Annotated in this window: 104 protein-coding genes and 4 pseudogenes (2 of these 108 cut by a window edge); 41 read left to right on the top strand and 67 right to left on the bottom strand. The window is 68.6% G+C overall.

The genetic code is table 11. The annotated features are described in order from the left end of the window. From pstA to pstS, 3 genes are all read right to left on the bottom strand, one after another. A protein-coding gene (pstA, locus tag ABH915_RS02170; RefSeq protein ID WP_018774899.1) for a phosphate ABC transporter permease PstA crosses the window boundary here: on the bottom strand, window positions 1–589 show its 5' portion. It extends 521 nt beyond the left edge of the window; the window shows 589 of its 1,110 coding nt (coding positions 1–589); it begins with the start codon at window positions 587–589; its stop codon lies beyond the left edge, outside the window. Then, window positions 590–1,522 (bottom strand): phosphate ABC transporter permease subunit PstC, encoded by a 933-nt coding sequence (pstC, locus tag ABH915_RS02165; protein ID WP_370117287.1) that lies wholly within the window; start codon window positions 1,520–1,522, stop codon window positions 590–592. 209 nt (window positions 1,523–1,731) lie between these two features. Next, complete coding sequence (gene pstS, locus ABH915_RS02160) at window positions 1,732–2,853, bottom strand: phosphate ABC transporter substrate-binding protein PstS (RefSeq protein ID WP_026539481.1); 1,122 nt, start codon at window positions 2,851–2,853, stop codon at window positions 1,732–1,734. A gap of 260 nt (window positions 2,854–3,113) precedes the next feature. On the opposite strand from pstS, the gene ABH915_RS02155 reads away from it, so the two are divergent. The 4 genes from ABH915_RS02155 (at window position 3,114) to ABH915_RS02140 (ending at window position 8,638) form a co-directional block, all read left to right on the top strand. Continuing rightward, window positions 3,114–4,241 carry an aromatic acid exporter family protein gene (locus ABH915_RS02155; protein WP_026539482.1) on the top strand — a complete coding sequence of 376 codons (1,128 nt, stop codon included), beginning with the start codon at window positions 3,114–3,116 and terminating at the stop codon, window positions 4,239–4,241. A gap of 67 nt (window positions 4,242–4,308) precedes the next feature. Next, window positions 4,309–5,682, top strand: coding sequence for a DNA repair protein RadA (gene radA / locus ABH915_RS02150; RefSeq protein WP_026266683.1), 1,374 nt, complete (start codon window positions 4,309–4,311; stop codon window positions 5,680–5,682). Window positions 5,683–5,829: 147 nt separating this feature from the next. Continuing rightward, window positions 5,830–7,986, top strand: coding sequence for a copper-translocating P-type ATPase (locus ABH915_RS02145; protein WP_370117283.1), 2,157 nt, complete (start codon window positions 5,830–5,832; stop codon window positions 7,984–7,986). 16 nt (window positions 7,987–8,002) lie between these two features. Next, entirely contained in the window at window positions 8,003–8,638 is a 636-nt protein-coding gene (locus ABH915_RS02140; RefSeq protein ID WP_370117280.1) for a class I SAM-dependent methyltransferase, read from the top strand. Window positions 8,639–8,727: 89 nt separating this feature from the next. On the opposite strand, the gene ABH915_RS02135 is transcribed toward ABH915_RS02140, so the two are convergent. Continuing rightward, complete coding sequence (locus tag ABH915_RS02135) at window positions 8,728–9,930, bottom strand: fatty acid desaturase (RefSeq protein WP_370117277.1); 1,203 nt, start codon at window positions 9,928–9,930, stop codon at window positions 8,728–8,730. Between the two features lie 13 nt (window positions 9,931–9,943). After that, window positions 9,944–11,023: a ferredoxin reductase gene (locus ABH915_RS02130; RefSeq protein WP_370117274.1), complete on the bottom strand. Its 1,080-nt coding sequence runs from the start codon at window positions 11,021–11,023 to the stop codon at window positions 9,944–9,946. A 97-nt stretch (window positions 11,024–11,120) separates the two neighbouring features. On the opposite strand from ABH915_RS02130, the gene ABH915_RS02125 reads away from it, so the two are divergent. Continuing rightward, window positions 11,121–12,329, top strand: a complete 1,209-nt coding sequence (locus ABH915_RS02125; protein WP_026539488.1) for a CdaR family transcriptional regulator — start codon at window positions 11,121–11,123, stop codon at window positions 12,327–12,329. 25 nt (window positions 12,330–12,354) lie between these two features. Here ABH915_RS02125 and ABH915_RS02120 read toward each other — a convergent pair whose 3' ends face one another. Continuing rightward, on the bottom strand, window positions 12,355–13,713 hold the full coding sequence (locus ABH915_RS02120; protein WP_370117271.1) for a protein kinase: 1,359 nt from the start codon (window positions 13,711–13,713) through the stop codon (window positions 12,355–12,357). Between the two features lie 174 nt (window positions 13,714–13,887). Next, a complete protein-coding gene (locus tag ABH915_RS02115) occupies window positions 13,888–15,501 on the bottom strand; it encodes a peptide chain release factor 3 (protein ID WP_370117268.1) in 1,614 nt (537 codons plus the stop codon). Between the two features lie 376 nt (window positions 15,502–15,877). Here ABH915_RS02115 and disA point away from each other — a divergent pair, with 376 nt between their 5' ends. Then, window positions 15,878–16,954: a DNA integrity scanning diadenylate cyclase DisA gene (gene disA / locus ABH915_RS02110; protein ID WP_370117266.1), complete on the top strand. Its 1,077-nt coding sequence runs from the start codon at window positions 15,878–15,880 to the stop codon at window positions 16,952–16,954. 84 nt (window positions 16,955–17,038) lie between these two features. Here disA and ABH915_RS02105 read toward each other — a convergent pair whose 3' ends face one another. After that, a complete protein-coding gene (locus ABH915_RS02105; RefSeq protein ID WP_370117264.1) occupies window positions 17,039–17,626 on the bottom strand; it encodes a hypothetical protein in 588 nt (195 codons plus the stop codon). Between the two features lie 404 nt (window positions 17,627–18,030). Between ABH915_RS02105 and ABH915_RS02100 the strand changes: the two genes are divergently transcribed. Further along, window positions 18,031–18,867: an A/G-specific adenine glycosylase gene (locus ABH915_RS02100; RefSeq protein ID WP_370117261.1), complete on the top strand. Its 837-nt coding sequence runs from the start codon at window positions 18,031–18,033 to the stop codon at window positions 18,865–18,867. A 16-nt stretch (window positions 18,868–18,883) separates the two neighbouring features. Further along, window positions 18,884–19,381 (top strand): hypothetical protein, encoded by a 498-nt coding sequence (locus tag ABH915_RS02095; RefSeq protein ID WP_370117259.1) that lies wholly within the window; start codon window positions 18,884–18,886, stop codon window positions 19,379–19,381. Between the two features lie 3 nt (window positions 19,382–19,384). On the opposite strand, the gene dhaM is transcribed toward ABH915_RS02095, so the two are convergent. From dhaM to lysS, 10 genes and pseudogenes are all read right to left on the bottom strand, one after another. After that, complete coding sequence (gene dhaM, locus ABH915_RS02090; protein WP_370117257.1) at window positions 19,385–20,056, bottom strand: dihydroxyacetone kinase phosphoryl donor subunit DhaM; 672 nt, start codon at window positions 20,054–20,056, stop codon at window positions 19,385–19,387. Beyond that, window positions 20,053–20,685, bottom strand: coding sequence for a dihydroxyacetone kinase subunit DhaL (dhaL, locus tag ABH915_RS02085; RefSeq protein ID WP_026266688.1), 633 nt, complete (start codon window positions 20,683–20,685; stop codon window positions 20,053–20,055). Before dhaL ends, dhaM begins: the two co-directional genes overlap by 4 nt. Before the next feature lie 2 nt (window positions 20,686–20,687). Further along, window positions 20,688–21,689, bottom strand: coding sequence for a dihydroxyacetone kinase subunit DhaK (gene dhaK / locus ABH915_RS02080; protein ID WP_018774917.1), 1,002 nt, complete (start codon window positions 21,687–21,689; stop codon window positions 20,688–20,690). 154 nt (window positions 21,690–21,843) lie between these two features. After that, window positions 21,844–22,125 (bottom strand): hypothetical protein, encoded by a 282-nt coding sequence (locus tag ABH915_RS02075; RefSeq protein ID WP_155855834.1) that lies wholly within the window; start codon window positions 22,123–22,125, stop codon window positions 21,844–21,846. Between the two features lie 176 nt (window positions 22,126–22,301). Next, window positions 22,302–22,835, bottom strand: coding sequence for an amino-acid N-acetyltransferase (locus ABH915_RS02070; protein WP_197026193.1), 534 nt, complete (start codon window positions 22,833–22,835; stop codon window positions 22,302–22,304). A gap of 61 nt (window positions 22,836–22,896) precedes the next feature. After that, a complete protein-coding gene (locus tag ABH915_RS02065; RefSeq protein ID WP_370117252.1) occupies window positions 22,897–25,020 on the bottom strand; it encodes a prolyl oligopeptidase family serine peptidase in 2,124 nt (707 codons plus the stop codon). Between the two features lie 244 nt (window positions 25,021–25,264). Next, window positions 25,265–27,758 (bottom strand): annotated as a pseudogene (locus ABH915_RS02060) (ATP-dependent Clp protease ATP-binding subunit). A gap of 790 nt (window positions 27,759–28,548) precedes the next feature. Then, window positions 28,549–28,875, bottom strand: a complete 327-nt coding sequence (locus ABH915_RS02055) for an Lsr2 family protein (protein WP_370117249.1) — start codon at window positions 28,873–28,875, stop codon at window positions 28,549–28,551. Between the two features lie 154 nt (window positions 28,876–29,029). After that, window positions 29,030–29,200 carry a hypothetical protein gene (locus tag ABH915_RS02050; RefSeq protein WP_018774923.1) on the bottom strand — a complete coding sequence of 57 codons (171 nt, stop codon included), beginning with the start codon at window positions 29,198–29,200 and terminating at the stop codon, window positions 29,030–29,032. A 2-nt stretch (window positions 29,201–29,202) separates the two neighbouring features. After that, on the bottom strand, window positions 29,203–30,735 hold the full coding sequence (gene lysS / locus ABH915_RS02045) for a lysine--tRNA ligase (protein WP_018774924.1): 1,533 nt from the start codon (window positions 30,733–30,735) through the stop codon (window positions 29,203–29,205). Between the two features lie 100 nt (window positions 30,736–30,835). Here lysS and ABH915_RS02040 point away from each other — a divergent pair, with 100 nt between their 5' ends. The 3 genes from ABH915_RS02040 (at window position 30,836) to ABH915_RS02030 (ending at window position 33,463) form a co-directional block, all read left to right on the top strand. Then, the gene (locus tag ABH915_RS02040; protein WP_081801771.1) at window positions 30,836–31,813 is read left to right on the top strand and encodes an alpha/beta fold hydrolase; all 978 of its coding nucleotides are present in this window, start codon (window positions 30,836–30,838) and stop codon (window positions 31,811–31,813) included. A gap of 56 nt (window positions 31,814–31,869) precedes the next feature. Continuing rightward, complete coding sequence (locus ABH915_RS02035; protein ID WP_018774926.1) at window positions 31,870–32,496, top strand: thymidine kinase; 627 nt, start codon at window positions 31,870–31,872, stop codon at window positions 32,494–32,496. 133 nt (window positions 32,497–32,629) lie between these two features. Next, entirely contained in the window at window positions 32,630–33,463 is an 834-nt protein-coding gene (locus ABH915_RS02030) for an alpha/beta fold hydrolase (protein ID WP_370117245.1), read from the top strand. A 93-nt stretch (window positions 33,464–33,556) separates the two neighbouring features. Here the strand turns inward: ABH915_RS02030 and ABH915_RS02025 are convergent, their stop codons facing one another. The 15 genes from ABH915_RS02025 to dacB all read right to left on the bottom strand — a co-directional run bounded on the left by ABH915_RS02025 (window position 33,557) and on the right by dacB (window position 49,014). Further along, window positions 33,557–35,056 carry an MDR family MFS transporter gene (locus ABH915_RS02025; protein WP_370117242.1) on the bottom strand — a complete coding sequence of 500 codons (1,500 nt, stop codon included), beginning with the start codon at window positions 35,054–35,056 and terminating at the stop codon, window positions 33,557–33,559. 180 nt (window positions 35,057–35,236) lie between these two features. Further along, entirely contained in the window at window positions 35,237–36,139 is a 903-nt protein-coding gene (panC, locus tag ABH915_RS02020) for a pantoate--beta-alanine ligase (RefSeq protein WP_370117239.1), read from the bottom strand. A gap of 1 nt (window position 36,140) precedes the next feature. After that, the gene (locus tag ABH915_RS02015; RefSeq protein WP_370117236.1) at window positions 36,141–37,061 is read right to left on the bottom strand and encodes a Rossmann-like and DUF2520 domain-containing protein; all 921 of its coding nucleotides are present in this window, start codon (window positions 37,059–37,061) and stop codon (window positions 36,141–36,143) included. After that, window positions 37,054–38,667 (bottom strand): PH domain-containing protein, encoded by a 1,614-nt coding sequence (locus tag ABH915_RS02010; RefSeq protein ID WP_370117233.1) that lies wholly within the window; start codon window positions 38,665–38,667, stop codon window positions 37,054–37,056. Before ABH915_RS02010 ends, ABH915_RS02015 begins: the two co-directional genes overlap by 8 nt. A gap of 18 nt (window positions 38,668–38,685) precedes the next feature. Then, complete coding sequence (locus ABH915_RS02005) at window positions 38,686–39,198, bottom strand: PH domain-containing protein (protein WP_370117231.1); 513 nt, start codon at window positions 39,196–39,198, stop codon at window positions 38,686–38,688. Next, the gene (locus ABH915_RS02000) at window positions 39,179–39,706 is read right to left on the bottom strand and encodes a DUF3180 domain-containing protein (protein ID WP_018774933.1); all 528 of its coding nucleotides are present in this window, start codon (window positions 39,704–39,706) and stop codon (window positions 39,179–39,181) included. The genes ABH915_RS02005 and ABH915_RS02000 overlap by 20 nt, the downstream gene beginning before the upstream one ends. After that, complete coding sequence (gene folK, locus ABH915_RS01995) at window positions 39,703–40,272, bottom strand: 2-amino-4-hydroxy-6-hydroxymethyldihydropteridine diphosphokinase (RefSeq protein ID WP_370117228.1); 570 nt, start codon at window positions 40,270–40,272, stop codon at window positions 39,703–39,705. Before folK ends, ABH915_RS02000 begins: the two co-directional genes overlap by 4 nt. Continuing rightward, window positions 40,269–40,628 carry a dihydroneopterin aldolase gene (gene folB / locus ABH915_RS01990; protein ID WP_370117226.1) on the bottom strand — a complete coding sequence of 120 codons (360 nt, stop codon included), beginning with the start codon at window positions 40,626–40,628 and terminating at the stop codon, window positions 40,269–40,271. Before folB ends, folK begins: the two co-directional genes overlap by 4 nt. 13 nt (window positions 40,629–40,641) lie before the next feature. Then, window positions 40,642–41,592 carry a dihydropteroate synthase gene (gene folP / locus ABH915_RS01985; RefSeq protein WP_370117223.1) on the bottom strand — a complete coding sequence of 317 codons (951 nt, stop codon included), beginning with the start codon at window positions 41,590–41,592 and terminating at the stop codon, window positions 40,642–40,644. Between the two features lie 11 nt (window positions 41,593–41,603). Beyond that, window positions 41,604–42,248 carry a GTP cyclohydrolase I FolE gene (gene folE / locus ABH915_RS01980; RefSeq protein ID WP_026266692.1) on the bottom strand — a complete coding sequence of 215 codons (645 nt, stop codon included), beginning with the start codon at window positions 42,246–42,248 and terminating at the stop codon, window positions 41,604–41,606. Window positions 42,249–42,257: 9 nt separating this feature from the next. After that, window positions 42,258–44,324, bottom strand: coding sequence for an ATP-dependent zinc metalloprotease FtsH (gene ftsH / locus ABH915_RS01975; protein ID WP_370117219.1), 2,067 nt, complete (start codon window positions 44,322–44,324; stop codon window positions 42,258–42,260). A gap of 196 nt (window positions 44,325–44,520) precedes the next feature. Beyond that, window positions 44,521–45,072 (bottom strand): hypoxanthine phosphoribosyltransferase, encoded by a 552-nt coding sequence (gene hpt, locus ABH915_RS01970; RefSeq protein WP_018774939.1) that lies wholly within the window; start codon window positions 45,070–45,072, stop codon window positions 44,521–44,523. A gap of 30 nt (window positions 45,073–45,102) precedes the next feature. Further along, the gene (gene tilS, locus ABH915_RS01965; RefSeq protein WP_370124915.1) at window positions 45,103–46,137 is read right to left on the bottom strand and encodes a tRNA lysidine(34) synthetase TilS; all 1,035 of its coding nucleotides are present in this window, start codon (window positions 46,135–46,137) and stop codon (window positions 45,103–45,105) included. 98 nt (window positions 46,138–46,235) lie between these two features. Beyond that, complete coding sequence (locus tag ABH915_RS01960; protein ID WP_370117215.1) at window positions 46,236–47,387, bottom strand: zinc-dependent metalloprotease; 1,152 nt, start codon at window positions 47,385–47,387, stop codon at window positions 46,236–46,238. A gap of 133 nt (window positions 47,388–47,520) precedes the next feature. Next, window positions 47,521–49,014, bottom strand: a complete 1,494-nt coding sequence (gene dacB / locus ABH915_RS01955; protein ID WP_370117212.1) for a D-alanyl-D-alanine carboxypeptidase/D-alanyl-D-alanine-endopeptidase — start codon at window positions 49,012–49,014, stop codon at window positions 47,521–47,523. A 142-nt stretch (window positions 49,015–49,156) separates the two neighbouring features. Between dacB and ABH915_RS01950 the strand changes: the two genes are divergently transcribed. Further along, window positions 49,157–49,648 (top strand): inorganic diphosphatase, encoded by a 492-nt coding sequence (locus ABH915_RS01950; protein WP_018774943.1) that lies wholly within the window; start codon window positions 49,157–49,159, stop codon window positions 49,646–49,648. Between the two features lie 115 nt (window positions 49,649–49,763). Then, window positions 49,764–50,516 (top strand): DUF429 domain-containing protein, encoded by a 753-nt coding sequence (locus ABH915_RS01945; protein ID WP_370124914.1) that lies wholly within the window; start codon window positions 49,764–49,766, stop codon window positions 50,514–50,516. Window positions 50,517–50,532: 16 nt separating this feature from the next. On the opposite strand, the gene ABH915_RS01940 is transcribed toward ABH915_RS01945, so the two are convergent. Then, entirely contained in the window at window positions 50,533–52,941 is a 2,409-nt protein-coding gene (locus tag ABH915_RS01940; RefSeq protein ID WP_370124913.1) for a phosphoketolase, read from the bottom strand. A 190-nt stretch (window positions 52,942–53,131) separates the two neighbouring features. On the opposite strand from ABH915_RS01940, the gene ABH915_RS01935 reads away from it, so the two are divergent. Continuing rightward, a complete protein-coding gene (locus ABH915_RS01935; protein WP_018774945.1) occupies window positions 53,132–53,731 on the top strand; it encodes a MarR family transcriptional regulator in 600 nt (199 codons plus the stop codon). A gap of 50 nt (window positions 53,732–53,781) precedes the next feature. On the opposite strand, the gene ABH915_RS01930 is transcribed toward ABH915_RS01935, so the two are convergent. Together ABH915_RS01930 and serS are read right to left on the bottom strand one after the other, a co-directional pair. After that, window positions 53,782–54,702, bottom strand: a complete 921-nt coding sequence (locus ABH915_RS01930) for an HAD family hydrolase (protein WP_370117207.1) — start codon at window positions 54,700–54,702, stop codon at window positions 53,782–53,784. A 146-nt stretch (window positions 54,703–54,848) separates the two neighbouring features. Continuing rightward, window positions 54,849–56,129 (bottom strand): serine--tRNA ligase, encoded by a 1,281-nt coding sequence (gene serS / locus ABH915_RS01925; protein WP_370117204.1) that lies wholly within the window; start codon window positions 56,127–56,129, stop codon window positions 54,849–54,851. 78 nt (window positions 56,130–56,207) lie between these two features. Here serS and ABH915_RS01920 point away from each other — a divergent pair, with 78 nt between their 5' ends. Next, on the top strand, window positions 56,208–57,272 hold the full coding sequence (locus tag ABH915_RS01920; RefSeq protein WP_370117202.1) for a diacylglycerol kinase family protein: 1,065 nt from the start codon (window positions 56,208–56,210) through the stop codon (window positions 57,270–57,272). A 39-nt stretch (window positions 57,273–57,311) separates the two neighbouring features. Here ABH915_RS01920 and ABH915_RS01915 read toward each other — a convergent pair whose 3' ends face one another. From ABH915_RS01915 to ABH915_RS01905, 3 genes are all read right to left on the bottom strand, one after another. After that, a complete protein-coding gene (locus ABH915_RS01915) occupies window positions 57,312–57,533 on the bottom strand; it encodes a hypothetical protein (protein WP_018774949.1) in 222 nt (73 codons plus the stop codon). 93 nt (window positions 57,534–57,626) lie between these two features. After that, window positions 57,627–58,610, bottom strand: a complete 984-nt coding sequence (pheA, locus tag ABH915_RS01910) for a prephenate dehydratase (RefSeq protein WP_370117200.1) — start codon at window positions 58,608–58,610, stop codon at window positions 57,627–57,629. A gap of 44 nt (window positions 58,611–58,654) precedes the next feature. Further along, a complete protein-coding gene (locus ABH915_RS01905) occupies window positions 58,655–58,981 on the bottom strand; it encodes a rhodanese-like domain-containing protein (protein ID WP_370117197.1) in 327 nt (108 codons plus the stop codon). A gap of 287 nt (window positions 58,982–59,268) precedes the next feature. Between ABH915_RS01905 and ABH915_RS01900 the strand changes: the two genes are divergently transcribed. Next, a complete protein-coding gene (locus tag ABH915_RS01900) occupies window positions 59,269–60,747 on the top strand; it encodes an amidase (protein ID WP_370117194.1) in 1,479 nt (492 codons plus the stop codon). A 392-nt stretch (window positions 60,748–61,139) separates the two neighbouring features. On the opposite strand, the gene ABH915_RS01895 is transcribed toward ABH915_RS01900, so the two are convergent. Then, window positions 61,140–61,667, bottom strand: a complete 528-nt coding sequence (locus tag ABH915_RS01895) for a hypothetical protein (protein WP_370125057.1) — start codon at window positions 61,665–61,667, stop codon at window positions 61,140–61,142. Window positions 61,668–61,828: 161 nt separating this feature from the next. Between ABH915_RS01895 and ABH915_RS01890 the strand changes: the two genes are divergently transcribed. Both ABH915_RS01890 and ABH915_RS01885 read left to right on the top strand, forming a co-directional pair. Further along, window positions 61,829–62,017, top strand: a complete 189-nt coding sequence (locus ABH915_RS01890; RefSeq protein ID WP_370125056.1) for a hypothetical protein — start codon at window positions 61,829–61,831, stop codon at window positions 62,015–62,017. A 48-nt stretch (window positions 62,018–62,065) separates the two neighbouring features. Then, a complete protein-coding gene (locus ABH915_RS01885) occupies window positions 62,066–62,443 on the top strand; it encodes a hypothetical protein (RefSeq protein ID WP_370125055.1) in 378 nt (125 codons plus the stop codon). On the opposite strand, the pseudogene ABH915_RS01880 reads toward ABH915_RS01885, so the two are convergent. Then, window positions 62,380–63,000 (bottom strand): annotated as a pseudogene (locus tag ABH915_RS01880) (sialate O-acetylesterase); the annotation flags it as partial. The gene ABH915_RS01885 and the pseudogene ABH915_RS01880 overlap by 64 nt on opposite strands. 470 nt (window positions 63,001–63,470) lie before the next feature. Between ABH915_RS01880 and ABH915_RS01875 the strand changes: the two are divergent. The 3 genes from ABH915_RS01875 to ABH915_RS01865 all read left to right on the top strand — a co-directional run bounded on the left by ABH915_RS01875 (window position 63,471) and on the right by ABH915_RS01865 (window position 67,143). Further along, window positions 63,471–64,640: an alcohol dehydrogenase catalytic domain-containing protein gene (locus tag ABH915_RS01875; RefSeq protein WP_370117191.1), complete on the top strand. Its 1,170-nt coding sequence runs from the start codon at window positions 63,471–63,473 to the stop codon at window positions 64,638–64,640. 174 nt (window positions 64,641–64,814) lie between these two features. Next, window positions 64,815–66,284, top strand: a complete 1,470-nt coding sequence (locus ABH915_RS01870; RefSeq protein WP_370117188.1) for a peptide MFS transporter — start codon at window positions 64,815–64,817, stop codon at window positions 66,282–66,284. Window positions 66,285–66,288: 4 nt separating this feature from the next. Beyond that, window positions 66,289–67,143, top strand: a complete 855-nt coding sequence (locus tag ABH915_RS01865; RefSeq protein WP_370117185.1) for a phosphotransferase — start codon at window positions 66,289–66,291, stop codon at window positions 67,141–67,143. 30 nt (window positions 67,144–67,173) lie between these two features. Here the strand turns inward: ABH915_RS01865 and ABH915_RS01860 are convergent, their stop codons facing one another. After that, window positions 67,174–67,881 carry a DUF4190 domain-containing protein gene (locus ABH915_RS01860; RefSeq protein WP_370117182.1) on the bottom strand — a complete coding sequence of 236 codons (708 nt, stop codon included), beginning with the start codon at window positions 67,879–67,881 and terminating at the stop codon, window positions 67,174–67,176. 148 nt (window positions 67,882–68,029) lie between these two features. Between ABH915_RS01860 and pgm the strand changes: the two genes are divergently transcribed. Next, a complete protein-coding gene (pgm, locus tag ABH915_RS01855) occupies window positions 68,030–69,703 on the top strand; it encodes a phosphoglucomutase (alpha-D-glucose-1,6-bisphosphate-dependent) (protein ID WP_370117179.1) in 1,674 nt (557 codons plus the stop codon). 1 nt (window position 69,704) lies between these two features. Here pgm and ABH915_RS01850 read toward each other — a convergent pair whose 3' ends face one another. From ABH915_RS01850 to ABH915_RS01840, 3 genes are all read right to left on the bottom strand, one after another. Further along, entirely contained in the window at window positions 69,705–70,853 is a 1,149-nt protein-coding gene (locus tag ABH915_RS01850; RefSeq protein WP_370117176.1) for a GGDEF domain-containing protein, read from the bottom strand. 178 nt (window positions 70,854–71,031) lie between these two features. Further along, on the bottom strand, window positions 71,032–71,619 hold the full coding sequence (locus tag ABH915_RS01845) for a 2'-5' RNA ligase family protein (RefSeq protein WP_370117173.1): 588 nt from the start codon (window positions 71,617–71,619) through the stop codon (window positions 71,032–71,034). A 216-nt stretch (window positions 71,620–71,835) separates the two neighbouring features. Then, window positions 71,836–72,441, bottom strand: coding sequence for a malonic semialdehyde reductase (locus tag ABH915_RS01840; protein WP_018774961.1), 606 nt, complete (start codon window positions 72,439–72,441; stop codon window positions 71,836–71,838). Window positions 72,442–72,747: 306 nt separating this feature from the next. On the opposite strand from ABH915_RS01840, the gene ABH915_RS01835 reads away from it, so the two are divergent. Continuing rightward, window positions 72,748–74,103 (top strand): uracil-xanthine permease family protein, encoded by a 1,356-nt coding sequence (locus ABH915_RS01835; RefSeq protein WP_370117170.1) that lies wholly within the window; start codon window positions 72,748–72,750, stop codon window positions 74,101–74,103. A 151-nt stretch (window positions 74,104–74,254) separates the two neighbouring features. Here the strand turns inward: ABH915_RS01835 and ABH915_RS01830 are convergent, their stop codons facing one another. Together ABH915_RS01830 and ABH915_RS01825 are read right to left on the bottom strand one after the other, a co-directional pair. Next, entirely contained in the window at window positions 74,255–74,776 is a 522-nt protein-coding gene (locus ABH915_RS01830) for a hypothetical protein (protein WP_370117167.1), read from the bottom strand. 59 nt (window positions 74,777–74,835) lie between these two features. Further along, window positions 74,836–75,753, bottom strand: coding sequence for an SDR family oxidoreductase (locus ABH915_RS01825; protein WP_370117164.1), 918 nt, complete (start codon window positions 75,751–75,753; stop codon window positions 74,836–74,838). A gap of 222 nt (window positions 75,754–75,975) precedes the next feature. On the opposite strand from ABH915_RS01825, the pseudogene ABH915_RS01820 reads away from it, so the two are divergent. Beyond that, a pseudogene (locus tag ABH915_RS01820) lies at window positions 75,976–76,477 on the top strand (DUF6328 family protein). Further along, entirely contained in the window at window positions 76,474–77,181 is a 708-nt protein-coding gene (locus ABH915_RS01815; RefSeq protein WP_370117161.1) for a DUF6766 family protein, read from the top strand. Before ABH915_RS01820 ends, ABH915_RS01815 begins: the two are co-directional and overlap by 4 nt. A 39-nt stretch (window positions 77,182–77,220) precedes the next feature. On the opposite strand, the gene ABH915_RS01810 is transcribed toward ABH915_RS01815, so the two are convergent. Continuing rightward, on the bottom strand, window positions 77,221–78,345 hold the full coding sequence (locus ABH915_RS01810) for a glycerate kinase (RefSeq protein ID WP_370117158.1): 1,125 nt from the start codon (window positions 78,343–78,345) through the stop codon (window positions 77,221–77,223). Between the two features lie 158 nt (window positions 78,346–78,503). On the opposite strand from ABH915_RS01810, the gene ABH915_RS01805 reads away from it, so the two are divergent. Together ABH915_RS01805 and ABH915_RS01800 are read left to right on the top strand one after the other, a co-directional pair. Beyond that, the gene (locus ABH915_RS01805; protein ID WP_370117155.1) at window positions 78,504–79,265 is read left to right on the top strand and encodes a histidine phosphatase family protein; all 762 of its coding nucleotides are present in this window, start codon (window positions 78,504–78,506) and stop codon (window positions 79,263–79,265) included. Next, window positions 79,249–80,175, top strand: coding sequence for an NAD(P)H-hydrate dehydratase (locus ABH915_RS01800; RefSeq protein WP_370117152.1), 927 nt, complete (start codon window positions 79,249–79,251; stop codon window positions 80,173–80,175). Before ABH915_RS01805 ends, ABH915_RS01800 begins: the two co-directional genes overlap by 17 nt. A 13-nt stretch (window positions 80,176–80,188) precedes the next feature. Here the strand turns inward: ABH915_RS01800 and ABH915_RS01795 are convergent, their stop codons facing one another. From ABH915_RS01795 to ABH915_RS01755, 9 genes are all read right to left on the bottom strand, one after another. After that, entirely contained in the window at window positions 80,189–81,031 is an 843-nt protein-coding gene (locus tag ABH915_RS01795) for a glycerophosphodiester phosphodiesterase (RefSeq protein WP_370117149.1), read from the bottom strand. Between the two features lie 87 nt (window positions 81,032–81,118). After that, on the bottom strand, window positions 81,119–81,382 hold the full coding sequence (locus tag ABH915_RS01790; protein ID WP_018774969.1) for a hypothetical protein: 264 nt from the start codon (window positions 81,380–81,382) through the stop codon (window positions 81,119–81,121). Between the two features lie 162 nt (window positions 81,383–81,544). After that, window positions 81,545–82,363, bottom strand: coding sequence for a Cof-type HAD-IIB family hydrolase (locus ABH915_RS01785; RefSeq protein ID WP_026539538.1), 819 nt, complete (start codon window positions 82,361–82,363; stop codon window positions 81,545–81,547). A 175-nt stretch (window positions 82,364–82,538) separates the two neighbouring features. Then, window positions 82,539–83,051, bottom strand: a complete 513-nt coding sequence (locus ABH915_RS01780; protein ID WP_370117144.1) for a YbhB/YbcL family Raf kinase inhibitor-like protein — start codon at window positions 83,049–83,051, stop codon at window positions 82,539–82,541. A gap of 13 nt (window positions 83,052–83,064) precedes the next feature. Further along, window positions 83,065–84,018, bottom strand: a complete 954-nt coding sequence (locus ABH915_RS01775) for a carbohydrate kinase (RefSeq protein ID WP_370117141.1) — start codon at window positions 84,016–84,018, stop codon at window positions 83,065–83,067. Window positions 84,019–84,120: 102 nt separating this feature from the next. Next, complete coding sequence (locus ABH915_RS01770) at window positions 84,121–85,482, bottom strand: rhodanese-like domain-containing protein (RefSeq protein ID WP_370117138.1); 1,362 nt, start codon at window positions 85,480–85,482, stop codon at window positions 84,121–84,123. Window positions 85,483–85,512: 30 nt separating this feature from the next. Beyond that, entirely contained in the window at window positions 85,513–85,815 is a 303-nt protein-coding gene (locus ABH915_RS01765; protein ID WP_018774974.1) for a rhodanese-like domain-containing protein, read from the bottom strand. A 139-nt stretch (window positions 85,816–85,954) separates the two neighbouring features. After that, window positions 85,955–87,328 carry a Na+/H+ antiporter NhaA gene (gene nhaA, locus ABH915_RS01760; RefSeq protein ID WP_370117135.1) on the bottom strand — a complete coding sequence of 458 codons (1,374 nt, stop codon included), beginning with the start codon at window positions 87,326–87,328 and terminating at the stop codon, window positions 85,955–85,957. Between the two features lie 161 nt (window positions 87,329–87,489). Next, entirely contained in the window at window positions 87,490–88,287 is a 798-nt protein-coding gene (locus ABH915_RS01755; protein WP_370117132.1) for an alpha/beta hydrolase, read from the bottom strand. A 306-nt stretch (window positions 88,288–88,593) separates the two neighbouring features. On the opposite strand from ABH915_RS01755, the gene ABH915_RS01750 reads away from it, so the two are divergent. Beyond that, the gene (locus ABH915_RS01750; protein WP_370117129.1) at window positions 88,594–89,700 is read left to right on the top strand and encodes a GTP pyrophosphokinase family protein; all 1,107 of its coding nucleotides are present in this window, start codon (window positions 88,594–88,596) and stop codon (window positions 89,698–89,700) included. A 176-nt stretch (window positions 89,701–89,876) separates the two neighbouring features. Here the strand turns inward: ABH915_RS01750 and ABH915_RS01745 are convergent, their stop codons facing one another. Together ABH915_RS01745 and ABH915_RS01740 are read right to left on the bottom strand one after the other, a co-directional pair. Further along, window positions 89,877–90,161, bottom strand: a complete 285-nt coding sequence (locus tag ABH915_RS01745) for a DUF1540 domain-containing protein (RefSeq protein ID WP_018774978.1) — start codon at window positions 90,159–90,161, stop codon at window positions 89,877–89,879. Window positions 90,162–90,305: 144 nt separating this feature from the next. Further along, entirely contained in the window at window positions 90,306–91,826 is a 1,521-nt protein-coding gene (locus tag ABH915_RS01740; RefSeq protein ID WP_370117125.1) for a SulP family inorganic anion transporter, read from the bottom strand. Between the two features lie 237 nt (window positions 91,827–92,063). On the opposite strand from ABH915_RS01740, the pseudogene ABH915_RS01735 reads away from it, so the two are divergent. Next, window positions 92,064–93,129 (top strand): annotated as a pseudogene (locus ABH915_RS01735) (bile acid:sodium symporter family protein). Window positions 93,130–93,135: 6 nt separating this feature from the next. Here ABH915_RS01735 and ABH915_RS01730 read toward each other — a convergent pair. The 3 genes from ABH915_RS01730 to ABH915_RS01720 form a co-directional block, all read right to left on the bottom strand. Continuing rightward, a complete protein-coding gene (locus ABH915_RS01730; protein WP_370117122.1) occupies window positions 93,136–93,711 on the bottom strand; it encodes a LacI family DNA-binding transcriptional regulator in 576 nt (191 codons plus the stop codon). A 148-nt stretch (window positions 93,712–93,859) separates the two neighbouring features. Further along, the gene (locus ABH915_RS01725) at window positions 93,860–94,450 is read right to left on the bottom strand and encodes a GNAT family N-acetyltransferase (RefSeq protein WP_370117119.1); all 591 of its coding nucleotides are present in this window, start codon (window positions 94,448–94,450) and stop codon (window positions 93,860–93,862) included. Beyond that, window positions 94,447–96,486, bottom strand: coding sequence for an FAD/NAD(P)-binding protein (locus ABH915_RS01720; protein WP_370117117.1), 2,040 nt, complete (start codon window positions 96,484–96,486; stop codon window positions 94,447–94,449). The genes ABH915_RS01725 and ABH915_RS01720 overlap by 4 nt, the downstream gene beginning before the upstream one ends. 240 nt (window positions 96,487–96,726) lie before the next feature. Here ABH915_RS01720 and ABH915_RS01715 point away from each other — a divergent pair, with 240 nt between their 5' ends. Genes ABH915_RS01715 through ABH915_RS01685 form a run of 7 tightly spaced genes read left to right on the top strand, consistent with a single transcriptional unit; the run spans window position 96,727 to window position 104,427 of the window. Further along, window positions 96,727–97,818 (top strand): amino acid ABC transporter permease, encoded by a 1,092-nt coding sequence (locus tag ABH915_RS01715; RefSeq protein ID WP_370117114.1) that lies wholly within the window; start codon window positions 96,727–96,729, stop codon window positions 97,816–97,818. Continuing rightward, window positions 97,815–98,675 (top strand): amino acid ABC transporter ATP-binding protein, encoded by an 861-nt coding sequence (locus tag ABH915_RS01710; protein WP_370117111.1) that lies wholly within the window; start codon window positions 97,815–97,817, stop codon window positions 98,673–98,675. The genes ABH915_RS01715 and ABH915_RS01710 overlap by 4 nt, the downstream gene beginning before the upstream one ends. A 10-nt stretch (window positions 98,676–98,685) precedes the next feature. Further along, window positions 98,686–99,738: an ABC transporter substrate-binding protein gene (locus ABH915_RS01705; RefSeq protein WP_370117109.1), complete on the top strand. Its 1,053-nt coding sequence runs from the start codon at window positions 98,686–98,688 to the stop codon at window positions 99,736–99,738. Then, window positions 99,735–100,895 (top strand): LLM class flavin-dependent oxidoreductase, encoded by a 1,161-nt coding sequence (locus ABH915_RS01700; RefSeq protein WP_370117106.1) that lies wholly within the window; start codon window positions 99,735–99,737, stop codon window positions 100,893–100,895. The genes ABH915_RS01705 and ABH915_RS01700 overlap by 4 nt, the downstream gene beginning before the upstream one ends. Further along, window positions 100,879–101,799: a DUF1684 domain-containing protein gene (locus ABH915_RS01695; protein WP_370117103.1), complete on the top strand. Its 921-nt coding sequence runs from the start codon at window positions 100,879–100,881 to the stop codon at window positions 101,797–101,799. Before ABH915_RS01700 ends, ABH915_RS01695 begins: the two co-directional genes overlap by 17 nt. Then, entirely contained in the window at window positions 101,796–102,956 is a 1,161-nt protein-coding gene (locus ABH915_RS01690; RefSeq protein ID WP_370117100.1) for an LLM class flavin-dependent oxidoreductase, read from the top strand. Before ABH915_RS01695 ends, ABH915_RS01690 begins: the two co-directional genes overlap by 4 nt. 10 nt (window positions 102,957–102,966) lie before the next feature. Continuing rightward, window positions 102,967–104,427, top strand: coding sequence for an NtaA/DmoA family FMN-dependent monooxygenase (locus ABH915_RS01685; protein ID WP_370117097.1), 1,461 nt, complete (start codon window positions 102,967–102,969; stop codon window positions 104,425–104,427). Window positions 104,428–104,713: 286 nt separating this feature from the next. Here the strand turns inward: ABH915_RS01685 and ABH915_RS01680 are convergent, their stop codons facing one another. Beyond that, window positions 104,714–105,697 (bottom strand): ABC transporter substrate-binding protein, encoded by a 984-nt coding sequence (locus ABH915_RS01680; RefSeq protein WP_370117095.1) that lies wholly within the window; start codon window positions 105,695–105,697, stop codon window positions 104,714–104,716. A 284-nt stretch (window positions 105,698–105,981) separates the two neighbouring features. Here ABH915_RS01680 and ABH915_RS01675 point away from each other — a divergent pair, with 284 nt between their 5' ends. Then, window positions 105,982–106,509: an SRPBCC family protein gene (locus ABH915_RS01675; protein ID WP_370117092.1), complete on the top strand. Its 528-nt coding sequence runs from the start codon at window positions 105,982–105,984 to the stop codon at window positions 106,507–106,509. Next, complete coding sequence (locus tag ABH915_RS01670) at window positions 106,510–107,112, top strand: hypothetical protein (RefSeq protein WP_370117090.1); 603 nt, start codon at window positions 106,510–106,512, stop codon at window positions 107,110–107,112. Between the two features lie 52 nt (window positions 107,113–107,164). On the opposite strand, the gene ABH915_RS01665 is transcribed toward ABH915_RS01670, so the two are convergent. Continuing rightward, window positions 107,165–107,494 (bottom strand): antibiotic biosynthesis monooxygenase family protein, encoded by a 330-nt coding sequence (locus ABH915_RS01665; RefSeq protein WP_018774994.1) that lies wholly within the window; start codon window positions 107,492–107,494, stop codon window positions 107,165–107,167. 226 nt (window positions 107,495–107,720) lie between these two features. Here ABH915_RS01665 and ABH915_RS01660 point away from each other — a divergent pair, with 226 nt between their 5' ends. Then, the gene (locus tag ABH915_RS01660) at window positions 107,721–108,041 is read left to right on the top strand and encodes a GYD domain-containing protein (protein ID WP_018774995.1); all 321 of its coding nucleotides are present in this window, start codon (window positions 107,721–107,723) and stop codon (window positions 108,039–108,041) included. Between the two features lie 243 nt (window positions 108,042–108,284). Then, window positions 108,285–108,737: a hypothetical protein gene (locus ABH915_RS01655; RefSeq protein WP_370117087.1), complete on the top strand. Its 453-nt coding sequence runs from the start codon at window positions 108,285–108,287 to the stop codon at window positions 108,735–108,737. 21 nt (window positions 108,738–108,758) lie between these two features. Here the strand turns inward: ABH915_RS01655 and ABH915_RS01650 are convergent, their stop codons facing one another. Further along, window positions 108,759–109,802, bottom strand: a complete 1,044-nt coding sequence (locus ABH915_RS01650) for an NAD(P)-dependent alcohol dehydrogenase (RefSeq protein WP_370117084.1) — start codon at window positions 109,800–109,802, stop codon at window positions 108,759–108,761. A 144-nt stretch (window positions 109,803–109,946) separates the two neighbouring features. Between ABH915_RS01650 and ABH915_RS01645 the strand changes: the two genes are divergently transcribed. Next, the gene (locus ABH915_RS01645; RefSeq protein WP_370117081.1) at window positions 109,947–110,843 is read left to right on the top strand and encodes a helix-turn-helix transcriptional regulator; all 897 of its coding nucleotides are present in this window, start codon (window positions 109,947–109,949) and stop codon (window positions 110,841–110,843) included. 19 nt (window positions 110,844–110,862) lie between these two features. Here the strand turns inward: ABH915_RS01645 and ABH915_RS01640 are convergent, their stop codons facing one another. After that, window positions 110,863–111,285 carry an STAS/SEC14 domain-containing protein gene (locus ABH915_RS01640; protein ID WP_370117078.1) on the bottom strand — a complete coding sequence of 141 codons (423 nt, stop codon included), beginning with the start codon at window positions 111,283–111,285 and terminating at the stop codon, window positions 110,863–110,865. 271 nt (window positions 111,286–111,556) lie between these two features. Beyond that, window positions 111,557–112,448 carry the 3' portion of an ABC transporter ATP-binding protein gene (locus ABH915_RS01635; RefSeq protein WP_370117075.1) on the bottom strand. Its footprint extends 230 nt past the window's final position, so 892 of the gene's 1,122 nt are visible here — the last part of the coding sequence; its start codon lies off the right edge, out of view; it ends in the stop codon at window positions 111,557–111,559.

Here is a 112,448-nt window from a genome sequence, read left to right as displayed (position 1 = left end):
CAATCGAGGGAATGCCGGTCATGACGTCCACGAAGAACGTGATGGCCCGGGCCAGGGCGCGGTCCTCGCCGTATTCCACCAGGTAAATCGCGGTCAGCAGGCCCACGGGGACCGAGATGAGGGTGGCGAGCACCGTGATGAGCAAGGTCCCCATGAGCGCGTGGTAGATGCCGCCCAGCAGGGGGGCGCCTTCCTCGACCGTCTTGTTGTCGAAGGCGCCGGTGACCCCGTTCATGGACGTGGTGAGGAAACCGGGATCCAGGAGCCCCGGGAGCCCATTGACCAGCACGGTCCAGATCACCGAGAACAGCGGCACCAGGGCAATCAGGAAGGCCCCCACCACCAGGCAGGTGGCCAGCTTGTCCTTGGCCTTGCGGACGCCTTCCACAACCAGGCTCCAGCCCACCAGGCCGGCGGTGAAGAGGATGGCGGAGACGATTCCCCAGCCGAAGGCATTGAAGCCGATCAGCGCGAGGATCGCCGCGCCAAGGATCAAGGCAACGGCCAGGACAATGTACGGCGCGGCCTTGGGCAGTTGGCCCTTGGTCAGCGCCGAGCGCTTGCGTACCGGAGTCAGGGTGGCGGTCATTTAGTTGGCTCCCGAGAATTCTTTGTGCCGGGTGATGATTCCCCGGGCAATCATGTTCACGCCGAGGGTAATGACGAACAGCACCAGGCCCGCGGCGATCAGCGTGTTGACCTTGAGCCCGCTGGCCTCGGGGAAGTTCAGGGCGATTTCGGCGGCGATGGTCTGGTTGCCGGTCTGGATCAGGCTGGCGGTCAGGGCCCCGGAGGACAGCACCAGCGCGACGGCCATGGTTTCGCCGAGGGCCCGGCCCAGTCCCAGCATCACGGCGCTGATGATTCCGGGCCGGCCGAACGGCAGCACGGTCATCCGGATCATCTCCCAGCGGGTGGCCCCGAGCGCCAGCGCGGCCTCTTCGTGCAGCTTGGGGGTCTGCAGGAAGATTTCGCGGGTCAGGGAGGTGATGATCGGCAGGACCATGACAGCAAGCACGATTCCGGCCGTCAGGATGGTCTTGCCGGTAGCGGAGGCGGGACCTTGGAAGATCGGCAGCCAGCCCATATTCCCGGCCAGCCAGTTGTACGACGGCGAGATTTCCTTGGCCAGGAACGCAACGCCCCAGGCGCCGTAGACAACGGACGGGATGGCGGCGAGGAGGTCAATCACGTAGCCCAGGCCGGAGGCGATTTTGCGCGGCGCGAAGTGCGAAATGAACAGCGCGACGCCGATCGCGATCGGCGTCGCGATCACGAGCGCGATCACCGAGGCGATGAGGGTGCCGATGACAAGCGGCCAGATGTAGGTGAAGAATCCTTCGCCGCCCTGGATCTTGTCCCCCGGAGCCACAAGGGCCGGCAGCGCCTGGATCACCAAAAACAGTGCCACGCCGAAGAGCACGACGAGGATCAAACACCCTGCTGCCAAGGTGGCTGCGGAAAAGACTTTGTCACCGGATTGGCCTGCGCCCCGGGACTTGGTCAGGGAGGTGGTGGTCACTTCACGGTCCTTCGGTTTGGATGGGATCCGGGCGGCGGCTGCGGAGGCCTCCGCGGCCGGTGCCCGGCAAATCTTGATCTATGGAACAAACGCGTCAGTTCCCTGCTCCATGGCGGCCGCCGTTGACGGCCGCCATGATGCAGGGAACCTCGATCAGGCTCGTGTTTCCACTATGCCTTTTCCACTTTGCCTCGCGGCGCAGCGTATCCCTAGGCCTTGGCCTTGACGGAGTCGACAGCAGCCATTGCCTTGTCCTGGAGGGTCTTGGACAGCGGCGCCGACTTGGCGGCGTCGGCGGCGGCCTGCTGGCCCGCGTCGGAGGCGGCGTACTTGACGAAGGCCTTGACCAAGTCAGCGGTGGCCTGCGTGTCGTAGGTGGTGCAGACGATGTGGTAGGACACCAGGACGATCGGGTAGGCGCCCGCGACCGTGGTGGTGCGGTCCAGCTTGATGGCGAGGTCGTTGGCATTGCGGCCCTCGACCGGCTTGCCCTGGTCGACTGCCTTGGAAGCTGCCTCGGCGGAGATCTTCGTGAAGGAGTCGCCGACCTTGATCTGCGCGGTGCCGAGCTTGCCGCTGACAGCGGAGTCGTCGGCGTAGGTCACGGCGCCGGGGGTGTCCGTGACAGTCTTGACGACGCCGGAGGTGCCCTTGGCGTTCTCGCCCTTCAGGCTCGCGGGCCAGACGCCGGCTGCCTTGTCGGTCCAAACCTCGGGGGCGACGGCGGACAGGTAGTCGGTGAAGTTGGTGGTGGTGCCGGAGTCGTCAGAGCGGTTCACCGGGGTGACCTTGAGATCCGGAAGCTGGACACCCGGGTTCATGGCCGCGATGGCGGGGTCGTTCCAGTTGGCGACCTCGCCGCGGAAGATCTTCGCAACGGTGGGGGCGTCGAGCTTCAGGTCTGTGATGCCAGGGACGTTGAAGGCCACGGCGATCGGGGAAATGTAGACCGGGATGTCAATGGCTCCGTCGGGACCACACTTTTCCTTGGAGCTGGCGAGCTCTTCATCCTTGAGGTAGGCATCGGAGCCGGCGAACTGGGCCGAGCCATCGATGATCGCCTTGCGACCGGCGCCGGAACCGTCCGGGGAGTACTGCACAGTGGCGCCCTGGTTCGCGGTGGCGAAGTTCGTCTTCCAGACGTCCATGGCTGCGCCCTGGGCGGAAGAACCGATGCCGGTCAGGGTGCCGGTGACCGCAGGGCCAGAGGCAGACGGCGCAGCAGTCTGGGCCGTGTTGGTTGCGTTGTCCGAACCGCAGGCGGTCAGCGCAAGTGCGCCAACGGCGATTACAGCGATAGCCGCGTTGCGGCCGAAGCGGAGAGCCTTCACTGAGTTGTACCCCTTCCAGGGCTGGGAGTGCCGGGCCCGGAGAAGGCCCGCAGGGATGCGTACGGTTTGTACCTCTACCGACCGTAGGTGGCCCAGGTGAAGAGAATTGCGGACCAAAGTGAACGGCCGGTAAACGACGCGGGACTATTGGCTTACATATGCCGGGTAGCCATTGTGTTCTGTGCGTCACAGTCGTATCGGCCGCACAGTGCCCGCGGCCGGTGACGGCCGCCCCCGGGGCAGCAAATAGACTGGAGGGCATGGCCTCCGCGACTGGACTCTCCGCAAGCGCAAGATTCCTGCGCGGCCGGGTCCGCACCGGCTTTGTCCGGAGCCGGAACTCCCTGGTCCCGGCCATCCAGATGACCGCCTGCGCCGTCGGCGCCTACGCGTTCGCAGAATACGTCCTGGGCCATTCCGCGCCGCTGTTTGCCGCCACGTCAGCCCTGATTGCGCTCGGGTTTTCCCGCGACCCCCGGCTGCGCCGCGTCATCGAGGTGGGCATGGGCTGCACGATCGGGATTGTGGTCGGGGATCTGCTGCTGCACTGGCTGGGCTCCGGAATCTGGCAGGCCGCCGTCGTGCTCCTTTTCTCCATCCTGCTGGCCAGGTTCCTGGACAGCGGGACGATCTTCACCACCCAGCTTGGCCTGCAGTCGGTGCTCGTGGTGCTTCTGCCCGCGCCGATCGGGGGCCCGTTCACCCGCAGCATCGACGCCGTGGTGGGCGGGGCGTTCGCGCTCCTGGTGACCATCCTCGTCCCCAAAGATCCCCGGCGTGAACCCCGCAGTGACGTCAAGAAGCTCTTGCACGAGCTCGCCGAGGTGCTGCGGGAATGCGCGTCGGCGCTGAGCTACAGTGACTCCACCCAGGCCTGGCATGCCCTCATCCGGGGCCGGAACTGCCAGCCGCTCGTCGACGCCATGCGCCAGTCGCTGCGCGCCTCCGGCGAAGTGGCAACCCTGGCCCCCGCCTACCGGCGGCACCGGGACGAACTGGACCAGATGGAGCAGTCGCTGGACTACATCGACCTCGCGCTGCGCAACAGCCGGGTCTTTGCGCGCCGCCTGACCAGCGCCATCAACCATGCGGCGCTCTCGGACGAGGCCACCCAGAACATCGCCGAGGTCCTGCAGGAGACGGCCGCCGCCGTCGACGAACTCTCGCTCGGCCTCGCGGAAGTGCACGACGGCGCCCGCCGCGCCCACCTGCGCACGGCCCGGTCCGAGCTGCGGGAGATCGCCGTCCGGCTGCATCCGCGGATGCTGGATGTCCAGCTGCTCGAGGGCGAAACGGTGGTCATGCTGTTCCGCCCGCTCATGGTGGACCTGCTCGAGGCCGCCGGGCTGGATTCCAAGGAAGCCCGGGACATCCTTCCCCCGCTGTAGCTGGTGTAGCTGGCGCGATGGCCCGCCGACGCGGTCCATTGTCGCTGGCCCCCGATAGTGTGGACCAATGGCTACGAAGACTTCCCGGGGGCCGAAGGCGCCCGGCTATAAATGCGCCGAATGCGGCTGGACGACGGCCAAGTGGGTGGGCCGCTGCGGCGAGTGCCAGGCGTGGGGCAGCGTGGAGGAGACCGGCACCGCCGTCGCCCGGACGACGGCGGCCGCCACGGTCCTGGAACCGGCCCGCCGGATCGCCGACGTCGACGCCACTACCGCCGCTTTCCTGCCTACCGGCGTGGATGAACTCGACCGCGTGCTCGGCGGCGGGCTGGTGCCCGGCGCCGTGATCCTTCTGGCGGGCGAGCCCGGGGTGGGCAAGTCCACGCTGCTGCTGGACGTTGCGGCCAAGTTCGCCCGGACGGCCCAGGACGTCCTCTACATCACCGGCGAGGAATCCGCGGCCCAGGTCAAACTCCGCGCAGACCGGATCGACGCCGTGGCCGAATCCCTGTACCTGTCCGCCGAAACGGACCTGGGGCAGGCCCTGGGGCAGGTGGAGAAGCTGGAGCCGCGGCTGCTGGTGGTGGACTCCGTGCAGACCCTTAGCAGCGCCGACGTCGAGGGCAGCGCCGGCGGCGTGTCCCAAGTGCGCGAGGTGGCGGCGTCCCTGATCGCGGCGGCCAAGCGCCGGAACATGACCACACTGCTGGTCGGGCACGTGACCAAGGACGGCTCCATCGCCGGGCCCCGGCTGCTGGAACACCTCGTGGACGTCGTCTGCCAGTTCGAAGGCGAACGGCACTCGCGGCTGCGGCTGCTGCGCGCGGTCAAAAACCGCTACGGGCCCACCGACGACGTCGGCTGCTTCGATCTGAACGAAGACGGAATCGAGGGCCTCGCCGATCCCAGCGGACTGTTCGTCTCCCGGACCAAGGAGCCCGTCTCGGGAACCTGCATCACGGTCACGCTGGAGGGCCGCCGGCCGCTGCTGGCCGAGGTCCAGGCGCTGCTCGCCGAGAGCGCCAGCTCCCAGCCCCGCCGCGCCACCAGCGGACTGGACAGCTCGCGCGTGGCGATGCTCCTGGCCGTCCTGCAGCAGCGCGCCGGCTGCCTGCTGAACAAGGACGACTCCTACGTGGCAACGGTCGGCGGGGTCAAGCTCAGCGAACCCGCCACGGACCTCGCCGTGGCCCTGGCGGTGGCGTCGGCCAAGGCCAGGAAGCCGCTCCCCCAGCGGCTCATCGCCTTCGGCGAGGTGGGCTTGGCGGGCGAAGTCCGCCCGGTGCCCGGCATCAACCAGCGGATCCAGGAGGCGCACCGGCTCGGCTTCACCCATGCCGTGGTGCCGGCCAGCCCCAACGGGCACGGACCGGTTCCGGCGGGCTTCTCCGTCCGCGAGGTTGGCCACCTGGCCGAGGCCCTAGGACTGCTGATCAGCTGAGGTCACAGAGGCCGGGGGACGGCGCCCCGGGATGACGCGAGTTATCGAGGTCCGCCGAATCCTGAAATGGCCCCTTGCCAAGGATACCCCCTGGGGGTATGTTGAGCGTAGCCGCAGATGACTGAGCATCCGTCAGGAGCACGCACCATGGAACACCGGCACAGCAGCCCCGGCGTGGACCGGGGAATCGAGAACCACAGTCCGGGCGGGACGCCGCACGGCAGTCATGCCGTGGGCCCCGCCGCCGACGAGCACACGGTGCACAGCCACGGCCAGCATGCCGGGCACAGCGTCGCAATGTTCAGGAACAGGTTCTGGCTGACACTGGCCCTGGCCGTGCCGGTGGTCTTCTTCAGCCCCATGTTCGCGGAGCTCCTGGGCTACGAGCCTCCCGCCTTTCCCGGCTCAGCGTGGATCCCGCCGGTGTTCGGCACGGCGATCTACCTTTACGGCGGCCGCCCGTTCCTCAAGGGCGGGCTCAATGAGCTGAAAACGCGTACGCCGGGGATGATGCTGCTGATCTCCATGGCCATCAGCGTCGCCTTCATCGCCTCCTGGGCGACCAGCCTCGGCATCGGCGGTGTCGATCTCGACTTCTGGTGGGAGCTGGCGCTGCTGGTCCCCATCATGCTGCTGGGCCACTGGATCGAGATGCGCGCCCTCGGCTCGGCCCAGGGCGCCCTTGATGCCCTGGCGGCGCTGCTGCCCGACGAAGCGGAACGCGTCACGGCCGCCGGCACGGAGACTGTCAGCCTCTCCGAGCTCCGCACCGGGGACACCATCCTGGTCCGCCCCGGCGGCCGGATGCCGGCCGACGGCACCGTCAGCGGCGGCCAGGCCGAATTCGACGAATCCATGATCACGGGCGAATCAAAAACCGTCCTGCGGGCCCCGGGCGATCCCGTGGTGGCCGGCACCATCGCCACGGACAACTCCGTGCGGGTCCGGGTGTCCGCCATCGGCGAGGACACGGCCCTCGCCGGGATCCGGCGCCTCGTGGCCGAGGCGCAGGCGTCCTCCTCCCGGGCCCAGGCCCTGGCCGACCGGGCCGCGGCGTTCCTCTTCTACTTCGCGGCCGGCACCGGCGTCCTGACGTTCATCTTCTGGACCCTGATGGGCAGCGTAAGCGACGCGGTCACGCGCACCGTGACGGTCCTGGTGATCGCCTGCCCCCATGCCCTCGGCCTTGCCATCCCGCTAGTCATCGCCATCTCCACCGAGCGGGCAGCCCGGGCGGGCGTCCTGATCAAGAACCGGATGGCGCTGGAGCGCATGCGGACAGTCGACGTCGTGCTGTTCGACAAGACCGGCACCCTGACCAGGGGCGAGCCGGAGCTCAAGGAGGTCGCTGCCGCCGCGGCCGCCGGCACGGCCGCGGGCACAAACTCTGCCACAGCAACCGGCCAAGCCTCTGCGCAGAATGCGGTGCTGGCACTCGCGGCCGCTGTGGAGGCTGACAGCGAGCATCCCCTGGCCCGCTCAATCGTTGCCGCCGCCCGGGAACGGGGACTGAAGCTTCCGACGGCGGACGGGTTCACGTCCCTGACCGGCCGCGGAGTCCGGGCCACGGTCGATGGCCGCACGGTCCAGGTGGGCGGCCCGGCCCTGCTCCGGGAGCTGGGCTTGCAGGAGCCGCCGGATTTGGCCGCCACCACCGGCGCCTGGCTGGAGCGCGGCGCGGCGGTGCTCCACGTTGTGGACGGCGGCACGGTCCTGGGTGCCGTCAGCCTCGAGGACGCCGTGAGGCCCGAGTCCCACCAGGCCGTCCGGGCCCTGCAGGCACGCGGCATCAAGGTGGCCATGGTCACCGGGGACGCCTGTCAGGTGGCGCACGCCGTCGCCGCCGAACTCGGCATCGACGAAGTGTTCGCCGAGGTCCTCCCCGCCGACAAGGACAAGAAGGTGGCGGAGCTCCAGGGCCGTGGGCCGAAGGTGGCCATGGTGGGCGACGGCGTCAACGACTCCCCCGCGCTGGCACGGGCAGAGGTGGGGATCGCGATTGGCGGCGGCACGGATGTGGCCGTGGAATCCGCCGGCGTGGTCCTGGCCGGCAACGATCCGCGGGCCGTGCTGTCAATGCTCGATCTGTCCAGGGCGAGCTACCGGAAGATGTGGCAAAACCTCGTGTGGGCCACCGGATACAACATCATCTCCGTGCCGCTGGCGGCCGGTGTCCTCGCCTTCGCGGGGATCGTCCTCTCCCCCGCCGCGGGCGCCGTGATGATGTCGGCGTCGACCATTGTGGTTGCCCTGAACGCCCAGCTGCTGCGCAGGCTCAAGCTCAACCCGGCCGCGGTCAGCTGACCTGGTGGAGGCCCCCATGCCGGAAACCACCCGCCGCGAGTCATCCTTCGGGAGATCGTACGCCCGGGTAGGTCCGCGGATGGACGCCCGCGGCGCAGCCGAGCACCGCCGCCGGCTCGTGGCGCCGGCGCACGGCTTCGTCATCGAAATCGGTGCGGGCTACGGGGCCACCTTCCCCTTCTACCCTTCCACGGTGTCCAGCGTGCTGGCCCTCGAACCGGACCCCACGCTCCGTGCGCTGGCCCTCGCCGCCGCCGGCAAGGCGCCGGTGCCCGTCACGGTGAGGGACGGCGTGGCGGAAGCGCTGCCGGCGGCGGATGCCTCGGCCGACGTCGTCGTTTCCAGCTTGGTGCTGTGCAGCGTGGCGGACCCGTCCGTGGCCCTGGCGGAGGTGGTCCGGGTCCTGCGCCCCGGCGGCCTGCTGCTGTTCTACGAACACGTCCGCTCCGCGCACCGCCTGCTCGGGGCAGCCGAAGACCTGCTCACACCGCTGTGGGCCCGGCTGGCAGGCGGATGCCACCCGAACCGTGACACCGCCGCCATGATCGCCGGGGCCGGCCTGAGCGTGCAGGGCATCGAGCGCTTCGGTTTTTCGGTCCTTCCCGGCAACCCGCGGCTGGCCCACGTCCTCGGTGTGGCGGGCAAATCCTGACCCAGCCCCGGCACGACGAAGAGGGACGCCTGCCGCGATGGCAGACGCCCCTCTCATAATTCCGCTCCGGCTGAGCCGGCCTGGGTTGGCTAGGCCTTCTTCGGAGGCAGGGCCAGCTTGAAGATCTTGGCCCACGTGGAGCCGACCTGCTTCAGCAGCGGACCCGTGGTGTACGGCAGTCCGTAGCGCTGGCAGATCTCCTGTACCTTCGGCTGGACCTCCGCGTAGCGGTTTGAGGGCAGGTCCGGGAACAGGTGGTGCTCAATCTGGTGCGAAAGGTTGCCGGTCATGAGGTGCATGAACTTGGAGCCGGAGATGTTGGCCGAGCCAATCATCTGCCGCACGTACCAGTCGCCGCGGGTCTCGCCCTCCACCATTTCCTCGGTGAAGGTGTCTGTGCCTTCGGGGAAGTGGCCGCAGAAGATCACTGCGTGTGCCCACACGTTGCGGACGGCGTTGGCGGTCAGCGTGCCGTAGAGGGCCTGCTTGCCGGAACCGGTCAGCATTGCGACGGCGGGAGTGGCGGCGTAGTCCTTGGTGAACTGCTTCAGGGCCTTGCGGCCGAGGGCTTTCAGGTCCTTGGTCAGGGCTTCCTTGGACTTCCGGCCCTCCTTGTAGTCAACCAGTTCGAGGTCGTAGATCGCGATGCCCCACTCGAAGACGGGTGCCAGCAGCGCGTTGTACAGCGGATTGCCCAGGTTGAACGGCTTCCATTCCTGGTCCGGATCCATCCGCAGCAGGTTGTATCCGATGTCGTTGTCCTTGCCGACCACATTTGTCCAGCGGTGGTGGAGGTCGTTGTGGGTGTGCTGCCAGGAGCGCGCGGGGGTGACGAAGTCCCATTCCCACGTGGTGGAGTGGATGTCCGGGTCCCGCATCCAGTCCCACTGCCCGTGCAGGATGTTGTGCCCGAGTTCCATGTTTTCCAGGATCTTGGCGAAGCTCAGCAGGGCGGTGCCGGCGATCCAGGCCGGTTTCTTCTTGCTGACCAGGAGCAGGGCACGGCCGGAGAGCTCCAAGCCGCGCTGGATCTTGATCATGCGGCGGATGTAGGCGGCGTCGGCGGATCCGCGCTTGGCGAGGATGTCATCCTTGATGGCGTCGAGTTCGCGCCCCAGCTCCGCCACTTGCTCGTCGGAGAGGTGGGCGGCCGCGGGCGGACGCAGCAGCGGGCTGCCGGTCTCGGCGAGGGCGCCGGGCCGCGTCTTCGCGACCGTGACGACCTTTGCTGTGTCGGCTGAACCGCTGGTGTCGGCGTCGGAAAGGTCCGGTTTGTTGGAAACAATCGTCATGCGGTGATACTCCTCAGAGGTCGAGGTTAACGGGGCCGGCGGCTGCCGACACGCACGTCTGGATTAGTTGGCCGGGCTCGCCGTGCACTTCGTTGGTGCGAAGGTCACGGACATGGCCGGCCCGCAGCGGGATGAGGCAGCTGTGGCAGATGCCCATGCGGCAGCCGCTGGGCATCAGGACGCCGGCGTCCTCGCCGACATCGAGCAGCGGGGTGTCGCCGTCGGCCTCGACTTCACGGTCGGAGGCCTCGAACGTGACCAGTCCGCCGTCGTGCCCGGCGCCGCCGGCGAGGCTGGTGCTGAAGCGTTCGATGGTCAGAGTGCCCGAGCTGGCCGCGGCCTGCTGCGCGTCCTCCGCTTCGGCCTCCCACAGTGCCTCGGCGTCGTTGAGGAAGCCTTCCGGGCCGCAGGCGTAGGCGGCGCGCTGGCGCCAGTCCGGGCAGAGCCGGTCCAGGTCGGCGGCTGAGGTGAAGTCCAGCCGTCCGCTCTCCGCGGTGAACCAGTGCGTGACGCGCAGGTTCGGGAACTGGTCGGCGAGCTCGGCGAGTTCTTCACGGAAGATGGTGTCCGCGGCGGTGCGGGCGGTGTGGATCAGGACGACGTCGGAATCCGGGCGGTGCGGAACGAGCGTGCGGATCATCGACATCACCGGGGTGATCCCGCTGCCGGCCGTGAGCATGAGCAGCGGACGCGGATGCTCGGGAAGGACGAAGTCGCCCTGCGGGGGCGCCAGGAACAGGACGTCGCCGGGCTTGGTGCCGCGTACGAGTGCCCCGGAGACGGCGCCCATGTCAGTCACGGTGATTGCCGGGTCCTGTCCGGCGGGGGCGCTCAGAGAATAGGACCGCCAATGGCGGACACCGTCGAGCTCGACGCCAATACGGGCCCACTGGCCGGCAAGGTGTGCTTGCCAGCCGCGGCCGGGACGGAAGAAAATGGTGGCGGAATCGGCCGTTTCTGGAACCACCCTGGTGACCACGCCGCGCAATTGGCGGGCGGAAAACACAGGATTGAACAGCGACAGAATGTCTTCTGGAGCTAGTGGGGTGGTCAGTAGAGATGCGGCGCGCGCCAGCTTACGGAGCCGGATCATTCATCAAGCTTATGTCAGATTGCGCCATACTTCTTCACCCAAGGCATACGATCGACTCAAGAAAACTATCCCGCCGCAACAACTCATCGGACTGTCCATGAACATATCCCCTGCCCGGGAGCCTGCCGGCCCCGCCCCCGCCTATGATCCTCCCTGGCTGGCCCTGCCGCGGGAGGTCAGCGACATGCTGCGTCCGCGGATGCCCGGCATTGTCGAGGCCATCATCGAGGCCGTCCCGCAGCTCGTCCCGGCGTACGCCAGGCCGATTGAGGGGCGCTTCGGCAGGGGGCTGCGCAGGGGTGTGGCCGCGGCGCTGGACCGGTTCCTGCAGCTGCCCGGGACCCGGCTGCCGGCGTTGTCCGAGGAAAGCCGGGAGCTGGTGGCCGGGCTGGGCAGCGGCGAGTTCCGGCAGGGGCGGAGCATGGACGCGCTCCTGAGCGCCTACCGGATGGGCGCCCGCGTGACCTTCCGGGAGATGTCCAAAGTCTCGGTGGAACACCATCTGGGCCAGGGCGTCGTGGTGGATCTGGGCGAATCGATCCTCGCGTACATCGATGAGCTGTCGGCGGTCAGCGCCGAGGCCTACGCCTTTGAACAGTCCGAACGGGCCGGAGCGGTGGACCGGCGGCGCACCGAACTGCTGGACCTGCTCCTGCTCGGCCAGGCCGACGAGGCGGCCCTGCGCCAGACGGCGGCGATGGCGGACTGGTCCCTGCCCCAGCGCATGGCGGTGGTGACGCTGCCGCTGGACCGGGCAGCCGGGCTGCGGCTGCGCCTGGGTCCGGGCACCCTTGTGATTGAGCGCGAGACCGATGTTGTGGCCCTGGTGCCGGCGCGGGTGTCGCGCTCCGCCCGGGACGACCTGGACCGTGCCCTGAAGGGGCGCGGCGCTTCCGTGGGACCGGCCGGGGGCTGGGAGAGGGTTCCGGACTCGCTGCGGCTGGCCGTGCTGGCGGCCGCCGCGCTGCCTCCGCGGGAGGGGCCGGACGATCCCCCGATCTGGGCCGACGAGCACCTGGCGCAGGTGATTCTCGGCGCGGAACCCTCGGCGATCACCGAACTCGCCAACCGCCGGCTCGCGCCGCTGGAAGGGCTCCGGCCCGCCCAGCGCGACCGTCTCGCCGAAACCCTGCTCTCCTGGCTGCGCCACTGGGGCCAGCGGGCGCCCGTGGCCGCCGAGCTCGGGATCCACCCGCAGACCGTGGGCTACCGGGCAGCCCAGCTGCGCGAGCTCTTCGGCGACGCCCTCGAGGATCCAACGGCGCGCTTCGAACTCGAACTGGCCCTGCACGCCGGCCGGCGGTAGGCCAGCCCGTCAGGCGGACCGCAGGTTACCCGGCCAGCACCCGCCGGCTGTGGAGGCGCAGCTCCAGGTCGTGCATCACGAGCGCCGCCAGGTCCTCCAGCGCAGCAGTATCCTCATCGCTGAACTCGCGGGGCTCACGGTCCAGGATGCAGAAGGTGCCCAGGTTGTAGCCGTCCGGAGTGCGCAGCGGCACCCCCGCATAGAACTGCAGGCCGAACTCGCCTGCCACGAGCGGGTTGGAGAGCGTCCGGGGATCGTTGATGGCGTCCCGGACAATCCAGGCATCGCCCTGCAGGACGGCGGAGGCGCACAATCCGGGGTCCCGGCCGATTTCCGTGACGTCGGTGCCGTGGTGGGACTTGAACCAGATGCGGTCATGGTCCACAACGCTGACAATCGCCACCGGCACCGAGAACATGCGTGCGGCCAGCGCCGCGATCCGGTCAAAGGCGCCGTCCGCGGGAGTGTCCAGGATCCGGTACCGCTCGACCGCCTGCATGCGCCCTTCTTCGTCGGTCAACAGCGCGGCCGGGTCCCGGCGGCGGCGTCCCGTGCCGTTGATGACTTCCTGGCGCAGGGCCAGTGACACTTCCCGGGCCGGCGGGCGGGCCGCAGGATCCCTGTCCAGCATGGAGGTCAGCAGGGCCGCCCACAGGGGCGCGATGTCTTCGGGGATGTCCGGGTCGTGGAGCAGCCGGGCCAGGGCGGACTGTACCGGCGCGCCGGGGTATGCCATTTTCCCGGTCAGGCCTTCCAGCAGGACCAGCCCCAGCGAATAGACGTCGCTGGCGGGGCCGGCCGGTTCGCCGGCGGCTTGTTCGGGGCTGAGGTAGGCCGGGGTGCCGGAGCTGTCATCGGGGTCGCCGTGGTGGCCTTCGCGGATGGTGATGGCCACGCCGAAGTCGCTCAGTTTGGCGCGCGGGCGCCGGTCCTCGACGCTGTAGTCCACGAGCAGGATGTTGGCCGGCTTGACGTCCCGGTGGATGATGCCGTGGTGGTGGATATGCGCAAGACCGTCGGCGAGATCGTGTCCGATCAGCGCCATGTGGGCTGCTGACAGCGGGCCCTCGGCCGAGCGGCGGCGGAGGTCCGGGCCGCGGACGAGTTCCATCACCAGGTAGCTGAGCCGGCGGGTCGGATCGCTCAGGTCCGTGCCGGCGTCGAACAGTGTCACGAGGGCGTGGTGGGCCATCCCTGCCAGGATCCGCACTTCATCGCTTTGCCGGCGGGTCCGTTCTTCGTCCACCGTGCCGTCGCGGAAGAGTTTGACAGCCACTTCGCGTCCCAGGGCTTCGTCCGTGGCACGGTATACGCTCGATTGGCTGCCCCGGCCAATGAGTTCTTCGATCCGGTAGCGTCCGCTGAGCAGGAAACCGGGGTCCATGGTTGTCAAAGGTCTACGTGGTCCCTCTAATGGGGCCGCCGCTGGAATCGGGCGGATCAGTCCAAAGCCGGAAAACAAGCCCCGGCACCCGCATCGTAAGCAAGCTTACTTATCATAACGCGGAAACAGGATTACGGAAGACTTCCCAGGAGTCTTTCGGTCCGCCGCCTTGCGCTACTTTGCGGGGTTGTGGGTCCCGATCGGCACCAGGGTGAGGTCGGGGTGGTTCTTTTCGATCCGGCGCAGGGCCCAGACGTCGTTGAACAGGGCCAGGTATTCCCCGTCGGAGCGCAACAGGACTTCGGCGCCGGGGACGTTGGCCAGCGCCGGCATGGCGTCGGCGGTCGAGATCCGGGCCATGGAGTATGGGAGCCGTTCCAGCCGCATCGGGGCGCTGAAGTCGTGCGCCATGCGGTCTTCGACCACCTCGAACTGCATGGGGCCGACGGCGGCAAGCACGGGCGCCTGGTCGCCGCGGATGTCGGAGCGGAGCACCTGGATGACGCCCTCGTGCTCAAGTTGTTCGATGCCGCGGCGGAACTGCTTGAACCGGCTCGGGTCCTTGGAGCGCGCCACCTGGAAGTGCTCCGGGGCGAACAGCGGGATCGCCGGGAATTCCACTGGCTGGTCCAGGAACAGGCTGTCCCCCACCCGGAGGGAAGAGGCGTTTACGAGGCCCACCACATCGCCCGGGAAGGCCTCGTCGATCACCTCGCGTTCGCGGCCGAAGACCTGCTGGGCGTACTTGGTGGCGAAGGACTTCCCCGTCCGGGTCTGGGTGACCACCATCCCGCGCTCGAACATGCCGGAGCACACGCGGATGAAGGCAACGTGGTCGCGGTGGGCCTTGTTCATGCCGGCCTGGACCTTGAAGACGAATCCGGCGAACGGGGCATCCACGGGGCGTGGGTCGCCGTCGACGTCGGGCCGCGGGGCAGCGGGCGGGGCGAAGTCGACGAGGGCGTCGAGGATTTCCTTGACGCCGAAGTTCAGCGCGGCCGAGCTGAAGAGGATCGGCGTCGCCTTGCCGGCATGGAAGGCCTCGACGTCGAACGCCAGGTTGGATTCGATGACCAGCCCGGCCTCGTCCACGGCGTTGGACCAGTCGTCGCCCTGGCTGGCGGCGGCCTCGTCGGGGCTGAAGTACTCGGTGAGCGCGATGTTGGCGCCGGCGTTGTTGCGCTTGAACTGCGCGAAGCGGTCATGGCGCAGGTCCCAGACGCCGCGGAAGTCGCCGGAGATGCCAACGGCCCAGGTCAGCGGCATCGGCTGTAGGCCGGTGCGCTCGGTGATCTCGTCCATCAGGGCCAGGGCGTCCAGGCCGGGCCGGTCCCACTTGTTGATGACAGTGATGATGGGCAGGTTGCGCTGCTTGCAGACCTCGAAGAGCTTCATGGTCTGGGTTTCCAGGCCCTTCGCGGCGTCGACCAGCATGACGGCACAGTCAACGGCCGCGAGCACGCGGTAGGTGTCCTCGGAGAAGTCGGCGTGGCCCGGGGTGTCCAGGAGGTTGATGACGGTGTCCCGGTAGGCGAACTGCAGAGCGGCGGAGCTGATGGAGATGCCGCGGTCCTTTTCCATCTGCATCCAGTCCGAGACCGTCTCCTTGCGGTTGGCCTTTCCGCTGGAGGCGCCGGCCGTGCCGATCACCTTCGCGTGCAGCGCCAGGGCCTCCGTCAGCGTGGATTTGCCGGCGTCGGGGTGCGAAATGACCGCGAAAGTCCGGCGCCGGGCCGCCTGCTTGTGAATCTCCTGGACTCGGGCGGGGCTGAGGACTTCTTGAGACACGATGCTACTTTCGCTGCGGCAGTGGACGGGTCACGGCGCGGAGAGCCCGCGGTACACCCAAGGATCCAAGTTTATCGCAGGCCGCGGACCGCGGACGAAGCGGCGGCCGGAGCGCGCATGAAGCTGCCGGAGGCCGGCGCACGAGGCGGCGGCCTCCCGGCGCCAAAATGCCGTCCCGGGCGGCCCCCGGGACAGCCCTTCCGGCGACCCGCGGCGGCACGCCATAATGGACCACTTTAAGGCTTGCCTGTGCGGAAGTGGCCACGCTTTACCCCTATCATGGGGAGAGCGGGGAACTGAGTACTTTGATCCTGCCGGGAGACCCTGGAATCCGGCGCACTTGCAGGCTCGTCCCTGCACCTTTGAAGGGAAATCTATGGCTCGGAGCCCTGAAGATGCGCTCAAGGCGACCCTGGCCAGGGTGGCACCGGGCACAGCCCTCCGCGACGGCCTGGAACGCATCCTCCGCGGCCGGACCGGCGCTCTGATCGTGCTTGGCATCGACAGGACCATCGAATCCATCTGTTCGGGCGGCTTCGAGATCGGCATCGACTTCTCCCCCACCCGGCTGCGGGAACTGGCGAAGATGGACGGCGCCATCGTCTGCGACAAGGATGCCAGCAACATCCTGCGCGCGGCGGTCCAGCTCGTCCCGGACTCGAGCATCGAAACGCAGGAATCGGGCACCAGGCACCGGACCGCGGAACGCGTGGCCATCCAGACGGGCGTCCCGGTCATTTCGGTCAGCCAGTCAATGCAGATCATCGCGCTGTACGTGCACGGGCTGCGCCACGTCCTGGAGGGCTCCGAGAAGGTCCTGGCCCGCGCCAACCAGGCCCTGGCAACCCTGGAACGCTACCGCTCGCGCCTGGACCAGGTCACCAGCTCGCTCTCCGCCCTGGAAATCGAGGCCATGGTCACGGTCCGTGACGTCGCGGTCACCCTGCAGCGCCAGGAAATGGTGCGCAGGATTTCCGAGGAAATTTCCCAGTACGTCCTGGAACTGGGCGAGGACGGCCGCCTGCTCTCGCTGCAGCTGGACGAGCTCACCGTGGGCCGCGGCCCAGGCAGCGACGTCATCATCCGCGACTACTCCGGGGCGGCCGCAACAGCGGAGGACATCGACAAAGCCGTCAAGGCCCTCGTCAGCCTGGGCCCAACCGAGTTGATCGACCTGGGCAAGATCGCCGGGATCGTAGGCTTCGCCGGCGGCGAGGCCAACCTCGACGCCGTCGTGCAGCCGCGCGGCTACCGTCTGCTCTCCGGGCTCAAGGCCGTGCCGAAGGCCGTCGCCGACCGGCTCGTCGACCACTTTGGCGGCCTGCAGTTCCTGATGGCGGCAACGATCGATGACCTCATGACCGTGGACGGGATCGGTGACCAGCGCGCCAGGACCGTCAGGGAAGGCCTGAGCCGCATGGCCGAGGCCAGCCTGCTGGACCGCTTCCTCTAACCCGCTCCAAAAACGATTGCTCCGTAGGCGCCCTTTTGAGCGCCCAAAACGGCACCTACGGAGCATTCGACGGGGGTTCCCGGGTCAGTTGAGCTGGAACACGGCCTTGGGGCTGTTCTTGTTCGCCAGCCGGGCGGTGAAGACGTAATAGGCGCCGCCGGCACCGGGCGTGGCCTCGACGGGCTCGCAGCCCTGCACCGTGCGGTTGCGCTGCCACGGGAAGTTCGCCGTTTCGCTCTTGCCCGGAGCAATGGTCTTCATCAGGTCCGCGCTCTCCGCCTGGCAGTCCCTGGAGGAGAAGATCCGGTCCGAGCCGCTGGTGATCATGTACTCCATCTGCGACGTTCCGAGGTTGACCTCGCACGGCATCTTGTTGTTGTTGGTCACCGTGAGGCTCAGCAGCGGCTTCTCACCGGCGGCATAAGCCGGTTTGTCGGTGGCAGCAGTAACGGTGATCAGATTCTGCTCGCAGCCCTCGCCCGATGTGGCCGTGGGTGAGGCCGACGCCTCCCCGGACGCCGTGGGACTCCCCGACGCAGAGGCAGCCGGGCTGGCCGCCGGTGCAGCTCCGGCCCCGGACGACTGGGCGCCGGTTGGCTGGCCGCCGCCCATGGCATTGGAGACCGCCACAAAGCCGCCGAAGGCCACGGCGATGACGAGCAGCAGAACCACCCCCGCAAACAGCCGGCGGCGGCGGTAGACCCGGCGGAGCGGGGGCCGTCCGGATGTGCGTCCGGATTGTCGTGGGGCCGAAGCTTTCGGCCGCGAACCGCCCGTACCTGAAGTGCCTTGCCTGACCATACTTCCAGCCTAGAGAACCGCGCGGGCTATGGCGCCCGACCACGCCGCGGGACCTGACGCCGTCCCGATCCGTTACCCCGATCTATTACGCTGAATGGATCGAAACTCTAACCCCAACGCCCCCAGTATCCGCCGCGGCACCGCGGGCACCCCTGCCCACCGGGGCGCCCGCCCGCGCCGCCAATCTCCCTGCCCTGCATGCGGCCCTGGATGACTGGTTCACGGCCAACGCCAGGGAACTGCCGTGGCGGGCCGCGGAGTGCACGCCCTGGGGTGTGCTGGTCAGCGAGGTGATGCTCCAGCAGACGCCTGTGGTCCGGGTCCTGCCAGTCTGGGAGGAGTGGCTGCGCCGCTGGCCCGAACCGGCCGATCTGGCCGGCGAACCCGCCGGGGAGGCCGTCCGGTCCTGGGGCCGGCTCGGGTATCCGCGGCGCGCCCTGCGCCTGCACGCTGCCGCCGTCGCCATCAGGGACAGCCACGACGGGGCCGTCCCCGGCACCTACGCCGAACTCCTGGATCTGCCCGGCGTGGGCAGCTACACGGCCGCGGCCGTCGCCGCGTTCGCCTACGGACGCCGCGAAATCGTGGTGGACACCAACATCCGCCGGGTCCACGCGCGGCTGGTCAGCGGCTCGGCCCTGCCGGCTCAGGCCCTGACCGCCGCCGAAATGCGGCTGGCGGCGTCGCTGCTCCCGGACCGCCCCGGCGCCTCGGTGCGCTGGAACGCCGCCGTCATGGAACTCGGCGCCCTGGTCTGCACTGCGCGGGCCCCCAAGTGCGGCCAGTGCCCTGTCCGGGAGTCCTGCGCCTGGCTGGCGGCCGGCGAGCCGGCGCCAACGTACACGCCCAAGGGACAGGCCTGGCACGGCACGGACCGGCAGGTGCGCGGCGCCGTGATGGCCGTCCTGCGGGCAGCCGAGGAGCCCGTGGCGCCGGTCCTGTTCCACCAGGCCCCCGCTGACCTGGGCTTCGAACCGCAGGGCATCGGTATCCCGCTCGCGGCCCTGCACCGGCTCAACGCGGCCCCCGAGCAGCTGGAACGGGCGCTGGCCGGCCTGCTGGGCGACGGCCTCGCCGAACTGCACCAGGGCGGCTTCCGGCTCCCGGGCTGAGGATCTACGCTGGAGCATGCGCAAGCTGACGGCCGCGGCCGTGCTGGTCCTCACGGCAGTTCTGGCTGTCTCGTGCCGGCCGGAGGCCGCCTGCCCGGCGATCGCGCAGGCGCCCGTTGTGTCGCTCACGGTGGACCGGGAGTACGCCCCGTCAGTGCGGGCCGTCCACCTGGCCGCCTGCCAGGACGGCCGCTGCAAGGAGGCGGACCTCGACCTGGTTCCCGGAAGCACGACCGTGGACCAAGGCTGCGAGCCGGGCCCCTACGGCGGCGACGGCGTCTGCTCGGCCACTTCTTCGCCCGATGGCACCCTGACCGGCATGCTGATGATGGAGACGCTGAGCGCCAGCCGGATCGAGGTGACGGCCACCGGCACGGATGCCGCCGGGAACCCGCTGCCGGCCCGGACCGCGGCGTTCACGCCCCGGGCGGCGCACCCGTTTGGTGAGCAGTGCGGAACCTTCATTACCGCCAGTGTGGTGCTCGACGCGGCCGGCCTCCGCCAAGCACCCTAGCGCCTACGGTTCTCCGAATCCCGAGCCGACCAGGCGTTCCAGGTAGCCGACCGCCCTGGCGGCGTCCGGGCCGCTGGCCTCCACGTGCAGGACGGTTCCCTTTCCGGCGGCAAGCATCATGAGCTCGGTCATGGAAGCGCCATCGGCGCCGTTCACGGTCACCTCGGCGTCCATGCCGGACAGGCCGCCGGCGATCTTCGCTGCCGGCCGGGCATGCATGCCGGCCTGGTTGACGAGCTCAAAGTCCCCGGTGGCGTCCGGCGGCTGCTGGTGCACATGCCCGGCCTCCGCGGGATGGGCCGGGGGCCGGTAGACGGCCTCGGCCGCGTCCTTCACCGCCGCCGCTTCGGCCCCTGCCTGCGCAGCCACAGCGGCCGCGACAAGTCCTTCGACGAGGGGCGCATCAGCAATCAGCACCGAGCCCGGGTCGGCTGCAAACTCCGCAGCGGACTCGGCCGTCATCACCGCGGAGCCGAGGTCGGCGAGCACCACCACACCGTCACCGGCAGCCTGCTCCAGGGCCGCCATCACCTTGTCCAGGCTCGTGCCGATGCGGCCGTCGTCGGTGCCGCCGGCGGGCAAGATCAGGACGTCGGGAGCCATCTGCGCGGCGAGCTCGGCGGCGCCGTCCGCGATCTTGGAGCTGTGCGAGACGACCACCAGCCGGACTGTCATTCGGCCGCTCCGGCCGCGGCGCGCAGAATCAGCGCGCTGGAGACCGCTCCGGGGTCGCGGTGGCCGATGCTGCGCTCCCCCAGGTAGCTGGCACGTCCCTTGCGGGCGAGCATCGGATCCGTGGACACGGCGCCGGCCTCGGCGGCCTCCGCCGCGGCAAGCAGCACCTTCCGGACGTCACCGTCGCCGTCGCCAGCCGCAGCGGCGGCCGCCTCAATCGCGGGCGTCCACGCGTCCACCATGGTCTTGTCCCCGGATTCGGCCTTGCCGCGGGCCACGATCCCGTCGCGTGCGGCCTGCAGTGCGGCAGCGAGAGTGGCGGCGTCGACGTCGGAGGCCTCACCCAGCGCCGTGGCGGCCCGCAGGAACGCCGTGCCGTAAAGCGGGCCGGCCGCCCCGCCGACCTTGGACATCAGCGTCATGGCGGTCAGTTTCAGGGCCGCGGCCGGGGTTTCCGGCGGCGCCTCGGCAAGCTTGTCCATCACGGCCTTGAAGCCGCGGTCCATGTTCTCGCCGTGGTCCGAGTCCCCGATCGGCCGGTCCAGCTCGATCAGTTCCACCCGGTGCTCCGCCATGGCCTGCGCCGAAAGCGTCAGCCACCGCACCGCCCAGCCGACGTCCAAGCCCACGGTCAGACGCCCCAGCGGAGGGCCGGAGTGTGCACGGGAGCGTCCCAGAGTGTTGTCATCTCGTCATCGAGGCGCAGGACAGTGATGGAGCAGCCCTGCATTTCCAGGGACGTGATGAAGTTGCCCACGAGGGAGCGGGCCACGGTGACGCCCTGCTCGGCCAGTTTCTGCGCGGCCCGCCGGTAGACGATGTACAGCTCGCTTTGCGGGGTGCCGCCCATGCCGTTGACGAACAGGAGCACCTGGTCCCCGGAAGCGAGGCCGAGGTCGCTGACCACCGGGTCCAGGAGCCGGTCGGTGATGCCGTCGGCGTTTTCCATTGGGATGCGGTGCCGACCCGGCTCGCCGTGGATGCCGATGCCGATCTCGATCTCGTTTTCCTCGAGCTCGAAACTGGGCACCCCGGCATGCGGGACGGTGCAGGCAGACAACGCCACGCCCATGCTGCGCACGTTCTGGTTGACGCGGTCACCGATCGCGGCGACGGCGTCCAGGTTGTCACCCCGCTCGGCGGCCGCACCGGCGATTTTCTCGACCAGGACGGTGCCGCCGACGCCCCGGCGCCCGGCCGTGTACAGCGAATCCTGCACGGCGACGTCGTCGTTGACGAGCACGGTGCGGATCTCGACGCCTTCGGCCTGCGCGAGTTCGGCGGCGGTTTCGAAATTCAGGACGTCACCGGTGTAGTTCTTCACGATGTGCACGACGCCGGCGCCGGAGCTTACGGCCAGCGTGGCCGGCAGGATCTGGTCCGGGGTGGGCGAGGTGAACACGGCGCCCGGGACGGCGGCGTCGAGCATGCCCATGCCCACGTACCCGCCGTGCAGCGGCTCGTGTCCGCTGCCGCCGCCGGAGACGAGCCCGACTTTCCCGGCCACGGGGGCGTCCTTGCGCACGATGTATTTCGGGTCCGGAAAGACGGTCACGAGGTCGGCGTGAGCAAGCCCGAACCCTTCCACTGACTCGTCGACCACGGCTTTGGGATCATTGATGAGTTTCTTCATGGCGGTGCTCCCTGGATGGTGTCCTGGCTGCTTGCTTAGACCCTACTACCGGGGCACGGCCGGCGGTAGGCTCCCGATTCCTCCGCCCGGGCCCCCTGGCGGGCTGCGAATCCCGGGGCGGCGGGGTCGGCCGCGCGTGCCGGACTCCGGCGCTTCAGGCTTGTTGGTCGGCCCACGCCGGTGAATGCGGCCAGGCGTCGACGCCCAGCCATGAGAACGGCGGCGCGGCGAGCCGGCCCTTGCGGGTGCGGGACGTGGCCGGCGGTACTGACGCGGCAGATACCGGTCCGGCGGTTTGCCCCGTCACGGGAGCGCCGGTGCCGGGCGAGGAGCGCGTGGCGGGTTCGGGCGGCAGCGCTTCCAGCGGCTGGTCCGGCGGCCCTGCCGGTGCGCTGGCGATCGGCCTGTGGATTGCGGAGAGATCGGGAAAAATCACGTCTTTGTGCAATTTTTTTGCCTCCGAAAGTGTGGTGGCCCACCCCCTGGGCCGGCATCAGTTTATCCACCAAATTTATTGAAGGGAAGCCCTGCGTGGACGTCGATTTCCTGGCGGCCGCCAGCGCCGCCCGGGGCAGCCAGGCGCCGCCCAGGGCAGCAGCAACCCGGCGGCCGCTACAGCTCCTTGATCATCCTGGTGTTGCCCAGCGTGTTCGGTTTGACCCGCGCCAGGTCCAGGAACTCGGCCACGCCTTCGTCATGCGAGCGCAGGAGCTCGGAATACACCACGGGGTCGACGGCGGTCTGGTCGGCCATGACCTCAAAGCCGTGCTTCTTGAAGAACTCCACCTCGAATGTCAGGCAGAAGACCCGGGAGACTCCCAGCGCGCGGGCATCCTCCAGCAGACGCTCCACCAGCGCGTGGCCTACGCCTTTGCCGCGCCAGGCGTCCGAGGCCGCGAGGGTGCGGACCTCGGCGAGGTCCTCCCACATGACGTGCAGCGCCCCGCAGCCGATCACCTCGCCCTCGCCGGATTCGGCGATCCGGAACTCCTGCAGGCTTTCGTAGTAGGCCACGGTTTCCTTGGCCATGAGGATCCGCTGGTCGGCCAGCGGCGCCACGAGTGTCTTGATGGCGCCAACGTCGTCGGTGCGGGCGGGGCGGATGCGGATCGTCTCAGTCGCGGTCTCAGTCACGGTCTCAGTCACAGCCCAATCTTACGGGTGCCCCGGGCCCGGCCGGCCTCCTGCCGGCACGGGTCCCGGGCCGTCAGAGACCGAGTTCGTCGGGCACGGGAACGTCCTTGTCCAGCAGGTTCCTGGCCAGGAAGTGCTCCACGACGCCGTACCAGACCTTGGCGTGCTGCGGCTGCAGGATCCAATGGTTCTCGTCCGGGAAGTACAGGAAACGATGGTCCGTTTCGCCGTTCTCGTCCGCCGCCAGTTGCGACTTGGCGAGCAGTTCGTACCAGAGCCGGAGCCCCTCGCCGATCGGCACACGGTAGTCCTTGTCGCCATGGATGACCAGCATGGGAGTGCGGATGTTCTCGACGTGCAGATGCGGGGAGTTCTCCAGCGCCATCTCAGCCGTCATCTCCTTGAGCCAGTACTGCGCGGCGTCGGTGGTGGGGCCGAACTGGTCCAGTGCCCAGAGGCTGGCGTGCGTGACGATTGCCTTGAAGCGGTCCGTTTGCCCGGCCACCCAGTTGGCCATGTACCCGCCGAAGGAGCCGCCCATGGCGGCCGTGCGCGTCTCGTCGATGTCGGGGCGCTGCACGACGGCGTCGGTGATGGCCATCAGGTCGGTGAACGGAGCCTTGCCCCATTCCCCCCAGCCGCGCTGGATGTGGTCCTGGCCGTAGCCGGTGGACAGGGCAGGGTCCGGGAGGAGCACCGCGTAGCCGCGGGCCACCAGCAGCCACGGGTTCCAGCGCCAGGTCCAGGCGTTCCAGGACCCCAGCGGGCCGCCATGGATCCACAGCAGCAGCGGCGCCGGGTCCGCGGCGGACGCGCCCTCGGGCAGGGCCAGGTACGCGGGCACACGGGCGCCGTCGGACGCCGTCGTCTCGACGCGCTCCAGCGTGCCCTTGTAGCGGGGGCGCTCCGCGGGCGCGGGCAGGCGGACGACGCCGCCGGTGGCGAGGTCGATCCGTACAGGTTCGGCGGGGAATTCGTAGGAGCTGCGCAGAGCGTAGGCGCTGCGTCCGTCCGGCGCGACGACGACGTCGGTGTACGCCGCGGCGTCGGCCGTCAGGCGCAGCACCTGGCCGGCCCCGCCCGGGTCTCCGGCCACACCGATCCGGAACACCGGCGATGCGCCGTCCTCGTCGGCGGTGACCAGCAGGGCCGATCCGTCCGGCAGCCACGCGGCGGGGCGGGCCCAGCGGTCCCAGTCATGGGCGAGCGGCGTCAGGGCGCCGTCCCCTGCCTTAGCGCCGGCGACGTCAAGGAGGTGCAGCTTGACCTGCGGGGCCGCCAGCGGCGTGGTGTCGGTTTCACTGACCACCACCAGGCTGCGGCCGTCCGGACTCACCGGGCCCGGGAAGTAGCTCAGGCCTTCCGTGTCCAGCAACACCGTCCGGGTGCCGGTGGCGACGTCGATGGCGACCAGCACGGAGCGTGAATCGGCCTTCGCGAGGGGCTTCGCGAAGCTGCTGTAAATGGTTCTGCCGTCCGGGCTGAGCACCGATTCGGCGTCCCTGAGCCGGGTGCCGGCGTCGGGCGTCAGGTTGCGGAGCCTGAGGGGCGCCGCGGCGTCGACGGTGGCCGGCTTTCCGGCCTCCAACGGGTCTCCGGGCTCGACGGCGAACAGCCGCGGCTGCGCCGGGCCCAGGTCCGCGTCCCAGTAACGGACGGGGTAACCGCTGTGCAGGATGGCCGCGACTTTGTTGTCCTTGCGCGCCTTGCGGCGTTCCTCGTCGTTGTCCTCGTCCGTGGAGCCGGCCAGGACCGAGGCCGCGACCACCACGGTGTCGGCGTCCTTGGCGGCGTGGATCCCGCCGATTCCGCCGGCCCGGGTCAACGCCACCCGGGCTTCGCCGCCGTCGGACGGGAGAATCCAGAGGGCGTTGACGGGGTCGGCCTCGGGGCTCTCCGGATCGGGACGGGCCGAGGTGAAGTACAGGTCGCCGCTGGCGGCAAACACCGCACCCGCCTCCCCCTTGGCGCTGCGCGTGATCCGGCGGGCCTGTTTGACCCCGCCCGGATCCACCTCCCACAGCGCGGTGCAGTATTCAGTACCCTTCGCGCCGAGCGTTGCCACGGTGGTCACCAGCCGGGCGCCGTCCGGGCTCAGCGTCAAACCGCTCACTCTGGGGATCGCGAGGTAGTGGTCCAGATCATGGAAGGGGGTTTCGGGTTGTTCGCTCAGGGTCTCTGAGTCCTTGGCAGCCATGCACCGATTCAACACCGTATGTGGCATCGATCACAAAAAGTTCACTAAGAGTGAAACACTGCTTTCAGATCCGGCTTCCGAACCGTGCGGGACGGGCCGGATCGCTTCAGCCGTGCACCATTTGCCGAAGATGGCCGCTATGCCCGGTCCCATGGCGGCCATCTCCGGCAAATGGTTCACGGCGGCGGGCAACGCAAAGGCCCCGCTGTCCCTTTCGGGGCAGCGGGGCCTTGGCTTTTGGTGCTTAGACGCTCGGAGCGATCTCCGGGATGCGCGGCTTGGCGTTGCCGGCGAAGGTGAACTTCGCGTCGTCGCCTTCGCCTTCCACATCCACCACCACGATGTCGCCGGAGTGCAGTTCGCCGAAGAGGATCTTCTCGGAGAGCTGGTCCTCGATCTCGCGCTGGATGGTGCGGCGCAGCGGCCGGGCACCCATGGCGGGGTCGTAGCCGCGGGTTGCCAGGAGCACCTTGGCCGCGGACGTGAGCTCGATGCCCATGTCCTTGTCCTTGAGGCGCTTCTCCAGGCGGGCGACGAACATGTCCACGATCTCGATGATCTCGTCCTGGGTCAGCTGCGGGAAGACCACAACATCGTCAACACGGTTCAGGAACTCGGGGCGGAAGTGCTGCTTGAGCTCCTCAGTGACCCCGGGCCCGCATCCGGTTGTAGCCGGTCTGCGTGTCCGTGCCGGACTGGAAGCCGGTGGCAACGCTCTTCGAGATGTCCCGGGTGCCGAGGTTCGTGGTCATGATGATCACGGTGTTCTTGAAGTCCACCACGCGGCCCTGGGAGTCGGTCAGGCGGCCGTCTTCCAGGATCTGCAGCAGCGAGTTGAAGAGATCGGCGTGCGCCTTCTCCACTTCGTCGAACAGGACCACGGAGAACGGACGACGGCGGACCTTCTCGGTCAGCTGGCCGCCTTCCTCGTAGCCCACGTAGCCCGGAGGGGCACCGAAGAGCCGCGACACCGTGTGCTTCTCCGAGTACTCGGACATGTCCAGGGTGATCAGCGCGTCTTCCTCGCCGAACAGGAACTCGGCGAGGGCCTTGGCCAGTTCGGTCTTGCCGACGCCGGTGGGGCCGGCGAAGATGAACGAACCGCCCGGACGCTTGGGGTCTTTGAGGCCCGCACGGGTGCGCCGGATCGCCTGGGACAGGGCCTTGATGGCCTCGTTCTGGCCGACCACGCGCTTGTGCAGTTCGTCTTCCATCTTCAGCAGGCGCGAGGACTCTTCCTCGGTCAGCTTGAAGACCGGGATGCCGGTGGAGTTCGCCAGCACCTCGGCGATGAGGTCCTCATCAACTTCGGAGATGTCGTCCATGCCGCCGGTCTTCCACTGGCGTTCCTTCTCGGCGCGCTCGGCGATGAGCTTTTGCTCCTTGTCGCGCAGCGACGCGGCACCTTCGAAGTCCTGCGCATCGATCGCGGATTCCTTCTCCAGCTTCATGGCGGCGATCTTCTCGTCCATGATCTTCAGCTCCGGCGGAGCAGTCATGCGGCGGATGCGCAACCGCGCACCGGCCTCGTCGATCAGGTCGATTGCCTTGTCCGGCAGGAAGCGGTCCGAGATGTAGCGCTCGGAAAGGCTCGCCGCCGAGGCGAGGGCGCCGTCGGTGATGGTGACCCGGTGGTGTGCCTCATACCGGTCGCGGAGGCCCTTGAGGATCTCGATCGCGTGCGCAACGGAGGGTTCCTTGACCTGGATCGGCTGGAACCGGCGCTCCAGCGCGGCATCCTTCTCGATGTGCTTACGGTATTCGTCCAGCGTGGTGGCCCCGATGGTCTGGAGCTCGCCGCGGGCCAGCATGGGCTTCAGGATCGAGGCCGCATCGATGGCGCCTTCGGCGGCACCGGCACCCACCAGGGTGTGGATCTCATCGATGAACAGGATGATGTCGCCGCGGGTGCGGATCTCCTTGAGGACCTTCTTCAGGCGCTCTTCGAAGTCGCCGCGGTAGCGGGAGCCGGCCACGAGGGACCCGAGGTCCAGCGTGTAAAGCTGCTTGTCCTTGATGGTCTCCGGGACATCCCCGCGGACGATCGCCTGGGCCAGGCCCTCGACGACGGCGGTCTTGCCGACGCCGGGCTCACCAATCAGCACGGGGTTGTTCTTGGTGCGGCGGGAAAGGACCTGCATGACGCGTTCCATTTCCTGCTCACGGCCGATCACGGGGTCCAGTTTGTTCTCGCGCGCCGCCTGGGTCAGGTTGCGGCCGAACTGGTCCAGGACAACGGACCCGGCAGGGGTCCCCTCGGCCTGTCCGGGCCCGACACCGGCGCCCGTGGCTTCCTTGCCCTGGTAACCCGAGAGCAGCTGGATGACCTGCGAGCGGACCCGGTTCAGGTCTGCGCCAAGCTTGACGAGCACCTGGGCGGCAACGCCTTCGCCCTCCCGGATGAGGCCGAGGAGGATGTGCTCGGTACCAATGTAGTTATGGCCCAGCTGCAGGGCCTCGCGCAGCGAGAGCTCCAGGACCTTCTTGGCGCGCGGGGTAAAGGGGATGTGGCCGGAAGGCGCCTGCTGGCCCTGGCCGATGATCTCCTGGACCTGTTCGCGGACACCGTCGAGCGAAATGCTCAAGGATTCAAGGGCTTTGGCGGCAACACCTTCACCCTCATGGATCAGACCCAAGAGGATGTGTTCGGTACCAATGTAATTGTGGTTCAGCATGCGTGCCTCTTCTTGGGCAAGCACAACTACGCGACGGGCACGGTCCGTAAATCGCTCAAACATTTCGCCACACTCCTAGCTACGACGTACTTTGATGCTACGTGGCCGGGTTCCAGATTTGTGGCTTGTTCGCCACAGGGGAAACCGGAGGGTTGCGCATCCCTGCCCGGACCGGGTCCCCGGCAGGAGGCAGGAACCGTCCGGAACCTTCCTGGCGGGCCGGGCCGGGCCTTTGGGACGGGCCGATCCGCCGGCCGGGCCGATCCGCCGTCGGCATGGCAACGGTGACCGAATTGACGAAGATGGCCGCTAAGCCTGGTCCCATAGCGGCCGTCACTGGCAAATGGTTCACCTCGTACGGGACATCGGCCCGGGGATGATGCAGGTGAGGGCCACGGGCGGCGGAGCGCGTCACCGGCCAGGCTGGCGGAACCGGCCGTTCCGGAAGGCCGTTCCGCCGTCGGCATGGCAAGGGTTCCCGAATTGACGAAGATGGCCGCTAAACCTGGTCCCACAGCGGCCATCCCTGGCAAATGGTTCACCTCGTACGGGACATCGGCGCGGGGATGATGCAGGCGAGGACGACAGGCGGCCGGGCGGGCAGCTCCGGCGGAGCGGGCGCGTCGCCGGCCGGGCAGCTCCGGCGGAGCGGGCGCGTCGCCGGCCGGGCAGCTCCGGCGGAGCGGGCGCGTCGCCGGCCGGGCGCCCCGCCGCCGGCATGGCAATGCCCCCGTCAGATAACGGGGGCATTGGCATTTGACTGAGGCTCGATTACGACGTCATGAAACGTGATTGCGGCTTGATACTGCGCTCTCACGCCGGGCCCGACACTGCGCCCCGACGCGGGCCCCTGCTAGGAATTGGCCTTTTGGTAAGCTTCCTGAATTTCAGCCTGGATACGTCCGCGGCTGTTTACCGCATAGCCGTTGTCCCGTGCCCACTGACGGATCTGGGCAGAGTCCTGATTCCGTCCGCTGGAAATCTTCGTGCGCGAGGCGCGTCCGCTTGACGTTTTGCGCGCGTGCGTCACAAATCGTTCCACCGCGGAGCGCAGTTCTGAAGCATTGTTTGACGACAGGTCTATTTCGTAGCTGACGCCGTCAAGGCCAAACCGGACAGTTTCGTCCGCGGATCCCCCATCCAGATCATCAACGAGGATGATTTTTACTTTCTGTGCCATAAAGGACTCTCTTTCCAAAGATCGAGCGTTTAGAAAAGCAGGATGTATCTGGAATAAGTATCCTCCGCGTTACAGCGGGGAGTCAAAGCGCAAAACTCTGTCCAAAGGAAAACTACAGGCGGCAATAGGGAACTATTACTTCTTTCCCGGGCAATTAGCTTCCCGGGGTCCCGGAATCCTGTCCTTTGGCCCTAGTTTCGGCTTCGGCATGGGCGCGGGCTTCTGCCTGCCGCTCTGATTTGTCGGCATTGAATATGGATTTCATGGCAAACCAGAAAAGCAGGCCCACCACGATGGGAGGCAGCAATACGGCGATATAGTCCACGCTCAGTGTCCTTCGGGCTTCAACAGGGGGAAGAGAATCGTTTCGCGGATGCCGGCTCCGGTGAAGAGCATCACGAGCCGGTCGATGCCGAGGCCGATCCCGCCCATGGGCGGTGCGCCGTACTCGAGCGCACGGAGGAAGTCTTCGTCCAGCTGCATTGCCTCCACGTCACCGGCAGCGGAGCGGCGGGACTGTTCGGTGAGGCGTTCGCGCTGGATCACCGGGTCAATCAGTTCGGAGAACGCCGTGCCCCGCTCCATGCCGCCGATGATGAGGTCCCAGGCCTCGATCAGGCGGCCGTCTTCGCGGTGCTGGCGGGCCAGCGGCTGCGCGGACGGCGGATAGTCGTAGACGAAGGTGGGGTTGAGCAAAGTCGGCTCCACCAGTTCGCCGAAGAGTTCGACGACGAGCTTCTCGGCTTCCCAGGCGGCGTCGACCTTGACCTCGTGCTTGGCAGCCAGCTCCAGCAGCTCGGCAACCGGGGTGTCGGGGGTTACCTCCTGGCCCACGAAGTCGGACAGTCCCGGGTAGACAGCCAGCCAGGTCCAGTCGCCGTCGAGGTTGATCTCCCCGGCTTCGGTCTGCAGCACGCGGCCCACACCGGCGGCGTCGGCGGCATCCAGGATGATTTCCTTGATCCGGTCCGCCATGACGAACTGGTCCGCCCATGCCTCGTAGGACTCCAAAGTGGTGAACTCGGGGCTGTGCGTGGAGTCCACACCTTCGTTGCGGAAGACCCGGCCCATGTCGTAGACCCGGTCGATCCCGCCGACCACCGTGCGCTTGAGGTAGAGCTCGGTAGCGATGCGCAGCGTCATTTTCTGGTCGAAGGCGTTCATGTGCGTCTCGAAGGGACGGGCCGTCGCGCCTCCGTGAACCAGCTGCAGCATCGGCGTCTCCACCTCGACGTAGCCCTGGCGGTGCAGGGTTTCGCGGATGGAACGCGTGATCGCGGCGCGGGTGTAAACCATCTCGCGGGCCTCGTCGCGGACAATGAGGTCCACGTAGCGCTGGCGGACACGCGTTTCTTCACTCAGCCCGGCGTGCAGCACGGGCAGCGGGCGCAGCGCCTTCGAGGCCATGGTCCAGGAATCCGCCATGACGGAGAGTTCGCCGCGGCGTGAGGAGATGACCTCGCCCTTGATGAAGACGTGGTCGCCGAGGTCCACGAGGGACTTCCACTCCGCGAGCGCCTCCTCACCGATGTTGGCCAGGCTCAGCATGACCTGCAGCCGTACGGCCTTGCCGTCCAGGCCGCCCTCCTGGAGGGTGGCGAAGCAGAGTTTGCCCGTATTGCGGATGAAGACGATGCGGCCGGTCACGCCGACGGCGTCACCGGTGGTTTCATCGGCCTGCAGGTAGGCGTATTTCTCCCGGATTTCCGTGAGCGAGTGCGTGCGTTCGACACCCACCGGATATGCCTCGACGCCGCGTTCGATCAGCTTGGCGCGCTTCTCCATGCGGATGCGGGTCTGTTCGCTGGCGTCGTGCGGCTCGGCGGCGGTGTTCGGGGCGGGGGTGTTTTGGGAAGTCACAATCCCCAAGTTTACCGTCGATTTGCGTCCGGGAAGGTCCCGGCCCGGTTCTGCCCGGGCGGCAGCCAGACGGACGGGTGGCGGGAATAGACTCGAAGTTGTGGAGACATGGACAGTGAGGACCGACGACGGCAACGGACACCTTGAGCTGCACACCATCCGTCCGGCGGGGCATGCACCGGGCAGGGCAGCAGCGTCAGGCGCCGCCGTGGCGGCCCGCGGCAAGGGGTCCGGCATCGTCGTTGTGCACGGGACACTTATCACCGATGCGCTCTACCGGTCCTTTGCCCGAAAACTTTGCCGGCTGCTGGAGCAGCCGGTGCACTGCTACAACCGCCGGGGTCGCGCCGGTTCCTCGCACCAGCCGGCTGACTATTCCGCCGCCACCGAGGTGGCCGACTTGGCAACCGTGCTCCGCGAGACCGGCGCCAGCGACGTCGTGGCCCACAGCTATGGCGGGTTCGTGGCCCTCGAGGCCGCCCGGAGCCTGCCGATTCGCAGGATGGTGACTTACGACGCCGCCGTGAGCCTCTCCGGGAATCTCACCCAGCGCTGGCGGCCCGAACTGGAAAAGTCCGTGGCTGCGGGCGAGCTCGACCACGCCTGGGCGCATTTGGTGCAAGGCCTGGAGACGGCCGGTCCGGTATCCATGCTGCCCCTGGGCGCGCTGCGCATGCTCAGCATCCTCTCGGCCCGGACCAGGCTCGGCGCCGAAATGCGGCAGCTGCTGCCGACGGCCGTCGCCGAAATGCGCGCCGTACTGGATGCCGACGCCGAACTTGAGGATTTTGCCGCCATCACCACCCCCACCCTCATGCTCAGCGGCGGCTGGAGCCCCGGCTATTTCGCCGAGACGAGCCACCAGCTTGCCGACGCCGTCCCCGCGGTCAGCTTCGCCGTGGTCCCCGGGCAGCTCCACGAAGGCCCCATCCGGCCGGGAAGCCGGCTGGCCCTGCGTACGGCCCGGTTCCTCCGCGGCGGACCCGGGGCTGCGGCCCCGCCGCCCGTCAGCCTGGCCGGCAGCCTTGCAGCCGCGGGCGTGCCGGCCCGGTGGCGGCGGAGCGGGCCCGGCCGCTGAGGGCGGCAACGCGACCGACCGCTAGAATCGGGGGCGACCCTTTCGAAAGGACCCCCTTGGCCAAGCTCTACTTCCGCTACGGCGCCATGAACTCCGGCAAATCTACGGGGCTGCTGCAGGCGGCGTTCAACTATGAGGAACGCGGCCAGCGGGTCCTGCTGGCCAAGCCGGACGTGGACACCAAGGGCGACTCCGACGTCGTGTCCCGCCTGGGCATGACCCGTTCGGTGGACTTCCTGATCCCTGCCGGCGCGTCGGCCCGCGCGCTTTTCACCGCCCAGGCCCACGGCGACGATCCCGATGCCCTGCTGCAGCATGTGGACACCCCGCCGGTGGCCTGCCTGCTGGTGGACGAGGCCCAGTTCCTGGAACCGGAGCAGGTGGACGACCTCTTCCGCATCGCGGTCCTGGACAACGTCCCCGTCCTCGCCTACGGCATCCGCACCGACTTCCGGACCCGCGCGTTCCCCGGTTCCCTGCGCCTGCTGGAGATCGCGCACACCCTCGAAGAGCTCAAGACCATCTGCCGCTGCGGACGGAAGGCCATCTTCAACACGCGCCGGATCGGGGACCATGTGGTGTTCGACGGGAACCAGGTTGCGATCGACGGCCAGGACGTCTGGTACGAGTCGCTCTGCGGCGCCTGCTACCTCGAGGTCTCCGGCGGCCGGCTGGGCAACTAGCGCCGGCGCGGCGCCGCTGCCGCGTCCTGCCCTGCACTGCACTGCACTGCACTGCACCGCGGTCATACTGCACTGCGGTCATACTGCACTGCGGCGTACTGCACCGCGGCGCGGCCTCGGCTAGGCTCGGAGCATGACCCGCGAGAACATCAGAACCCCCAACGGAGGAACGATCGAGCTTTTGAGCACGGGCGCCGAGCTCGCCTCGGCGGGTTCGGGCATCGTCGTCGTGCCGGCCTCGATGGTGACCGCCGTCGATTACACCCGTTTCGCGCAGAAACTCAGTGCGTCACTGGGCCGGCCGGTGCACACCTTCAACCGTCGCGGCCGCGGCTCGTCCTCCCCGCAGCCTGAGGATTACACCCTGGACGTGGACATCCACGACCTCGACGCCGTCATGAAGCACACCGCCAGCACGGACGTCTTCGGCCACAGCTTCGGCGGGGCGGTGGCCCTGCACGCGGCCCGCACCCTGCCGGTGGAACGGCTTGCCGTGTACGACCCCGCCGTGTCCGTCAACCACAGCGTCACGGCGGACTGGACACCCGAATACGAGCGGGCGACCGCAGCCGGCGACGACGACCGCGCCCTCGCAGTCCTGCTCAAGGGCCTGGAGACCGGCAGTGCCCTGTCCCGTATGCCGCTGTCCATGCTGACGCTGGCGAACAAGCTTTCGGCGGCCACCCCGATCGGCAAGCAGCTGCGCGACCTCATGCAGACCGGCGTCCGCGAGATCAAGGCGATCATCGCCGCGGACATGCCGGCCGAACCCTTCCTGGAACTGCCGCTGGAGACGCTGATCATTGTTGGCGAGAAGAGCCCGGCCTACTTCGGCGTGGCCTGCGCCCAGATCCACGATGTCCTCTCCGGCTCCAGCTATACGATCCTGCCGGGCATGGGACACGACGGCGTCAACAAGGCGCCGGACAAGCTGATCGCCGAGCTGAGCGCGTTTTACTCGGGCTGACCCTCGGCCTCAAACCAACGCGGGGTCACGTAACGCCCTTCCCGGACCTCCGGACCGGCGCTACGTGACCCCGCGTTGGTTGTTGGCTAACCCCTAGTGGGCGGCCGGGTGTGCCGCGCCTTCGGTTTTGCGCATCATGGAGGACAGCACGACGGCGGCAACGGCTATGACGGCCGCCGTCAGGAATGCCGCATGCATGCCGGCGACCATGCCCGCGGCAACGGCCACGAAGGCGTAGATCGAGACCAGCAGCGCCGTGCCGGCGGCGCCGGCCACCTGCTGCAGCGTGCTCATGATGGCCGAGCCGTGGGAGTACAGGTGCGGCGGCAGCGGGTTCAGCCCCGTCGTGAAGGCCGGGGTGAACAACAGCGCCAGGCCCAGGCTCAGTGCCACATGCAGGGCGATGATCCACCCCAGTGGCGACGTGGCGTCCAGCATGGAGAACTGCCAGAGGGACAACACCATCATGATCGAGCCGGTCACTGTCAGCGGCAGGGGCCCGACCCTGTCGAATACGCGGCCGATGAAGGGCCCCAGCAGGCCCATGGCCAGTCCCCCGGGCAGCAGGACCAGGCCGGTCTCAAGTGAGGTCAGGCCGCGGATCTCCTGCAGGTACAACGGCAGCAGGATCACCGCGCCGAACAGCGCGATCATGGCCACGACCAGCAGCAGCACGGACACGGTGAACATCCGGAAGGTGAAGGCGCGCAGGTCCAGCAGGGGGCCGTCGGTCTTCTGCAGCTTCAGCTGGCGCAGGACGAACGCTGCCAGGGCCAGCACGCCCACCGCCAGGGCCACCACGGCGGGGGTGCGGGATCCGCCCTGGCCGCCGCCGATCTGGCTCAGGCCGTACACCAGGCCGCCGAAAGCGGGGACCGTGAGCACCACGGAAAGGGCATCGAGCCGGGTCTTCTCGGTCTCACCGATGTTGGTCAGGTACCTGGCCCCGATGGCCAGCGCGGCGAGGGCGATCGGCAGTACGAAGACGAACATGAACCGCCAGGAAAAATGCTGGAGGATCAGGCCGGAAACCGTGGGACCCAGTGCCGGCGCCACCGAAATGGCGATGCTGACGTTGCCCATGACGGCGCCGCGGCGTTCTAGCGGCACGAGTGTGAGGATGGTGGTCATCAGGAGCGGCAGCATGATGGCGGTGCCCCCGGCCTGGACAATGCGGGCCAGCAGCAGGACTTCGAAGCCCGGCGCGAGGGCGGCCAGCAGCGTGCCGCCGGAGAACAGTCCCATGGCCAGCATGAACACGGCACGGGTGGTCAGCCGCTGCAGGATGAATCCGGTGGTGGGAATCACGACGGCCATGGTGAGCATGAAACCCGTGGACAGCCACTGCACGGTGGGCGCATCGATGTTCAGGTCCACCATCAGCCGCTGCAGGGCCACGTTCATGATGGTCTCGTTGAGGATCACGACGAAGGTGGCGACCAGCAGCGTGGCGATGATGGCCACGGACTCCCGGGACATCTTTGCCGGCGCGGTGGGCGCGACCGGCGCCGCCGGCAGGTTCTGCGCGGGGACGGCGGGGGCAGCGCCCGGTGCGGGATCGCCAGAGGCGTTGGAAGAGACGTCTGTTGACATGGGAATTCCCTCAGGGAGTTTGGTGTGGGTCCGGCGAGCGTCGGCGCTGCTGCAGGTTGCAACAGTCTAAGGCCCGGGCGCATTCCCGTCACCGGAAAACCAACGCGGGGTCAGTTACAGCCCATCGGAGGTCGCGACATGGGCGGTAAGTGACCCCGCGTTGTTTCTGGGGGTGTGGGGTTAGGAGTTCAGGGGCGCGTTGTCGATGAGGCGGACGGGGCCCACCGTGGCGGCGATGATCGCCAGCCCCTCGCCGCGGAACGGGGTGTCCCGGCAGTTCTCCGCGAGGGGCTCGAGGGTGCGCGGATCCACCACCTCGAAATAGTCCAGCTCCACGAGCGGCTGGGACCGGACAAGGGCCTGCGCGGATTCGACGTCCAGCGGCTCATGGGCGTTGGCGCGCTCCTCGATGAGCCGCAGCGCGCGGGAGAGCACCAGGGCCGCCTCGCGCTGGTCATCGGAGAGGAAGCGGTTGCGGCTGGAGAGCGCCAGGCCGTCGGCCGAGCGCACAATGGGCACCGGCACGATCTCCACGGGGAAATTCAGGTCCGCCACCATGCGCTGGACCAGGGCCAGCTGCTGCGCGTCCTTCTGGCCGAAGTAGGCGCGGTACGCGGGCTGGCCGCCACCGGGCAGGCCGGCACCAGGGATGCCGTAGTGGAGCAGTTTCGCGACGACGGTCAGCGCCCCGTCGAAATGCCCGGGCCGGGACGCGCCTTCCCATTTTTCCCCTAGGGGTCCCGCCGTGATCCGCACGAGGGGTGCCCCGCCGGGGTAGACCTCCTCGACACCAGGTGCGAACACCAGGTCCACCCCTTCGGCGTCGAGCAGCGCGAGGTCGGCATCGAGCGTGCGCGGGTAGCGTTCCAGATCCGCGGCCTCGCCAAACTGCAGCGGGTTGACGAAAATCGTGGCCGCCACGACGTCGTTCTGGGCGACGGCCGTCCGGGCCAGCTGGGCATGTCCCTCGTGCAGGGCGCCCATGGTGGGCACGAGGCCCTGGGACGTGCCGCCTTTCTGCGCCAGCAGCCGGGCGCTGGCGGCGCGGAGCTGGGCCGCCGTGGTGACGAGTTGGATTGCCATGTCAGGGTCCTTCCGGGGCGGGCGTCCCGTTCTGGCCGGGCCCGCCGAGCGCCTGTTCGATGCCGTCGAGTTGTTCCGGCTTCAGGAGCCCGCGGCTTCCTGCCCGGCGGGCTGTCGCCCGGGCCATGGCCAGGTACGCCTCAAGAATATCGCCGGCCGCGCCGCCGTCGTACTCGCGGAGGGCGCCGGCGTGCGCGGCCACCGTGCCGGCGTCGCCGCGGGCCACGGGCCCGGTCAGGGCGGTTTCGCCGGAGGCGAGGGCGTTCTCGAGGGTGGCGCGCAGCAGCGGGCCCAGCATCCGGTCCGGGGCGTCGACGCCGACGTCGCGGAGCAGCTGGGAGGCCTGCGCCACGAGCGTGACCATATGGTTCGAACCGTGCGCGAGGGCCGCGTGGTACAGGACGCGGTCCGCCTCGGCGATCGCAACGGGCTCGGCGCCCATTTCGACGACGAGTGCCTGGGCGATCGGCAGCATCGCGGCGTCGGCCGTGACGCCAAAGGTGCAGTCCAGGAGCCTGGTGAGGTCCAGGCTCATGCCCGTGAACGTCATGGCCGGGTGCAGCGCGAGCGGCACGGCGCCGGCGGCGCGGACCGGGTGCAGGATCCCGACGCCGAAGCGCCCGGAGGTGTGCGCCACGAGCTGGCCGGGCTGCCAGGCGCCGAGCTTGGCCAGTCCGTTCACCAGCGGACCCAGGGCATCGTCCGGGACGGCAAGCAGGACCAGTTCGGCGCGCTCCACGATGTCCTGCACGTCCAGGATCGGGACGCCGGGCAGGAGCGTTTCGACGCGTTCTTTGCTGGCGTCCGAAACGGCGGACGCCCCGATGACGGCGTGCTCGGCTCCGCGCAGCGCCGCCCCCAGGACGGCACCGACCTTCCCTGCGCCAATGATTCCGACGCCAAGGCGTCCTGGTTTAGCCATGATGCGGGCCTTCCTGGGGGTCTGCTGCGGGTGGTGCGGCCGGCCGGGCCGCCGGCTCCAGCCAGTGTTCGCTCTTCTGGTGCTTGCGCGCGGCGCGGGCACGGGCGGACTGGGCATCGAACAGGGCCCGGGCTTCGTCGAGGCCGGCCTGGATGAGCCGCGGGGCCACCGGACCCGCCGTGGTGTGCAGGACCAGGTCCGCCACCCGGAACCGCCGGGCGAGCGGACCCTGCTCGAGCGCCATGGACTGGGTGCGCTGGTGCGGCACCACCACGAAGTTCCGCCACCAGCGGCCCGACCTCAGGAGCAGGGCGGTCTCCGTTGCCGTGAAACCGTTGCGCCGCCAGCCCAGCGGCGCCAGGAACCGGGCCCGGCGCGGGCTGGTGACGAAGCCGCCGTCGGCGTCCTGGCCGGCTGCGCTGCCCGGGGTCCCGGCGGGGTCCGCGAGGCCGGTGATCCCGGCGGTGAACAGCCCTCCCGGATCCTCGGTTCCGGGATCCGGGAGCACCAGGGCGAGGATTTCCATGACGTCGGCGAGGGATCCCACCGGAAGCAGCGTGGTCCGGGCCGACCCTTCGCCGGCGCTGCTGGCCAGGCCGTAGCCGGCCACGTTGACCTGGATCCGGTACCAGCCGAACACCCGCCACAGCGGCGGCTGGCTGACCTTCAGCGCCTGGATCCTGCCCGGCGGCACGGTCTGCGCCTGCGTGTCCAGCAGGCCGTAGCGCAGCCGGATGCCGTCCGGGGAAACAGCGGCCGTGAAGTTGTAGCCCTTGTTGAACGAGGACCAGTAGGAGGCGAGGAGCCCGATCGCGGCAGGGATCAGGAAGACGGTAAAGTTCCGGTTTTCCGTGACGGCGGAGAGCATCACCGAGGCAATGCCGCCAGCCAGGATCACAACGCTTTGTTCGCTCAGGAGCAGCGAGCCCAGCAGGCGCGGCGGCGGCACGGTCAGCACGGCCTGTTCGGGGGCTTCCACGGCGGCGGACGCCGGCTCTCCGGACGCTAGCTCTCCGGGCTCCGGGTGTCCCGGCTCAGGCGCCGGCGTCCCGGCGGCGGCACCGGAGGCGCGGGCCAGGATTGTGGCGCGGAGCTGCCGGGCCTCGTCCGCGCGCAGGTACGCCAGGCGCACCGCGGACTGGCCGGCGTCGGCCACTTCGAACCGCAGTTCAGCCAGCCCGAAGATCCGTGCCAGCAGGGGCTGCACGACGTCGATCGCCTGCACCCGGTCCAGCCTGGCCTGCCGCTGCTGCTTGAACAGGAAACCGGTGTTGACGCGCACGTAGCCGCCGGCCACCTGGTAGCGGGTGAAGTACCAGCTCAGGACGTAGCCGAGAACGGTCAGCAGCAGCAGGGTGCCGCCGCCGAGCAGCAGCCACGGCGCCCGTCCGGCCAACCGCTCGTCAAAGACCGGGCCGCCCTGCAGGAACCGTTCGAAACTGTCGCGTCCAAAGAAGAACAGCAGTGCAGCCAGCGCCACCCAGCCGCGGACAAAGGGCGACGCGGGGTGCACGCGCAGCCAGCCGGCGTCGGCGTTTGTCCCGATGCCGGGTCCGACGGCGGTTCCGTCGGCGGCGTGTCCGGCATCCTCCGGTGTCAGCGCCATCCCGTCACGGCCTTCCCGTCACAGCCCGGCCAGCCGGGCTTCGCCGCGGGCGGACAGTTGTTCGCGGAGCCGGGCGCCTTCGCTCCCGGGCAGGCCGGGAATCTCGGCGCTGGTCGCGGCGGCTGCGGTGTGCAGCTTCAGAGTGCACAGGCCCAGCTGACGTTCGACCGGGCCCACCGCAATATCCACATACTGCATCCGCCCGTAAGGAACCACGAGCGTGCGCTGAAAGAAGATGCCCCGCCGGATCAGGAGGTCGTCCTCACGCTCGGCGTAGCCGATCGAGCGCACCTGCCGGGGAATCAGCACGAGCCGCCACAGGGCAAGAACCAGCGCGACGGCGGGCAGGGCGACGGCCAGCCAGACCGGCGGCCAGGTCCACGCCCCGGTCAGCACCAGGACCAGGGGCAGCGAGAGCAGGGCCACCGTGATCAGGGTTCCCAGCGCCCATCCCGCGAGGCGCACCGTGACGTACTTCGGTGACACCCTGAGCCAGTCGATGCCTGGAGGATCAATCGCTTCGGTACGCATATTCGCCTTCTGCCGAGGGCTTGCTGCGCTTTCCCTGCACGCCGGGGCGGGAATCGGCGTCGCCGTCCTCGGGCGGAATCCGGCAGAACCGTTCGACGACGAGCCCGACAACCACCATGATCAGCGCGCCGCCGGCCATGGCCAGGGCCTGCCAGGTGATGTCCTGGTTGCTGCGCAGGTTCCATAGCCGCAGTTGCTCCACCACGATTCCCGCGTGCCAGCCCAAAAGGACCGCCCCGGTGTAGGCGCAGGCCTGGGCGAGGACCAGGGTCCAGGCCGCCAGGATGGGGTTGAGGATTTTCTTCTTCTTTTTGCCGTTGCGCCACCGGAGCACGCGGATGCCCAGCACCAGCGTGAGGGCCACGATCACACCCATGGTCACCAGCCCCGTCAGGGGCAGCACCGGGGTGGCCAGTCCGTAGCGGCCGGAGAGCATGGTGGCGAACCAGCCGGCCACGGCCAGGACCACGCAAATGGCCAGCAGGAGCAGGGGGCTGGTCAGCTTCACGGCCGCTCCGCCGCACCGGGCACGCCGGTGGTCTCCGTGGCTGTGACATCCGCCGCAGCCTGGTCCTGGAAGCCGTCAAAGGTGGCGAGGTCGGCGAAGTCGGCCGCTTTCGCCGCGAGGTCGCCCACGCGTTCGCCGTTGAGTTCCGCCGCGGGATCGATCTGCGACCACGGATAGAGCACGAACGCCCGTTCCGCGGCCCGGGGGTGCGGCAGGGTGAGCTCGGGGTCGGAGCTTGCCACGTCCCCGTACGTGATGATGTCCACGTCCAGGGTCCGCGGCCCCCACCGGACCTCGCGCACGCGCAAATGCTTCTGCTCCACCTCGTGGCAGTGCTCCAGCAGTTCGCGTGGCGGCAGCGACGTCTCGACGGCGATCACCATGTTCAGGAAGTCAGGTTGGCCCGGCGGGCCACCGACGGCCTTAGTCTGGACGATCGGCGAGATGGCCAGCAGGCGCACCTCCGGCGGGTCGACGAGGTCTGCGACGGCGGCGGACAGGGTGTCGCTGCGCTCCCCCAGGTTGCTGCCGAGCGCGATCACGGCACGGGTGTAGAGCGGGCTCACGTCCGCCTCCGGTGCACGCTGACGGCGACGTCGCCGAAGTCGACTTCGATCGGGGCCTTGGGCTTGTGCACGGTGACGTCCACGGCGGCGACGGGGAATTTCTGCAGGACGTCCTCGGCGATCCGCACCGCGAGGGCCTCGATCAGGTTCAGCGGCTCACCCGTGATCCAGTCCCGGATGCAGTTGGCCACCTCGCCGTAATGCGCGGTGTCCAGGACGTCGTCCGAAGCCGCCGCCTTGCTGAAGTCCAGGTGCAGCACCGCGTCAACGACGAACGGCTGCCCGTCGCGGCGCTCGAAATCGAACACACCGTGATGGCCGACGGCGGTGACGCCGCTCAGCGTGATCTGATCCATGGTGCCGGCCGGTTCAGTTGGTGCCGGCGGCGGCGGAACCGGCCGCTGCCGCGGGCGTCGGGGGTGCCATGCGGGCGGCGACCTTGACGGCGTCCAGGCTCGCGCCGACGTCGTGCACGCGCACAGCCCAGGCGCCGCGGAAGGCGCTGATGGCGGTTATGGCGGCGGTGGCGGCGTCGCGTTCAACCGGCTGGGCGGCCTTGCCGGCCACGGTCAGGAGGCTGCCGAGGAAGCGTTTGCGCGAGCCGGCGACGAGGACCTTGTGGCCCATGGCCTGCAGGACATCCAGGTGCTGCAGGAGCTCCCAGTTCTGGCCGTCGTTCTTGGCGAAGCCCAGTCCCGGGTCCACAATGATCTGCTCCGGCGCGACCCCGGCGACGTACAGCTTGTCGCGGACGCCGGCGAGCTCCGTCACGACTTCCCGTGCAACGTCACGGTAGTCCGTCAGGGAGTTCATGGTGCTGGCGTCGCCGCGGCGGTGCGTCAGGATGTACGGGACCTTGGTGCGGGCGGCCAGTTCGGCCATTTCCGGTTCCATGCTCAGGCCCGAGACGTCGTTGATGATCGCGGCGCCGGCCTTCAGGGCCGCGGCAGCCGTCACGGCGTGGGTGGTGTCGATGCTGACCAGGGCGCCGGCCTTGGCCAGGGCCTCGATGACCGGCAGGACCCGGCGCTGTTCCTCGTCAGCGCCGACTGCCGTGGCACCCGGGCGGGTGGATTCGCCGCCGACATCGATGATGTCCGCCCCGGCGTAGAACATCCGCAGCCCTGCCGCGATGGCCGTGTCTTGCGTCGCGTGCGCTCCGCCGTCGCTGAAGGAATCAGGGGTGACATTGAGGATTCCCATCACCAGTGTCCGGTCCGTGGGCAGGTCCTGGAACTTCGCCGCCGGGCGCGGTTTGCGCAGGATGGGCAGGGGCGAGGTGGCCGGGCCGGTCCCCGGGGCTGCAGCTAGGGAGTCCATAGTCTGTGTTCTTACCTTCCGAGTATGAGGCTCATGGCTTCGGCACGGGTGGCCGGGTCATGGAGTTGCCCGCGCACTGCGCTGGTGACGGTCTTGGCGCCGGGCTTGCGGATTCCCCGCATGGACATGCACAGGTGTTCGCATTCGACGACGACGATCGCGCCGCGCGGATTGAGGTGCGTGACGAGGGCCTCGACGATCTGGGTGGTCAGGCGTTCCTGGACCTGCGGGCGCTTGGCGAACATGTCCACCACGCGCGCCAGCTTGCTCAGGCCTGTGACCTTGCCGTCGTGGGACGGGATGTAGCCCACATGCGCCACCCCGTGGAACGGCACCAGGTGGTGCTCGCAGGTGGAATAGAACGGGATGTCCTTGACCAGCACGAGTTCCTCGTGCTCGAGGTCGAAGGTGGTGGCCAGGATCTCGGCGGGGTCGTGGTGCAGGCCGGCAAACATTTCCACGTACGCCTTGGCCACCCGCTTCGGGGTGTCCACGAGACCGCCGCGGTCCGGGTCCTCCCCGATCGCCAGCAGGATTTCCCGCACGGCGGCTTCAATCCTGGGGCGGTCCACTTTGGACTTTGAATGCGGGGCTTCCCCGCCCCCCGCCGAAGCAGCAGCGGGGGCGGGAACGTCGTCGTCGAAGTTAGAAGTCACAGAAGAAGCCTAGCCGGGATGACCATCAGTCCCGATATCCGTTGCACCGCCCTGGAAGGACTCCTGCCCGCCGACGCCCTGGGCATGCGGGGGCTGGGCGTCCAGGGGCTCCTCGAGCCGGGCCTGGGTGGCTTCCTCCTGCGCTTCACGCTCCGCCTTTTCGCGGCGCGACTCCACCGGGCCGGCGGACTGGAGCGTGCGGGTCTCCTTGGAGAGCCAGACGTCGCGGAAGTCGCGCTTGCGGATGTTGGTGAAAACCTGCGCGATTTCGGCCTGGTTTAGTGTTTCGCGCTCGAGCAGTTCCAGCGCGAGCTCGTCCAGGACGTCCCGGTTCTCGGTCAGGATGGCGTAGGCCTCATCGTGCGCGCCGTCGATCAGGCGGCGTACTTCCTCGTCGACGATGTAGGCGATCTGGTCCGAGTAGTTGCGCTCGTGCCCGGCATCGCGGCCAAGGAACGGCTCGCCGCCGCCCTGTCCGAGGCGGACGGAGCCGACCCTCTCGCTCATGCCGAACTCGGTGACCATCTTCCGGGCGATTCCGGTGGCCTTCTCGATGTCGTTGGACGCACCCGTGGACGGATCGTGGAAGACGAGTTCCTCGGCGACGCGGCCGCCCATGGCGTAGGCCATCTGGTCCAGCAGCTCGTTGCGGGTGACGGAGTATTTGTCGTTCTCCGGGACCACCATGGTGTAGCCCAGGGCACGGCCGCGGGGCAGGATGGTGATCTTGGTGACCGGGGCGGAGTTCCGCAGGGCAGCCGCAACCAGGGCGTGGCCGCCCTCGTGGTATGCGGTGACTTTGCGTTCGTGTTCCTTCATCACCCGGCTGCGCTTCTGCGGGCCGGCCATGACGCGGTCGATTGCCTCGTCGAGGGCGCGGTCATCGATCAGGTTCGCGTTGGAACGGGCCGTCAGCAGGGCGGCCTCGTTCAAAACGTTGGCCAGGTCCGCGCCCGTGTAGCCGGGGGTCTTCTTGGCCACAGCCTTGAGGTCGACGCCGGCGGCCATCGGTTTGCCCTTGGCGTGCACCTGCAGGATCTGGTCGCGGCCGATCAGGTCGGGGGCTTCCACCGAGATTTGCCGGTCGAAACGGCCCGGGCGCAGCAGTGCGGGGTCCAGGACGTCGGGGCGGTTGGTGGCGGCAATCAGGATGACGTTGGTCTTGACGTCGAAGCCGTCCATTTCCACCAGCAGCTGGTTCAGGGTCTGCTCGCGCTCGTCGTTGCCGCCGCCGATTCCGGCGCCGCGGTGCCGGCCGACGGCGTCGATCTCATCGACGAAAATGATCGCCGGCGCGTTGGACTTGGCCTGCTCGAAGAGGTCGCGGACACGGGAGGCGCCCACGCCGACGAACATTTCCACGAAGTCGGAGCCTGAGATGGAGAAGAAGGGAACGCCGGCCTCGCCGGCTACCGCGCGGGCCAGGAGAGTCTTACCGGTGCCCGGAGGGCCGTAGAGCAGCACGCCCTTGGGAATCTTGGCGCCGACGGCCTGGAACTTGGCCGGTTCCTGCAGGAATTCCTTGATCTCCTCGAGTTCCTCGACGGCCTCATCGGCGCCGGCGACATCGCTGAAGGTCACCTGGGGCATGTCCTTGTTGACCAGCTTGGCCTTGGATTTGCCGAACTGCATCACCTTGGACCCGCCGCCCTGCATCCGGGAGAGCAGGAACCAGAACAGGACGCCGAGCAGCAGCACGGGCACCAGCAGGGAGAAGAGCCCGGAGAACCAGTTGTTTTCGATCGGCTGGTCGGTGAAGCCGCCGGACGGTTTGGAGTCCGTGACCGCCTTGACGACGTCCTGGGCGCGGGCGTTGACGAAGTAGAACTGGACGTTCTTGCCCTTGTCCTGCCCGTCGACCTGGAGGTTGTCCTTCAGGACCAGGTCCACCCGGTTCTCGGCGTCGAAAATCTTGGCCTGTTCAACCTTGCCGCCGGCTGTCAGCAGCTCAAGGCCCTTGTCGGTGTCGATCCGGCTGGCGCCGCCCGGCGCAAGCGTGGCAAATGCCAGCAGCAGCATGGCCACCACGACGACAATCCAGATGCCGGGGCCCTTGAAGAAACTCTTAGCTTTCATCTGTTCGGGGCTGGCCCCGTCCCTCCTGGTAGTGCTGCACGGCGACCGATCTGCGCGCGTGTGGTGCTGCGTCAGGTTCTAGCTATACACCGTCGCACTATCCCACGCACGGCAAAGGGCAAAAGTTCCCTGTGGGCGTAGCGGGGCCGGGCCTCCGGCCGCCCGGGGCCCGGACGGGGTGCCCCGCGTGCACGACTTACTCGTAGACGTGCGGGGCCAGGGTGCCGACGAAGTCCAGGTTGCGGTACTTTTCGGCGTAGTCCAGGCCATAGCCCACCACGAACTCGTTGGGGATGTCATAGCCGACGTACTTGACGTCGATCTTGACCTTGGCGGCCGTCGGCTTGCGGAAGGCGGTGCAGATTTCCACCGACGCCGTGCCGCGGGATTCCAGGTTCGTCTTGAGCCAGGACAGCGTGAGGCCGGAATCGATGATGTCCTCGACGATCAGGACGTCTTTGCCCATGAGGTCGGTGTCGAGGTCCTTCAGGATGCGGACCACGCCTGAGGACTGCGTGCCCGAGCCGTACGAGGAGACGGCCATCCAGTCCATGGAGACGTGGGTGTGCAGTGCACGGGCCAGATCTGCCATGACCATGACGGCGCCCTTGAGCACGCCGACGATCAGGAGGTCGCGGCCCTCGTAGTCCTTGTCGATCTGCGCCGCGAGTTCGGTGATCCGTTGCTGGATCTGTTCCTTGGTGTAGAGAACGTGTTTGAGGTCTGCCTGGACGTCGTTTGAATCCACCAATGGCTCCTGTGTAGATGCGGGGTGCGACTAATTTCGGGGCGGCTGTTGAGGCCGGAATACAAGCTTCCCACAGCGGGCGGCTTCGCGGGGAACACCGGCGGCCGACGGCTCCGCCGCAAGGAGCTGCGCGAGCGAGAGCCGGTAGACGCTGACCGCGCCGGGAAGCTCCACCGGACCGGCCGATCCCTGCCGGCGCAGCAGTGCTTCCGCCGCGAGCAGGCGCTGGTAGCTGGGCTGCTGACCGCCCACGGCGGCGGCGGCCTTGGCGATCACCCGGAACCTCACGGCCGGGGCAAGATCCCGCAGTTCGGCCTCCGGAAGGCTGATCTCCTCCCCGGTCTGCTGGCGCAGCCGCTCGAACGTGTCGTTCGCCACGTCCTCCAGGTAATCGGCGTCGAGCTGCAGGATCGCGGCCGTGCGGGCGAGCGATTCGGCAACGCCGGGGCCAAGCTTGTCCTCCAGCAGGGGCAGCACCTCAACCCGGGTCCGGGAGCGCGCGTACACGGGATCGGTGTTGGACGGGTCGTGCCAGGGCTCCAGGTCCTCCACCCGGCAGATCTCCAGGGTGTCCGCACGCCGCAGGCCCAGGAACGGGCGCAGCAGCCGGCCGCGGGCCGGCCGCATCCCGGCGAGGGACCGGGTACCCGACCCCCGCGCCAGGCCCAGGAGTACCTGTTCGGCCTGGTCATCGAGGGTGTGGCCGAGCAGGATCGCGGTTGCGCCTGCCTCGTCCGCGGCGGCCTCGAGGGCCGCATGGCGGGCGTCCCGGGCAGCAGCCTCGGGGCCTGCGCCGCTGGAGGCAACGTCGACAGTCCTGATCGTCACCGGGGAGAGCCCGAGCTCTTCGAGGGTCCGGGCCGTGGTGGCGGCGACCCCGGCCGAGCCCGGCTGAAGCTGGTGGTCCACGACGACGGCGCCGACAGAGACAGGATGGCCGTCCACGTGACCCCGGCGCCCGAAATAGGCGGCGACGGCGGCGAGAGCCAGCGAGTCCGGCCCGCCGCTGCAGGCGACCAGGACGCGGTCCGGGTAGCCGGCCGCGGCAAGGGCGTCCTGCAGCATTTTTCGCGCCGTGCCGACCACCGGCGCGAGGCGGCCGGGCCGGCGTCGTCCGCTGGAAATCGAGGTCGAACCGGCGCCGTCGGGGGCAGTCATGGCGGCTAGAGGCCCATCCGGTCGAGCCAGAGCTTGGAGTCGTGGATCTCGGGTTCGCTGGGGAGATGATCCGCGGACTCCCAGACCTTGTTGAAGCCTCCCATGCCGGCGGCGGCCACCACTTCCCGGACGAACTTGGCGCCGTCGCTGTACTGGCGCATCTTGGCGTCGAGGCCGAGCAGGTTGCGGATGAATTTCTCGATCATGCCGCGGTCCTGGCCGCGGTCGTTGAAACGCTGCCGGATGGTCTTCACGGAGGGGACGATGCTGGCGTCCACGGCGTCCATGACCACGTTGGCGTGGCCCTCGAGCAGGCTCATGAGGGCAGTCAGGCGGGACAGGGCCGCCTTTTCGTCCGGGTTCTGGAGCAGGTCCAGGATGGCGCCTCGTCCGGGTGCGGTGCCGGGAGCCGCGCGGTCCTTCAGCGATTTCGCGGCCGCCGAGGCCCGTTCCATCAGGGAATCGACGTTGCCCAGCAACAGTCCGCTGAGGTTTTCGATCTCTTGGAGCATGTGGTGCCGCAGCCACGGTGCGGCCGCAAACTGCACCCGGTGGGTCTGTTCGTGGAGGCAGACCCAGAGCCGGAAGTCCGCGGGTTCGACTTTCAGTTCGCGTTCCACGGAGATGATGTTCGGCGCGACGAGCAGCAGCCGCCCGGAAGCGGGGGCCGTGGAGTTTTCGGCCAGCGCGGAGAAGGGATCGTACTGGCCCAGGACCTTGCTCGAAAGGAAGGCCAGGATGGCGCCGAGCTGGCTGCCGGTGATGGCTGCGCTGACCCCGGCAGCCCCGGGGCTGAGGGATCCGCGGCCCTCCAGCAGCTTTCCCATGGCGGGCTTGAGCATGACGGCGAAGCTCTGCGTGTTGGCCTTGGCCCATGAGGCCCGGTCCACCACAAGGACCTCGGAGTCGCGCAGGTCCCGTGCGGCGTCCAGGCCGGTGATGTGGTGGACGTGCGGCACGGCCATGTCCGCCATGAGCCGCAGATTTTCGACGGCGGCGCCGATCTCGGCTGCGCCCAGGACGGGACCTGCCGGCGTCAGCCGCGCTGCCGTGGACGCGGCGAGCTCCCAGTTGATGAGGTCTGGGGCCTGGGCCGATGCCCCGCTCGGCGTCTTGGGTGATGTCTCGCTTGATGTCTGGCTTGCAGAGGACTCCATGGGGTCCATCAGATCACAGGGGCCCGACAATCCGCCTTAATTTTCGCTGACCGGCGAACCGGCCGGGGCTCGCCGGCCGGGGCCGGTCCCGGCCGCGGGTTCCCGGCTGCGCGTTCCTGGCCGGCCGCCGACGTCAGCGGCAGCCGCAGCCGGCGAGGACGGCGGCGGAGCGGTCCAGTGCGGCCTTGTTCGCGGCGCCGGGGGTCAGCCCGTTGCCGACGAAGGAAAAGACCAGGAGCCGGCCGTCGGCGTCGACCACGTAACCGCTGAGCGCAATGACCGTGTTCAGCGTGCCCGTCTTGGCGCGGACCAGCCCGGCGCCCGCGGCAGAGGCCGCATCCGTGTAGCGGTCCCCCAGGGTGCCGGTGAGCCCGGCGACCGGGAACCCGGTGAGGGCGGCGCGCAGCCGGGGGTCTGTGCCCGAGGTCATGGCCCGGACCACGTCCGTCAGTTGCCGGGCCGAGACCCGGTTGGCCAGGGCCAGGCCGGAGACGTCCGCGGCCCGGAGGGAGTCAGTGGGAATGCCCATGTCCTGGACCTGCGCCAGCACGGCGGCAATGGCGTCGTCGCTGCTGCCGGGCAGGCCGGCGCCGAGGGCGGTCATCCGCCCCATCACCTCGGCGAGGTAGTTGTCCGAGGTCTGCAGCATGAAGTCCACCTGCTGCCCCACCGTGGCGGACTGGACCTCGGCCAGGACTTTGGCGTCCCGGCCCTCCGGCGCGCCCCCGGGCTGGACCCGGGCGATGCCGGGGGCCACGGACAGTCCCTCGGCCGCCGCGGCCGCCGTGAGCCGGGCGGCGAACACCTCGGCGGCGGTCATGGCGGCGTCCTGCGGGCGGGGTCCGGTGGTCTTGGCGGGATCGAACCTGGCGGAGTTCAGCGCCAGCGGGTACAGCGGGGCCATCTCTCCGGCGGCGACGTCCTCTGGGCTCCACGCCTTGCTGAGCGGGGGGCCGCTGAAGAGGGAGTCATCCAGCAGGACGTTCACCGTGCCGGTGACGCCGCCGGCCTTGAGGGCATCGATAGTGGCCTTCGCGAGCGTGGTCAGCCCGGCGCGGCCCAGAACGGCCCCGGGGGCCGATTCCCCGGCGCCCAGGAGGACGTCGCCCCCGCCGCTCAGGATCACCGAGCCGGGCGTGGACCCTGCCAGCACACGGGTGCTGAAGCGGCGGTCCGGCCCCAGGACGCGCAGGGCCGCGCCGGCTGTGAGGAGCTTCATGTTCGACGCCGGAACGCGGGCCTCGTCGGCAGCCCGGTCGAAGAGGACCTGCCCCGTGGCGGCGTCCTGGACGATGCCGGTAAAGGTGCCGGCGCCGTCGGGTTTAAGGGTCTTGTCCAGCTGCGCGGCGAGGGCGGCGCCGGCCGGAACCGGCGCGGAAGCGCTGAGGGGCACGACTCCTCCCGAACTATTGCCGGGAGGGCTCAGCGTGGCGGGGATCTGCTGCCAGGGCGGTGCTGCTTGCGCGGCGCCGGAGCGCTGGTCCGGGCCGAGGAATGCCGGGGCGATGGCGATGCCGGCCGGCAGTGCCACTGCCGCCACGAGGAGGGTCTGGAGCAGCAGTGCGGGCATCCCGCGAAGCCTGCCGGGCGCCGGCTGGGTGCCCTCGCGGCTGGTTCTCGGTTTCATGCTGCTGCTGGTCCTTAGTCCTGAAATGTCCCCACTAGTTCCTGAAACCAGCGCCTCTCGCTATATCCTCAATAGTAGTCGGCGGCACCGACAGCCCTTTTGCACGTGCCGCGCACCCCCTGAATTCGTCAAGGAGCATTCCATGAAGCATGACGTGACCATCGAGATCCCCAAGGGATCGCGCGTCAAGTACGAAGTCGACCACGAGACCGGCCGCGTCCGCCTGGACCGCGTCCTGTTCACGTCGATGCAGTACCCCACCCACTACGGCTTCTTCGAGAACACCCTGGGTGAGGATGGAGATCCGCTGGACGCGCTGGTGCTCCTGCAGGACTTCGATCTCTACCCGGGCGTGATCGTCGAGTCCCGCCCGATCGGCGTGTTCAACATGACCGACGACGGCGGCGGCGACGCCAAGGTCCTGTGCGTCCCGACCGATGCCCGGTTCGACCACATCAAAGAGATCAGCGATGTCAGCGAGTTCCTGATCAAGGAAATCGAGCACTTCTTCACCCGCTACAAGGACCTGGAGCCGGGCAAGTGGGTCAAGGCCGAGGGCTGGGGCGACCGCGCCGCCGCCGAAGCCGAACTGGCAGCTTCCATCAAGCGTTACGTTCCGGCAGCCGGCCACTGACCGTTCCAGCACTCCAGCGCGGGGTCACGTACCGCCCATCCGGGGGTCCGGAACGGGCGGTAGGTGACCCCGCGTTTTTTCATTTGGCGTTTGTTCGATTGGCGGGAACCCGGTGATTAGGACTCTCGGCGTCGACCTCGCTGCCGCCGCGAAGAAGACGGCGGTGGCCGTCATTGAATGGGACGACGGCGCGGCACACCTGGCTCATCTGTCTTTGGACGTGGGCGACGAGGAGATCCTCCGCCTCTTCGGCACCAGCGCAATGACGGGGATCGACTCCCCCTTGGGCTGGCCGGACGCGTTTCTTCCCTTCATCGCCGGGCACCTGAACTTCGACCCCCACCCGGTGCTCGACCATGACGGGATCGCGGGCCGCCGGCTGCTGGCCTACCGGGACACCGATCGTTTCGTCACCGGTCACACCGGCCTGATCCCGCTCAGCGTCTCCGCGGACCGGCTGGCCCACCCGGCGATGCGGTGCGCGGTGATCCAGGCGAAGATCGCCCGGGAGTACGGGCCGCAGGCCAGGGACGGCAGCGGCCGGCTTGCCGAGGTGTACCCGGCGGCTTCGCTGAAGCTCTGGGGGATCCATGCCCGCGGCTACAAGGGACGCGGGGCGCCGGAGGCGGAAAGGCTGTCCTCGGCCGTGGCGGATCTGGCCGTCAAGGCGCCGTGGCTGGACCTGGCCGGGTACCGGGCCGACCTTGCGGCGTCCGATGACATGTTCGATGCCCTCATCGCCTCCCTGTCCGCGCGGGCCGTCGCCGTCGGCCGGACGCTGCACCCCGGGCCCGGGTACGCCGCGGCGGCCCTGACCGAAGGCTGGATCCACCTGCCCCGGGGCGGGCTGCACGAGCTCCCGGGCTAGCCCCGGCGGTCGCTGCTCACATCCGCAGCGACCAGCTGCTGATCTCAGCCGGGTCCTCGCCGTGCTCCCGGGTGTGGTCGCGGGCCCGCATGCGGCTGTCCTGCAGGGACTGGCGCAGCAGCGAGCGCCTCCCGGACAGTCCGGGGACCCGGTCGATCGCGTCAATTGCCAGCTGGAACCGGTCGATTCCGTTCAGCATGGCCATGTCGAACGGGGTCGTAGTGGTGCCTTCCTCCTTGTGGCCGCGCACATGCAGGCCCTCCCGGTTGGTGCGCCGGTAGGTGAGCCGGTGGATCAGCGCAGGGTAGCCGTGATAGGCGAAGATCACCGGTTTGTCCGCCGTGAAGATGCCGTCGAAGTCCCGGGCCGTCAGCCCGTGCGGGTGCTCGCTGGCGTCCTGGAGCCGCATGAGGTCGACGACGTTGACCACCCGCACTTTCAGCCCGGGCGCCCCCTGCTTCAGGAGCTCGGCCGCGGCGACGGTTTCAACCGTCGGGACGTCGCCGGCGCAGGCCAGGACGACGTCGGGCTCCTCACCGGCGACTTCGGAGCCGGCGAACTCCCAGATGCCCAGGCCCCGGCGGCAATGGTGCGAGGCCGCGTCGCGCCCGAGCCAGGTTGGCGAGGGCTGCTTGCCGCTGACCACGATGTTGACGTAGTCGCGGGAGGCCAGGCAATGCTCCATCACGGCCAGCAGCGTGTTGGCATCCGGGGGCAGGTAGACCCGGATGATTTCGGCCTTCTTGTTCACGGCGTGGTCGATGAAGCCGGGGTCCTGGTGCGAAAAGCCGTTGTGGTCCTGCTGCCACACGTGGGAGGACAAGAGGTAGTTCAGTGAGGCCACGGGCTGGCGCCACGGCAGCTGCCGGTGGACTTTGAGCCATTTGGCGTGCTGGTTGAACATCGAATCGATGATGTGGATGAACGCCTCGTAGCAGTTGAACACCCCGTGCCGGCCCGTCAGCAGATATCCCTCCAGCCAGCCCTGGCAGAGGTGTTCGCTGAGGACTTCCATCACCCGCCCGGCACGGGCAATATGCTCATCCAGCGCATCAATCCTGTACTGCCAGACCTTGTCGGTGGCCTCGTAGACGTCCTGCAGCCGGTTCGATGCCGTCTCATCGGGGCCGAAGACCCGGAAGGTCTCGGGGTTCAGCGCTATGACGTCGCGCAGCCAGGGGCCGAGCGTCGCCATGGGGCTGATCCTTTCGATGCCGGGTTCGGCGACGTCGACGGCGTGCCGGCGGTAGTCCGGCAGGTTGAGCGGGCGCAGTAGGATCCCGCCGTTGGCATGGGGGGTGGCGCTCATCCGCAGTGCACCGGCCGGCGCGTTCCTGGCCGTCTCCGGCCTCAGGCGTCCGCGGTCGTCGAAGAGTTCCGCCGGCCGGTAGGACTCGAGCCACTGCTGCAGCTGGCTCAGGTGCCCAGGGTTGGTGCGGACTTCGTTCAGCGGGACCTGGTGGCTGCGCCAGGTGCCCTCCACCTGCTTCCCGTCCACCGTCTTGGGCCCGGTCCAGCCCTTGGGCGAACGCAGCACGATCATCGGCCACTGCGCAGCACCGTCCTGCGCAGTGCCGCTTCGGTGGCGCTGCTGGATGGTCCGGATCCCGGCCAGGCAGGCGTCGAGTGCGGCCGCGAAATCCCGGTGTGCCGCGGCGGTGTCGACCGGATCGGCCACAGTGACGAAGTGCGGGGCGTGCCCGTAGCCGCGCAGCAGCTGTTCCAGCTGGGCCTCGGGCATGCGGGCCAAAATCGTGGGGTTGGCGATCTTGTAGCCGTTCAGGTGCAGGATGGGCAGCACGGCGCCGTCGGCGGCCGGGTTCAGGAAGTTGTGCGAATGCCAGCTGGCAGCCAGCGGCCCGGTCTCGGCTTCGCCGTCGCCGATGACGACGGCTGTGATCAGGTCCGGGTTGTCGAAGACTGACCCATACGCGTGTGCCAGCGAGTAGCCAAGCTCGCCGCCTTCGCTGATCGATCCGGGGGTCTCCGGGGCGGCGTGGCTTGGAATGCCGCCAGGGTAGGAGAACTGCCGGAACAGCTCGGACAGGCCGGCTTCGTCGTCACCAACGTGGCCGTAAATTTCCGAATAGGTCCCCTCCAGCCAGGCGTTGGCCACCACCGCGGGGCCGCCATGGCCGGGACCGGCGATGAAGAGCATCTTCTGGCTGTCCCGGCGGATGGCCCGGTTCAGGTGGGCATAGACAAAATTCAGTCCGGGTGTGGTCCCCCAGTGGCCAAGGAGCCTGGACTTCGTGTGTTCCGCGCGGAGGGGTTCGCGCAGCAGCGGATTGGACCGGAGGTAGATTTGCCCCACGGAGACATAGTTCGCCGCCCGCCACCAGCGGTCCACCAGGTCCAAGGCCGCGCTGTCCAGGATCCCTGTGTCCAGGCCCGCATAGTCCAGGTCCGGGCCGTCGGCCGGCATCTGTGTGCGGGTGGTTCCATTCACGTCACTGCGCGTCACATCACTGCTCACTGGGGTCCTCGCATCGTGGGTCCTGCCTCGGCACATTTGGTCCATCGCAACACGTTCGGCGGACGGGGCACAACCCCGGTCCGTCACCGGCCGCCGGCAACTTGCCCCGCAAATGCCAGCAGGTAGTGTGTCATCCAGAATGTTCACGCTGACCATCAATCAAACCGACAGCCGGCGCGACGGCGACCGCGTGCCGCAGCTCCTCAAGGACCTGCGGCACATTCCGGCGCGCCTTGATTTCGACCGTTCTGTCGAGGACGAGGTCCAAGGGATCCTGGACTGTCCGCATCAGGCGGTGGAAGCGGCCATGATCGCCCTGCGCAGCGGCAGCTGGTACGTGGGCATTGGCGTGGGCCCGGTCAATGAACCCCTGCCGAACCAGATCAAGGACGCCTCCGGCCACGGGCTGATCTACGCCCGGCGCGCAGTGGACCGTCTCCGGAACCACAAGGACCGCGTCCGGGTGGCTGTGGAGGGCCCGCTGGCCGATCTTGCCGCGGAGGCGGAAGCCGTCCTGCGCCTCCTTGGCCACATTGTGCACGACCGCAGCCACGCGGAATGGCGGGTACTGGATCTGCTCACCCCGGGAGTGCGGGGTCAGCAGAAGGCAGTCGCAGAGGAACTCGGGATCACCACCCAGGCCGTGAGCAAAGCCGTGGCCCGGTCCCAGTGGAACGAGGAGCACGCGGCCCGGCCCGCTGCGGCGCGGCTCCTGAGCCTCATCCTCGACGTCCGCTAGCCGTCCGGCCCCAGGCCGGAACCGCCCGTCCCTACTGCGTCTTCGAGGCCTTAGAGGAGGCTGCGAAGCACGTGCGCGGCGCCGTCGTCGTAGACCGATTTCGTCACTTCGTCCGCGGCGGCAATCACTTCAACGGGGGCCTGGCCCATGGCCACGCCGCGGCGCGCCCAGGTCAGCATTTCGATGTCGTTGCGGCCGTCGCCGACGGCGACAGTGCGGTGGGTTTCGATGCTGAGCCGGTCGCGGAGCTGTTCCAGCGCGCTGGCCTTCGTGACACCGGCAGCGGCGATGTCCAGCCACGCCGTCCAGCCCACCGAATACGTGACGCCGGCGAGCCCGATGTGGCGGATCGCGGTGTTGAATTCTTCGGGTGTGTTCTCCGAGCTGAAGACCACCACGCGCACGGCGGTTGCCTCCAGCATGGTGTGGAAGTCGACGCCGACCGCTTCGACGCCGAAGCTGGCGTCCTGGAAGCGTTCGGTGGACAGGAAGTTGCCGTCCTCGTCCTCGAGCGCGTACTTGGCCGAGGGCAGCCGCTTGCGCAGGGCGCGAAGGACCGGCCCGGGGTCAAACGTTGCCTTGTGAAGGATTTCGTAGCCCTCGGGCAGGCCGGAGTCGACGCGCAGGATCACACCGCCGTTGGAGCACACAGCGTAGCCGTTCTCGATCCCGATGTGTTCGATGACGGGCAATGTGGCGTTGAGGGAGCGGCCGGTGGCGATCATCACGTGGTGGCCGGCAGCCACGACGGCCTGGGCGGCCTCGCGGACAGGAACCGACATGTGCCCGTCGTGGTCCACGAGGGTGCCATCGACGTCCAGGGCGATCATCATCTTGTCGCCGGCGCCGTTCCGGGAGTTTCCCACCCGGGCCGCGCTGGCCTGGCCCGCCGTGTTCTGGGCTGCCGTGTTCTGGTTAGTGGTGCGCCGGTCATCGTTGCCGGCGACTGAGGATTCAGTCATTGTTGTCATCTCACAAGTAGAGCAGAGAGCCCCGACTGCCGCTAGGACGCACGCCACAGCAAGGCGTGAACTCGCGGTAAACACCCACAGCCTGTCCCCAGTGTGAGTGTTTACCCGGCGGCCGTCGAAGGCCTGGCTGGGGGTTGGGACCTGGGCTAGAGGACGGGGAAGACGGTCATGCCGCCGAGGTACTTCTGCAGGGCGGCCGGGACGTTGACGGAGCCGTCGGGGTTCTGGTGGTGCTCCAGGATGGCCACGATCCAGCGGGTGGTGGCCAGGGTGCCGTTGAGCGTGGCGACTGCCCGCGTGCCCTTGGGCGCGCCGTCCTCATTGACAACCCGTTCCCGGATGTTCAGCCGGCGCGCCTGGAACGTCGTGCAATTCGAAGTCGAGGTCAGCTCCCGGTATGCGCGCTGGGTGGGGACCCAGGCCTCACAGTCAAACTTCCGGGCCGCGGAATTGCCCAGATCGCCGGCGGCGGTGTCAATGACGCGGTACGGAAGCTCGCACTTGGCCAGCATCTCCTCTTCCCACGCCAGCAGGCGGGCGTGCTCGGCGGCAGCGTCCTCAACCGTGGTGTAGATGAACATCTCCACCTTGTTGAACTGGTGGACCCGGATGATGCCCCGGGTGTCCTTGCCGTGCGAGCCCGCCTCGCGCCGGTAGCACGAGCTCTGGCCCGCGTAGCGGATGGGGCCGGCCGAAAGGTCCAGGATCTCGTCGGCGTGGTAGCCGGCGAGGGCCACCTCCGAGGTGCCCACGAGGTACAGGTCGTCTTCGGCGAGACGGTAGATCTCGGCGTCGTGCTTTACGTCAAAGCCGGTGCCCTGCATGGTTTCCGGGCGGACCAGCGTGGGCGTGATCATGGGGACGAACCCGGCGTCGATCGCCTGCTCCATGGCCATCTGGAGCAGCGCCATTTCCAGCCGGGCACCGACGCCGCGCAGGAAGTAGAAGCGTGAACCGGAAACCTTCGCCCCGCGTTCCATGTCGATGGCCCCGATCAGCTCACCGATCTCGAGGTGGTCCTTCGGCTCGAAGTCGGGGAATTCGCGCGGCGTGCCCACCGTCTTGACCACGATGTAGTCGTCCTCGCCGCCTGCCGGGACGCCGTCCTCGATCAGGTTGGGGATGGTCCGGAGGAGTTCGTCCTGGGCGGCCTGGACGAGATCGGCCTCGGCCGATGCCGCTTTGACGGAGGCCGCCAGAGCCTTGACCTCGGCGAGGAGGGCCTGCTTTTCCTCGCCCTTGGCCTGCGCGACCTTCTTGCCGTACGCATTCTGCTCGGCCCGCAGGTTCTCGAACCGGATCAGGGCTGCGCGCCGGGCCGAGTCCCCAGCGATGATCGCGTCCACCGCGGATTCGTCGGCGCCGCGGGCGCGCTGGCTGGCACGGAACTTGTCCGGATTTTCGCTGAGGTCTTTTACGTCGATCACCAGACAAGAGTATCCAATCCGGTCACGGTTGCCCGGCAGGCCTGCCCGCCTGCGCTGGCGGGATACTGTTGGATCACAATGCGCGACTGGCTGCTCTACCTCGTCATCGCTGGGGTCCTGGTCTTTGCCGCCTCCAGCTGGTGGGGGGTGCGCCGGCTGAAGGCCAAGCACACCCGCCGTGCCGTGTGGGAGGAAACCCACAGCCCGGGCCCGGGCCTCCAGAAGGTGGCCGTGGTCCTGAACCCCATCAAGGCCAAGGCCGCCGAGGCCCGGGGCCTGATTGAGGCCGAGTGCGCGGCGGCCGGCTGGCCGGCGCCCCGCGTCTTTGAAACCACCGCAGAGGACCCCGGCTTCTCGCAGGCGCGGGCTGCGGTGGCCTACGGGGCCGACGTCGTCCTGGCCGGCGGCGGCGACGGTACCGTGCGCGTTGTGGCGGAGGTCCTCGCCGGGACGGACACCGCCATGGGCGTCATCCCGCTGGGCACCGCGAACCTCCTGGCCCGCAATGTGCATCTGGAGGTCAACGACCTCCCCGGCAACGTGCAGGCCGCCCTGTTCGGGCACCAGCGGTTCATCGATACGGCACGGCTCACGCTGGAAAATTCACGCACCGGGGAGTCCGCGCAACACACGTTCCTGGTGATTGCGGGCATCGGCATGGACGCCGAGGTGGTCAGCGACACCCTTGACGGCCTGAAGAGGGCAGTGGGCTGGCTGGCCTATACGGAAGCCGGGGCCCGGCACCTCCTGGGGCGCCGCAAGAAGGTCTCCATCGAGCTGGATGGGCAGCCGGAGCAGGCCCGGAAGATCCGCAGCGTCTTGTTCGCGAACTGCGGCCTGATCCCCGGGGGAATCGACTTCATCCCGCAGGCCATGATCGATGACGGGATGCTGGACGTGGTGGTGATGAGCCCGCGCAGTGCGATCGGCTGGCTGGCCATGTACACAAAGATCGTCCTGAAGCACAAGAAGGACCTGCCGGTCATGGCGTATTACCGCTGCGGCAAGATCACCATCCGGTGCCCGGAACCTATGCCCACCCAGGTCGACGGCGATCCGTCCGGCGAGGCCACGCAGGTCACCGTAGAGGTGGACCCGGGCTCCCTGCTGGTCCGGGTCAAGGACGGCACCGTCGGCCGCTAGGCCGGCGGCGGCCGGAGCACGGGCGGGCGGAGCACGCCCCTAGGCGCTGGCGGCCTTCTTCGCCTCTGCCGCCTTCTTCGCCTCTGCTGCAGCTTTGGCGGCCCGGGCTTCGGACTGCTCCCGGATCATTGCCTGCTCCTCTTCGAAGCGCAGGCGGTCCGCGCGGTCGGCGTCATCGCCGTCCCAGTCCTGATTTTCAGCTGTCGGCTTGGGATTGACAATCATTCCCTGGCCGTCATTTTCTGTGCTGGTACCTGACATGACCCGCTCCTCCCGTAGGGGATTTCCCCAATATGGATCAGGCAAGCATACGCACAGTTGGGAGGGCGTGGAATAGCGCCATATGGCATTTGCCTACGCTCTGGGCGAAGCCCCCTGGGTATATTCCGGCACAGCAGATGCGCCGCCCAGTATGTCTTTCACCCACGCATGCGCGGCGCGGAATGCCTGGTCAGAGGTATGCGGCGCAACGCTGGTCCGGTGGCCGTCCGCACGCTGGTAGGACCCGAGGAAACGGGTGGCCGGGCTGATCCGGTGAAGCCCCGCCAGCGCGTCGGCCACCCGGGCGTCGGCCACATGGCCGTCGGCGTCAATGCTGAAGAAATAGTGGCCCAGGTACTGCCCGGTGGGCCGGGATTCGATCCGGCTCAGGTTCACGCCGCGGGTGGCGAACTGGTCCAGGATCTCCATCAGCGCACCCGGCCGGTCTTCGGGCAGCGGCACCACGACAGTGGTCTTGTCCGCACCGGTGGGGGCCGGCAGTACGCCGGGACGGCCCACAAGCACGAACCGGGTGACGGCGCCGGGGTTGTCGCCGATGTTTTCCGCCAGCACCGTCAAACCCGGCTGTTCGGTGGCCACGATCGGGGCGCAAATCGCGGCGTCGTAATGGGCGCCGTCACCGTCCAACAAGCCCATGGCGGCAGCGGCGGTGGAAGAACCAGGGATGTATTCCGCATTGGGAATATTGGCGTCCACCCAGAGCCTGCACTGGGCCCAGGCATGACCGTGGGTGGAGACGCGCCGGATGTCCCCGAGCGCCACGCCGGGCCTTGCCACCAGGACGAAGCTGATGGGCACCAGGGCCTCCCGGAGGATCCTGAGTTCCTGGCCGGTGGCGATGGCGTCGAGGGTGGCTGTGACCCCGCCCTCGACCGAGTTTTCGATCGGCACCATGGCCGCGTCGGCGGAGCCGTCCCGCACCCTGTCCAGCGCCGTGTTCACATTCGAGGACGGGATTCGGATGGCGTCCGCCGCGTCCGGGACCTGCATCAGGGCCGCCTCGGTGAAGGTGCCCTCGGGTCCAAGGAATGTGTAGGTGGGCGTTGGTGCGGGCATCAGTTCTTCCTTGTTCAGTTACAGGGCTCAGTTACAGGACTCAGTTACAGGACGACCGGTTTGAGGCCGTTGTCGGATACCAGCGGCAGGCCGGTCTCGACCCACTGGTCCATGCCGCCGGCCACATTCACGGCGGAATACCCCATGCCCACCAGCCACTGGGTGGCCCGGAAGGAGCGGCCGCCGGTGCGGCAAATGACGTAGACGTCCTCGTCCGGGTCCAGCTCCTCGATCCGGGCCGGCAACTGGTCCATGGGAATGTGCAGGGCCCCCTCGGCGTGGCCCGCAACCCATTCATAGCCCTCGCGGACGTCCACGATCTTGGCACCATCGGGGATGCCAGACACGCTTACGCTCTGGAAGTCGCTCATGTTCACCCTTTCCGCAGAATTCAAGCTCCGATCCCAGCGTATCCCCCGGCGTTGGCAGCGCACCCCCGCTGGCGGCACGTTACGCTTCTGGAGACCGCAAAGGAGACTCATGGCTGCCGAACACCCCGCGGAGCGGCCGGTCCGCGGCCCCCGCCACGGGACATGCCCTCCCCTGGCCGTGAGCGCTGGGCATGATGCCATTGTGTCCTTCCGCTGTCCCCAGGAATGGGCATGTCCCCCGCGGATCCGGGCCTCCCGGCCCCCGGTATGGCCGGAGTCCCGCCTCCTTGGCTGAAATCCACGAACTCTCCGCCGTCGAGCTCCGCGATGCGCTCCGTTCCGGGGAGCTGTCCGCGAGGGCGGCCACCGATCACTTCCTGGACCGCATTGAAGCCCAGAATCCGCACCTCGGGGCCTTCCTCACCGTCACCGCGGAACAGGCACAGAAAGACGCCACGGCTGCTGACCGGCGCTACGTCCTCCGGAGCCGACGCTGCGGCGCTTTGCCCCCACTGCATGGAATGCCGGTCGCCTTCAAGGACCTGACGGATGTGGCAGGGGTCGTCACCACGCATGGAAGCGCGGCCCTGGAACGCAAGCCGGCCCTGGCCGACGGCGCACTGCCCGCCGCGCTCAAGGCCGCCGGGGTCCTCTCGCTGGGCAAGACGCAGGTCCCGGAGTTCGGCCTGACCGCCTACAGCGAGAACCTGATCGCCCCGCCGTCGCGCAATCCGCATGCACTCAGCCGCAGTTCGGGCGGCTCCTCGGGCGGCAGCGCTGCCGCCGTGGCCGCGGGGCTGTTGCCGTTCGCCCCCGGGTCCGACGGCGGGGGCTCCGTGCGGATCCCGGCCGCGGCGTGCGGGCTGGTCGGCCTGAAGCCCGGACGTGGGCTCGTGCCGGCCGGGGAAAGCTCGGGCGATCCCGCACAGCTCGTAGTTGCCGGCCCGCTCGCCCGCTCCGCCGCCGACGCCGCACTGCTGCTCGATGCCCTGGTGCCCGGCCCGGACCCCCATGGTGCGGCCGGTGGCAGACGGGCGGACGGCCCGGCCGGTGCCGGACGGGCGGACGCCAGCTACCTCGAACTGACCGCCAGAGAGCCCGGCCGGCTACGGATCGGCGTAAGCCTGGACAGCCCGTGGCAAGCGAAGTTTCCCTTCATCCCGGACCGTGAGGCGCTCGACGCGCTGACGGACGGTGCCTCGCGGCTGGAGGCGGCGGGGCACGAGACCTCGGAAGCCGCAATTCGCTATGACAACCGCTACCCGGAGGCTTTCACCGCAGCCTGGACGGCAGGCATTGGCAGCGCGCGCATCTCGCCGCAGCGCGAGGCGCTCCTGACGCCGCTCACCAGGACTTTCCGCCGGCGGGCACAGCAGCGCAGCGCAGCCAAACTCAACGAATCCCTCGGATTCCTCCGGCAGTTCCAGCAGGACACGATTGCCCAGTACAACCACTGGGACCTCATAGTGACGCCGGCCCTGGCGCAGACACCCCGCCCGGTGGGCTGGTTCACGGGCGCGACCCACGGCGGAGGCTACTGGCCGGCCGCGGAGTGGGCGGGCGACGCCGACGGCGACTACCGCAAACAGTGCGAATACGCGCCGTGGTCATCCATGGTCAACGTCTGCGGGCTGCCGGCCATCAGCATCCCGGTGCACTGGACCGGCGGCGCCCCGGGTTCCGGCCTGCCGATGGGCATCCAGCTGATCGGGCCGATGGGCTCCGAGGGCCTGCTGCTGCAGGTGGCCGCCCAGTTGGGCTTCTAGCCAAGGACCCGGTAATCACCCTGGGACATGCCCGTCCTCCACGCCTGGCAGTGGACATGTCCGGAACTCACGTCGGCCACGGGACATGCCCATCCTCCATGCCTGGGGACGTGCCCATTCCTCACGCCGCGCGATGGACATGTCCAGTGCTCATCACGGTCATGCCCACCCGTGGCGGAGACGAGTGGACATAATGCCATCCTGTCCACGCGAGGGCGCCAAGAATGGGCATGTCCCAACAAAAACCCAGCCACCGTCCACGCGAGGGCGCCAAGAATGGGCATGTCCCCAACAAAAACCCAGCCAACGTCCACGCGAGGGCACCAAAAATGGGCATGCCCCCCCGGTGGGGCACAGAAAACCAGCCACCCCGCCCTCGACGGACCGCAGCCCTACCCGCGGAAGTAGCCGGCGACGTCGGCGATGATCTGCACCGAGCCGCTCGAGGTATTCGTGATCTTGACGTTGCCGTCGGGCCCCACCGGGACCACTGCGAGGTTGGCAACCGCCTGACCACGCTGGTAGGAGAGGTTCGAGGCGTTCGGCGTGGACGAGCCCGAGGCGAATGCAGTGAGGTACCCGATGGATTTTGACTCGGTGACGGTCAGGTTGACTACGACGGCGGCCACGGTGGTGGGAATCCCCTTGACACCGCGCACGTGGATAGTGACTGAGCCGCCCGCCGCGACGGGGCCGGAGGTGACCCGCGTGTCCAGGAACCGCGTGGGGTTCAAGGCTCGCAGGGCGCCAACCTGGGTAGGTTTGCCGGGCAGGAAGTACCCGGTGACGTCTGCGATGATCTGCGCCGATCCGGACGACGTGTTCGCCACCGTCACTTTCCCGTCGGTCCCGACGGGAACCACAACAACGTTGGACACCGTCTGGCCCGCGGAGTAGTTCAAATTGGACGTGCTCGGCATCGGGGGACCCCGTGGCGTATGCGGTCAGGTAGCCCAGCGACTTTGTCCCGGATGCCGTGATTTTCAGGACCACCGCCGACGCGTTGGCCGGGATACCCGTCGTGCCGCCGGCTGCGAAGGACACCGCCCGCCCGCCGGCAACGGCTCCGGAGGAGGAGCCCGTGTCGAGCAGCCGGGTGGGCCGGACGGCGCTGAAGACCCCCGGGGCGCTCGGCGTGCCGGCGTGGAAGTACGCGGACACGTCGGCGATCAAATGCACCGACCCGGATGAGGTGTTCGTGAGCGTCATCCGTCCGTCCGTCCCAAGTGGCACTGTGGCGAGGTGGGAAACGGTCCGCCCCGCAACATAGTTCAGGTTCGAGATGCCCGGTTTGGCTGTTCCGGCGGCATAGGCGGTGATGGCGCCGGACGACGTCGCCGAGGTCACCGTCAGATTCACCACCACCGCGGACACGCTTTTCGGAACGCCCCGCACACCGGCGACGCGGAAGGTCACCGACTTGCCCGCGGCCACCCGGCCCGGCCAAATCCTGGTGTCCAGGAATCGTGTTGGGTCCATGGCGATGGCCCGGCCCGCACAGTTGGGCACGCTGAGGGCCGGGGTGGCGACGGGCGACGCCTGGGTGTTCGCGACCGCCTGCCGATATCCGGCAAGAAATGTCCGCCCGAGGTATTCGATCCCCGCCCGCGAGAAGTGGGTGGTGTCCCCCACGTTCAGGGCGCAGGCCATCGAGGGCGCGAAACCTGTATATGCCACGCGGTCCGGGGTTTGGTAATGGCTCTTGTCCACATTGGCCCGGCCCGGTATGCCGGCAATGCTTTCCGGCGTCATGCGCCCGACGACAAAGGGCAGCGTCGGCGCGGACAGCCGGCTGCGGAAGAAGGCAATGAGTTGGTCCAGCTTCGCGCTGTAGGAGGCCGTGCTCGTGGCGGAGTTACTCTCGCCCTGATGCCACAGGATCCCTTTGAGGTCGACCGCGTAGCCAGCCGCCTTCGCTGCCGCGATGCCGCTCATCGTCTGCTTGACCGCCAGCGCCGGCAGGTCGTAGTCCGGGGCGGATGCGGCGCCAACGGACCACGTCAGGGTTCCCGCCGTGCTTGTGAACGAGGTGTCGCCGTGGGCCGCGGGGATGATGAGGACTCCGACGTCGGCGGGCTGGGTTTTCAAATACTCCCGGACCATCGTTGTCGCGGGCGAAATACCGCTGGGGGTGTCGTGCATGTCCAGCGGTACCGTGGCAGGCCGGAAAGTGCGGTTGTTCGCTCCGTACTGGAAGATGCGCGGGTCCACGGCGTCTGCCGTGCCGCCGATGGGAAGGCCCCGCCCGGACATGTTGGATTGCCCAACCGCGAGAAAGACGTGGAGAGTGGAGATGACCGTTGCGGCCTGCGCAGGCACCATAGCCGCTGCCACCAGCCCGGAAACCACCAAACCGATCAGGAAACGGTGCCACCGGATAAGCCGCGGGATGGAGGCCGACCTGAGTGAAGGCAATGTCCCCGCGGCCGGCGCTGCCGAATTTGGGGGACAACAAAGCTTGCCCCAGCGAACCATTGTCTTACTCTTGTCGAGCTACCTTGGGTTTTTCTTGCACCGGCATCCGACGCCGGCGGCGGCAGGCGCTGGCGTACGGGCGGCAGCGCCTGGGTCCGGCAGTCCGGCAGTCCGGCAGTCTGGCAGTCTGGCAGTCTGGCAGTCTGGCACCGTACGGTCGGCAAACCGCCGTCGGCCGCCAAATGGACGCTGGCAGCGGCAGACGGCTATCGTTCACTCAAACCCGACCAGGCCGCGAAAGAGGATCGATGAAGATCACCGGTGCAGTACTTGAGGAAATCGGCCGCCCGCGCCCCTTCGCGGAATCAAAGCCGATCAGCATCTCCGAGCTGGAACTGGCGGCTCCCGGGCCCACCGAGATCCTCGTCCGGATGGAGGCCGCCGGGATCTGCCACTCGGACCTGAGCGTTGTCGACGGCAACCGGGTCCGGCCGGTACCCATGCTGCTGGGCCACGAGGCCGCGGGCCGCATCGTGACGGTCGGTCCCGCCGTCACGGACCTGCAGCCCGGCCAGCGCGTGGTCATGTCTTTCCTGCCCCGCTGCGAGAACTGCGCGAACTGCGCCGAGGACGGCCGGCTGCCCTGCACGGCAGGTTCCAAGAGCAACAATGACGGGACCCTGCTGCACGGCTCCAGGCTCCTGAGCCGCGACGGCAAGCCCGTCCACCACCACCTGGGCGTCTCCGGCTTCGCCACCCACGCCGTCGTGGACCGCGCTTCCGCCGTGCCGGTGGACGACGACATCCCCGCGGACATTGCGGCAGTGCTGGGCTGCGCCGTGCTGACCGGCGGCGGCGCGGTGCTCAACGCGGCCCGGCCCCGCCCGGAGGACAGCATCATGATCGTCGGGCTCGGAGGGGTGGGCATGGCGGCGCTCATCACCGCCATCTCGCAAGGAATCTCGCGGATTGTCGCTGTGGACACGCTGGAGCAGAAACTCGATCACGCCCGCCGCCTCGGCGCCCACGAAACGTACACCCCGCAGCAGGTCCTCGACGCCGGGGTCAAAGCCAGGTTCGTGATCGAGTGCGCGGGAAATCCGCGCGCGTTCGAAACCGCGTTCGCCGCCACCTCCCCCGGCGGCACCACCGTCACGGCCGGGCTGCCCTCCCCCGATGCGCGCGCCCAGCTGGCGCCGCTGACCGTCACCGCCGAAGCCCGGACGATCGTGGGCAGCTACCTTGGTTCCGCAGTCCCGTCGCGGGACATCCCGAAATACGCCCAGCTGTGGCGGGACGGGAAACTGCCCGTCGAGGAGCTGATCTCGGACCGCATCGCCCTGGCCGACATCAACCAGGCGATGGACCAGCTGGCAGACGGCCACGCCATCCGGCAGGTCATCATGTACGACGCCGCCGAGGACACCGGGGAGGCGGCCGCCGGGCACACCGGCGAGGCAGCCGCCACGACCTCCTGACAGCCTGTTGACAGGCCCGCCGAACCCACCCGCCGAACCTGCTGCGCAGCGGCTTTCGGCGGGCCGGGCAGGGCGCCGGAATCCGGGAAAATCGGGCGAAACGCCGTCCGGGATACTTGCCCCGGGCCTGCCGCGAATGTGACAATCGCGCTTCACAATGTCAGCATTAAGTAAATGAGCACAACTCATTTAGACACTCGACCCGCTACAACGCCGGCCGATACCTCGTTTTTTGGCCACCCAAAGATGCTGGCCAGCCTCTTCTCCGTAGAAATGTGGGAGCGCTTCTCCTTCTACGGCATGCAGGGAATCCTGCTCTACTACATGTACTTCTCCGCCGAAAAGGGCGGCCTCGGAATTGACCAGGGCCTGGCGGCCGGTCTCGTCGGCGCCTACGGCGGCGGCGTGTACCTCTCCACCATCCTGGGTGCGTGGCTCGCGGACCGGCTGTTCGGTTCCGAGCGCGTGCTGTTCGGCTCGGCCATCATGATCATGGGTGGCCACATCGCCCTGGCCCTGGTGCCGGGCACGTCCGGCCTCATTGCCGGCCTGGTGCTGGTTGGCGTCGGTTCCGGCGGGCTGAAGGCCAACGCGACCGCACTCGTCGGCACCCTGTACGGGGAGAAGGACGAACGCCGCGACGCCGGGTTCTCCATCTTCTACATGGGCATCAACGCCGGCGCACTGATCGGCCCCCTCGTCACCGGCTGGCTGCAGGAAAGCCAGGGCTTCCACTGGGGCTTCGGCGCTGCCGCCGTCGGCATGGCCGTCGGCCTGGTTGTGTACGCCCGGGGCCGCAGCAAGCTCCCCGCCCAGAGCCACCGGGTGGCGCACCCCCTCCCGGATGGGCAGCGCAAGAAGTACGGCCTGATCTTCGCCGGGATCACCGCGGTCATCGCAGTGCTGCTCCTGACCGGCACCGTCAACGCCGAGAACCTGGCCACCTCCATGGCCTACGCCGCAATCGGCGCTTCCGTTCTCTACTTCACCCTGATCTTCAGCAGCAAGAAGGTCACCGCCACCGAACGCGGACGCGTCGCAGCGTTCATCCCGCTGTACATCGCCTCCGCCGCGTTCTGGGCCCTGTTCCAGCAGCAGTTCACCTTCATCGCCGTGTACTCGGAAGAGAAGCTCGACCGGAACCTGTTCGGTTGGGAAATGCCGGCCGCCTGGGTCCAGTCCATCAACCCGGTGTTCATCATCATCTTCGCCGGCATCATGGCTGCCCTCTGGACCCGGCTCGGCCGCAAGCAGCCGGGTTCGGCACTGAAATTCTCCATCGGCCTGTTCGTGATGGGCCTGGCCTTCCTGGCGTTCATTCCGCTCTCCGGCGACGGGAAGACCCCCCTGCTGGCACTGGCCGGAATCCTGCTGCTGTTCACCCTGGCGGAACTGTTCCTGTCCCCCATCGGGCTCTCCGTCACCACCAAGCTGGCGCCGAAGGCCTTCCACACCCAGATGGTGGCGCTGTTCTTCCTGTCCGTGTCCCTGGGCACCACACTGGCCGGCATCCTGTCAGGCCTGTACAACCCGGAGGACGAACTGCCGTACTTCATCGGCGTGGGCGGCACCGCCATCCTGCTGGCTGTGGGCCTGGCAGTGGCCTCACCGGCGATCAAGAAGCTCATGGGCGGCGTACGCTGACCCGATGAGCCCCGCACGCCGCGTTCCGGTTGCTTCGCGCGTCTACACCCCCGCCCCCGGCGAGGCGTCCGACGTCGAACTCATGCCGGCAGGCGATGTCACCGACGGCGTGGTGCGGGTTGGCGGAACCATCCGCCGCCCGCACCAGCCGCAATCCCTCGCCGTCGCCGAGTACCTCGACTGGCTGGACGACGCCGGTTTTGAGGGATCCCCCCGCTTCCTCGGCCGCGACCCGCAGGGCCGGGATGTCCTGACCTTCGTACCGGGAAACTGCGCCGGGTCGCCGCCGGAAGCCTGGGTGCAGTCCGAGGACCTGCTGGCCTCCGTGGGCCGCCTTGTCCGGCGTCTGCACACCGCGTCCGCCGGCTTCGTGCCGCAGGCCCACGCGTTCCCGCCCCGGCCGGTCCGGCCGAACCCCACCGACGCCGCCGGGCTCATCTGCCATCTGGACGTGACACCCCAGAACGTGGTGGTCCGGGCCGGCCTGGCCGCCGGCCTGGTGGATTTCGACCTTGCCGGACCCGCCACGGCACTGCACGATTCGCTCAACACCGCCATGCACTGGGTGCCGCTCCGCGACCCGTCAGATGCGTGGCCGGGCTGGGAAGACCAGGACCCGTTCCACCGGCTGCGCGTCTTCGCCGACGCCTACGGCTGGAGCGAGGATGAACGACGCCGGCTGCCCGGCGCCGGGATCGACGCCGCGGCCCTCAGCTACGAACGGATGCGGCACAACGCCGCGGCCCTGGGCGGCGGCTGGGCGCGGATGTGGCAGAACGGCGTGGGCGGCCAAATCAACCGCCGGCGCGTCTGGCTTGAGGCCAACGCGAAACCGCTGGTGGCTGCGCTAACGCGCTGAGCCTGCACGGCTCCGGCGCCGCAGGGCAGACTAGGCGCCGTACCCGCTGTTGCGCGCGGTGCCGATGACCAGCCCGAAAATGACCAGGACCAGGATGGTCACGGCGATGCCCACGTAACCCATCACCAGGCCGGCGATCGCCATGCCCCGGCCGGCCGGTTCGCGCCGCAGGGCCATGTGCCCCAGGATCACGGCGGCCAGCTGCGGGAGCAGGAAGAATCCGAAGCCCACCAGCGCGGCGATGCCGCAGCACATGCTGGCGATGCTCAGACTCTTGGGCGCCGGCGGCGCGCCGTAGTACGCGGGCTGGCCGTAGGCGTTGGGGCTGCCCGGCTGGGCGTACGGCGACGGTTGGCCATACGGCGCGGCCGGCTGGCCGTAAATCGGAGGGTACGGGCTTGAGTACTGGCCGCGGTCAGGGGCCGCCTGGCCGGCGTAGGGCTGCTGGCCGATGTGAGGCTGCTGGCCCGTGTCCGGCTGCTGGCCGGTGAAGGGCTGCTGGCCGACGTGTGGCTGCTGACCCGTGTCCGGCTGCTGGCCGGTATAAGGTTGCTGGCCTGTATAGGGCTGTTGCGGGGATTCGGGTTGCGCGAACTGCTGCGTGGCCGACGGTCCCTGGTCCTGGCCGGCGGATGGCGCCTCCCCCGGCGGAACGTCGGGTTGGTGGTCCGGGAGGCGCAGGGTCGGCTGGTAGCCCTCCGGGGTCTCGTCTTTGCCTTGTTTTGGCTGTTCAGTCATGGCTTGTCCCCTCAAGAAGTCTGTGGATCCAGCGTACCGCCGCACGGTTGGCTTGGGACCGGGCCTATCGGCGGGTTTTCTTTCGTCACAGGAACGGGATTGGCGCGAAACCGTGTTGCACCCCGTCCGCGTCTGGCATGCTGGTGCCATGGCTAGCCGCGCGGGCACAGTTGCCCAACCCCAAGACCTTGTTGACCTCACTGCGCTTCTGGATGCGTACTACGACGTTTCGCCGGACCTCTCGGACCCGGGCCAGCGGGTGGCCTTCGGCACCTCCGGGCACCGGGGATCGAGCCTGAAGGCGTCCTTCAACGAACCCCACATCCTCGCCATCACGCAGGCGATCGTGGAATACCGGGCGGGCCAGGGCATCACCGGCCCCCTCTACATGGCCAAGGACACCCATGGCCTGAGCGAGCCCGCACAAAACTCTGCCCTGGAGGTGCTGGCCGCCAACGGCGTGCATGTCCTCATCGACGCCCGCCACGGCTACACACCCACCCCCGCCCTGAGCCACGCCATCCTGACGCACAACCGGAATGCCGCCCCGGGCGCGCCGCAGGCCGACGGCATCGTGGTGACCCCGAGCCACAACCCTCCGGGCGACGGCGGGTTCAAGTACAACCCCCCGCACGGCGGCCCCGCGGACACCGACGCCACCGGGTGGATCGCCAACCGCGCCAACGAGCTGCTGGAAAACGGCCTGCGAGGCGTCAAGCGGATCCCCGTGGCCGAGGCCCTCGCCGCCGGGACCACCGGCAAGTTCGACTTCCTGAGCAGCTACGTGGACGACCTCCCGTCGGTACTGGATCTCAATGCGATCCGCGAGGCGGGCGTCCGGATCGGCGCCGACCCGATGGGCGGAGCGTCGGTGGACTACTGGGGCGAGATCGGTGAGCGCCACCACCTGAACCTCACCGTGGTCAACCCCACCGTCGACCCCCAGTGGGCCTTCATGACGCTGGACTGGGACGAGAAGATCCGGATGGACTGCTCCTCGCCGTCGGCGATGGCGTCCCTGATCAACCGCATGGCTGCTGGTGCGGACGGGTCCGCAGCGTTCGACGTCGCCACCGGCAACGACGCCGACGCCGACCGCCACGGGATCGTCACACCTTTTGTTGATGGACAGGGCGGGCTGATGAACCCGAACCATTACCTCGCGGTCGCCATCGATTACCTGTACCGGCACCGGACCGGCTGGAACCCGCAGTCCGTGATCGGCAAGACCCTGGTTTCCTCCTCTATCATCGACCGCGTGGCCGAGAGCCTGGGCCGCAAACTTGTCGAGGTGCCCGTGGGCTTCAAGTGGTTCGTCCCCGGGCTGCTGTCCGGAGAGGGCGCCTTCGGCGGCGAGGAATCCGCCGGCGCCTCCTTTAACAAGATGGACGGGAGCGTCTGGACCACCGACAAGGACGGCATCCTGCTGGCCCTGCTGGCCTCGGAGATCACGGCGGTAACGGGCAAGTCACCGTCGCAGCTGTACAAGGGCCTCACCGACCAGTTCGGCGACCCCGTCTACGCCCGGATCGACGCGGCCGCCACCCGGGAACAGAAAGCGGCGCTGGGCAAGCTCTCGCCGTCGGACGTCACCGCGACCGAACTGGCCGGCGAAACGATCACGGCCAAACTGACCGAAGCCCCGGGCAACGGCGCCGCGATTGGCGGTCTCAAGGTAGTCACCGAAAACGCCTGGTTCGCGGCCCGGCCCTCCGGCACGGAGGACGTCTACAAGATCTACGCCGAGTCCTTCAAGGGTGCCGAGCACCTCAAGCAGGTCCAGGCCGAGGCGAAGGCGCTGGTGGACGGGGTTATTTCGTAGTTCAGCCGCCGGTGGCCAACTCGGCGCGGTCCCTGCCAAGCGTCTTTGCCTGGTAGAGGGCCGCGTCGGCCGAGATCACTGCGGCGTCGAGGCCGCCCGGTCCGGAGCCGGTGGACGCGATGCCGTAGCTCACGGTGGGCAGCCGGGGAATGACTGCGGACCCGGATTGATGGAGCCGGACGCTGATGTCGGCAGAGATTTCCCGCGCCCGGTCCGGCGTGACGCCAGGGAGCAGGAGGATGAATTCCTCGCCGCCGTAGCGGCCCACGAGGTCGGTGGAGCGGACAGTGCCTGCGCAGGCCCTGGCAAACGCCTGCAGTGCGGAGTCCCCGGCCGAGTGGCCGAACTCGTCGTTGATGGCCTTGAAGTGGTCGAGGTCCGCGAGGATGAGCGATGCCGTTGTTCCGGTCCGGCGCAAACGGCGCAGTTCGTTTTCGGCGAGATCCAGGAAGGCAGATCGGTTGAGCAGGCCCGTCAGGCCGTCCACGGTGGCCCGTGCCCGGAGATCCTGCGTCTGCTGTTCGTAGCTCAGCTCCGCCATCGTAAAAGACGCAACGACGAGCGTGACCATCGAGAAAACGGTCATGGGCACCGTGCCGAAGACCGACGCAAAGACCTGCCCCTCTGACCCGTCTGTCAGAAAGGCGACGAGGCGGCCCGCGTAGAAGACGGCCAGGATGCCGGCGCCCACAGCGAGGGGACGGTGCACCCGCGAGTAGTCGCGCTCGAGCAGGAACAGCTCCCGGGATCCCATGCCGATCAACACGGCCATGAACCCCAGGTACACCGGGCCTCCCGCCCAGACGTTGGTGGCCGGGTGGTCAAGGATCGAAGCGACGGCGGTGGCACCGGGGGCCGCGGCGAGTTGCCAGGGCCGGAGTGAGGGGGCCCGGAGCGATCGCCCGCCAGCCCAGATGCTGGCGGCGGCGGCGACCAGCAGGACGTTGCCGGCCGGGTTGGCCCAGACCTGGTGCACTGTCCCGCCCAGCAGGTACGCGGCGTTGCCGACCAGGAACAGCAGCAGGGCCATGCACCACCAGCCGCTGTAAGGGGACCGGGTGCGCCGGAACGTAATGAAGTAGAAAAGCATGAGCAGCGTGAGGTCGACAAGCGCCAAGGCAACCCGCAGTGTGGCGGTGTCAAGCATCATTTAGTGGTCCCCCCGGTCCGCCGTGATCTGCCCGAAATACTCACTTCGTCTTCGAACAACCGTCGAATTACCGTCGAGTGACTATCGAAGTTGACCCAAGTATGGCACCGGTCCGCAATAATTCACCGCGGCGGTCCCGGATATGACGTCCAGGCCCTTCCAGGAGGCCGTACTGGCGCTACGACTGGCTGCCGGTCCACAACTTCAGGATCCGGCGCGTGGCGTGCCCGCCGTCGGGTGCCATGTCCACGAGCGCTATCCGGTCAAGCGCGAAGGTGTCCCCCCGCTGGAGCCGTTTGTCGCCGTGGTGCGAGACGTGCGGGCGGTACCCTTCCAGGGTGTAGGCGGGCGTGGAGATCCTGCCGGGAAGCTGCTCCACGATCCGGACCAGCTCGTTGTGGAGGACCTGCAACTCTTCGCTGGGTTCAATCAGGTTGACCGGGATTGACCCTGCGCGCCCGAACCCGGCTTCGCCGCCCACGCTGATCCGGCAGCCCATGGCAGCGGCCACCGGGTCCGCCATGAGGGCGGCGATGTGCTCGGCGAGCGGATCGCCCGCGGCCGGCGGGGCGCCCGGTCCGGGTTCCGCACGGGTTTCCTGGCCGGATTCGACGACGCCGGACTTCACAATGTCGTCGGACTTAACCACGTCGGACTTAACCACGTCGAACTTGACCAGGGTGAGGTGCAGCGGCCAGTCATCCCGGGGAAACTCGAGTCCCTCGGCTACAGGTTCCACGAAGGCCACCGCGATCAGGTTCCGCATGGAAAAAGTGTGCCACGCCGCGGCGCTTCCGGGGCCGGGCGGGCGCTGAAAAGGCACAGTGCCGGCGGCGACGGCGCGGACTAAAATGGGAAGTGGCCTTGGATGTGGGCCTTGCGCTGAACCGCAGAATCGCATCCCGCGTGCCTCCGGCCTGTCCCCCATGGTGCCGGAGGCACCTCCGCGGAACGACAGCGCCGGTTAGCAGCGCGGGGGTCGTTAGACCGTACGGACGACGTCCTCGTAGGCGAATTTCGGCTTGGCTTCGCCCCATGCGTCGGCTCCGGGCTGGCCGATGTTGACCACCAGGAAGCTCTTCTGGCTCCCGTCGGGGAAGAACGCGGCGTCGATCTTGGCGAAGTCGGCACCCGTCATGGGACCGGCCGCGAGGCCCAGGGTGCGGACCGCGAGGATGAAGTAGCCGGCCTGCAGGTGGGCATTGTTGTTGCCCGTGGCCGCGGCGAGATCCGGCGCGGCGTCATACATGGCCTTGGGGGCGTTGTAGCCGGGAAGGAACGCATCCCACTGGTCCTGCCAGGCGGTGTCGTAGCTCAGGACCGCGACGAGCGGCGCTGATGCCGTCTTGGCGCGGTTCCCTGCGGCCAGTGCATCCACGAGCGTGGCGCGGGCTTCGTCGGAGCGCACGTACGTAACGCGCAGCGGCTGGGAGTTGAAGGCCGTGGGGCCGAACTTCGTCAGTTCGTAGATCGCGCGGGCCTGCTCGTCGGTGACGTCGCCGGTGAAGGCGTTCGCCGTGCGGGCTTCGGCAAAGATGGCGTCGACGGCGGCGGCCTCGATTACTGCTTCATCGTGGGCGAGTGTCATTAGCGTCCCTTTCGCTGTGCCGGCGCGCTCTTGGGTGGCCGGCGTCTCCTGCTGTCAATAGTTGCAACTTCAACGGACGGCGCCTGCTTCCCGTTGCAGCCTGTGACGTCGGGCACATCCGCCGGCACGCACCGCGCCGGCCGGACGGGACGGCGGACGGGACGGCGGACGGGACGGCCGGGCGGGACGGCGGACGGGACGGCGGACGGGACGGCCGGGCGGGACGGCCGGTAAATGCCGCGCGGTAAAGTTGCTCGGGAAGATTCCTTCCCCCGCCCGCCCCACATTCTCTGAAAGGCTCCCGGCATGAGCATGCTCGGCACCAAATGGAAGCTCCACGGCAACGGCAAGTCCGTCCGTCCCGGTGAGGTCGTCAGGCCGGATGAGCGGCTCACCTGGCCCTTGACGGTTGGGATCGGGATGCAGCACGTTGTGGCCATGTTCGGTGCCACCTTCCTGGTCCCGATCATCACGGGCATGCCGCCAGCCACCACCCTGTTCTTCTCTGGCATCGGCACGCTCCTGTTCCTGGTCATCACGCAGGGACGGGTGCCCAGCTACCTCGGTTCCAGCTTCGCGTTCATCGCGCCGATCATGGCTTCCCAGCAGCAGTTCGGCGTCCCCGGGGCACTGGGCGGGGTGGTCCTGGCAGGCGCAACCCTCGCCGTCGTTGGCGCGGTGGTGCAGAAGTTCGGCGCCGGCTGGATCAACCGCGTCATGCCGCCGATCGTGACCGGCGCGATCGTGGCGCTGATCGGCCTGAACCTGGCGCCCGCGGCGAAGGCCAACTTCGACCAGGCCCCCGTCACGGCCTTCACCACCCTGGCCGTCATCATCGTGGTCAGCGTGCTGTTCCGCGGCATGCTGGGCCGGCTGAGCATCCTGGTGGGCGTCCTGGTGGGCTACCTTGTTGCGATGATCCGGGGCGAGGTGGACTTCTCCAAGGTGGACAGTGCCGCGTGGGTGGGCCTGCCGCACTTCCAGACGCCCGAATTCCACCTCGGTGTCGTGGGCCTCTTCGTGCCGGTCGTCCTGGTGCTGGTGGCAGAGAACATCGGCCACGTGAAGTCGGTGTCCGCCATGACGGGGCAGAACCTCGACGGCGTCTCCGGCCGCGCGCTGTTGGCCGACGGCGCTGCCACTGTGCTTGCCGGTCTTGGCGGCGGCTCCGGGACCACCACGTACGCCGAGAACATCGGCGTCATGGCTGCCACCAAGGTGTATTCGACGGCGGCCTACTGGGTGGCCGGCGTCTTCGCAGTGATCCTGAGCTTTTCGCCGAAGTTTGGCGAACTCATCGCCACGGTCCCCGCCGGTGTCCTGGGCGGCGCGGCCACGATGCTGTACGGCATGATCGGCGTGCTGGGCGTGAAAATCTGGGTCCAGAACAAGGTGAACTTCTCCAACTCGATCAACCTGACTACGGCCGCCGTCGCCCTGATCGTCGGGATTGCCGACTACACCTGGACTATCGGCGACCTCAAGTTCACCGGGATCGCGCTGGGCTCGGCCGCTGCCCTGGTGATCTACCATGGCATGAAGGCGATCGCGAAGGTGCGCGGCACGGTGGCCGAGCCGGAAACCGAAGATCCCGGGCCGGCCGCGGCTTCGACGGCCGCGGTCAAGGCAGCCGTCAAGCGCGCCCCCAAGAAGCGCCGCTAAAGAACGCCGCCCGGAAGCGCGCCGCGGGCGGACCCTCCCGCAGACGCAAGAGGCCGGACTCCGCCCACAGGCAGGAGTCCGGCCTTTCCGCTGTCACGACCCTCCCAGGGCCGGCAGCGCCCGCAACGGCGGGGCCCTACGGCGCGACGGACTAGCCGGCGTCGAAGGCGTCCTTGTCATCGTCGCGGTCCTTCGGCGACTTGCGCTCCGGCAGGTCCGTCCCGGAGCCGTCCGGCAGCCCCGCCGCGTCCTGTCCGGACTCGGAGGAGAAGGGCCGCCCGGCGTCGGGCTCTTCCGTGTTGGCCTCGTCCATCTCCGCTTCCGAGGACGGCACGGCTGCCTCGGAATTCTCCGCGGCGTCGGGGTCGAAGCCGGGGGTTGCGCTGGCGTTTTCTGAACTCATTTGTTCCTCCACTCCTCCGAAGCGTCCTGCCCCGGGTTCTCCTGCACTGTCTTGGTCTTCCGCACCGAACTGGCTTAGGTCCGGCGCGCCGGCCGGATACGTCTCACCGTCGGGGCTGTCCTGGTTCAGCCCGGCGGCGTCGAAGGCCTCCTCCTCGCGGGGCTGGGCAAAGTTCTTTTCATCGCCGCCCATCTCCTGCTCGGCGGTCGGCGTACCGTAGCCACCCGCTTCTTCGGTGACGGTCTTGGGATCCTGCTGGTTTTCAGTCATGTCATTCCTCCTCGTACTGGAAATGGGACTAACTGGCACTGGACGGGTCCGGAGCGGGCTCAGAGGCCCTTGCCTCCGGTGACCGGAAGCACGGCTCCGGAGATATAGGAACCGTGGTCGGAGGCGAGCAGGACATAAGCGGCCGCGAGCTCCGCCGGCTGCCCCGCCCGCTGCAGGGGCGTGTCCTGACCGAACGTCGGGAGCTTGTCAGGCCATTCGGTGGCCGGAATCAGCGGGGTCCAGATGGGACCCGGGGCCACGGCGTTGACCCTGATCCCCTTGGGTCCGAGCTCCTGGGCCAGGGCTTTGGTGAAGGCCACCTGGGCCGCCTTGGTCATGGCGTAGTCAATGAGTCCCGGCGAAGGGTTGAAGGCCTGGATCGACGCAGTGGTGATGATCGACGCACCCGCTTCCAGATGCGGGACCGCGGCACGGGCCGTCCAGAGCAGGGAGTACAGATTGGTTTTGAAAACGCGATCGAACTCTTCGGTGGGCAGTGATTCGAAGCTCTCGCGGTTCTTCTGGTAGGCCGCATTCAGCACCAGGACGTCGAGGCGCCCGAATTCGGCCAGCGTCGCCTTCACAATGTCCGCCGCGAAGTCCTCGCTGCGGCCGTCGCCGGGGAGCAGGAGGGCCTTGCGGCCGGCCCTTCGGATCCACTCGGCGGTGTCCTGCGCGTCTTCTTCTTCCTCCGGCAGGTAGGAGATGGCGACGTCGGCCCCCTCACGGGCGAAGGCGATCGCCACCGCCCTGCCGATTCCGGAGTCGCCGCCCGTGATGAGGGCGGCCTTGCCGCCCAGGGCACCGCTGCCGCGGTAGCTTTCCTCTCCGTGGTCCGGTTTGGGCTCCATCGGTGAGGTGAGGCCAGGCTGCTTCTGGACCTGCTCCGGGAACGGGCCGGAATGGTAGCCGGCGCGGGGATCGCGCGGCTGGTCGGGCTGCTTGGGCTGGTCCTGCCGTTCGCTTGAGTCGCTCATAGTCCGCCTAACAACGTGTCGGTTTCCAGGGATGTTCATCGGTCCCGTCTGGCCGGGCCCGCTGAATCCATCCCAGTGAAGTAATCCGTTTCTACCCTAACCGCAATATCGTCAGCAAGCTTAGTACCGACTTGTTTTTGGCAACTCTCAAGCCTAGGTTGAGGGTGGGGCCGCATGCTGCTGCGGGTTCCCTTGGTTTCAGGATTTTGCGGAGGAGTACCGATGACTGGCCCAGTAGCGCCGAAGAACGACGGCAGGGACGAGTCCCTTGCCGAGCGGATGGACCGCAACTGGGCGGAGCTGCTGCAGGAACTGCGGGTACTCCAGACCGGTGTCCAGATCCTCGCCGGCTTCCTCCTGACCTTGCCTTTCCAGTCCCGCTTCGAAACGTTGGATGACTACCAGACCCGGCTGTACCCTCGCCAACGTGGTGCTGGCCGCCCTGACCACGGCCACGATCCTGCTGCCCGTGAGCGTGCACCGCCGGCTATTCCAACAAGGGCTAAAGGAAACGCTCGTGAGCAGCGCGGACATCATCGCCAAGTTTTCGTTGGCCGGTGTAGGGCTGCTGAGCGCGGGCACCACCTCACTCATCTTCGATGTCACCGTCAGCCGGACGGCGGGCGTGATCGCGGGGGTCGGGCTGCTGGCCGTGCTGGTGCTGCTGCTGGTGCTTGTCCCTGCCTGGATCCGTCGACGGGCCCGTAAAGAGGAGTCGCTATGACGGACGTTTCGCATGAGCGCCACACCGCAGGCACGGGAACCGTGGGCAAGTGGGTCAAGGAGCATGGACTGCTTCTGGCCAATATCGGGCTGTTCGTCGTGTTTTTCGGCGGCATGGTCCTGAGCGGGGCAAGCACGTACAGCGACGAGCAGCTGGCCCACGGCGAACCTGCCGTGACCGTCCTGCAGTACCTTGGCACCGGGAACTTCCTGGAGGCGACTTTCGAGAACTGGGAGTCGGAATTCCTGCAGATGGGCATGTACGTCATCCTCACCGTCTTCCTGTTCCAGAAGGGGTCGTCCGAGTCCAAGCCGATGGGCCGGACCGCTCCGCAGGACGAGGACCCCAGGCAGGCAAAGCTCAAGGAGTCCACGCCGTGGCCCGTGCGGCGCGGCGGCTGGGTCCTCAAGCTCTACGAACACTCGCTTTCGATCATGTTCCTCCTGCTGTTCCTGGCGTCGATTGTCCTGCACGCGGTTGGCGGCGCGGACGACTACAACAGTGACCAGGAGGCGCACGGACAGCCCACCGTGACGGTGCTGGGCTATCTGGCGACGAGCCGGTTCTGGTTCGAGTCCTTCCAGAACTGGCAAAGCGAGTTCCTCGCCGTGGCGGTTCTGGTGGGCGCCTCGGTCTACCTGCGCGAGAAGGGTTCCCCCGAGTCCAAACCCGTGGCCGAGCCGCACTACGAGACCGGCGCCTAGACGGCAGGCTGGCCGGCAGGGCAGCCGGCCAGCAGGGCGTCAGGCGCCTTCGAGGACCTGGCTGGTGACCCAGGTAAGGTACTTTGCCGCGTTTGCTACTGCGTCCTGCGGGCTGCCGGCGACGTCCAGCAGCTGTGCCGCGGCCACCACGCCGTGACGGGCAAGGTCCTCCGGGGTGACGAGGATCCGGCCGGCGACCACGATCACCGGAATGCCAAGGGCCTGGGCGGCATCGGCGAGGGCGATCGGCGCCTTGCCTGTCAGCGATTGGCTGTCCATGGAGCCTTCCCCGGTGATGACCAAATCGGCCACAGCGAGTTTCGCGTCCAGCCCGGTGAGGCCGGCCACCAGCTCGAAGCCGCCTTCCAGGGCGGCCGTGCTGAAGGCCAGGAACGACGCCGGGAATCCGCCGGCCGCACCGGCGCCGGGCACGTTGACGTCCCGGCCGGTCGTCTCGCGCAGGACCGAGGCCCAGTTGCGCAGGCCGGCGTCGAGCAGCTCCACCGCATCGGCGTCGGCGCCTTTTTGCGGGCCGAACACGTGTGCCGCGCCGTCGCTGCCGAACAGCGGGTTTTGGACGTCGACGGCAATCCTGAACTTCACCCGGGCCAGCCGCGGGTCGAGGCCGCTGATGTCCACGGACGCGACGTCGGCAAGCGATCCGCCGCCGAGGGGCACCACGTTGCCGGCGGCGTCCAGCGGCTTGAGTCCGAGGGCGCGGAGGGCGCCGCTGCCGCCGTCGCTCATGGCCGAGCCGCCCACGCCCAGCACGATTTCCGTGGCACCGGCGTCCAGCGCGGCGGCGATCAGCTGGCCGCAGCCATAGCTGTGGGCGCGCAGCGCGTTGGCCGGCGTGGGCTCCATGTGCGCCAGCCCTGAGGCCTGCGCCGTTTCAATCACCGCCGTGGCCCCGCCGAAGGCGTCCGCCCGGATGGCCCACGCGGCACCGATCGGGGCCAGGATGGGGCCGACGACCGCGTTGAGCCGTTCCTCGTAGCCGGCTGCGACGGCCGCCTCGAGGGTCCCTTCGCCGCCGTCGGCCACCGGAAACTGGATGGCGTCGGCCTCGGGGTAGACACGGAGGGCGCCTTCGGCAATGGCCGCGGCGGCTTCAACGGCGGTGAGGGAGCCCTTGAACTTGTCCGGGGCGATGAGGATGCGCATGGCTCTATCCTGCCAGCCCGGCGGCCCCGGGTGGTGCTCGATCGCCGGTACAGGGACAAATCCCCGCCACCGGGAGTAACCTGTCTGCCACACATGTTCCAGCCCGGGCCCGCCCGGCAGAGGACGACGTTGGAAAGCAACGGATAGGGGGATCATCGGTGAGCCACTACGGACACGGCGTTCCGGGCGTGACCGAGTTACTGCTGGTGCGGCACGGTGAAAGCCAGGGCAACGTTGCCGCCACGCTGGCTCATCAGGCCGGCGCGCATGTCATCGACGTCCCGGCCCGGGATGCGGATGTCGGACTGTCGGACACGGGACGGGAGCAGGCGCTGGCCCTGGGCAGGCTCCTCGCGGGCTACCCGGACGGCCGGCGCACGTCAGTCTGGTCCTCGCCCTACCTGCGCGCACGGCAGACCGCGGAACTCGCCGTCCAGACCGGCGGCTGGCAAACATCTATCCTGATCGATGAGCGGCTGCGCGACCGTGAGCTCGGCATCCTGGACATGCTCACTTCGGCCGGGGTGGAAGCGCGCCTCCCGGAGGAGGCCGGCCGGCGGCGGTGGCTCGGCAAGTTCTACTACCGGCCCCCGGGCGGCGAGTCCTGGGCGGACGTCGTGCTGCGGCTCCGCTCGCTGCTCGCAGACCTCGACAACAGGCATCCGGGCGGGGGTGTCCTGCTGGTCTGCCACGACGCCGTGATCCTGCTCATCCGCTACATCCTGGAGGGCCTCACGGAGGAGCAGCTGCTGGACATCGCGGCCGCCTCCACCATCCTCAATGCCTCCGTCAGCCGCTTCGTCCGGCCCGACGGCCGGGGGGAATGGCAGCTGGAGGCCTTCAATATGGCCGACCACCTCGCGAGCGAAGGTGTCCCGGTAACCCAGCACTCGGGAGACGCCGATGTCCACCCCCGCTGACTCCCGGCAGGCGAAACGCCGCCCTCAGGCCGAGGCAGTCACCCCGGCTTTGCTGCGCGCCTGGCCGCTCCCTGACGGCGGCTCCGGAAAGGATGACCGGGGCTCCGTGCTGGTGATAGGCGGTGCGCGCAAGACGCCCGGAGCGGCGTTGCTCGCCGGCGTCGCCGCACTCCGCGCGGGTGCTGGCCGGCTGACCCTGGCCGTGGCTGAGTCCGTGGCGGTGCCGCTCGCCATCGCCCTGCCCGAAGCCGGCGTCCTTGGCCTGCTGGAAACGACTGCCGGGACCGTGGTCGGTTCCGCCGCCGGGTCCCTGGCCGCCGAGCTGGAAACCGCGGACGCCGTCCTGGTGGGGCCGGGCCTGGACGACAAGGATCAGGCCACGGCGCTGCTGCGCGAACTCCTCAAGGCCACCCCGGGCAGCCCGCCGTGCATTGTCCTGGATGCTTTTGCCCTGGCCAGCGTGCCGGAGCTCGAAGCCGAACTGGCGCCGTGGGCCGGCCGGCTGATCCTGACCCCGAACGTCACGGAGGCGGGCATCCTGCTCGGGCGGGAAGTCGAGGACCTGCACCGCCAGCTCCCTGAGGTGGCCGACAAATACCGGGCCGTGGTCACGTGCCAAGGGGCCATCGCGGAACCCCGCAGCAGCAGGGCTGCCGCGTCCGGGGCCGGCCTCTGGGAGATCACCACAGGGCACAGCGGTCTGGGCACCTCGGGCAGCGGGGATGTCCTCTCCGGCGCCATCACGGGCCTCCGCGCCAGGGGAACGGGCAACGCGCAGGCCGCCTGCTGGGGAACGCATCTTCATGCTGCGGCCGGAGACCGCCTTGCCAGCCGGCTGGGTGGGCTGGGCTATCTCGCCCGGGAACTCACCGACGAATTGCCGCCACTCATGATGGAACTTTCCGCCTGAGCGGAGCGGTCCTTCAGGACCAGGTCCCGCGCTCCTGGAGAACCGCCTTGAGCAGGTCCGCGCGGTCCGTGACAATCCCGTCCACGCCAAGGTCCAGGAGCCGGTGCATTTCCGCGGGCTCGTTGACTGTCCACACGTGGACTTGCAGCCCGTGCCGGTGTGCCCGCCGGATGAAGCCGGGCGTCACCACGGGCACGGCGCCGTAGCGGACGGGGACCTGCAGGGCGTGGACTCCGCGCAGTGCCCGGCGCACCACGGCGGACATCAGCGGCGTCGGCAGCACGGGGCCCAGCAGGACGAACACGGCGTTGGACACGATGCCGGCGGAGCTGGCGGCGGGACGGCTCAGCTGCTTCAGCACTGCCCGGCGGCGCCGGTCCGAGAAACTGGCCACCAGCACGCGGTCGTGCAGTCCGTGGCGTTCGATCGCCGACGCCAGGGTGCCCACGGAGTTCCAGTCCTTGACGTCGATATTGAGCCGGACGTCCGGGAAGGCAGCGATCAGCTCATCGAACCGCGGGATCGGTTCGGTCCCGCCGATCCTGGCCTGGGCAACGGTTGCGGCCGGAAGGTCCGCGATTTGGCCCCGGCCCTCCGTGATCCGGTCCAGGGTCTTGTCGTGGAAGAGCACCAACACGCCGTCGGCCGTGGTGTGCACATCCGTCTCCAGATGCCGGAACCCGAGGTCGACGGCGGCGCGGAACGCGGCCATCGAGTTCTCCAGCCCGTCCAGCGAGAAGCCCCGGTGGGCCAGCGCCAGCGGCGCCCGGGAGCCGCCCGGGGCCCGGGCAGCGGCGCCCTCCGGGGCACCGTCGCCATTGCCGCGAGGGGCGAAGTAGGGGTGCAGGTCAGTCACTCCTGAAGCGTACCGGAGCCTCGATCTGACGGCATGGGGTTGGACCGGGTGGGCCGGCCGGGCTCATCGGGTCCGGGGTAGCGGGCCTCAGCGGGACGGGGTGTCAGGAGTCTGCTGGCGGATTTCGACGCCGTCGCTGCAGTGCAGCAGCGTGCGTCCGCGGCCGCCGTCGAGGTCGACCCAGACCACGCTATGGTCCGCCGTCACGGCGTCCACAAGGCCGCCGGTCTCAAAGCCCGGGGCGAGCCGGACGCTGACGCGGTCGCCCTGGCGCAACTGCCTCCAGTGCCGGTCCGGTTCCGCCGGGTGCAGGGGCTGTTCGTCTGTGTTGTTGATGCGGTGCCTGGCCATGATGTCCCCACTATCGGTCAAACGTTTCGTCGCGAGCTTCCAGCCTAGGAGGCCAAGGTGAACACCAGTTGGCCGTTCGCTGGGAATCCGGTGACCGCGGGAACTGAGCCGGCGGGTGTGGGGACCTGACCGGGGACGAGGGCCGGGGAACTGAGCCGGGTTTTAGGGCAGCCGGACGCCGAGTTCGGCGAGCTTGGACTCGAGGATCTGGGCGACGCCGTCGTCGTCGAAGTGCGGGGCCTGCCTGCCGGCGGCCCGGATCGCTTCCGGGTGGCCGCTGGCCATCGCGTAGCCGTGCCCGGCCCAGCGAAGCATCTCGATGTCGTTGGGCATGTCCCCGAATGCCACCACGTCCGCGGCGCCGATGCCGAGGGACGCCGCATATTCAGCCAGGGCGACGGCCTTGTTCACGCCGGGCAGGGAGAGCTCCAGGAGGGCCATGTTCGGCGCCGAGTGCGTCGCGGCGGCCAGATGGGCGACCGCGGGCGTGACCTCGGCCAGGAACTCGTCGGCGGTCCCTTCGCGGACAATGGCCAGGAACTTCGCCACGGCGTCACCCTCGGTGAGGGTGGTGTGAAGCGGGGCCGGGGTGAATTCCGCGAGCAATTCGCTCGAGCCGTTTTCGATGAAGCCCGGTTCCAGGTGGAAGCCGGTCAGGGTTTCGGCGGCAAACAGCGCGGACGGACGCAGCCGCTTGATGATGCGGCGGACCTCGAACATGGCGTCGAGCTCCAGTGTCCGCGCCGAGAGCAGGCGGTCCGCCTCGAGGTCCCACACGACGGCGCCGTTGGAGCAGATGACCGTTCCGGTGTGCCCCAGCTGGTCCTGCAGGGGGTGGAGCCAGCGCGGCGGCCGTCCGGTGACGAACACCAGTTCCAGCCCGGCGTCGCGGCAGGCGTGGAACGCGCGGACGGTCCGGCCGCTGATTTTGCCGTCATGGCCGAGGATCGTTCCGTCAATGTCACTTGCTACCAGCCGCATAGTGCCAGTCTACGTGCGCCAAGACGGTCGGCCCTCGCGGCAGCATTCGCCGAGGTGTGCGCCGAGATCGCCGGACCGCGTCGGATTCGCCGGACAATCACGGCGAACTGGAGAGGTTCCGGCGAGCCCGACGACGGCGGCGGGTGGCGGCGGGTGGCGGCGGGCGGGGGCGGGCTCAGTGACGTTCGAAGATGCCGGTCAGCGTTCCCCGGCCCAGGGTGTGCCGCGACAGCTTCGCTTCCAGGCTGCCGGGAGCGGTGTGCTCGTTGAGTCCGGAGGGTGCGATGTCGAGCGCGTGGACGGTGATGACGTACCGGTGCGGTCCGTGTCCGGGAGGCGGCGCGGCGCCCAGGTAGCCGTGGAACCCGCCGTCGTTCTTCAACTGGATGGCACCCGGGGGAAGGAGCCTGCCGCCCTCGGCGCCCGCTCCTGCCGGCAGCGAGGTGACGTCGGCGGGGATGTCCAGCACGGCCCAGTGCCAGAAGCCGCCGCGGCCCGGGGCGTCGGGGTCGAACATGGTCACGGCGTAGCCCTTGGTGCCGGCCGGGACGCCGCTCCAGCTCAGCTGCGGGGATTCGTCCTGGCCGCCGGCGCGCATTTTGCCGCTGCGCTGGGCGGCCGGGAGCGTCTGGCCGTCCGCGAAAGATTCACTGCGGACGGGGAACATCGGAACCTCGTGGCGTGTCATGGCTGCCTTTCACTCACTGCAGGGGCTGGGCCCCCGTTTCCATCCGTGCCAGCTCCGCGCGCGTGGGCGGGTTGGCGCCGGCGCGGGACACGGTGACCGCCGCTGCCCGGGAGGCATGGGCGAGGAGATCGCGGAGGCTTTCGGCGGAGAGTTCGCGCAGGCCCTTGCGGTTTTGTGCCCCGTCCAGGCCCAGATCCACCACGCCGGACAGCAGCGCGGCCATGAAGGAATCCCCGGCCCCTACTGTGTCGGCGACGCTGATCTCGGGGGCGGGGAACTGCGCCTCACCTGCGGCGTTGATGCCCCATGGCCCCTTGCTGCCGCGGGTCACCACCACCATTGCCGGCCCTTCGGAGCCGCCCAGCGCCTGCCAGCGGCGGGCCGAGTCCAGTGGGTCAACCCCCGGGTAGAGCCATTCGAGGTCCTCGTCGGAGGCCTTCACAACGTCCGCGAGGCGCACGAACTTTTCGGCCTGCCCGCGGGCGTAGTCCACGTCCGGGATGATGCTGGGACGGCAATTGGGGTCGAAGCTGATGGTGGCGGACGGGTGGGCACGCTCGACGGCGGCAAACACCTCGGCGGCGCCGGGCGCCAGCATGGTGGCGATCGAACCGGTGTGCAGCAGCGTGGTTCCCTGGAGCAGGAACGGCAGGCGCGCCGCGACGCCGGGAAGCTCCCAGGCGAGGTCGAACGTGTAGGTGGCGGCGCCGGCGTCGTCGATCAGGGCGGCGGCCACACTGGTGGGCAGCTCGTCGGGTCCCACCGGGAGCAGCACGGAGCTCGACTTCAGGTGCGCGGCCAGGGCCTCACCATAAGCATCGCGCCCGTAGCGGCCGATGAACTGGACCGGATGGTCCAGCCGCGCCAGACCCACCGCCACGTTGAGGGGGCTGCCGCCGACATGGGCCTGGACGCCGGAGGACCGCTGGACTACATCAACCAGCCCCTCGCCAATAACTGTGAGCATGACCATACTCTGCCAGAGAATGCGCTCCGGTGCCGTGTGTTGCGCGCACCGCCCGCGTTCGGCGTGCTGGCGCCGCTACCGGCGATGCCGGGCCGCCGGCGCTCAGGCCGCGGTGGTGTCCAGCGCGATCCCGGCGGAGGCGGCGTGGGCAAACCTGGCGTCGATGTGGACCACGTCCCGGCCCGCCCGCTGCAGGAGGCTGGCGGCGATCCCGGCACGGTACCCGGAACTGCAGTGCACCCAGAGTTTCCCGGCGGGAATGTCCCCGAGGCGCAGCAACAGCTCGTGCAGTGGCAGGTTGACCGCGCCCACCACGCGGGCGGCGGCGAATTCGTCGGCCCGGCGCACGTCCAGCACGGTGTCCTCGGGCGCCCGGCCGGCGAGCACGCCGTCCCAGCCCACGCGCGGGTAGGAGGCGAGGCCGGCCTGCGGGGCGAGGGCGTGCGGCTCGGTTCCGACGGCGGCGTCGGGGGATTCGATGCCGATCCGGGAGAGGTCGCGGATGGCGCTCTCAATGTCTTCCCGCGAGCCCACCAGGGTCAGCGGTTCGGCCCACGGCAGCACCCAGCCGAGATAGGTGGTGAAACTGGAGCCGGAGCCATACTCAAAACTGACGCTGCCCTTCAGGTGGCTGTTGGCGAACGCCACGCGCCGGCGCAGGTCCACCACCCACTCGCCGGCGTCCAGGCGCCGGGTGAGTTCGGCGGCATCGAGCGATGCCGGAACGGCCAGCTCCGCAGCGCCCGGGCCCCGGAAATTGGCCGGACTCATGTGCGCGTAGTAGGAGGGGTGGTCCGTGAGGTTGGCGATGAGCTGGCGGACGAAGTGGCCCTCATCGGGGTCCGTCAGGGCGTGGTTTGCGGCGAGCTGCTCGCCGATGGTTGAGGACCGGGCGCCGCTGGCGGGTCCGGAGGAGCAGAACGAGCCGAATCCGTGGGTCGGGAACAGCGCGGCGTCAGGGCCGGCCTCGGCGGCGAGGCGCCGGACCGAGGCGTACTGGTCGTGGGTCAGGCCAACCGTGTCCGCCTCGGCAACAAGGTCCGTGCGGCCCACCGAGCCGTACAGCAGGCTGCCGCCCGAGAAGACGGCCTGCTTCGCGCCGTCGTCCACGATGAACGACAGGTGGGTATGCGTGTGGCCCGGCGTGGCGACCGCCCTGACCGTAAGCGAGCCCACGCGGACCGTTTGGCCGTCGGTGACGGGAGTTCGCTCGAACCCGACGGCGTCGGCGGCGTTGACGAGATAGCTTGCGCCGTGGGCGCGGGCCAGGATCAGCCCGCCGGTGATGTAGTCATTGTGCATGTGCGTTTCGGCCACGTGCGTGATGGCTACCCCGGCGTCACGGGCGGCCGCCTCGATGCGGTCCGTGTCGCGCTGCGGGTCGATCGCCAGCGCCACCGAGCCGTCGTGGACCAGGTAGCTGCGGTCCCCGAGCTGCGGGGTCTCGATGACGATGACTTCCATGGTCCCTCCGGTGAGGTCAGCCCGTTAAGGTCAGCCCCGGTTGACGGGGTGTCCCTCGTCCTGCCACTTCATGATCCCGCCGGTGACGTTGACGGCGTCGTATCCCTGGTCCTCCAGGTAGGTGGCGGCCTGGGCGCTGCGGCCCCCGGCGGCGCACATGACGTAGACCGTGCCGCTGGCCGGAACCTCGGCGAGGGACTGGACAAACCGTGAGAGCGGGATGCTCCGGGCGCCGGGAACGCGGACGGCGACGTATTCGTCCTCCTCGCGGACATCGATGATTTCGGTGGCGTCGCCCAGGGCGGCCAGGTCCTTGACGGAAATGCTCTTCATGCCTGTTCCTTTCGCGGGCGCCAGACGGCCCGGCGCGCGTATTCCAGCTCAATCATGATACCCCTTGGGGTATCATGACCCTCCGGACGGCCCCTCCCGCCACACCTCCAAATATAGCCCGTCGGCCTGGCCTGCCAATCTAGTCTGGGCGGCCCTGCTGGTAGACGTCCGGGATGCCGTCGTGGTCCGAGTCGACCTGTTCGGCCTCCTCCGCCCGCCGGTACTGCTGGTTGCGTGTCCGGAGCACCGTGGTGGCGAGGAGCGCGGCGAGCAGGGAGGCCGCGAGGATCCCTACCTTCGCGCGGTCTTCATGCGCAGTGCCCTGGCCGAAGCTCAACTCGGCCAGCAGCAGCGAGACCGTGAAACCGATGCCGGCCAGGATCGAGAGGCCGAAGACGTCGATCCACTTGAAGGACCCGTCCAGGCGCGCCCGCGTGACTTTGGTGATGAGCCAGGTGGTGCCGAGGATCCCGGCCGGCTTCCCGGCAACCAAGGCCACGATGATGCCCACGGCCACGGGGTCCGTCAGGGCGGCGCCGAGGCCCTGCAAGCCGCCTATGACCACCCCGGCGGAAAAGAACGCGAAGACCGGGACGGCGATCCCGGCCGAGATCGGGCGGAACCGGTGTTCGAAAATCTCCGCCAGGCCCGGGCCGGCTTCAGGCCCGCCGCTGGCCTCCGAACGTTTGACGGGAATGGCAAATCCGAGCAGGACCCCGGCTACGGTGGCGTGGATGCCTGATGCGTGCACGAGTGCCCACGTTGCGAAGCCCAGCGGCAGCAGGATCACCCAGGCTGCCGCTGCGTGCGTGCCGAAGAACCGCCGGTATTTGTGCGCCAGGAACGTGTAGAGGCCCAGCGGGAGCAGGGCCAGCAGGAACGGCTCGGGGTGGAGTTCGCTGGTGTAGAAGATCGCGATGATGGCGATGGCCAGGAGGTCGTCCACGACGGCGAGGGTCAGCAGGAAGATCCGCAGCGCACTGGGAAGGTGGGAACCGATCAGCGCCAGCACCGCGACGGCGAAGGCGATGTCAGTGGCGGTGGGAATGGCCCAGCCGTGCAGTGTCTCGGGACCGGAGAGGTTGACGGCCGCGTAGATGAGTGCCGGAACGGCCACACCGCCCACGGCGGCGGCCACCGGAACCACCGATTTGCTCGGCTGGCGCAAGTCGCCGGCGACAAACTCGCGCTTGAGTTCGAGCCCCACCAGGAAGAAGAAAATGGCCAGCAGGCCGTCGGCGGCCCAGGCGCCCAGGCTCAGGTCCAGATGCCAGGGCGCGTAGCCGACGGTGAAGTCGCGCAGTGCGAAGTAACTTTCCGAGGCCGGGGAGTTGGCCCAGATGAGGGCCGCCATCGCCGCGGCGACCAGCAGCGCGCCGCCCACGGTTTCCTTGCGGAGGATCTCGCCGATCCGCAGGGCCTCGGCGTAGCTGCCCCGGCCGAAGATGGTGAGGCGGGGCGGCGAAGGCGGATGCGGTGAAGGGGGTGTGGGCGAAGGGGGCAGGGCGCTCATGGGATCCTCAAAATGGGGTCGACGGAACTATGCCGACCAGACTTCCCGGCGCACCTGCGCTCCAGTCTATTCGCTTTCGCCGGCCAGCGGATGCCGTCAGGGACGCCGGCAGGCGGGGCGGGCGGGCGGGGCGGGCGGGCCGGCCTGGCGACGCCCGGATTTCAGACCAGCAGCTGCTGCACGAGTTCACGGCATTTCCGGTACGCGGGCGCCTTCGGATCGATGAGTGCAAAGTGGTCGCCCGGGACCTTGAGCAACTGGACGGGCGCACCGGCAGCCTTGGCTGCTCCGGCGTAGGTCTCGGACTGGCTCACGGGGACGGTATCGTCCTCCGTGCCGTGAACGGCATATACGGGCACGCCCAGCGGCACCGCGCTCATGGGGTCCGCAAATTTATGCCGTTTGGGATATTTCTCCGACGAGCCGCCCAGGAAGTTGCTGACGGCTCCGTTGCTGAGGTTGAGCCGCTCGGCGGCCGCGAGGTTGAGCACCCCCGACTGACTAACGACGCCGGTGAGCTGCACCGCGCCGTCGTCGTCGCCGCGCCGCATCAGCTGGCGGTCCGCGTCCGGGGCTCCGAGCCCGGCGAGCCGGCTGCGTCCCGCCGCCCAGACGGCGAGGTGGCCGCCGGCCGAGTGGCCAAGGGCCACCACGCGGTCCAGTCCCAGCCCGTGCTCGCCGGCGAGTTCACCGAGCTTGTCGATTCCGGCCAGGACGTCGGCGAACGTGTTGGGCCAGCCTCCGCCGTTGCCGGCCCGCCGGTACTCCAGGTTCCAGGCTGCCATGCCGTGCGCGGCGAGGTCCTTGGCGAGGGGCTCCCCCAGTTCTGCGCCGTACTGCGAACGCCAGTACCCGCCATGGATCACCACCACCACACCCTTGGGGGCGGCAACCTCCGGGAGGAAGAGCTCCCCCCACTGGCTGGGGTCCTCGCCATATTGGTACTTGTGCCTCTTCACAGCGTCCTCCTTGGGGCCCGGTGAACAGGCGGCGGAGACTGCCCCCAGAGTCACCGCCGCTGCGGCCGCGATCATAGTCCGCCGCCGCATTTCAGCCATGTGCTGAGCCTACCTTGGGCACCAAGCGGCCCCGCGCAGGCCCAGCATGTTGCACGCCGCCTCTGCAGCGCCCTTGCACACCGCCTCGTGGCGGCGCCCGGTGCCGGCTGCCTGCGGGCCGGTGCCGCTGGTGCGGAAATGCCGGCGGGCATGCCCGGCGGTGACCGCCTGCGGTCCGGTGTCGGTGGTGCGCCGTAAGCTGGAGCCATGGCGAGCAACTGGGACCGTTTGGACGTGAGCCTGCGCGATTCCGTGCAGGAGAACGTGGAGTTGTACGAGCGGGTCCGGCCTGCCCTGAAGCTGGTCACCCGGGAGGTGCTGCTCACGCTGCGGACCATGCTCAAGGACACCGAGGTCACGCCGTTGTTCGTCACCGGACGCACCAAGACCGTTGAATCGTTCCGCGAGAAGATTTCCCGCACGGAGAAACCGCTGGAGCCGGGCGGTCCACCTGTGCTGAAGTTCCCGGACCCGTTCCGGACCCTGAATGACATGGTGGGAATCCGTGTGATCACCAAGCTGCCGGCGGAAAACGCGGTGGTGGCCAATCTGATCAAGCGCCAGCGCCAGCTCTTTGACTGCCGGGGGGACCGCGAAAAGGACATCGGCTCGATCGAGTCCGGCACGTACGGCTACTCCAGCCGGCACCTGATCCTGCGGACCATCCAGAACGAGGCCGTCAAGGACTACCAGCTGGCCTTCAACCCGGACGTCGCGCCGAATGGCAGCTACTTCTTCGAGTGCCAGATCCGGACGGTCTTCGCCCACGCCTGGAGCGAGATCGAGCACGACATCCGCTTCAAGGCCGAAGACCCGCGGGCCTGGACCCCGCACTTCGACCGCCAGTTCACCGCCACGGCCGCCATGCTGGAGACCGTGGAGAGCGCGTTCTCGGACCTGCACGAACGCTATGAGGAGGTCCGCGGCTACTGGGATATGGACGGCGAGGGTGCCGCGCCGCTGACCCCCAACCGGATCCGCGACGTCTGGCGGACCCTGCTGCCGCACGTGGACCGGAAGGTCGACGACGACTGGGGCTGGGCCGCGGAGCTCATGGCCGCACACGGCCTCAACCAGACCATGCAGCTCGCCGGGCTGCTTAGCGCCAACAGGATCACCGAGGTCCGCAAGGCCCTGGACCACCGCTACTCACCGGGCCCGGACCGGCTGCTCGATGACCTGCTGCTGTGGCAGTACGGCACCGAACACATCGAGCTCACCGCCGAGCCGGCCGACGCCGTCCCGCACCCCCGGCGCGACAGCCTCCAGCGGCGGCTCAAGCAGATCGAACGGTACCGGCTCACCCAGGGCTAGCGCGCCGGCCTGCAACTGCCTCTGCCCCCGGCCTCCACCGATTCTCCCCGCCTTTGGACCAGCGACGCCGGGACTCACCGGCGGTTCGGCCCGACACGCCGGGCGCCGGACCCCAGAGTGGTGGATTTCAGCGCCAGCGGGGCGGATCTTCGATGGGCGCGGACGGCGGGTGCGGCCTACGCGTGGGCGTAGGTGAGGCAATCGGCGTTGTCGACCCCCGGGCCCACGTGAACTTCGGACGCCTTGCACATCAGATGGTCGTTGTGGGTGCACTCGGTACGCTGGCAGGCGCCGACGTCGGCCAGCACCTTGGGGAGCCCGCCGTGCACCCCGATGTCGATGAAGGTCGCGCATGAGGCGTGATCTGCGGCGCCGCCGACGGTAATGGCGGCCGCGTTGCAGTGCGAGTGGTCATTGAAGGAGCAATTGCTCACGCTGCAGTCGGCTACGTGCGTCGTCATTGGATTTCCTCCAAGCTCCGGCCACCCCGGACGGGCGGCGCCGTAAATCCACCGTAGGCCGCACCCAGGCAAACAAAAAGACCCAAACGCATGACCTAATACCGGCCCGGACGGGTGCCTGCCAGTTGTCCGTGGGAGTTACAGCTAGTGCCCGGCGCCGAGCCTGCCGGCCAGGCGTTCGCGCATCAGGGCGCTGGCCTGGTTCAGGCCCACGACGTCGACGCTCTTGCCGTGCTGCCGGTACTTCTCCGTGATGGCATCCAAAGCGGCGATCGTGGAGGCGTCCCACAGGTGGGAATCGCGCATGTCGATGACGACGCGTTCCGGGTCCAGTGCGTACTCGAACTGGGTATAGAGGTCATTCGAGGAGGCGAAGAACAGCTCGCCGTCCACGCGATACGTGGCCCGGCCGCCGTCGTCCTCCGTCACGGAGCGCTCGACCGTGACGAAATGGGCCACCCGCCTGGCGAACAGGACCATCGCGACAAGTACGCCGACGCCGACGCCGACTGCCAGGTTGTGCGTGGCAACGGTGACCACCACCGTCGCCGCCATGACCGCGGTTTCGCTCTTGGGCAGGGCCTTGAGGGTGGCCGGGCGGATGCTGTGCCAGTCAAAGGTGGCGACCGAGACGAAAATCATGACGGCCACCAGCGCGGCCATCGGAATGAGGGACACAACGTCTCCGAGGGCCACCACGAGGATGAGCAGGAAAACGCCGGCCAGGAACGTGGAGATCCGGGTGCGGGCGCCGGAAGCCTTGACGTTGATCATGGTCTGGCCGATCATGGCGCAGCCGCCCATGCCGCCGAAGCATCCGGTGACGATGTTTGCCACACCCTGCCCCCAGGCCTCGCGGGTCTTGGCTGAACGCGTGTCCGTGATGTCATCCACGAGCTTCGCGGTCATGAGGGATTCGAGCAGACCCACGAAGGCCATGGCCAGTGCGAACGGGAAGATGACCTGCAGCGTTTCGAACGTGTTCGGCACGTTGGGAAGGGAGAGTGAGGGCAGCGAGTCCGGCAGTGCACCCTTGTCCCCCACTGTGGGAACGACGACGGCGGCCGTCACCGTGATGAGCGTCAGGGCCACAATGGCCACGAGGGGTGCGGGGACGGCTTTGGTGAGCCTGGGCAGGCCGAAGACGATCAGCAGGCCCAGCGCGGTGAGCGGGTAGACCAGCCAGGGAACGCCCATCAGCTCGGGCACCTGCGACATGAAGATCAGGATGGCCAGGGCGTTGACGAAGCCCACCATCACCGAGCGCGGGATAAAGCGCATCAGTTTGGCCACGCCGGAGAGGCCCAGGACGATCTGGAAAATACCGGCCAGAATCACCGCCGCCACAAGGTAATCCAGGCCGTGGGACTTCACCAGCGGCGCGGTCACCAGGGCGACGGCGCCGGTGGCCGCCGAGATCATCGCCGGGCGCCCGCCGACGAAGGCGATGGTCACCGCCATCGTGAAGGACGCGAAGAGCCCGATCCGCGGATCGACTCCGGCGATGATCGAGAAGGCGATCGCCTCGGGAATCAGGGCCAGGGCCACGACCAGTCCGCCCAGGACCTCGGTCTTGAGCCGGCGCGGGGACATCAAGGCGCCCCGGACCGATTGCAGCTGCTCGGGCGTGAAGGCGGGAGCGTCCCCGGCGGTTTTGACGGCCATTGCTGGCTCCGTTCGTGGTCAAGAAGGCACAACGACGCCTTCAGAGTTCAAAGAATGTGGGGGCGCTGCGTCGCACCGGGCAGGGCAGGGAGCTTGCCGTGAGGAGCTCGCCCGCTCCTCAAAGCCTACCCAAGCCGCTCCGCCGCCGGCCGCCGGCCGCCGCTAAAATCTGACATATTTGTCCGACAGGTGGTCACGAAGTGGCCACCCCGTGGACGCCGGTGGCACCATTCTTGGATGCTTGAGGCAACTAAAACTCCGAATACCGCCCGGGACTCGGGCGCTGCCGCCGACGTCCCGGCCAATCCCGCCCTCGCCGCCGAGGCAAAGATTGCCCGCATCGCGGGTGACGGTCTTCCCGATCCTCGTGGTGGTGGCCGGGCTCGCCGGCTTCCTTCTCCCCGGGACGTTCAAACCCCTCGCCCCCAGCGTGCCCTTCCTGCTGGGCATCATCATGTTCTGCATGGGCCTGACGCTGACGCCGCCCGATTTCGCCTCGGTGGCCAAGCGCCCCTGGGCAGTGGCTCTGGGAATCGTGGCGCACTACGTCATCATGCCGGGGGCCGGGTGGCTGATCGCCGTCGGCCTCCACCTTGAGCCGGAACTTGCGGTGGGCCTGATCCTGGTGGGCTGCGCGCCGTCGGGCACCGCCTCCAACGTGATGGCGTTCCTCGCCAAGGGCGACGTCGCCCTGTCCGTGGCCGTCGCCTCCGTGTCCACCCTGATCGCCCCGATCGTGACGCCGCTGCTGGTGCTGTTCCTGGCCGGCTCGTACCTGAGCATCGACGCCGGCGGCATGGTCCAGGACATCGTCAAGACCGTCCTCCTGCCCGTCATCGCCGGCCTGCTGGCACGCCTCTTCCTCAAGAAGCTTGTGGCCAGGGTCCTGCCGGCGCTGCCGTGGGCCTCCGCCGTCGTGATTTCCCTGATCGTGGCGATCGTGGTGGCCGGCAGCGCCAGCAAGATTGTCGCCGCGGGTGGCATCGTGTTCCTGGCCGTGGTGCTCCACAACGGCTTCGGACTGGGCCTGGGCTACCTGGCCGGCAAGCTGGGGCGCCTGGATGACAAGGCGCGCCGGGCCCTCGCCTTCGAGGTCGGGATGCAGAATTCCGGCCTCGCCGCCACCCTCGCGACGGCTCACTTCGGCGCGCTGGCGGCCCTGCCGTCGGCCGTCTTCTCCCTGTGGCACAACGTCTCCGGCGCGATCGTGGCGGCGTGGCTGGCCCGGCGTCCGATCCGGGAGGCACCGCAGAACGCGGCACCGCAGGACACGGCACCGGAGGCCGCCGCGCTGAAAGCCTAAGGGGTCCTAGCCCCGCAGCTGTTCGAGCAGCAAAGTGACGGCGCGCCCGGCCAGGATTTCGGGGGGCTCCGTTCCGGCGGGGACCACATCGTGTCCGTCCCGGACGGCGAGGCTGCCGGCCCCGGCGTCGTCCGTGATGAGCACTTGGGGCGTGCCGCGGCCGGCGAGCTCTGCCATGGCCCCGGAATCGTCGTCCGTCTCCGGCGCGCTGGCGTGGATCACGCCGTCGGCGCCGCCGGAGAGCATGAACTGCCGCCAGCTCCCGCCCAGCAGGATGACCGCCTGGTAGCCGTGCTCCGGCAGGATCCTGGCCAGCGCCGCGGCGATGGCCCTGTCCCGGGGCTGCTCGAGGTCCGCGACGGCCACGGCCACCAGCTCCGTCCTGCCCCGGCGCATTCCCTGGGCGGCACGGTTGGCCACATAGCCAAGTTCGCGGACCGCGGCGTGCACCCGGTCCTGGGTGGCCTCGCTGATCCGGGTGGTGCCGCCGGAACGGCCGGAGAGCACGTAGGAGACGGTGGTCAGGGAAACCCCGGCCGTCCGCGCGACATCGCGGATGGTGGGCGTGGATCCAGGCCGCACTGATGACTCCCGGCTGCTTCTCCGCCGGGTCCGCGGCGGCTCATGAAAACGTTGTTGTAGGGCAGACCCCCTGGGTGAACTCTAGCCCGAAGCACCGGTCAAGCAACGCGGGGTCACTTAGCGCCGGTCGCGCCGCCCCGGATGGGCGCTAAGTGACCCCGCGTTGGTGTTTGGGGTTGGGGTTTGCGGTGGGCAGGTCCTTGGTGAATGCCAGTGGCCCGATGGTTTCCGGGTCGGCGGAGAGGTCGAACTGTGCCTCGTAACCGGTGCTCAGGTAGAGGTGTTTCGCCTCCGGCTGGCGCGGGCCGGTGGTCAGGTAGACCTTCCGGTAGCCGCGGCGGCCGGCCAGTGCTTCCAGCTCGGTGAGGACAAGCCGGGCCAGTCCGCGGCGCCGATGCGCCGAGTGCGTCCAGATCCGCTTGAACTCGGCGGTCTGCGGGCCGTGCCGGCGGAAAGCGCCGCCGGCCACGGATTCGCCGTTCTCGCGCACGATCAACAGGGCGCCGCCCGGCGCGGCGAATTCCTCGGCAGGGTAGCGGTTGAGTTCCTCCGCGGCGGCTCCCCGGCCGAAAAGGTTGCCGTAGCGGGTGTCGTATTCGAGCGCGAGCTCATCCAGGAGCGGACAGACCCTGGGATCGCTCATGGGAAGGTTCAGGACCGTCAGCCTGGACTTGTCCAAAGCCCGGGCACCCACCGACCGGGTGTCCACGGGCGGGGTGTGCAGTGGTGCAGGGGTCATGACGGGTCCTTTCCGGCGGCTGCCTGCGGCACGGCCTGGCTGGCGTCCGCTGGATCGTTGTTGGCCTGGCTGTTGTCCGCTTGACCTCTGATGGGGTCCGCCAGCAGGTTCAGGATGCGCCGGGCCAGGGCGTCGTTTTCACGGAACGGCGCGGCGTTGCTGCGGGGCCGGGCGAAGGCGCCCGCGCCCCAGCCGGAGGTGCCGGGCCCGACGCCGAATAGCCGCTCGCGCCGCTCGCCCACCGGGCTGATGAGCTCGTTGCGGGCCGACACGAGCAGCCGTCCGGTCGCGTGCGTGCCGTCCGCGGTCAAGAGCTGCTGCTCCGTGCCGAGACCGGAGTTGTGCAGCTGGCGCAGCAGCGGGTTCGCGGAACGGGCCACCGACGGCGCCGGGAGCCGGGCCTCGATCAGGGCCGGCGCCGACACGGTGATCCCGGACTGGGCCGAGCGGGCGACAAACCGGCCCGAGTACTCCGCGGCCTCGATTTCCAGCCCCGGGCCAATGAACTGCAGCAGACCGGCCCGGTGGATCGCCAGCATTTCCCGCAGCCTGCGCGGCGGCGGCCCGGAATCGACGAAGCTGAAGAAGCCGTGCCACCAGCCCTGGACCTCCTGCTGCGACCGCGCATTGAGCCGCTCGGATGGCACCAGCCGGCCCAGGTCCATGTAGGACTTCAGCAGGGAAGTGAACAGGGCCAGGGTTTCCGAATGGTCCGGTCCGGTGCGCAGGTCAAGGTCGCGGTCAATGTGCGCCGCCACCGCGGCCTGAAAGTCCGCGTGGCCCGCGAAAACGCGGTCTGCGAACGGACGGTCCAGCCGTTCGAGGTCCAGGTGGAGCCCTGCGTCAGGGACGGACTCGGAGACCAGCCGCCGGCGGTCCTGGCTGTACCAGTCCGCGGCGGCGAACCGTTCGGCGAATTCCTGCCAGCCCATCCGGACCCGCCCGGGGTAGCCGGTGAACAGCTCGCGGTAGTACGCGTAACCGGCATCTTTGGCGATCAGCGGCCACAGCTGGGCGCGGAAGTCCAGTTCGCCCGGCACCTCCAGCAGCGCCGCGACGGCGTCTGCGGTGAAGAACGCCGGATCCCCCGCAGCATCGCCGCGCAGGGCGGATGTGATCTTGGAGTGGTAGGGCACACCGCGGCGGGACCCGGCCCACAACCGCGGCTCGTCTCCGGAGGGCAGGAAGCGCAGGGCGCCGTCGGGCAGCTCCTCGAACCTGCCGCCGCGGCCCTCCATGAGCAGGACCAGCAGGTCCACGAAGGCCAGGCCCATGCCCGAGACAATCACGTCCTGGCCGGCGGCGAGGGGCGAGTAGTCGACGTCGGTGGTGTAGCTGGGTGCCGCGTGGAACCCGCCGTGCCGGGCGGCAAAACCGGCCCAGGCGGCGGACTCCTGGTCCGGCAGCGCATCGGTGTGGCCCAGGGAGGCGATGACGACGTCGGCGTGCAGCACCGCGCCGCCGGCCAGCCGGACGCGGTAGCGTTCCGGACCCCGTTCGGGGCACGGCTGCAGTCCCTGTTCCGGCTCGCGTTGAGGTTCATGCTGCACAGGCTCGACGGCGGACGCGGTGTCCCGGTGCACGGTGACGGTGGTGTCCGGTCCGAGGGCGGCGACGGAGCGGCGGAAGAACCATTCCAGGTAGAAGCTTTGCAGCTGCCGGGTGGGGAAGGTGGCACCGGTGAGGGCGCCCAGCTGTCGCCGCAGTTCCGGCGGGAGTTCCGGGACATCCGCAATGGACCCGTCCAGGACCCCGGCGGCCCACTCTGCCAGGCCGGGGCCGTCGATCGCGGGTCCCTCGCACTGGACAGAGGCATCCGTGAACATCGTGACGTCCGCCGCGGCGGAGTTGAGCATCAGCCCGGGATGCTGCTCGTAGCGCCAGATCCTGCCGGCGCCCGGGGTATGCGGCTCCACGACGTGGATCTGGAGCGCGCCGGCGAGCAGCTCCGGCCGGTTGGCGGCGAGGCGTTCCAGCAGCCCGGCCGTGCGCGGGCCGCCGCCGATGAGGACCACGGATGGGGCATTCACTGGCATGACGGTCTCCTGGCTCGGGTGCGGAGCCCTCATGCTAGGCACCCGAATTGGGGCCGGTCGAGGCGCTGTTCACGGCCGTTCACCCCGCGTAACGCGGCGTAAATCGAGGCAAGAATTCGTCGTGTGACGCAGTGCGAACCCGCGTGAACGTATGCAACTTGGCGCCTTGCCGGGCGATTTCGGCGGCCCCTAGATTGGCAGCCAACTACCCCACAGCAACTGGAAGAAGCGAGGTGGCACATGAGTTCAACAGCAACCCCGGTGGCACAGTCCGCCCCGGAGCCGGCGTCCGCCGGCATCGAATCCGCACCCGAGACCGCACCGGCCGGGGCCGTACCCGGGGCCGTACCCGGCGGCGAGACTGCACCCGCCGGTACCGGTTCGGCGGGCTGCAAGGCCGCAACCGACTACGCCGACTACCGGCTGGTCCCGGCCCGCCACCCGTGGCGCTGGGTGGGCACCGCCGTCGTAGCCGTGGGCGTGGCCGGCATCGCCTGGTCCCTGGCCACCAATCCGCGCTGGGAATGGGGCGTGGTGGCGCAATGGTTCACCGCGCAGTCGATTGTGACCGGCCTGCTGGAGACCCTGAAGCTGACGGCGATCTCCGGGGCGCTCGGCTTCATCCTGGGGTTCATCCTGGCGCTGATGCGGCTCTCCGCGTCGCCCCTGCTGGTCTCCGTCTCCTGGACCTTCTCCTGGATTTTCCGGTCCACGCCGCTGCTGGTGCAGATGCTGCTCTGGTACAACCTGGGCTACCTCTACGAGAAAATCAGCCTGGGGCTCCCCTTCACGGACGTGCGCTTCTTCGAGGCGCAGACCACCACCCTGATCAGCCAGTTCGCCGCGGCGGTCCTCGGCCTGACCCTGAACCAGGCCGCCTACTCCGCCGAGATCATCCGCGGCGGCATCCTCTCCGTGGACCAGGGCCAGCTCGAGGCCGCAACCGCCCTGGGCATTCCGGCCTGGCGGCGTTCCACCAGGATCGTCCTGCCCCAGGCCATGCGCGCCATCCTGCCCACCGCCTTCAACGAGGTGATCGGCCTGGTCAAGGGCACCTCGATCGTTTACGTCCTGGCCTATTCCGAGCTGTTCTACACCGTCCAGGTCATCTACAACCGGACCCAGCAGGTCCTGCCGCTGCTGCTCGTGGCAACGCTCTGGTACGTCGTCATCACCTCGGTCCTGAGCGTGTTCCAGTACTACATCGAGCGCCACTACTCCAAGGGCGCCGTCCGCACGCTGCCCCTGACACCGCTGCAGAAGGCCCGCAAATTCCTCGCCATCCATACGCCCGCCACCCGGGAAACAAGCCAGGAAAGGGGCACCCGATGAGCACCGCACTCCGCACGGCCGCCAAAACCCCGTCCGCGGCCACCGCCACAGACGCCGAAACCACCCGCGGCCTGGTCGAGATCACCAAGGTCCGCAAGTCCTTCGGCGCCGCGGAAGTCCTCAAGGGCATCACGCTGACGGTCGAGCCCGGCGGTGTCGCCGTGATCGTCGGACCGTCCGGGTCCGGCAAATCCACCCTCCTGCGCACCATCAACCACCTCGAAAAGGTCGACGCCGGGTTTATCGCGATCGACGGCACGCTGGTGGGCTACGAGGTCCGCGGGCGCCGGCTCCACGAGCTGCGCGAAAAGGAAATCCTGAAGCAGCGCACCGAGATCGGCATGGTGTTTCAGAACTTCAACCTCTTCCCGCACCTGACCGCGCTGGAAAACGTCACCGAGGCACCGATCGTCGCGCCGCGGGCCGGAAAGCCCCGGCTCTCCAAGGCCGAGGCCCGCGAACGCGGGCTGGAACTGCTGGACCGGGTGGGCCTGAAGGACCGGGCCGGCGCCTACCCGCGCCAGCTGTCCGGCGGCCAGCAGCAGCGCGTAGCGATCGCACGGGCGCTTGCCCTGGACCCCAAGATCCTGCTCTTCGACGAGCCCACCTCGGCCCTGGACCCGGAACTGGTCAACGAGGTCCTCGACGTCATCCGCGAGCTGGCCAAGTCCGGCACCACGCTGATCATCGTCACGCATGAGATGGGCTTCGCCCGCGACGTCGCCGACACGGTGGTGTTCATGGACCAGGGCCAGATCGTCGAGCAAGGCACACCCCGGGAGATCTTCACCAACCCGCGCGAAGAACGCACCCGGAGCTTCTTCTCCAAAGTCATCGAACCCGCTTTCAACATCTAAGGAACACCCCATGGCATCCAGCTCCGCCCGCCCCAGTACTGGCCCCCGACGCAAGCCTGCGGCGCTTCCCGCCGTCGTCCTCATCGGCGCCCTTTCCGGCACCATGGCGCTGAGTGCCTGCTCTGATCCCGGCGCCTCCGCGGCCGCCGGCGGACAGCCGGCGACAACGGCGGCGCGCAACGGCGTCGTCTACAACACCTCGCCGGACCAGCAGCGCATCCGGGCCGGGAAGGACGCGGCCCTGGCCGCGAAGGTCCCCGCGCTGATCGGCAAGGACGGCAGGCTGACCGTCGCGACGACGGCGGGCGCCATTCCGCTGTCCTTCCACGCCACGGACGACAAGACCCCGATCGGCGTCGAGGTGGACCTGGCCCAGCTGGTAGCGGACAAACTGGGCCTGGACCTGGACGTCCAGGTGACCTCCTGGGAGAACTGGCCGCTGAAGACCCAGTCCGGCGACTTCGAGGCCGTGTTCTCGAATGTGGGCATCAACGCCGCCCGCGTGAAGCTCTTCGACTTCTCCAGCTACCGCGCCGCATACATGGGCTTCGAGGCCAAGAAAAGCTCCAGCTACGACATCAAGGGCTCCGATGACATCTCCGGGCTGAAGATCTCGGTGGGCTCGGGCACCAACCAGGAGAAGATCCTGATCGCCTGGAACAAGGAGCTCGAGGCCAAGGGCAAGGCGCCCGCAGTGCTGCAGTACTACTCCTCCGACGCCGACACCATCCTGGCCCTGTCCTCCGGCCGCACGGACCTGAACCTCGCGCCCTACCCGTCCGTCACCTACCGGGAAAACACCCGCGAGGACCTCAAGGTGGTGGGCAAGGTCAATGCCGGCTGGCCGTCCGAAACCCTCGTCGCGGCGACCACGCTCAAGGGCAACGGCCTGGCCCCGGCCATCACGGACGCCCTGAACTCCGCGATCAAGGACGGCTCCTACGCCAAGGTCCTGGACCGCTGGGGACTCTCCGAGGAAGCCCTTCCCGAGTCGAAGACCGTCAGTGAGGCCAACTTCGGGACAGCCCCCGCAGGGACAACCCCCGCAGGGAAGACACAGTGAGGTTCCAGGTCCTCGACATCATCCCGCACCTGAAGAACCCGGTCACCGGGCAGATCGTCTCCACCGCGGACCGGCTCAATCAGGTGGTGGAGATCGCGCGCCGGGCAGAGGACCTCGGCTACGACAGCTTCTCGGTAGGCGAACGCCACGCAGGCGAGTTCATCTCCTCCTCCCCCACCACCGTGCTCGCCGCCATCGCCGCCGTGACCACCCGGATCCGGCTGCAGAGCGGCGTGACGGTGCTGTCCGTGCTGGACCCGGTGCGGGTCGCGGAGGACTACGCCACGATCGACCAGCTGAGCCGCGGCCGGCTGGAACTGGTGATCGGCAAGGGCAATGAGGTGCTGCAGTACCCGCTGTTCGGCCTGGACCTGGCGGATCAGTGGGAGCTCCTCGCGGAGAAGTACGCCCTGCTCCGCCGGCTCTGGACCGAGGAAAACCTCACGTGGTCCGGGAGGTTCCGCACGGCACTGACCGAGCCCACCACCACCACGCCGCGGCCGTTCGCCGGGGCGCCGCGGGTCTGGCACGGTTCCGCCACCAGCCTGTCCTCGGCGGCACTGGCAGCGCAGTGGGGCGATCCGCTGTTCACGGCCAACGCGATCCAGCCGCGGGAAAACTACAAGGCGCTCATTGACCACTACCGCGAGGAATATGCACGCCACGGCCATGATCCCCGGCACCAGTACCTGGGCTCCGGATCGGGCGCGGGCGGGGTGTTCATCGCGGACACCACACAGGAGGCCAAGCGGCAGTTCGGCCCGGTCTACGAGGCCCTCACGACCGGCCGGAACGTTCCCGGCAACAACTCGCCCTACCGCGACATCGACCACGCCGTCGCCGACGGCCCGGCCCTGGTGGGCAGCCCGGAGCAGGTGATCGACAAGATCCTCAGCTACCACGCGCTCTACGGCCACGACCTGCAGTCCATCTCCCTGCCCACCACGCTGCCCTTCGCCCAGCAGCTCGAAATCCTGGAGCGCTTCGCCCTGGAAGTCATTCCGGCCGTCCGCGCCGCCGCGCCCACCACCCTGTGGGCCGACGGCGACCCCTACGCCGGCCGGCCGGAGTCCGCCGGCTCCACTGAAGCCGACGCCGCCGCCCGCGTCACAGCCGACCACAACCACCACAGGAGCTCCTATGTCCGCACCCACTGAAACGTCCACGAACGCTGGCCGCACCCCGGGCCCAGGCGCTCCCGCCCACCGGACCAGTCCCGACCGCCGCCCCGACCGGGAATTTGAAGCCGCCTGGGCGGACTGGCATGCGGCGCACGAACGCCACCGCGCAGATCCCCACGGCTTCCTCGCCGTCACCCACCTGCACTGGCTCGATTCCTCGCCCGCCCGGCTGGATGGTGCGCCGGGCATCTGGAGCGTCGAGGACGACGTCGTCCGTCTGGCTTTGGGGGCAGGCGAACGCGTCCTTCGCGACGGGCAGGAACTGAACGCCGACGGGACCGGAGCCACCGTGTTCCTCGGCCCGATCCCCGAACGCGAAGGCCTGAACCTGCGTGTCGAGGATGCCGGCGCCGGCCATACCGTGATCGAGCTCGCCAAACGTGGCGGCCGCTACGTCGTGCGGCCGCGGCATCCCCTGAACCCGCTGCTCACCGGCTACCGCGGCACCCCCGCCTACGCCCCCAGCACCGAATATGCTATTCCAGGAATATTCGTGCCGTTCGCCGAACCGCGGCCCACGACGGTGGGCGCGGCCGTCGAAGGAATCCACCACGTCTACGAGGCCCCGGGGGAAATCCGCTTCCGGCTCCGCGGTGAGGACCTGAGCCTCACCGCGTTCAACGGCCACGCTCCGCGCACGCTGGCGGTGCTTTTCACGGACGCGACGTCGGGCAAGAGCACCTACGCGGCCAACCGCTCGCTCACCGTGGCGGCTCCGGGCCCCGACGGCACGGTCCTGCTCGACTTCAACCGGGCGGTGAATCTGCCGTGCGCCTACACGGACCTCGCCACGTGCCCGCTGCCGCCGGCGGAGAACCGCCTGCCGGTGGCCATCGAGGCCGGCGAACAGATCCCCTACGAACGACAGGACGCATCATGAGCACCCCTTCCGCCCAGGACGGGCCCCTGGGACACGGCCTCCTTCTGCTGGAGCTCGACGGCGCCGGCAGCCATCCGGCCGCGTGGCGGGTTTCCCGCTCGGCCCCGGCAGCCGTACTGGGCCCGGAACACCTCCGCAGGGCCGTGCTCGCCGCCGAGTCCGCCGGGTTTCACGCGGTGACGTTTTCCGACCCCGGCCTGCCGGAACCCGGACACCCGGACGCCGCGGCCCGGCTCAACGCGCTGCAGCGCGCCGCGTTTGCCGGCCCCGTGACCCGCTCGGTGGCACTGATTCCGGAAGTGGACACCGTCTATACCGAGCCGTTCCACATCTCAACCCAGCTGGCCAGCCTGGACTACGTCTCCGGCGGACGGGCCGGCTGGCTGGTGGCGGCTTCATCAAGCGCGGCCGATGCCGCCGCCGTCGGACGCGACACCGTGCGCGGGGACCGGCTCTCCCGCGAGGCCGCCGATTCGATCGAGGTCGGCCGCCGGCTCTGGGACTCCTGGGAGGACGACGCCGTGATCCGCGACGTCCCCACCGGGCGCTACCTCGACGTCGACAAGCTGCATTACATCGACGTCGAAAACGGCAGCTATTCCGTCAAGGGTCCGTCGATCATTCCGCGGCCGCCCCAGGGCCAGCTGCCTGTCCTGGCCCCGGCCGGGCTCCTCCCGCCGGAGGCCGTCGCGGCAGGGGCGGCCGACGCGCTGCTGGTCTCGGCCCCGACGCCCGAGCTACTGGCCGCCGAGCTCGCGGCGACGCGCGCAGGTCTCGCCGCCGGCGGGAGTGGGCCCGCGCTGATCGCCGAACTCGACGTCGTGCTGGACTCCCGCGGCCAGGCCGCCGCTGAGCGGCTGGCCGGGCTGAACGGGCACACCGCGTGGCAGAGCCCGCGTGCCCGGTTCATAGGTTCGGCTGCCGGGCTTACCGAGCTGCTCACCGAGGTGCTGGCCTGGGCCGACGGCGTGCGCCTGCACCCCGCCGTGCTGGACACGGATCTTGAGGAACTGACCCGGCTGGTGCTGCCCGAACTGCGCCGGCGCGGGCTCCTCGCCCCCACCATCCCGGACGCCACGTTCCGCGATCGGCTGGGGCTGGCGCGGCCGGCCAGCCGCTACGCCGCAGCACCCAGCGCCCCCGGCGCGGAAGACTAAGGAGCCCACCATGAGCCACAGCACCCACCCCGCCGCCGAATTCGCGCCGTCCGGCCAGCTCCAGCTGGGCGTGTTCTTTCAGGGCGTCAACTCCGGAACTGTCTGGAAGAGCGCCGAGTCCGGCTCCCAGACTGATTTCGAATCGTTCCGGCGCATCGCCCAAACCGCTGAGCGCGGCCTGTTCGCGGCGTTCTTCCTCGGCGAAGGCTTGCGGCTGCGTGAGCATCTTGGCCGCCCGCACGCTCTCGACGTCGCCGGCCGTCCCGACGCGCAGACCGCCCTCGCCGCCTTGGCCGCGGTGACCACCAGGATCGGGCTGGTCGCAACCCAGAACACCACGTACAACGATCCCGCAGACCTGGCGCACCGGCTCTCCACCCTGGATCTGCTCTCCGGCGGCCGCGCGGCCTGGAACATCGTCACCACAGACAACGCCTGGACCGGCGCCAACTTCCGCCGCGGCGGCTACCTGAACCACGCCGACCGGTACACCCACGCCGAGGCCTTCGTGGAAACCGCCAAACGGATCTGGGACGCGTGGGACGACAGCGCCGTCGCGGGCTCAGCCTCAGCCGAGCGGTGGTCGGCGGAGGGCGCGGTCCGGCGTGTGCGCCACGCCGGCCGGCACTACACCGTCGACGTCACCCCGCGGCTGCCGCGCAGCGCCCAGCACCGGCCGGTGCTGTTCCAGGCCGGGGATTCGCCCGAGGGCAGGGACTTCGCCGCCCGGCAGGCGGACGTCATCTTTTCCGCGCACCCGCAGCTCGATGACGCCCTGGCGTTCCGCCGCGACATCGTGGAGCGCACCCTCCGGGCCGGCCGCGGCGCCCAGGACGTGAAAATCATGCCCGCCAGCGAGTTCATCCTCGCCGCCACGCCGCGGGAGGCCCTCGAAAAGAAGACCTGGGTCCGGAGCCTGCAGATCGGCCCGCAGCAGGCCATCGCCTACCTCGAACAGTTCTGGGGCCGGGAGCTGCAGGGCTACGACCCCGACGGCCCGCTGCCGGACATCGACCCCGTGGTGGAAGAAACCTCCGAAACGCGCGGCAGCGGCTTCCACGGCGCCAAGGCACGCCAGTTGGCCGACCAGTGGCGGGCCGAGGCCAAGGAGAAGGGCCTGTCCATCCGTCAGTTCGTCTCGGCCAAGACCAGCCGGGGCGACTCCACCTTCACCGGCTCGTACACCGAGGTCGCGGACCGGCTCAGCGAGTATGCCCGGACCGGCGCCGTCGACGGATTCAACATCTCGCCGTGGCTCATCCCGTCCGGCCTCGACGACATCGTCAACCACCTCGTGCCGGAACTGCAGGAGCGCGGCGTGTACCCAACGGAGTACGCGGGCAGTACGCTGCGGGAGAACCTCGGTCTGGCCACCCCGGTGCGTGCAAACCCCGACGTCGACGCCAGTGAGGCAGGCATCGAGGCCGCCGGGGCAGGCGCCGACGCCGGTTCCGTCACGGCACGGGCCTAGGCAATCACCATCGATTGCTCCGTAACCGCCCTTTTCGAGCCGCAGAAGGGCAGTTACGGAGCAATCGACCACTCAGGCATGCAACAACCAGGCAGAAACTAAGAATCCCCGCCGGAGATGTTCCGGCGGGGATTCCCTCTGCCCGACCCCATCGATTGCTCCGTAGCCGCCGTTTTCGGCCGTCAGAAGGGCAGTTACGGAGCAATCGGCGTTTCAGGTAGTGGCGTTTCAGGTAGTGGCGTTTCAGGTAGTGTCGTTTCAGGTAGTGGCGTTTCAGGCGGCGGGGCTATTTCTTCGGCAGGCCGGCCGGGTTCAGCTCCGACTTCGCGACGGCTTCCGCGGACAACCCCCAGCGGTCCAGGATCTTGGCGTAGCTGCCGTCCTGGATCAGGTGGTTCAGTCCGGCCTGCGCCGCGGCGGCAAACCCGTTGTCCTTCTTGGTGGTGACGGCGATGCTGGCCTTCAGCGGCCAGCCGCCGTCGACCAGGCCCACGAGCTTGGTCTTGGCGTCCGAAGCCGCCTTGTAGGCTGCCGTGGCGTTGGGGCCGAACGTCAGGTCCGCCCGTCCGGACTGGACGGCGAGCTGGGACGCGGAGTCGTCGTCGTAATACTGGAACTCCACGGGCTTGAGGCCGTTTTTCTTGTTTTCCTCATCCCAGCGCAGCAGGATTGCCTCCTGGTTGGTGCCGGAGCCGACGATCACGCGCTTGCCCGCGACGTCCGGCGCCGACTCGACCTTGGTGATGCTGCTGTCCGCCTTGGCGTAGAAGCCGAGCTTGTCCTCACGGTAGCTGGCGAAGTCGAACTTGAGCTTGCGCTCCTCCGTGACGGTGACGTTGGACAGCACAGCCTCGTACTTGCCGGAATCGACGCCGAGCGGCCAGTCGGCCCAGGCCGTCGGGACAATGTCCGCCTCCAGGCCCAGGGACTGGGCCAGTGCGACGGCGATATCCACTTCGTTGCCCACCGGGGTCTTGTTGTCGGTGGCATAAACGGCCAGCGGCGCCGCAAACGGGCTGACCGCCACGGTCAGCTTCCCGTCCTTCTTAATGGCCTCCGGGACGAGCGCGGCGGCCGCAGCATCCACTGTGGCCTTGACGCGGTCCTGCCGCGGAGAGAGGTTGAACTGCTTCACCCCGGTGGAGGACGGCGCCGCCGCCGACGGGCCGCCGGCAGCAGCGGCGCCGGGATCGGAGCAGGCCGCCAGACCCAGGACAGTGGTAGCCGCCAACGCGACCGCGGCGCCTGATTTAAACGAAAGACTGGACATGTTCTCCCCTTGAGAGTGGACTGAATTGGTGCTGGTGCCAGCAACTATCCGGGGCACGGGAAAGCCGGTCAAAGCGCCGTGAAACCGGGTGAAACCAAGGGATACAGGCGGTAACACCCGTTCATCCGGCGTCCGCGGACGGCGGCCTGCGGATGCCCTGTGTTACCGAAGATTGCCCTGCGTGACGCGACGGGACGGAATTGTTCACGGCAGGCCGCAACTGGCCTAGCCTGCATAGAAGACCTGCAAGGTGGCAGCACGACACAGGAGGGGTGAACTTGTCAGTGAGCACGCACCAGCAAACGCACCGGACCACGGACCGGCTCGGCATCAACGCCCCGGCGGACCTTGTCTTCAGCATGCTGCGCGACGCCTCGCACTGGCCTTACCTCGACGGCTTGACGGTGTACTCGGAGCGTGTCAGCGGCGACGACGCCGGGCACGAGCTGCGCACGTCCGTGGTGTCCAACGGCTCACTCAGTTCAAGCCACTGCTGGCGCGTCTTTGACACCGCCAGCCTTCGCGCCGAGTTCCACCAGCTGAACCTCGAACCCCCGTTCCGGGAGCTCGGCGGCGACTGGGAGATCCGGCCGGCTGACGGGCTCTCCGTGGTCACGCTGAACCACGAGTTCGAGGTCGACGACGAGCACCTCACCGAGCGGATCCGTGCGATCATCGAGGACTACAGCCGGCGTGAACTGGAGGCGCTGCGGATCAGCTGCGAACGGTTGTCCGTGCTCCTGCAGCACCACGCCCCGCAGACGCACCCCACCCCACAGTCCATCCCGCACCCCACAGCACAGGAGGCCTGAATGTCAGAGGCCAGGTTCACGACGGAACGGGACAGCTTCGGCCGGCTTCTCGCGGACCGCGAAGTCTGGCGGCAGGCCTCCACCATTCCGGCGGCCGGCGAACTGACCGCCCGCTGGCTGGAGGGCAACAGCCAGTACCAGCCGGGAGTCTTCGCGCCCGGGTTCGACGAGGAGACCGCGGCCATCGCCGGAGACCTCGCCCGGCTCAACCGCAACGGGCTCTTCACCAAGGAATCGCAGCCGGGCGTTCAGGCCGGGGGCCTCGCGCAGCGCGCCTACGTGACAGCCTTCTGCGGCCCGGATACGGCGTCGACGCTGCTGACGCTGTCAACTCGGACCAGCCTGGTGACGGTCGTCCATGACCCCGGTGAGGCGAGCAGCGTCTCCATCCCGGTGACCGTACAGGACGACGACGTCGCAACCCTGCTCGGCAGCAGCGAGGGGCCCGTTGGGGAAGACCAGCTCAGGGACTGGGCGGCAGAGACCAACGAGACCTTGGCCCTGGTCCTGGCTGACGCCTGGTACGTGGAAATCTTCGATCCCGTCTGGGGCCGGAACGATGTCCTGTTGGCTGCCGTACTTGAGGCGCTGCAGGCCGAATAGCCGGCGGGAACCCGCGCCGCGCAGCCGGCGGCGACCCGGGTCCCGGGAAAATTCACATATCGGTCGCGTCCCAGCCGATGCTGGCGGCCTCGTCCAGGGTGCGCGCCTCGTAATGCTCCAGCATGTCCTTCATCGCCTCGACGCCCTGCTTGAACAGGGCAGAGTCCCGCCACTGCTCAATCTGTTCCAGGGACTCCCACGGGCCGGTGCTGATGAACCGGTTTTTGACGTCGCGATCGTGCATCAGCACGGCTTTGGCGTTGGGAAAGTCTTCCTTCGTCTTCCTGGCCAGATCCCGCCAGGCCTGCACAAAATCGTTCTCGCGGCCGGGATGCACCAGCCAGATTCCGAGCGTATAAACAGACACGTCGATCGCCTCCATTGTCCGTACGGGTTGATACGCCGATTATGTTCCTGTCCTCCGGCCGGCGGTAGTGCCGATTGCCCGGAGCGCGGTTGTGGCCGCAAATGAACCGTTGTATGGGTGGAGTAGAAGGCCTAGCATGTGGGCAGACCCCACTCTGGGGCCAGCCTCGGACCTTCCATCGTTGGGAGCGGGCACATGTTCGGATGCCGATGTCCTGGGCGTACACAGGATAGGAAAAACGATGAGCAAATATCTGTTCGAAGCGAACTACGTTGGCGACGGCATCAAAGGACTCATGCGTGAAGGCGGCACCAAGCGGCGTGATGCTGTTGTCGAGGCCCTCAAGTCGGTGGACGGCTCACTCGAAAGCTTTTACTACGCCTTCGGCGAGACGGACGTCGTCGGGGTCTTCGATATCCCCGACCAGGCCAACGCCGTGGCCCTGTCACTGATGATCAATTCCACCGGTGCCGTGAACCTGCACCTGAAACCGCTCATGTCAGCAGAGGATCTCGACGCGGCAGCCAAGAAGACGCCGTCGTACCGGGCCCCGGGGCAATAGATCAAGAACACCGGCCGCGAATGGCCGGATCACGGCACGCGGCTACGCGCGTGCCCGAGTCTCTGCCAGTAGGCTCGGGGCATGTCACTGAGCGGGTCACTGGGCGGGTCACTGGGCGGGTCACTGGGCGGGTCACTGTGCAGTCCACTCCGCGGGGGAAAACCCTGGGCGCGCGGTACCGCGCTGCTGTTGGCTGTGGCCGGCGCGGGAGCGGGCCTGACCGGGTGTGAATACACCGATGACGTGTCAGATCCGACGGCGGCCCCCGCGGTGTCGTCGCGGCTGGCCCCGCCGCCACCGCCCGCGCCGGTAAACCCGGGTCTCGCCGAGGCCGAGCAGCGCAATCTGGGCGAGCTGCAAGCTGTCCTCGGCACCCGGCCTGACGGGCTCGTCCTCGGCGGAACGGGCGGGATTGGCGGCAGCGGGTTCCGCCACTCGGCCGCAGCGGTGCCGCAGGGAACCTACACGCTCACCGCGGCCTGCACCGGCGCACCGAACGCGTTCCTGACGGTGTCCCAGGACGGCCTCCGGGGCGGCGGCAGGGCGGAGATGAACCTCGACTGCGGAGCAGCTGCAACAACGCGGGTCGACCTAGGGGCCGGACCAGTCCAGATTCAGGGATTCCGGCCCGGCACCGACCCCGCCGCCGGCGAAGTTGCCGGCTTCTGGCTCGTTCCGGCCGGGCCGGGATCCTAGTCCGGATCCCCGTTAGGCGTCCTAGTTCAGGGTCGCGGTGTCGATCACGAAGCGGTAGCGGACGTCGGAGGCCAGGACGCGCTCGTAGGCGTCGTTGATCTTCGCGGCCGGGATGACCTCGATCTCGGCGCCCAGGCCGTGCTCGGCGCAGAAGTTGAGCATTTTCTGGGTTTCGCGGATGCCGCCGATCATCGAGCCGGCGAAGGAACGGCGGCCCATGATGAGGGCGAACGCGTTCACCGGGAGCGGTTCCGCGGGCGCGCCGACGTTGACCAGTGCGCCGTCGAGGGTCAGCAGCTGCAGGTAGGAGCTGATGTCGATCGCGGCACTGACCGTGTTGATGATCAGGTCAAAAGTGCCGGCAAGGTCCGTGAAGGTGTTTTCATCGCTCGTGGCGTAGTAGTGGTCCGCGCCAAGCTTCAGCCCGTCTTCCTGCTTCTTCAGCGACTGCGACAGGACCGTGACCTCGGCGCCCATGGCGTGTGCGATCTTGACGGCCATGTGGCCCAGTCCGCCCAGTCCGACGATCGCGACCTTCTTGCCGGGACCCGCGCCCCAGTGGTTCAGCGGCGAGTAGGTGGTGATGCCGGCGCACAGCAGCGGCGCGGCGACGTCGAGCTCGAGGCCCTCGGGAATGGTGACCACGAAATCCTCGGTCACGACGACGTGCGTGGAGTAGCCGCCCTGGGTGATGGTGCCGTCACGGTCGACGGCGCCGTAGGTGCCGGTGTTCCCGGCGAGGCAGTACTGTTCCTCGCCGGCCTGGCAGTTGACGCACTCGCCGCAGGAATTGACCATGCAGCCGACGCCGACCCGGTCGCCGACGGCGTGCTTGGTCACGGCCGTGCCGACCTCGGTGACAATGCCGGCAATTTCATGACCGGGTACCAGCGGATAGGTCTGCGGGCCCCAGTCGCCGCGGACGGTGTGGATATCCGAATGGCAGATCCCTGCGTACTTGATCTCGATCAGGACATCGTGCGGTCCCACGTCGCGGCGCTCGATGGTGGTGAGGGCGAGCGGCTCGGTCGCGGACGGTGATGCGTAAGCGTTGACGGTAAGCAATGAATCTCCTGCTTGTTGATCGTTGGGGGTTGTTCAACGGAACACCATCCATCAAACCCGGTATCGCAGCCGTGAGGGAGTCCCTGCTGATAGGGGTACTGGCAGGGCCTCCCTCACGGAGCCCAAGGGCCTAACGTTGATGGCATGGACAATCGAGAGGCGACCCGCGAGTTCCTTGCCTCGCGCCGGGCCAAGATCACCCCCGAGGAGTCGGGGCTGCCGGTGTACGGCGCGAAACGCCGGGTGCCGGGCCTGCGCCGCGGGGAAGTCGCCATGCTGGCCGGCGTCAGCGTCGAGTATTACACGAGGCTGGAGCGGGGAAACCTGTCCGGCGTTTCGGAGGGGGTTCTGGACGCCGTGGCAAAGGCCCTGCAACTCGACGACGCCGAACGGGCCCACCTCTTCGATCTGGCCCGTGCGGCGGCCCCGGGCAGCGGGACCCGCCGTCGTCCCCGTCCCGCGGAGTCCGTCCGCCGCAGCGTGCAGCTCACGCTGAACGCCATCACCAACGCGCCCGCCTTTGTGCGGAACGGACGCATGGACGTGCTTGCGGCCAACCCGCTGGGTTATGCCCTGTATTCGGACATGTATGCGGGTCCGGCCCGCCCGGCCAACCATGCCCGGTTCATCTTCCTGGACGCCCGCTCGCGCAGCTTCTACCCGGACTGGGACCGCGCGGCGAGCGACACCGTCGCGATCCTGCGCACCGAGGCCGGCCGGGACCCCTACGACCGCGGCCTGACCGACCTGGTCGGTGAACTATCGACGCGGAGCGAGGAATTCCGCACCCTGTGGGCGGCGCATAACGTGCGCCAGCACTACACCGGGCTCAAGCACTTGCACCACCCGGTGGTCGGGGATCTCCATCTGATGTACGAGGCCATGGACGTCTCCGCCGACGCCGGGCTGTCCCTGCTGGTCTACAACGCCGAGCCCGGCTCCGCGTCGGAAGATGCGCTGCGGCTGCTGGCCAGCTGGGCCGCGACCAACCGGCAGGTCAAGGAGGCCGAGGCCGCCACGACTACGGTGGACAAGGCCTAACCGGAGCGGGCCGGCACTGTCACGCCAGGGCGGAAATGCCGTCCGTGTATCCCCCGGGCTGGCCGCCGCTGGAGGTGAAGTTGTTCAGCCAGGCCATGGCGTCGTCCCGGGAAGTGAAGAATTCGTGGGGGTAGCGGGTGTGCCGGCTCATGGCCGCCGCAATCACACGATCCACTGTGCTGGATCCAAGCACGGCAATCGCCAGAACTCCTGTTGTCTGCGCGAACTCGTACCTGGCGGCCGCGCTGATCTCCACGTCCGTCATTTGGGAGAGCATCGGCATCGGTATTCCGCCGCTGATCTGCGCTACGGCCAGCATCGCGTCCCTGCTGGCATCGTCGACGTCAACAAACGTGCCCGGCTGCCAGACGGATGTGATGATGCCCGCGCTGACGCTCAGCACGTTCTTTCCGTCAGCAGCTGCTATATGTCCTGGCATCATCGAGACCATTGTAGGGCCGGGCCTGACAAGCCAGGGGTTTGGGGCCCGGTGCGCGTGGCGGACCGCAAACGGTGGCTGCGCCCCGCGTTGCTGACCGGCCCCGGACATGCCCCACGCGGCCTGCCTCCAGTGGACATGTCCCCCCCTTCCGAATGTGGCTCGAACGGACATGTCCCCCCTCCGGAACGGACATGTCCCCCGGCGCGGCTCAGGGATGGACATAGTGGGCATATGTCCATCCCTGGGCGCCAGAGGAGGGCATGTCCCGCGGTCAGGACTCCAGGACCAGCAGCTGGGCCTTGTCCGCGTCCCAGCCCACCCACAGTTCCTCGTCCGGCCGGATCCCGGCGCCCCTGTCCGAGCTCAGCTCACGGAGCTGGAGTTCGTGGCCGCCGGCCGTGAGGCGGTGGCGGACCGTGGCGCCCAGATTCGTGGAGGACACCAGGGTCGCGGCGCATCCGTTGCCCGCTGAGGCCCGTGTCCTGAATTTGAGGTGCTCCGGGCGGATGGAGACGGCGTAGTTCTCACCGCTTGCCCCGCGGTCCCGGACCTTCGCCAGACCCAGTCCGCCGAGGTCCACCACGGCTTCCTCGCCGTTGCGCTCCACGATGGTGCACGGGATGAGGTTCGTGTCGCCCAGGAAGCTGGCCACCCAGTCGGTCAGGGGATGGTTGTACACCTCCTCCGGCGGGCCGGACTGCACGATCTTCCCGTCCCTCATCACCACGATCCGGTCCGACATGGCCATGGCCTCGTCCTGGTCGTGCGTCACGAACAGCACGGAGATGCCCAGGCCCTTCTGCAGGGTCTTGATCTCCTCCTGCATCTGCTCGCGGAGGCGCTTGTCCAGGGCCGCCATCGGCTCATCGAGCAGCAGGGCGGCCGGGTTGAAGACCAGTGCCCGGGCCAGCGCCACCCGCTGCTGCTGTCCGCCGGAGAGCTGGCGCGGCTTGCGGCCGCCCATCTTGCCCAGTCCCACCCGGTCGAGGGCTTCCTCGGCGCGCTGGCGGCGTTCCTCGCGCGGCACCTTCCTCATGCGGAGCGCAAACTCTACGTTTTCCAGCGCGCTCATGTGCGGGAACAGGGCGTAGTTCTGAAACACCACACCGAGATTGCGGTCCCGGGGCGGCAGCGAGTCCACGGGTTTGCCGTCAATGAGGACG

Source organism: Arthrobacter sp. MW3 TE3886 (genome assembly GCF_041262145.1).
GTDB lineage: Bacteria > Actinomycetota > Actinomycetes > Actinomycetales > Micrococcaceae > Arthrobacter.
The sequence above is the reverse complement of the archived record's forward strand: the minus strand, read 5'-3'. Positions and strand labels throughout refer to the sequence as shown.

Excerpts from the sequence above, each read along its gene's own strand:
- ABH915_RS01850 (WP_370117176.1), bottom strand. The coding sequence starts at position 70,853 with ATGATGCTTGACACCGCCACACTGCGGGTTGCCTTGGCGCTTGTCGAC.
- ABH915_RS01920 (WP_370117202.1), top strand. The coding sequence starts at position 56,208 with ATGCGCGACTGGCTGCTCTACCTCGTCATCGCTGGGGTCCTGGTCTTT.
- ABH915_RS01960 (WP_370117215.1), bottom strand. The coding sequence starts at position 47,387 with ATGGAGTCCTCTGCAAGCCAGACATCAAGCGAGACATCACCCAAGACG.
- ABH915_RS01670 (WP_370117090.1), top strand. The coding sequence starts at position 106,510 with ATGTCAGAGGCCAGGTTCACGACGGAACGGGACAGCTTCGGCCGGCTT.
- ABH915_RS01740 (WP_370117125.1), bottom strand. The coding sequence starts at position 91,826 with ATGGCCGTCAAAACCGCCGGGGACGCTCCCGCCTTCACGCCCGAGCAG.
- ABH915_RS01800 (WP_370117152.1), top strand. The coding sequence starts at position 79,249 with ATGTCCACCCCCGCTGACTCCCGGCAGGCGAAACGCCGCCCTCAGGCC.
- ABH915_RS01825 (WP_370117164.1), bottom strand. The coding sequence starts at position 75,753 with ATGAGCGACTCAAGCGAACGGCAGGACCAGCCCAAGCAGCCCGACCAG.
- ABH915_RS02030 (WP_370117245.1), top strand. The coding sequence starts at position 32,630 with ATGACCCGCGAGAACATCAGAACCCCCAACGGAGGAACGATCGAGCTT.
- ABH915_RS02155 (WP_026539482.1), top strand. The coding sequence starts at position 3,114 with ATGGCCTCCGCGACTGGACTCTCCGCAAGCGCAAGATTCCTGCGCGGC.
- ABH915_RS01775 (WP_370117141.1), bottom strand. The coding sequence starts at position 84,018 with ATGCTCACAGTTATTGGCGAGGGGCTGGTTGATGTAGTCCAGCGGTCC.
- panC (WP_370117239.1), bottom strand. The coding sequence starts at position 36,139 with ATGGCAATCCAACTCGTCACCACGGCGGCCCAGCTCCGCGCCGCCAGC.
- ABH915_RS01810 (WP_370117158.1), bottom strand. The coding sequence starts at position 78,345 with ATGCGCATCCTCATCGCCCCGGACAAGTTCAAGGGCTCCCTCACCGCC.
- ABH915_RS01870 (WP_370117188.1), top strand. The coding sequence starts at position 64,815 with ATGAGCACAACTCATTTAGACACTCGACCCGCTACAACGCCGGCCGAT.
- dhaK (WP_018774917.1), bottom strand. The coding sequence starts at position 21,689 with ATGAAGAAACTCATCAATGATCCCAAAGCCGTGGTCGACGAGTCAGTG.
- tilS (WP_370124915.1), bottom strand. The coding sequence starts at position 46,137 with ATGCTGCAGGACGCCCTTGCCGCGGCCGGCTACCCGGACCGCGTCCTG.
- ABH915_RS01745 (WP_018774978.1), bottom strand. The coding sequence starts at position 90,161 with ATGACGACGCACGTAGCCGACTGCAGCGTGAGCAATTGCTCCTTCAAT.
- ABH915_RS02025 (WP_370117242.1), bottom strand. The coding sequence starts at position 35,056 with ATGTCAACAGACGTCTCTTCCAACGCCTCTGGCGATCCCGCACCGGGC.
- folB (WP_370117226.1), bottom strand. The coding sequence starts at position 40,628 with ATGGATCAGATCACGCTGAGCGGCGTCACCGCCGTCGGCCATCACGGT.
- ABH915_RS01895 (WP_370125057.1), bottom strand. The coding sequence starts at position 61,667 with ATGCCGAGCACGTCCAATTTGAACTACTCCGCGGGCCAGACGGTGTCC.
- ABH915_RS01845 (WP_370117173.1), bottom strand. The coding sequence starts at position 71,619 with ATGCGGAACCTGATCGCGGTGGCCTTCGTGGAACCTGTAGCCGAGGGA.
- ftsH (WP_370117219.1), bottom strand. The coding sequence starts at position 44,324 with ATGAAAGCTAAGAGTTTCTTCAAGGGCCCCGGCATCTGGATTGTCGTC.
- ABH915_RS01690 (WP_370117100.1), top strand. The coding sequence starts at position 101,796 with ATGAGCACCCCTTCCGCCCAGGACGGGCCCCTGGGACACGGCCTCCTT.
- ABH915_RS01725 (WP_370117119.1), bottom strand. The coding sequence starts at position 94,450 with ATGACCCCTGCACCACTGCACACCCCGCCCGTGGACACCCGGTCGGTG.
- ABH915_RS02095 (WP_370117259.1), top strand. The coding sequence starts at position 18,884 with ATGCGCAAGCTGACGGCCGCGGCCGTGCTGGTCCTCACGGCAGTTCTG.
- ABH915_RS01705 (WP_370117109.1), top strand. The coding sequence starts at position 98,686 with ATGGCATCCAGCTCCGCCCGCCCCAGTACTGGCCCCCGACGCAAGCCT.
- ABH915_RS01935 (WP_018774945.1), top strand. The coding sequence starts at position 53,132 with ATGTTCACGCTGACCATCAATCAAACCGACAGCCGGCGCGACGGCGAC.
- dacB (WP_370117212.1), bottom strand. The coding sequence starts at position 49,014 with ATGAAACCGAGAACCAGCCGCGAGGGCACCCAGCCGGCGCCCGGCAGG.
- ABH915_RS01750 (WP_370117129.1), top strand. The coding sequence starts at position 88,594 with ATGGCGAGCAACTGGGACCGTTTGGACGTGAGCCTGCGCGATTCCGTG.
- ABH915_RS01875 (WP_370117191.1), top strand. The coding sequence starts at position 63,471 with ATGAAGATCACCGGTGCAGTACTTGAGGAAATCGGCCGCCCGCGCCCC.
- ABH915_RS01785 (WP_026539538.1), bottom strand. The coding sequence starts at position 82,363 with ATGCGGCTGGTAGCAAGTGACATTGACGGAACGATCCTCGGCCATGAC.
- ABH915_RS02120 (WP_370117271.1), bottom strand. The coding sequence starts at position 13,713 with ATGGACCCCGGTTTCCTGCTCAGCGGACGCTACCGGATCGAAGAACTC.
- ABH915_RS01885 (WP_370125055.1), top strand. The coding sequence starts at position 62,066 with ATGGCGCCGGACGACGTCGCCGAGGTCACCGTCAGATTCACCACCACC.
- ABH915_RS01770 (WP_370117138.1), bottom strand. The coding sequence starts at position 85,482 with ATGGAAGTCATCGTCATCGAGACCCCGCAGCTCGGGGACCGCAGCTAC.
- ABH915_RS01930 (WP_370117207.1), bottom strand. The coding sequence starts at position 54,702 with ATGACAACAATGACTGAATCCTCAGTCGCCGGCAACGATGACCGGCGC.
- ABH915_RS02145 (WP_370117283.1), top strand. The coding sequence starts at position 5,830 with ATGGAACACCGGCACAGCAGCCCCGGCGTGGACCGGGGAATCGAGAAC.
- ABH915_RS02055 (WP_370117249.1), bottom strand. The coding sequence starts at position 28,875 with ATGGCACAGAAAGTAAAAATCATCCTCGTTGATGATCTGGATGGGGGA.
- ABH915_RS02140 (WP_370117280.1), top strand. The coding sequence starts at position 8,003 with ATGCCGGAAACCACCCGCCGCGAGTCATCCTTCGGGAGATCGTACGCC.
- radA (WP_026266683.1), top strand. The coding sequence starts at position 4,309 with ATGGCTACGAAGACTTCCCGGGGGCCGAAGGCGCCCGGCTATAAATGC.
- ABH915_RS01915 (WP_018774949.1), bottom strand. The coding sequence starts at position 57,533 with ATGTCAGGTACCAGCACAGAAAATGACGGCCAGGGAATGATTGTCAAT.
- ABH915_RS01950 (WP_018774943.1), top strand. The coding sequence starts at position 49,157 with ATGAAGCATGACGTGACCATCGAGATCCCCAAGGGATCGCGCGTCAAG.
- ABH915_RS02010 (WP_370117233.1), bottom strand. The coding sequence starts at position 38,667 with ATGGCGCTGACACCGGAGGATGCCGGACACGCCGCCGACGGAACCGCC.
- ABH915_RS01765 (WP_018774974.1), bottom strand. The coding sequence starts at position 85,815 with ATGAAGAGCATTTCCGTCAAGGACCTGGCCGCCCTGGGCGACGCCACC.
- ABH915_RS01685 (WP_370117097.1), top strand. The coding sequence starts at position 102,967 with ATGAGCCACAGCACCCACCCCGCCGCCGAATTCGCGCCGTCCGGCCAG.
- ABH915_RS01640 (WP_370117078.1), bottom strand. The coding sequence starts at position 111,285 with ATGATGCCAGGACATATAGCAGCTGCTGACGGAAAGAACGTGCTGAGC.
- ABH915_RS02005 (WP_370117231.1), bottom strand. The coding sequence starts at position 39,198 with ATGCGTACCGAAGCGATTGATCCTCCAGGCATCGACTGGCTCAGGGTG.
- ABH915_RS01830 (WP_370117167.1), bottom strand. The coding sequence starts at position 74,776 with ATGACTGAAAACCAGCAGGATCCCAAGACCGTCACCGAAGAAGCGGGT.
- dhaM (WP_370117257.1), bottom strand. The coding sequence starts at position 20,056 with ATGACAGTCCGGCTGGTGGTCGTCTCGCACAGCTCCAAGATCGCGGAC.
- ABH915_RS01860 (WP_370117182.1), bottom strand. The coding sequence starts at position 67,881 with ATGACTGAACAGCCAAAACAAGGCAAAGACGAGACCCCGGAGGGCTAC.
- ABH915_RS01645 (WP_370117081.1), top strand. The coding sequence starts at position 109,947 with ATGGACAATCGAGAGGCGACCCGCGAGTTCCTTGCCTCGCGCCGGGCC.
- ABH915_RS01790 (WP_018774969.1), bottom strand. The coding sequence starts at position 81,382 with ATGGCCAGGCACCGCATCAACAACACAGACGAACAGCCCCTGCACCCG.
- ABH915_RS02135 (WP_370117277.1), bottom strand. The coding sequence starts at position 9,930 with ATGACGATTGTTTCCAACAAACCGGACCTTTCCGACGCCGACACCAGC.
- folP (WP_370117223.1), bottom strand. The coding sequence starts at position 41,592 with ATGGACTCCCTAGCTGCAGCCCCGGGGACCGGCCCGGCCACCTCGCCC.
- ABH915_RS01715 (WP_370117114.1), top strand. The coding sequence starts at position 96,727 with ATGAGTTCAACAGCAACCCCGGTGGCACAGTCCGCCCCGGAGCCGGCG.
- pgm (WP_370117179.1), top strand. The coding sequence starts at position 68,030 with ATGGCTAGCCGCGCGGGCACAGTTGCCCAACCCCAAGACCTTGTTGAC.
- ABH915_RS01835 (WP_370117170.1), top strand. The coding sequence starts at position 72,748 with ATGAGCATGCTCGGCACCAAATGGAAGCTCCACGGCAACGGCAAGTCC.
- ABH915_RS01840 (WP_018774961.1), bottom strand. The coding sequence starts at position 72,441 with ATGACACTCGCCCACGATGAAGCAGTAATCGAGGCCGCCGCCGTCGAC.
- ABH915_RS01680 (WP_370117095.1), bottom strand. The coding sequence starts at position 105,697 with ATGTCCAGTCTTTCGTTTAAATCAGGCGCCGCGGTCGCGTTGGCGGCT.
- ABH915_RS01710 (WP_370117111.1), top strand. The coding sequence starts at position 97,815 with ATGAGCACCGCACTCCGCACGGCCGCCAAAACCCCGTCCGCGGCCACC.
- ABH915_RS01695 (WP_370117103.1), top strand. The coding sequence starts at position 100,879 with ATGTCCGCACCCACTGAAACGTCCACGAACGCTGGCCGCACCCCGGGC.
- ABH915_RS01940 (WP_370124913.1), bottom strand. The coding sequence starts at position 52,941 with ATGCCGGCCGACGGCCCGGACCTGGACTATGCGGGCCTGGACACAGGG.
- ABH915_RS01865 (WP_370117185.1), top strand. The coding sequence starts at position 66,289 with ATGAGCCCCGCACGCCGCGTTCCGGTTGCTTCGCGCGTCTACACCCCC.
- ABH915_RS01665 (WP_018774994.1), bottom strand. The coding sequence starts at position 107,494 with ATGGAGGCGATCGACGTGTCTGTTTATACGCTCGGAATCTGGCTGGTG.
- pheA (WP_370117200.1), bottom strand. The coding sequence starts at position 58,610 with ATGCCCGCACCAACGCCCACCTACACATTCCTTGGACCCGAGGGCACC.
- ABH915_RS02125 (WP_026539488.1), top strand. The coding sequence starts at position 11,121 with ATGAACATATCCCCTGCCCGGGAGCCTGCCGGCCCCGCCCCCGCCTAT.
- ABH915_RS01660 (WP_018774995.1), top strand. The coding sequence starts at position 107,721 with ATGAGCAAATATCTGTTCGAAGCGAACTACGTTGGCGACGGCATCAAA.
- ABH915_RS01815 (WP_370117161.1), top strand. The coding sequence starts at position 76,474 with ATGACGGACGTTTCGCATGAGCGCCACACCGCAGGCACGGGAACCGTG.
- ABH915_RS01720 (WP_370117117.1), bottom strand. The coding sequence starts at position 96,486 with ATGCCAGTGAATGCCCCATCCGTGGTCCTCATCGGCGGCGGCCCGCGC.
- ABH915_RS02065 (WP_370117252.1), bottom strand. The coding sequence starts at position 25,020 with ATGGCTGCCAAGGACTCAGAGACCCTGAGCGAACAACCCGAAACCCCC.
- disA (WP_370117266.1), top strand. The coding sequence starts at position 15,878 with ATGGCTCGGAGCCCTGAAGATGCGCTCAAGGCGACCCTGGCCAGGGTG.
- nhaA (WP_370117135.1), bottom strand. The coding sequence starts at position 87,328 with ATGAGCGCCCTGCCCCCTTCGCCCACACCCCCTTCACCGCATCCGCCT.
- ABH915_RS01905 (WP_370117197.1), bottom strand. The coding sequence starts at position 58,981 with ATGAGCGACTTCCAGAGCGTAAGCGTGTCTGGCATCCCCGATGGTGCC.
- ABH915_RS02130 (WP_370117274.1), bottom strand. The coding sequence starts at position 11,023 with ATGATCCGGCTCCGTAAGCTGGCGCGCGCCGCATCTCTACTGACCACC.
- ABH915_RS02015 (WP_370117236.1), bottom strand. The coding sequence starts at position 37,061 with ATGGCTAAACCAGGACGCCTTGGCGTCGGAATCATTGGCGCAGGGAAG.
- ABH915_RS01780 (WP_370117144.1), bottom strand. The coding sequence starts at position 83,051 with ATGACACGCCACGAGGTTCCGATGTTCCCCGTCCGCAGTGAATCTTTC.